General features: G+C 76.7%; 97 protein-coding genes and 1 riboswitch (1 of these 98 running past the window's edge). Of the genes, 47 read left to right on the top strand and 50 right to left on the bottom strand.

The features are described from left to right. Positions 1–775, bottom strand: the 5' portion of a protein-coding gene (locus ACGF15_RS08165; RefSeq protein WP_392797250.1) for a DUF6777 domain-containing protein. 452 nt of this gene lie to the left of the window's left edge; 775 of the gene's 1,227 nt are visible here — the first part of the coding sequence; the start codon lies at positions 773–775; its stop codon lies beyond the left edge, outside the window. Between the two features lie 156 nt (positions 776–931). Between ACGF15_RS08165 and ACGF15_RS08160 the strand changes: the two genes are divergently transcribed. Further along, positions 932–2,212, top strand: a complete 1,281-nt coding sequence (locus tag ACGF15_RS08160; protein WP_376428577.1) for a streptophobe family protein — start codon at positions 932–934, stop codon at positions 2,210–2,212. A 104-nt stretch (positions 2,213–2,316) separates the two neighbouring features. On the opposite strand, the gene ACGF15_RS08155 is transcribed toward ACGF15_RS08160, so the two are convergent. Genes ACGF15_RS08155 through ACGF15_RS08145 form a run of 3 tightly spaced genes read right to left on the bottom strand, consistent with a single transcriptional unit; the run spans position 2,317 to position 6,701 of the window. Continuing rightward, the gene (locus ACGF15_RS08155) at positions 2,317–3,297 is read right to left on the bottom strand and encodes a serine/threonine-protein kinase (protein ID WP_392797248.1); all 981 of its coding nucleotides are present in this window, start codon (positions 3,295–3,297) and stop codon (positions 2,317–2,319) included. Continuing rightward, the gene (locus tag ACGF15_RS08150) at positions 3,297–4,340 is read right to left on the bottom strand and encodes a hypothetical protein (protein ID WP_392797246.1); all 1,044 of its coding nucleotides are present in this window, start codon (positions 4,338–4,340) and stop codon (positions 3,297–3,299) included. Before ACGF15_RS08150 ends, ACGF15_RS08155 begins: the two co-directional genes overlap by 1 nt. 6 nt (positions 4,341–4,346) lie before the next feature. Beyond that, complete coding sequence (locus ACGF15_RS08145) at positions 4,347–6,701, bottom strand: FHA domain-containing protein (protein ID WP_362611270.1); 2,355 nt, start codon at positions 6,699–6,701, stop codon at positions 4,347–4,349. A gap of 226 nt (positions 6,702–6,927) precedes the next feature. Here ACGF15_RS08145 and ACGF15_RS08140 point away from each other — a divergent pair, with 226 nt between their 5' ends. Beyond that, complete coding sequence (locus ACGF15_RS08140) at positions 6,928–7,434, top strand: ATP-binding protein (RefSeq protein WP_345615633.1); 507 nt, start codon at positions 6,928–6,930, stop codon at positions 7,432–7,434. A gap of 62 nt (positions 7,435–7,496) precedes the next feature. Here ACGF15_RS08140 and ACGF15_RS08135 read toward each other — a convergent pair whose 3' ends face one another. Together ACGF15_RS08135 and ACGF15_RS08130 are read right to left on the bottom strand one after the other, a co-directional pair. Further along, on the bottom strand, positions 7,497–7,733 hold the full coding sequence (locus ACGF15_RS08135) for a hypothetical protein (protein ID WP_392797244.1): 237 nt from the start codon (positions 7,731–7,733) through the stop codon (positions 7,497–7,499). Positions 7,734–7,881: 148 nt separating this feature from the next. Continuing rightward, the gene (locus tag ACGF15_RS08130) at positions 7,882–8,796 is read right to left on the bottom strand and encodes a S1 family peptidase (protein WP_345615629.1); all 915 of its coding nucleotides are present in this window, start codon (positions 8,794–8,796) and stop codon (positions 7,882–7,884) included. A 572-nt stretch (positions 8,797–9,368) separates the two neighbouring features. On the opposite strand from ACGF15_RS08130, the gene ACGF15_RS08125 reads away from it, so the two are divergent. The 3 genes from ACGF15_RS08125 (at position 9,369) to ACGF15_RS08115 (ending at position 12,017) form a co-directional block, all read left to right on the top strand. Next, positions 9,369–10,037 carry a DUF6629 family protein gene (locus ACGF15_RS08125; protein WP_345615628.1) on the top strand — a complete coding sequence of 223 codons (669 nt, stop codon included), beginning with the start codon at positions 9,369–9,371 and terminating at the stop codon, positions 10,035–10,037. A 76-nt stretch (positions 10,038–10,113) separates the two neighbouring features. Continuing rightward, on the top strand, positions 10,114–10,491 hold the full coding sequence (locus tag ACGF15_RS08120; protein ID WP_362611275.1) for a hypothetical protein: 378 nt from the start codon (positions 10,114–10,116) through the stop codon (positions 10,489–10,491). A 131-nt stretch (positions 10,492–10,622) separates the two neighbouring features. Beyond that, positions 10,623–12,017 carry an NADP-dependent succinic semialdehyde dehydrogenase gene (locus ACGF15_RS08115; protein WP_392797241.1) on the top strand — a complete coding sequence of 465 codons (1,395 nt, stop codon included), beginning with the start codon at positions 10,623–10,625 and terminating at the stop codon, positions 12,015–12,017. A 168-nt stretch (positions 12,018–12,185) separates the two neighbouring features. On the opposite strand, the gene ACGF15_RS08110 is transcribed toward ACGF15_RS08115, so the two are convergent. Together ACGF15_RS08110 and nagB are read right to left on the bottom strand one after the other, a co-directional pair. Continuing rightward, positions 12,186–13,052 carry a peptidoglycan-binding protein gene (locus ACGF15_RS08110; protein ID WP_345615625.1) on the bottom strand — a complete coding sequence of 289 codons (867 nt, stop codon included), beginning with the start codon at positions 13,050–13,052 and terminating at the stop codon, positions 12,186–12,188. Between the two features lie 499 nt (positions 13,053–13,551). Continuing rightward, the gene (gene nagB, locus ACGF15_RS08105; protein ID WP_392797239.1) at positions 13,552–14,337 is read right to left on the bottom strand and encodes a glucosamine-6-phosphate deaminase; all 786 of its coding nucleotides are present in this window, start codon (positions 14,335–14,337) and stop codon (positions 13,552–13,554) included. A 294-nt stretch (positions 14,338–14,631) separates the two neighbouring features. Between nagB and ACGF15_RS08100 the strand changes: the two genes are divergently transcribed. Continuing rightward, on the top strand, positions 14,632–17,892 hold the full coding sequence (locus ACGF15_RS08100; RefSeq protein WP_392797237.1) for an ATP-binding protein: 3,261 nt from the start codon (positions 14,632–14,634) through the stop codon (positions 17,890–17,892). 108 nt (positions 17,893–18,000) lie between these two features. Here ACGF15_RS08100 and ACGF15_RS08095 read toward each other — a convergent pair whose 3' ends face one another. From ACGF15_RS08095 to ACGF15_RS08050, 10 genes are all read right to left on the bottom strand, one after another. Further along, positions 18,001–18,861, bottom strand: coding sequence for a siderophore-interacting protein (locus ACGF15_RS08095; protein ID WP_392797235.1), 861 nt, complete (start codon positions 18,859–18,861; stop codon positions 18,001–18,003). A gap of 142 nt (positions 18,862–19,003) precedes the next feature. Further along, positions 19,004–19,831, bottom strand: coding sequence for an ATP-binding cassette domain-containing protein (locus tag ACGF15_RS08090; protein WP_362613535.1), 828 nt, complete (start codon positions 19,829–19,831; stop codon positions 19,004–19,006). After that, the gene (gene cbiQ / locus ACGF15_RS08085; protein ID WP_392797233.1) at positions 19,828–20,577 is read right to left on the bottom strand and encodes a cobalt ECF transporter T component CbiQ; all 750 of its coding nucleotides are present in this window, start codon (positions 20,575–20,577) and stop codon (positions 19,828–19,830) included. The genes ACGF15_RS08090 and cbiQ overlap by 4 nt, the downstream gene beginning before the upstream one ends. 3 nt (positions 20,578–20,580) lie before the next feature. Beyond that, the gene (locus tag ACGF15_RS08080) at positions 20,581–20,934 is read right to left on the bottom strand and encodes an energy-coupling factor ABC transporter substrate-binding protein (RefSeq protein WP_392797231.1); all 354 of its coding nucleotides are present in this window, start codon (positions 20,932–20,934) and stop codon (positions 20,581–20,583) included. After that, positions 20,931–21,629, bottom strand: a complete 699-nt coding sequence (locus ACGF15_RS08075) for an energy-coupling factor ABC transporter permease (RefSeq protein WP_345615618.1) — start codon at positions 21,627–21,629, stop codon at positions 20,931–20,933. The genes ACGF15_RS08080 and ACGF15_RS08075 overlap by 4 nt, the downstream gene beginning before the upstream one ends. Before the next feature lie 28 nt (positions 21,630–21,657). Continuing rightward, positions 21,658–21,880, bottom strand: a riboswitch (cobalamin riboswitch). Between the two features lie 70 nt (positions 21,881–21,950). Then, positions 21,951–22,385: a PTS fructose transporter subunit IIA gene (locus ACGF15_RS08070; RefSeq protein WP_362613544.1), complete on the bottom strand. Its 435-nt coding sequence runs from the start codon at positions 22,383–22,385 to the stop codon at positions 21,951–21,953. Then, complete coding sequence (dhaL, locus tag ACGF15_RS08065; RefSeq protein WP_362613547.1) at positions 22,382–23,026, bottom strand: dihydroxyacetone kinase subunit DhaL; 645 nt, start codon at positions 23,024–23,026, stop codon at positions 22,382–22,384. Before dhaL ends, ACGF15_RS08070 begins: the two co-directional genes overlap by 4 nt. 67 nt (positions 23,027–23,093) lie before the next feature. Continuing rightward, positions 23,094–24,086, bottom strand: coding sequence for a dihydroxyacetone kinase subunit DhaK (dhaK, locus tag ACGF15_RS08060; RefSeq protein ID WP_362613550.1), 993 nt, complete (start codon positions 24,084–24,086; stop codon positions 23,094–23,096). Between the two features lie 243 nt (positions 24,087–24,329). Beyond that, entirely contained in the window at positions 24,330–24,890 is a 561-nt protein-coding gene (locus ACGF15_RS08055; protein ID WP_362613553.1) for an ion channel, read from the bottom strand. Next, positions 24,887–26,341, bottom strand: coding sequence for a chloride channel protein (locus ACGF15_RS08050; RefSeq protein WP_362613556.1), 1,455 nt, complete (start codon positions 26,339–26,341; stop codon positions 24,887–24,889). Before ACGF15_RS08050 ends, ACGF15_RS08055 begins: the two co-directional genes overlap by 4 nt. 217 nt (positions 26,342–26,558) lie before the next feature. On the opposite strand from ACGF15_RS08050, the gene ACGF15_RS08045 reads away from it, so the two are divergent. Together ACGF15_RS08045 and ACGF15_RS08040 are read left to right on the top strand one after the other, a co-directional pair. Then, positions 26,559–27,002, top strand: coding sequence for a hypothetical protein (locus ACGF15_RS08045; protein ID WP_345615612.1), 444 nt, complete (start codon positions 26,559–26,561; stop codon positions 27,000–27,002). Positions 27,003–27,293: 291 nt separating this feature from the next. Next, on the top strand, positions 27,294–29,312 hold the full coding sequence (locus ACGF15_RS08040) for a SpoIIE family protein phosphatase (protein WP_392797358.1): 2,019 nt from the start codon (positions 27,294–27,296) through the stop codon (positions 29,310–29,312). A gap of 122 nt (positions 29,313–29,434) precedes the next feature. Here ACGF15_RS08040 and ACGF15_RS08035 read toward each other — a convergent pair whose 3' ends face one another. Next, positions 29,435–30,802, bottom strand: coding sequence for an alpha-lytic protease prodomain-containing protein (locus tag ACGF15_RS08035; RefSeq protein WP_392797227.1), 1,368 nt, complete (start codon positions 30,800–30,802; stop codon positions 29,435–29,437). 70 nt (positions 30,803–30,872) lie between these two features. Next, positions 30,873–31,988: a LysR family transcriptional regulator gene (locus ACGF15_RS08030; RefSeq protein ID WP_362615464.1), complete on the bottom strand. Its 1,116-nt coding sequence runs from the start codon at positions 31,986–31,988 to the stop codon at positions 30,873–30,875. 242 nt (positions 31,989–32,230) lie between these two features. Between ACGF15_RS08030 and ACGF15_RS08025 the strand changes: the two genes are divergently transcribed. Next, a complete protein-coding gene (locus ACGF15_RS08025; protein ID WP_392797225.1) occupies positions 32,231–32,701 on the top strand; it encodes a cation:proton antiporter regulatory subunit in 471 nt (156 codons plus the stop codon). A 3-nt stretch (positions 32,702–32,704) separates the two neighbouring features. Further along, entirely contained in the window at positions 32,705–33,943 is a 1,239-nt protein-coding gene (locus ACGF15_RS08020) for a cation:proton antiporter (RefSeq protein ID WP_362615462.1), read from the top strand. Between the two features lie 54 nt (positions 33,944–33,997). Here ACGF15_RS08020 and ACGF15_RS08015 read toward each other — a convergent pair whose 3' ends face one another. Further along, complete coding sequence (locus ACGF15_RS08015; protein WP_362615461.1) at positions 33,998–34,900, bottom strand: LysR family transcriptional regulator; 903 nt, start codon at positions 34,898–34,900, stop codon at positions 33,998–34,000. 272 nt (positions 34,901–35,172) lie between these two features. Between ACGF15_RS08015 and ACGF15_RS08010 the strand changes: the two genes are divergently transcribed. The 3 genes from ACGF15_RS08010 (at position 35,173) to ACGF15_RS08000 (ending at position 37,787) form a co-directional block, all read left to right on the top strand. Next, a complete protein-coding gene (locus ACGF15_RS08010; protein WP_345615606.1) occupies positions 35,173–36,009 on the top strand; it encodes a VOC family protein in 837 nt (278 codons plus the stop codon). Between the two features lie 170 nt (positions 36,010–36,179). Continuing rightward, complete coding sequence (locus tag ACGF15_RS08005) at positions 36,180–36,425, top strand: DUF5133 domain-containing protein (protein ID WP_345615605.1); 246 nt, start codon at positions 36,180–36,182, stop codon at positions 36,423–36,425. 84 nt (positions 36,426–36,509) lie between these two features. After that, complete coding sequence (locus tag ACGF15_RS08000; protein WP_345615604.1) at positions 36,510–37,787, top strand: aromatic acid exporter family protein; 1,278 nt, start codon at positions 36,510–36,512, stop codon at positions 37,785–37,787. Positions 37,788–37,817: 30 nt separating this feature from the next. On the opposite strand, the gene ACGF15_RS07995 is transcribed toward ACGF15_RS08000, so the two are convergent. After that, entirely contained in the window at positions 37,818–38,618 is an 801-nt protein-coding gene (locus ACGF15_RS07995; protein ID WP_345615603.1) for a SigB/SigF/SigG family RNA polymerase sigma factor, read from the bottom strand. Positions 38,619–38,971: 353 nt separating this feature from the next. Between ACGF15_RS07995 and ACGF15_RS07990 the strand changes: the two genes are divergently transcribed. Next, entirely contained in the window at positions 38,972–39,349 is a 378-nt protein-coding gene (locus ACGF15_RS07990; protein WP_256523659.1) for an STAS domain-containing protein, read from the top strand. Positions 39,350–39,383: 34 nt separating this feature from the next. Next, positions 39,384–39,836, top strand: coding sequence for an ATP-binding protein (locus tag ACGF15_RS07985; RefSeq protein ID WP_392797221.1), 453 nt, complete (start codon positions 39,384–39,386; stop codon positions 39,834–39,836). 27 nt (positions 39,837–39,863) lie between these two features. Here the strand turns inward: ACGF15_RS07985 and ACGF15_RS07980 are convergent, their stop codons facing one another. Further along, the gene (locus ACGF15_RS07980) at positions 39,864–40,766 is read right to left on the bottom strand and encodes a SigB/SigF/SigG family RNA polymerase sigma factor (RefSeq protein ID WP_345615601.1); all 903 of its coding nucleotides are present in this window, start codon (positions 40,764–40,766) and stop codon (positions 39,864–39,866) included. Between the two features lie 126 nt (positions 40,767–40,892). On the opposite strand from ACGF15_RS07980, the gene ACGF15_RS07975 reads away from it, so the two are divergent. The 3 genes from ACGF15_RS07975 (at position 40,893) to ACGF15_RS07965 (ending at position 42,358) form a co-directional block, all read left to right on the top strand. Then, positions 40,893–41,339: an ATP-binding protein gene (locus tag ACGF15_RS07975; protein WP_392797219.1), complete on the top strand. Its 447-nt coding sequence runs from the start codon at positions 40,893–40,895 to the stop codon at positions 41,337–41,339. A gap of 92 nt (positions 41,340–41,431) precedes the next feature. Continuing rightward, positions 41,432–41,668 carry a hypothetical protein gene (locus ACGF15_RS07970; protein ID WP_345615599.1) on the top strand — a complete coding sequence of 79 codons (237 nt, stop codon included), beginning with the start codon at positions 41,432–41,434 and terminating at the stop codon, positions 41,666–41,668. A gap of 423 nt (positions 41,669–42,091) precedes the next feature. Then, a complete protein-coding gene (locus tag ACGF15_RS07965; protein WP_360649416.1) occupies positions 42,092–42,358 on the top strand; it encodes a DUF6158 family protein in 267 nt (88 codons plus the stop codon). 131 nt (positions 42,359–42,489) lie between these two features. Here ACGF15_RS07965 and ACGF15_RS07960 read toward each other — a convergent pair whose 3' ends face one another. From ACGF15_RS07960 to ACGF15_RS07945, 4 genes are all read right to left on the bottom strand, one after another. Beyond that, positions 42,490–43,029 (bottom strand): type 1 glutamine amidotransferase domain-containing protein, encoded by a 540-nt coding sequence (locus tag ACGF15_RS07960; RefSeq protein WP_392797216.1) that lies wholly within the window; start codon positions 43,027–43,029, stop codon positions 42,490–42,492. Positions 43,030–43,214: 185 nt separating this feature from the next. Next, positions 43,215–44,246, bottom strand: coding sequence for a methylmalonyl Co-A mutase-associated GTPase MeaB (meaB, locus tag ACGF15_RS07955; RefSeq protein ID WP_345615596.1), 1,032 nt, complete (start codon positions 44,244–44,246; stop codon positions 43,215–43,217). A gap of 6 nt (positions 44,247–44,252) precedes the next feature. After that, a complete protein-coding gene (gene scpA / locus ACGF15_RS07950) occupies positions 44,253–46,460 on the bottom strand; it encodes a methylmalonyl-CoA mutase (protein ID WP_345615595.1) in 2,208 nt (735 codons plus the stop codon). Further along, entirely contained in the window at positions 46,460–48,349 is a 1,890-nt protein-coding gene (locus ACGF15_RS07945; RefSeq protein ID WP_392797214.1) for a methylmalonyl-CoA mutase family protein, read from the bottom strand. The genes scpA and ACGF15_RS07945 overlap by 1 nt, the downstream gene beginning before the upstream one ends. A gap of 272 nt (positions 48,350–48,621) precedes the next feature. On the opposite strand from ACGF15_RS07945, the gene ACGF15_RS07940 reads away from it, so the two are divergent. From ACGF15_RS07940 to ACGF15_RS07910, 7 genes are all read left to right on the top strand, one after another. Then, positions 48,622–48,846, top strand: coding sequence for a DUF6458 family protein (locus tag ACGF15_RS07940; RefSeq protein ID WP_256523717.1), 225 nt, complete (start codon positions 48,622–48,624; stop codon positions 48,844–48,846). Between the two features lie 199 nt (positions 48,847–49,045). After that, positions 49,046–50,908 (top strand): transketolase, encoded by a 1,863-nt coding sequence (locus ACGF15_RS07935; RefSeq protein ID WP_392797212.1) that lies wholly within the window; start codon positions 49,046–49,048, stop codon positions 50,906–50,908. 226 nt (positions 50,909–51,134) lie between these two features. Next, on the top strand, positions 51,135–51,626 hold the full coding sequence (locus ACGF15_RS07930; protein WP_345615647.1) for a DUF6328 family protein: 492 nt from the start codon (positions 51,135–51,137) through the stop codon (positions 51,624–51,626). Between the two features lie 230 nt (positions 51,627–51,856). Continuing rightward, positions 51,857–52,483 carry an LAETG motif-containing sortase-dependent surface protein gene (locus ACGF15_RS07925; protein WP_392797210.1) on the top strand — a complete coding sequence of 209 codons (627 nt, stop codon included), beginning with the start codon at positions 51,857–51,859 and terminating at the stop codon, positions 52,481–52,483. Between the two features lie 472 nt (positions 52,484–52,955). Continuing rightward, a complete protein-coding gene (locus ACGF15_RS07920; RefSeq protein WP_392797208.1) occupies positions 52,956–56,408 on the top strand; it encodes a phosphodiester glycosidase family protein in 3,453 nt (1,150 codons plus the stop codon). Positions 56,409–56,882: 474 nt separating this feature from the next. Then, on the top strand, positions 56,883–59,174 hold the full coding sequence (locus tag ACGF15_RS07915) for a tetratricopeptide repeat protein (RefSeq protein WP_392797206.1): 2,292 nt from the start codon (positions 56,883–56,885) through the stop codon (positions 59,172–59,174). A gap of 160 nt (positions 59,175–59,334) precedes the next feature. Then, a complete protein-coding gene (locus ACGF15_RS07910; RefSeq protein ID WP_392797204.1) occupies positions 59,335–60,882 on the top strand; it encodes a phytoene desaturase family protein in 1,548 nt (515 codons plus the stop codon). A gap of 115 nt (positions 60,883–60,997) precedes the next feature. On the opposite strand, the gene ACGF15_RS07905 is transcribed toward ACGF15_RS07910, so the two are convergent. Then, on the bottom strand, positions 60,998–62,836 hold the full coding sequence (locus ACGF15_RS07905; RefSeq protein ID WP_392797202.1) for a serine hydrolase: 1,839 nt from the start codon (positions 62,834–62,836) through the stop codon (positions 60,998–61,000). Between the two features lie 231 nt (positions 62,837–63,067). Here ACGF15_RS07905 and ACGF15_RS07900 point away from each other — a divergent pair, with 231 nt between their 5' ends. Beyond that, complete coding sequence (locus ACGF15_RS07900; protein ID WP_345615587.1) at positions 63,068–64,189, top strand: ionic transporter y4hA; 1,122 nt, start codon at positions 63,068–63,070, stop codon at positions 64,187–64,189. A gap of 60 nt (positions 64,190–64,249) precedes the next feature. Here the strand turns inward: ACGF15_RS07900 and ACGF15_RS07895 are convergent, their stop codons facing one another. Both ACGF15_RS07895 and paaK read right to left on the bottom strand, forming a co-directional pair. After that, on the bottom strand, positions 64,250–64,564 hold the full coding sequence (locus ACGF15_RS07895) for a nuclear transport factor 2 family protein (RefSeq protein ID WP_345615586.1): 315 nt from the start codon (positions 64,562–64,564) through the stop codon (positions 64,250–64,252). Positions 64,565–64,723: 159 nt separating this feature from the next. After that, positions 64,724–66,019: a phenylacetate--CoA ligase PaaK gene (gene paaK, locus ACGF15_RS07890; protein WP_362613032.1), complete on the bottom strand. Its 1,296-nt coding sequence runs from the start codon at positions 66,017–66,019 to the stop codon at positions 64,724–64,726. 260 nt (positions 66,020–66,279) lie between these two features. Between paaK and ACGF15_RS07885 the strand changes: the two genes are divergently transcribed. Continuing rightward, positions 66,280–66,813, top strand: coding sequence for a VOC family protein (locus ACGF15_RS07885; RefSeq protein ID WP_345615584.1), 534 nt, complete (start codon positions 66,280–66,282; stop codon positions 66,811–66,813). A 160-nt stretch (positions 66,814–66,973) separates the two neighbouring features. Here the strand turns inward: ACGF15_RS07885 and ACGF15_RS07880 are convergent, their stop codons facing one another. Next, a complete protein-coding gene (locus ACGF15_RS07880; RefSeq protein WP_345615583.1) occupies positions 66,974–67,357 on the bottom strand; it encodes a hypothetical protein in 384 nt (127 codons plus the stop codon). A gap of 234 nt (positions 67,358–67,591) precedes the next feature. Between ACGF15_RS07880 and ACGF15_RS07875 the strand changes: the two genes are divergently transcribed. After that, positions 67,592–68,092, top strand: a complete 501-nt coding sequence (locus ACGF15_RS07875; protein ID WP_345615582.1) for a hypothetical protein — start codon at positions 67,592–67,594, stop codon at positions 68,090–68,092. 71 nt (positions 68,093–68,163) lie between these two features. On the opposite strand, the gene ACGF15_RS07870 is transcribed toward ACGF15_RS07875, so the two are convergent. Then, positions 68,164–70,362, bottom strand: coding sequence for a germacradienol/geosmin synthase (locus ACGF15_RS07870; protein ID WP_392797198.1), 2,199 nt, complete (start codon positions 70,360–70,362; stop codon positions 68,164–68,166). 329 nt (positions 70,363–70,691) lie between these two features. Further along, a complete protein-coding gene (locus tag ACGF15_RS07865; protein WP_345615580.1) occupies positions 70,692–71,819 on the bottom strand; it encodes an aminoglycoside phosphotransferase family protein in 1,128 nt (375 codons plus the stop codon). A 235-nt stretch (positions 71,820–72,054) separates the two neighbouring features. Here ACGF15_RS07865 and ACGF15_RS07860 point away from each other — a divergent pair, with 235 nt between their 5' ends. Then, the gene (locus ACGF15_RS07860; protein ID WP_362612044.1) at positions 72,055–73,545 is read left to right on the top strand and encodes a hypothetical protein; all 1,491 of its coding nucleotides are present in this window, start codon (positions 72,055–72,057) and stop codon (positions 73,543–73,545) included. 153 nt (positions 73,546–73,698) lie between these two features. On the opposite strand, the gene ACGF15_RS07855 is transcribed toward ACGF15_RS07860, so the two are convergent. From ACGF15_RS07855 to ACGF15_RS07845, 3 genes are all read right to left on the bottom strand, one after another. Next, on the bottom strand, positions 73,699–75,144 hold the full coding sequence (locus ACGF15_RS07855) for a SpoIIE family protein phosphatase (RefSeq protein ID WP_345615646.1): 1,446 nt from the start codon (positions 75,142–75,144) through the stop codon (positions 73,699–73,701). A gap of 238 nt (positions 75,145–75,382) precedes the next feature. Further along, positions 75,383–75,979 (bottom strand): GNAT family N-acetyltransferase, encoded by a 597-nt coding sequence (locus ACGF15_RS07850; RefSeq protein ID WP_392797196.1) that lies wholly within the window; start codon positions 75,977–75,979, stop codon positions 75,383–75,385. Further along, positions 75,972–78,071 (bottom strand): penicillin acylase family protein, encoded by a 2,100-nt coding sequence (locus ACGF15_RS07845; protein ID WP_392797194.1) that lies wholly within the window; start codon positions 78,069–78,071, stop codon positions 75,972–75,974. Before ACGF15_RS07845 ends, ACGF15_RS07850 begins: the two co-directional genes overlap by 8 nt. Positions 78,072–78,175: 104 nt before the next feature. Between ACGF15_RS07845 and ACGF15_RS07840 the strand changes: the two genes are divergently transcribed. The 3 genes from ACGF15_RS07840 (at position 78,176) to ACGF15_RS07830 (ending at position 80,676) form a co-directional block, all read left to right on the top strand. Further along, on the top strand, positions 78,176–78,901 hold the full coding sequence (locus ACGF15_RS07840) for a siderophore-interacting protein (protein ID WP_345615576.1): 726 nt from the start codon (positions 78,176–78,178) through the stop codon (positions 78,899–78,901). Between the two features lie 56 nt (positions 78,902–78,957). After that, complete coding sequence (locus tag ACGF15_RS07835; RefSeq protein WP_392797192.1) at positions 78,958–79,491, top strand: GNAT family N-acetyltransferase; 534 nt, start codon at positions 78,958–78,960, stop codon at positions 79,489–79,491. A gap of 93 nt (positions 79,492–79,584) precedes the next feature. After that, complete coding sequence (locus ACGF15_RS07830; protein WP_345615574.1) at positions 79,585–80,676, top strand: methyltransferase domain-containing protein; 1,092 nt, start codon at positions 79,585–79,587, stop codon at positions 80,674–80,676. A 106-nt stretch (positions 80,677–80,782) separates the two neighbouring features. Here ACGF15_RS07830 and ACGF15_RS07825 read toward each other — a convergent pair whose 3' ends face one another. From ACGF15_RS07825 to ACGF15_RS07800, 6 genes are all read right to left on the bottom strand, one after another. Then, positions 80,783–81,433: a hypothetical protein gene (locus ACGF15_RS07825; RefSeq protein WP_345615573.1), complete on the bottom strand. Its 651-nt coding sequence runs from the start codon at positions 81,431–81,433 to the stop codon at positions 80,783–80,785. 365 nt (positions 81,434–81,798) lie between these two features. Further along, positions 81,799–84,516, bottom strand: a complete 2,718-nt coding sequence (locus ACGF15_RS07820) for a SpoIIE family protein phosphatase (protein WP_392797190.1) — start codon at positions 84,514–84,516, stop codon at positions 81,799–81,801. A gap of 181 nt (positions 84,517–84,697) precedes the next feature. Next, positions 84,698–85,243: a DUF5709 domain-containing protein gene (locus tag ACGF15_RS07815; protein WP_345615571.1), complete on the bottom strand. Its 546-nt coding sequence runs from the start codon at positions 85,241–85,243 to the stop codon at positions 84,698–84,700. 235 nt (positions 85,244–85,478) lie between these two features. Continuing rightward, positions 85,479–86,129 (bottom strand): class I SAM-dependent methyltransferase, encoded by a 651-nt coding sequence (locus ACGF15_RS07810; RefSeq protein WP_392797188.1) that lies wholly within the window; start codon positions 86,127–86,129, stop codon positions 85,479–85,481. A 126-nt stretch (positions 86,130–86,255) separates the two neighbouring features. Continuing rightward, complete coding sequence (locus ACGF15_RS07805) at positions 86,256–87,317, bottom strand: NAD(P)/FAD-dependent oxidoreductase (protein ID WP_345615569.1); 1,062 nt, start codon at positions 87,315–87,317, stop codon at positions 86,256–86,258. 116 nt (positions 87,318–87,433) lie between these two features. After that, complete coding sequence (locus tag ACGF15_RS07800; protein ID WP_392797186.1) at positions 87,434–88,822, bottom strand: helix-turn-helix domain-containing protein; 1,389 nt, start codon at positions 88,820–88,822, stop codon at positions 87,434–87,436. A gap of 196 nt (positions 88,823–89,018) precedes the next feature. Here ACGF15_RS07800 and ACGF15_RS07795 point away from each other — a divergent pair, with 196 nt between their 5' ends. Continuing rightward, on the top strand, positions 89,019–89,678 hold the full coding sequence (locus ACGF15_RS07795; protein WP_392797184.1) for a hypothetical protein: 660 nt from the start codon (positions 89,019–89,021) through the stop codon (positions 89,676–89,678). Between the two features lie 101 nt (positions 89,679–89,779). Here ACGF15_RS07795 and ACGF15_RS07790 read toward each other — a convergent pair whose 3' ends face one another. Genes ACGF15_RS07790 through ACGF15_RS07780 form a run of 3 tightly spaced genes read right to left on the bottom strand, consistent with a single transcriptional unit; the run spans position 89,780 to position 92,643 of the window. Then, the gene (locus ACGF15_RS07790; protein ID WP_345615566.1) at positions 89,780–90,088 is read right to left on the bottom strand and encodes a hypothetical protein; all 309 of its coding nucleotides are present in this window, start codon (positions 90,086–90,088) and stop codon (positions 89,780–89,782) included. Between the two features lie 53 nt (positions 90,089–90,141). Beyond that, on the bottom strand, positions 90,142–91,023 hold the full coding sequence (locus ACGF15_RS07785) for a YegS/Rv2252/BmrU family lipid kinase (RefSeq protein WP_345615565.1): 882 nt from the start codon (positions 91,021–91,023) through the stop codon (positions 90,142–90,144). A gap of 27 nt (positions 91,024–91,050) precedes the next feature. Next, a complete protein-coding gene (locus tag ACGF15_RS07780) occupies positions 91,051–92,643 on the bottom strand; it encodes an FAD-binding oxidoreductase (RefSeq protein WP_392797182.1) in 1,593 nt (530 codons plus the stop codon). A gap of 133 nt (positions 92,644–92,776) precedes the next feature. On the opposite strand from ACGF15_RS07780, the gene ACGF15_RS07775 reads away from it, so the two are divergent. After that, the gene (locus ACGF15_RS07775; protein WP_345615563.1) at positions 92,777–93,376 is read left to right on the top strand and encodes a TetR/AcrR family transcriptional regulator; all 600 of its coding nucleotides are present in this window, start codon (positions 92,777–92,779) and stop codon (positions 93,374–93,376) included. Then, entirely contained in the window at positions 93,373–94,932 is a 1,560-nt protein-coding gene (locus ACGF15_RS07770; RefSeq protein WP_392797180.1) for a glycerol-3-phosphate dehydrogenase/oxidase, read from the top strand. The genes ACGF15_RS07775 and ACGF15_RS07770 overlap by 4 nt, the downstream gene beginning before the upstream one ends. Positions 94,933–94,984: 52 nt before the next feature. Here the strand turns inward: ACGF15_RS07770 and ACGF15_RS07765 are convergent, their stop codons facing one another. The 3 genes from ACGF15_RS07765 to ACGF15_RS07755 all read right to left on the bottom strand — a co-directional run bounded on the left by ACGF15_RS07765 (position 94,985) and on the right by ACGF15_RS07755 (position 98,447). Continuing rightward, the gene (locus ACGF15_RS07765; RefSeq protein WP_392797178.1) at positions 94,985–96,703 is read right to left on the bottom strand and encodes an acyl-CoA dehydrogenase family protein; all 1,719 of its coding nucleotides are present in this window, start codon (positions 96,701–96,703) and stop codon (positions 94,985–94,987) included. 71 nt (positions 96,704–96,774) lie between these two features. Continuing rightward, a complete protein-coding gene (locus ACGF15_RS07760) occupies positions 96,775–97,338 on the bottom strand; it encodes a PadR family transcriptional regulator (protein WP_345615560.1) in 564 nt (187 codons plus the stop codon). A gap of 128 nt (positions 97,339–97,466) precedes the next feature. Beyond that, a complete protein-coding gene (locus ACGF15_RS07755; protein ID WP_345615645.1) occupies positions 97,467–98,447 on the bottom strand; it encodes a hydroxyacid dehydrogenase in 981 nt (326 codons plus the stop codon). A gap of 291 nt (positions 98,448–98,738) precedes the next feature. On the opposite strand from ACGF15_RS07755, the gene ACGF15_RS07750 reads away from it, so the two are divergent. Both ACGF15_RS07750 and ACGF15_RS07745 read left to right on the top strand, forming a co-directional pair. Next, complete coding sequence (locus ACGF15_RS07750; protein ID WP_345615559.1) at positions 98,739–98,930, top strand: DUF6381 family protein; 192 nt, start codon at positions 98,739–98,741, stop codon at positions 98,928–98,930. A 241-nt stretch (positions 98,931–99,171) separates the two neighbouring features. Then, positions 99,172–99,354 (top strand): hypothetical protein, encoded by a 183-nt coding sequence (locus tag ACGF15_RS07745; protein ID WP_256523606.1) that lies wholly within the window; start codon positions 99,172–99,174, stop codon positions 99,352–99,354. Between the two features lie 396 nt (positions 99,355–99,750). Here the strand turns inward: ACGF15_RS07745 and ACGF15_RS07740 are convergent, their stop codons facing one another. Next, positions 99,751–100,611 (bottom strand): hypothetical protein, encoded by an 861-nt coding sequence (locus tag ACGF15_RS07740; protein ID WP_362615671.1) that lies wholly within the window; start codon positions 100,609–100,611, stop codon positions 99,751–99,753. 273 nt (positions 100,612–100,884) lie between these two features. Between ACGF15_RS07740 and ACGF15_RS07735 the strand changes: the two genes are divergently transcribed. The 9 genes from ACGF15_RS07735 to ACGF15_RS07695 all read left to right on the top strand — a co-directional run bounded on the left by ACGF15_RS07735 (position 100,885) and on the right by ACGF15_RS07695 (position 110,174). Further along, the gene (locus ACGF15_RS07735; protein WP_392797176.1) at positions 100,885–101,730 is read left to right on the top strand and encodes an MHYT domain-containing protein; all 846 of its coding nucleotides are present in this window, start codon (positions 100,885–100,887) and stop codon (positions 101,728–101,730) included. Between the two features lie 65 nt (positions 101,731–101,795). Then, on the top strand, positions 101,796–104,657 hold the full coding sequence (locus ACGF15_RS07730; RefSeq protein ID WP_392797174.1) for a nitrate- and nitrite sensing domain-containing protein: 2,862 nt from the start codon (positions 101,796–101,798) through the stop codon (positions 104,655–104,657). Beyond that, the gene (locus tag ACGF15_RS07725) at positions 104,654–105,076 is read left to right on the top strand and encodes a roadblock/LC7 domain-containing protein (protein WP_362615565.1); all 423 of its coding nucleotides are present in this window, start codon (positions 104,654–104,656) and stop codon (positions 105,074–105,076) included. Before ACGF15_RS07730 ends, ACGF15_RS07725 begins: the two co-directional genes overlap by 4 nt. Then, a complete protein-coding gene (locus tag ACGF15_RS07720; protein WP_392797172.1) occupies positions 105,073–105,468 on the top strand; it encodes a DUF742 domain-containing protein in 396 nt (131 codons plus the stop codon). The genes ACGF15_RS07725 and ACGF15_RS07720 overlap by 4 nt, the downstream gene beginning before the upstream one ends. Positions 105,469–105,587: 119 nt before the next feature. Then, the gene (locus tag ACGF15_RS07715) at positions 105,588–106,190 is read left to right on the top strand and encodes an ATP/GTP-binding protein (RefSeq protein WP_345616523.1); all 603 of its coding nucleotides are present in this window, start codon (positions 105,588–105,590) and stop codon (positions 106,188–106,190) included. 156 nt (positions 106,191–106,346) lie between these two features. Then, positions 106,347–106,760 (top strand): roadblock/LC7 domain-containing protein, encoded by a 414-nt coding sequence (locus ACGF15_RS07710; protein WP_345616522.1) that lies wholly within the window; start codon positions 106,347–106,349, stop codon positions 106,758–106,760. Between the two features lie 203 nt (positions 106,761–106,963). Then, on the top strand, positions 106,964–107,992 hold the full coding sequence (tdh, locus tag ACGF15_RS07705; protein ID WP_392797169.1) for an L-threonine 3-dehydrogenase: 1,029 nt from the start codon (positions 106,964–106,966) through the stop codon (positions 107,990–107,992). Between the two features lie 55 nt (positions 107,993–108,047). Continuing rightward, positions 108,048–109,247 (top strand): glycine C-acetyltransferase, encoded by a 1,200-nt coding sequence (locus ACGF15_RS07700; RefSeq protein WP_345616520.1) that lies wholly within the window; start codon positions 108,048–108,050, stop codon positions 109,245–109,247. A gap of 12 nt (positions 109,248–109,259) precedes the next feature. Further along, positions 109,260–110,174, top strand: coding sequence for a LysR family transcriptional regulator (locus ACGF15_RS07695; RefSeq protein ID WP_345616519.1), 915 nt, complete (start codon positions 109,260–109,262; stop codon positions 110,172–110,174). Positions 110,175–110,469: 295 nt separating this feature from the next. On the opposite strand, the gene ACGF15_RS07690 is transcribed toward ACGF15_RS07695, so the two are convergent. After that, on the bottom strand, positions 110,470–111,015 hold the full coding sequence (locus tag ACGF15_RS07690; RefSeq protein WP_392797167.1) for an SRPBCC family protein: 546 nt from the start codon (positions 111,013–111,015) through the stop codon (positions 110,470–110,472). Positions 111,016–111,256: 241 nt separating this feature from the next. Between ACGF15_RS07690 and ACGF15_RS07685 the strand changes: the two genes are divergently transcribed. Next, positions 111,257–112,441 (top strand): low temperature requirement protein A, encoded by a 1,185-nt coding sequence (locus tag ACGF15_RS07685; RefSeq protein WP_392797165.1) that lies wholly within the window; start codon positions 111,257–111,259, stop codon positions 112,439–112,441. The last annotated feature ends 204 nt before the right edge of the window (positions 112,442–112,645 follow it).

Genomic DNA, 112,645 nt, shown 5'->3' with positions numbered 1-112,645 from the left:
AGGCGCAGCGCACCCGCGGTACGCCCCGGTCGTCCACCAGCACCGCGGTGCCCGACTGGAGCACGGCCTGGTAGGGGGTGGCCGCGCCGTCCCGGTAGCCGTGGTTGGTGACCCGGGTGTCCATCCGCAGCTGCACGGGGGTCAGCGAGCGCAGGTACTGCGGCACCGTGTCCGGTGCGATGTCCTGGGCGTCGGCGAACGCCCGGTTCTTGGCCGCGTCCCCGGTCAGCGCGGTGATCTGCCGTTCCACGTCGCAGCTGGCGACGTCCCGGGTGCCGCCGTACAGCCCCGGCGCCGAACCGCGCACCGCGCGCGTCCCGCCCGAGGCCGAGGGGTCCGCCCCACCGGGGGAGGCCGCCGGCTCGGGGGAGGCGTCCTCGGCGGTCGACTCGGTGAAGGGGTCCGGGCCGCTGGTGGAAGCGGCCTGGAGGAAGACCTCGCTCTCGCCGTCGCCTCCGCCGCCGGGCCGGGTCAGCACGACCGCCAGCACCACGGCGGCCACCACCACGCACGCCAGCACGGCGATCCGCGGAGCCGAACGCCACCACGGCCGCCCCGGCCCCGGTCCGCCCGTGCCGCCACCGGCCCCGCCGGACGGGCCACCGGCCCCGCCGGCGGACCCGGCCCCGGCCCCGGACCCGGCCCCGGCCCCGGACCCGGCCCCGGACCCGCCGGACGGCGGGCCCGGCGGCGGTGCGCCGGGCTGGGAGGGCCCGGAGAGCGGACCCGAGGGCGGCCCCGTGGGACGGCCGGACGACGGAGTTTCGGAACTCATGGGCACTTCTTCCCAGAGCGGCGGGGCGGACGCGGTGCACCGTCCACCGGACTCCCCCCACTGGCCATTGTGTGCCCCGGGTCCCAGGGCCCCGCAAGCCGACGCGGTCGCCACGCTCGGGGCGCGCGCCGTGCCGAGCCTGGCTAGCGTGGCCGTGTGAGCCCGCACTCCCCGACGCCCCCCGCAGCGGGGGCGCCCCGCGCCCACGGCTGGCCCCAGGCACTGCTCACCGTCCTCGCCGGCTTCCTCGCCATGGGCGCGACCGCAGCCCTCGGCCTGTGGGCCGCCGGGGCGGGGGACCTCCCCGAGGGGGCGTTCCCGAAGGTGCTCGCGGCCGTGGTGGTCCTCGCCGTCGGCGGCTCCGTGGAGATCACCGGGGACGCCGGGGCCCTCGCCGAGTCGGACGCCGCGCTGACCGCGCTGCCCCTGTCGGTCACCGTGGTCGGAGCCCTGGTCGTGGGGGCGGCCTTCCTCCGGCCGCTGCGCCACCGCGCCGTGGCCGGCGCCCCCGAGCTGGCCGGCTGGGCCCTTCGGATCGCCGTGCTCTGGCTGCTGGGGCTGGCCGGCCTCGGGGCGCTGGCGCGGCACACCTTCTCCTTCGCCTTCGAGGACCCCACGGGCGGCCTGATCGGCGACCTCTTCGGGGTGGAGCCCCGGGTGGGCTTCGCCACCGAGGTGCCCCAGACCCTGGTCATCGGCCTGCTGTGGCTCGCGGGGGTGGCCGTCCTCGCGCTGATGGTCTCCCGCGGGGCCCCGCTCCCCGCGCGGCTGCTGCGCTACCAGGAGGCCGTGCGCCCCACGGCCTACGCCATGGTCGCGCTGCTGCTGGCCGCCGTCGCCGTCGGCGTGGTCATCGGACTGGTCGTCGCGGCCACCCGCGGCCATCCGGCCGAGACCTTCGCCGTGCTCCTGCTGGGCCTGCCGAACCTGATGTGGCTGGCGCTGACGATCGGCCTCGGCGGGTCCTGGGAAGGCACGGTGGAGGGCCCGTTCGGACTGCCGATGCCGCAGCTGCTGGACGAGGTGCTGCGCACGGGCGACCTCGCCACCCTGGACCTGGGGACGCTGACCGAGCGCGACGGCCGGGCGTGGTGGCTGCTGGTGGGCGCCGCCGTCCTGGTGCTCGCGGCCGGCTTCCTGGCCGCGGTCCGCTCACCCGCCCGCGTCCGCCCCTGGCAGCACGCCCTGCACCTGGCCGTCGCCCTCGCGGTCACGGTCCTGTGCGTCTCGCTGCTCGCCCGCGTCTCCGCCCACTACGGTCTGTCGCTCCTCGGCATCGGCGATCTCGGGGGCGATCTCGGGGGCGAGGTGTCCCTGCAGCCCCGGCTGTGGCCGGGGGTGGCGCTCGGTGCGGGGTGGGGGCTCGTCGCGGGCTTCGCCGGCGGTCTGCTCGCCACCCGGTTCCGCCACCACGGCGAGGTCCCTCCGCCGCCCTGAACGGGCCCCGTGTGTGCGGGTCCCGGCGGCGTGCGCCGCGGTCGGCCCCCGGACGGCGCTGCCGCCCGGGGCCGCGGCCCGGCTCGTCCGGCGCGACGCCGGGCTCATTCGGCGCGGCGGAACACCGGCCGGGCCCACCCGGGCGGCTCGGGCGGACCGGGCGGGGCCTGGGGGCCGGCCCCCGCCACCTGCGTCGGGGTCCGGCGGGCGGGGGCGGCCGCCGTGCGCAGGGCCGCCACGAACTGGGCGCAGCTGGCGAAGCGGTCCTCCGGCGTCTTGGCCAGCGCCGTGCGGAACACCTCGTCCACGGCCTCCGGCAGGTCGGGCCGCTGCTCCGTCAGCGGAGGGGCGGGATCGTACTGGTGCGCCCAGAGCAGCGCCATGTCGTCCTCGCGGCGGAACGGCGGAGCGCCCGTCAGGGTCTCGAAGACCACGCAGCCGAGACTGTAGACGTCGCAGCGCCCGTCGACCGGGCGGCCCGAGATCTGCTCGGGCGCCACGTAGTCCAGGGTCCCCACGAACTGGCCCGCGGTGGTGAAGCCGGTCAGCGACAGCGACTTCTTCGTCAGGCCGAAGTCCGTCAGGTACACGTGCTCGGGGTGGTCGCTGTCGGTGCCCTCGGCCACCAGCACGTTGCCCGGCTTCACATCGCGGTGCACCAGTTCGTGGGCGTGGGCGGCGTCCAGCGCCGAGGCGATCTGGGCGGCGATCCGGCCCGCGGCGGGGAACGGCAGCGGCCCCTGCCGGTCCAGCAGCACCCGGAGGTCCTGCCCGGGCACATAGCGCATCGCGATGTAGAGCAGGCCCTCCGTCTCGCCCGCCTCGAAGACCGGAACGATGTTGGGGTGGTCGATGGCCGCGGCCACCCTCGACTCGTGGCTGAAGCGCTGCCGGAAGAGGTCGTTGCGGGCGAGTTCGGGGGCGAGCAGCTTCAGCGCGACCGTGCGGTCCAGCCGCAGGTCGCGGGCACGGTAGACGACGGCCATGCCGCCGCGGCCGATCTCCCGCTCGACGCGGTAGCCGGCGATCCGGCGGCCCACCAGCTCCGAGGGCCGTCCCTGCGGAAGCTCCCGGTCGGCGGGCATCAGCCCTCACCGCCCGTCCGCGGGGAGGCGGCCCGCTCCGGGACCACCCGGGTCGCCTCGGCCTCTCCGCGCTCCCGAGAGGCCTCGGCCTCCCCGGCCTCCGGGCCGGTGCCGGTGCCGGTGCCGGTGTCGGGGCCCGGGGGCGGGGAGTCCGCGGGGCGGCCGGGCTCCGCGGGGGCCCCGGCGAGGCGGGTGGGGGGCGGCGCCGCGGGGGAGTCCTCGGCCGTGCCGTCCGCCGGGGCGGACGCCTCGGCGGCCCGGGGAGCCTCCCGCGGCTCTCCCCCGGAGCCGGCCGGGGGCCCCTGCCCGACCGGGGCCACCAGCCGTGTGGGCTCCGGTGCGGCGGGAGGCTCCCCGGGCCCCGCGGCCAGCGGTTCCGCCCCGTCCGCGGCCCCGGCCCGGTCCGCGGCCTCCTCCTCGGCGTGCGGCGGCTCGGCGTAGGGCGGCAGGGAGTCGGGGTCGACCAGGCGCGTTCCGCCGGGCCCCTCGGGCGGAGCGCCGCCCTGGGGGACGGGCCCGGGCGCGTCCGGGGCTCCCGCCTCGGCGACCCCTCCGAGGGACGGCGGGGACGAGGCCGCCAGGGTCGTCAGCCCGGCCCCGTCGCAGTGCACCCAGCGCTCGTGCTCGGCGTCGTACAGCCAGACCGACTCGCCGTCGACCACCATGCCCACCCGCAGCCCCCGGGTGCGGCGGCGGAAGCCCTCCCCGTCGGTGCGGCCGCCCGCCAAGTCCTCGGCCGCCCGCCGGTAGCGCCCGAGCGAGTCCTCGACCCGGGCCAGCAGGGGCCGGGGGTCGCCGGTCGCGCCCATGGGCCGCTCGGCCGCCGGCGGCTCCGCCGGCACCGTGACGAGCAGCCTGCCGTCCACCCAGGCCGACCAGCCGTTGGCGCACAGGACCCGCGACCAGTCGCCGCGCCGCTCCAGCAACTGCACCGGGAGCAGCGGGTCGAGCGGGACGGTGGGCCGCGACACGTCCGGGCTCTCCCAGGCCGGAAGGCCGGACCCGGGGACCACATGGGTGGGGGCGAAGTCCCAGCTCGTCACAGGCGCCTACTTCCGCATGATCGCGGGCTCGTGGCGCCGCAGCAGCCGTGCGACGGCGAATCCGAACAGCACGGAGAGCACCACCAGCATGCCCATGTCCAGCAGCCACACCCCGGCCGAGTGGGCGAACAGCGGGTCCTGGGTGAGCTCTCCGGGCACGATCTCCCCGAGGTCGATCGTCCCGGCCATGGCGGCCAGGGCCCACCGCGAGGGGACGAGCCAGGAGAGCTGCTCCACCACCGGCACACCGTCCAGTTGCAGCAGCGCACCGCAGAAGACGACCTGGACGATCGCGAGGAGGACCAGCAGCGGCATGGTGACCTCCTCCTTGCTCACCAGAGCCGAGACCAGCAGGCCCAGCATCATGGCCGTGAACGCCAGCAGCGCCACCGCCAGCGTGATCTCCACCAGCGGCACCGTGAGCACGCCCTCGCCGCCGGGCGCACCCAGGTCGACACCGGCCAGGGCGACCAGGGTGAGCACCACCGCCTGCACGACGGTCACCGTCCCGAGGACCACGATCTTCGACATCAGATAGGCGGATCTGGACAGGCCGACCGCGCGTTCGCGCCGGTAGATGGTGCGCTCCTTGACCAGCTCCCGCACCGCGTTGGCGGCACCGGTGAGCACGCCGCCGACGCACAGGATGAGCAGGGCGTTCATGGCGGTCTCGCCGGTGAGGGCGCTGCCCGCCAGGGCCCGGGCCATGGCGCCCATCACGAACGGCAGCGCGATCATGATGACCAGGAAGGTCCGGTCGGCGCCCAGTGCCGCCGCGTAGCGGCGCACGAGGGTGCGCAGCTGGGCGCCCCAGCTCTGGGCCTTCGGGGGCGGGGCGACCGGCCTGGCCGGCGACGGCGGGGCGAGCGGCTGCCGGGTGGCGCCCTCGATGTAGCGCTCGCTGAAGGGCGAACCCCGGTACGTCCCCGCCCAGTCGCGGTCCCGCTGGTTCTCGAATGCCTCGAAGGCCTCGGGCCACTCCTCGAAGCCGAAGAAGGCCAGGGCGTCGTCGGGCGGCCCGTAGTAGGCGATCCGGCCGCCCGGCGCCAGCACCAGCAGCCGGTCGCACACATCGAGGCTGAGCACGCTGTGGGTGACCACGACGACGGTCCGCCCGTCGTCGGCGAGCCCGCGCAGCATGTGCATCACCGAGCGGTCCATGCCCGGGTCGAGGCCGGAGGTCGGCTCGTCGAGGAAGAGCAGGGACGGCTTGGTCAGCAGCTCCAGCGCCACGCTGACCCGTTTGCGCTGCCCGCCGGAGAGGCTGTGGATCGGCTGGTCCGCCCGCTGCTCCAGCCCGAGTTCGCGGATCACCTCGGCGACCCGCGCGCGGCGCTCGGCGCGGTCGGTGTCCTGGGGGAAGCGCAGCTCCGCCGCGTACCCGAGCGCCCTGCGCACGGTCAGCTGGGTGTGCAGGATGTCGTCCTGGGGGACGAGGCCGATGCGGCTGCGCAGTTCGGCGTAGTCGCGGTAGAGGTCGCGGCCGTCGTAGAGCACGGTGCCGTGGTCCGCGGGGCGCAGGCCCGTGAGGGCGTTCAGCAGCGTGGACTTGCCCGCGCCGCTCGGCCCCACCACCGCGAGCAGGCACTTCTCCCCGACGGGGAAGGACACGTGGTCCAGCAGCGTGCGGCGCCCGCCGTCGACGGCCACGGCGACGCCCTGTACGTCCAGGGACACCTCGCCGGTGTCCACGAACTCCTGGAGCTGGTCTCCGACCAGGCAGAACGAGGAGTGGCCGATGCCCACCACGTCACCCGGCCCGACGGGTGCCCGGCCGACCGGCCGGCCGTTGAGGAAGGTGCCGTTGTGGCTGCCGAGGTCGACGATCTCGTGCCCGCCGTCCGGCAGGATCCGCAGTTCGGCGTGGCGCCGCGAGACGATCAGGTCGTCCACGACCAGCTCGTTGTCCGGGGAGCGGCCGATCCTCAGCGTGCGCTCGGGGATCCGGCGGATGCTGGTGGGCTGCCGGAAGGTGCCGGTCGCCGACGGCAGGGAGACGGAGGAGGGGCGGGCGGGTGCGCCCCGGGCGGGGCGCACCGGCGCCCGGCCGACGAGGGTGGCGGCGGGCCCGTCCGCGGCGCTGCCGAAGCGGATCACGCTGCCGGCGCCCACGGTCTGGTCGTGGACCCGGTGCCCCTCCGCGTAGGTGCCGTTGGTGCTGTCCTCGTCGTGGACGCTCCAGCGGCCGTCCTCGGCGTGGAGGACCGCGTGGTGCCAGGAGACCCGGTCGTCGTCGATGACGATGTCGCTCAGGGGGTCGCGGCCGACGTGGTAGTCCCGGCTCGGACTCAGCAGCGTGGAGCCCGCATCGGTCTCCACGAGGAGTTCGGGCGCCGCCGGTGAGACGGAACGCTCTGCCATGTCCGAATTCTAACGATCGGGGGAGGCCCTCGCCCGACGGCCCACGGGCCGGCGGGGCGTCCCGCGCCGCGGGCCGGTTGCGCCGACCGGGCGCGGACCGTGCGGGTTGCGCGCCGCCCCGCCCCGGTCCATCCTCGTGGTGACCCAGAAGCGACACGGTCTCACTCTTCGTACTCGGGGTTCCGTCCAGCGAATGATCGGGCCGTCGCGGTGAGGAGCCACGGTCATGAACGCCCCCGTTGCCGCATGCCACTACATCGTCGAGGTGCCCGCCTCCCCGGAGCGCATCCCGCAGGTCCGGCGGATCGTCGCCGCGCACCTGCGGTACTGGGGCCTCGCGCCCCACGTCCTGCCGGTCTGCCGCGCTGTCGAGGAACTCGTCGACAACGTCGTACGCCATGTCGACGGCGACAAGACCTGCGTCGTCGAGCTGCGGTCGACGGGCTGCAGGCTCGTCGTCGCGGTGTCCGACCGCGACCGGCGGCTGCCCCCGGTGCGCAGTTCCTCCCCCGTGCGCGGGGGCCTCGCCAGGGTCGCCCGCCTGAGCGACAGCTGGGGAACCTGCGCGACCGAGGAGGGCAAGGTCGTCTGGTTCAGCAGGAGGGTGAGGGAGGCGGAGCGGGTGCTGCGCGGCCCGGGCCGGCCCCGGGTGCCCGCCGTCGAGTTCCGCCCGCTGCCCGGCGCGGCGGGGGAGGCCGGCGCCGTGCTGCCGGACCTCGCCCCGGCCGGCTGAGGCCGCCCCGGCCGGGCCGGGGCTCCGCCGGGTGCGCGTGCCGGGCGGTCCTCGCCCCCCGTTCAGGCGGCGCCGCGGTCGGCGGGGGAGCGGGCCGGGCGGAGGGCGGCCACCAGGCGGAAGAACTCCGCCTCGTTGCCGGCCATTCCGAGGGCGGCCAGGGCCGCGTCCGTCTCGGCCATCGGTGCGGTCAGCAGCGGCAGCGCTGCCGGCTCCCGCTGCGGGTCGGCCAGCGCGGCCCTGGCGGTCTTCAGCAGCCGCAGGTACGCCCGGGCGGCGGCGAGTTCGGGTTCGGTCATCGCGGTCGTCCCCTCCTTCGGGTGTCGGACCGTCAAGCATCGCGCCCCCCACTGACACTGGCGCCGCGGCCCGCGCGCGCGGCGGGGCCGGTGCACCGCCACGGGGGCGGTGCACCGGCCTGTGTGCGGCCCTGCCGGGCCGGTGCCGCTAGAAGACGCTGACGCCGTAGGCGCTCAGGGCCTCGGTCACCGGCTGGAAGAAGGTCGTGCCGCCCGAGGAGCAGTTGCCGCTGCCGCCCGAGGTGAGGCCGAGGGCGGTGGAGCCGGCGAAGAGCGGGCCGCCGCTGTCGCCGGGCTCGGCGCAGACGTTGGTCTGGATGAGCCCGTAGACGATGTCGCCGCCGCCGTAGTTGACGGTCGCGTTCAGGCCGGTCACCGTGCCGCTGTGCAGGCCCGTGGTGGAGCCGCTGCGCTGGACGCGCTGGCCGACGGCGGCGTTGCCCGCCGAGGTGATGTCGCGGTAGCCGCCGTTGTAGAGGTAGACGCGGCCGTCCGCGGCGGAGGCGTTGGCGTGCCGGATCAGACCGTAGTCGTTGACCGGGAAGCTGGAGGCGACCCGGCTGCCGAGCAGGTTGGTGTTGGACGAGTTGGTGTACCAGGTGCTCGCGAAGTCGGTGCAGTGCCCGGCGGTCAGGGCGTAGTAGGTGCTGCCGCTGCGGACGTTGAACCCGAGCGAGCAGCGCCCGCCGCCCGCGTAGATGGCCTGGCCGCCGGCGATCAGCTTGCTGAAGGTGCCGTCGGTGCGGTTGATCCGCAGGTCGCCGGCCCGGTCGCCGGCCGTCTTCCTGATGGTGGCGATCTCTGCGGGGGTGACGGTGGAGTCCACCGTCACGACGACCTTCCCGGTGGCCTCGTCGGTGTACCAGGCCGTGCCGGGGACGTCCGCGTCGAGCACGGCGGCCCCGGCCCGGGCGAGCTGGGCGGGGGTCGCCTCGGCCGGGGGCGTGCCCGCGGCGGCCGAGGGGGCCGCGAGCGCGGTGGCGGCCGCGAGGGCGGAGGCGACGGCGATCAGCCGTGCTCCCTTCGCGGCGCCGCCGAGGAGGGACAGGCGCTTGATGTTCACGTGATCCTCCGGTGGGGGGAACCGGGCCCGCTGGGTGGGCGGGCCCGTGGAAGCGCGCTCGTCCTGCGCACGGCTCTGCTCATCGCCATGTGCCTGACAATCGCGGTGGGGGAATCCTGTGCGCCCGCGGGGGGCGGCCACAAGATCCCCTTTCGGCCGGTTCGGGGACGCGCGCGCGGCCCCCCGCCCGGGGCCCCCTCCCGGCGCGCGCCGGCGGCGCCGCCCGGGCCGGGGGTGTCCCGCGGCTGCTCGCCCGCCCCCGCGCGGCAAGGGCGGGGACGGGGGCGGAGGGTGCGGCCCGCACCGGAACGGAAGGTGCCGTCCCGGCAGTTCGGCGGTGGACGCCGCCCCCACCGGGGGCGCCCCGGCGCCGTCGTGCCCGCTGCGGCACCCGCCGGTCGCGCCCGCCGCGGCCCGCCCGCGTCCGTCGTCCGGGCCCGGCTGCCGCGGTCCCGGGGGCCGTCCCCCGGGCCCCGCCGTTCCACGGCGCAGCGGCGCCCGAATGCCGGGATCGGGCCGCTTCGGCCCGCTTTCCTTCTGTGTCCGGATCCCGCCCGTCGTACCGTGAGCCCATGTGCTGGAGCGCCACGGCCGACCTCGCGGCCGGAACGGTGATCTGCGCCGCCGGAGCCGCCGCGTGCGCCGTGACGCTCCACCGGCGGCGGCCGCGCGAACTGCCGCTCGCCGCACTCCCCCTGCTCCTCGGCGCCCACCAGATCACCGAGGCCGCGGTCTGGCGCGCGGGCGGCGGCACGGGCCCCGCGACCACCGCGTGGGCGGTCGTCGCCCTCCCGGTCCTCGCGGTGTGGGTCCCGCTCGCCGTCCTCCTCGCCGCGCCCCGCACCGCCCGCACCCGGCTCCTCGCCCCGGCGGTCCTGGGCGCGGCCACGGCCGCGGGCCTCGCGGCCGTCCTCGCCACCCGCCCCGTGAGCGCCGAGATCCGGGACCACACGGTCGGCTACGCCGTCGGGCTGCCCGGTGCGGGCTGGTTCCTGGCCGGCTACCTGGCCGCGACCGTCGGCTCGCTGCTGCTCTCCCCGGACCGGGCGCTGCGCCTCCTCGGCCTCCTGACCGGGGCCGCCGCGGCCCTGAGCGCCGTGCTGTGGCGGACGGCCTTCGTCTCCACCTGGTGCGCCGCCGCCGCGGTGTGCAGCCTCCTGCTCCTGCTGCGGGCACTGCGCGGTGCACCGCCCGCCGGAGCGGGTGACCGGCCGGGTCGCCCGAGTGCGCCCGCCGGGTGAGGCTGGAAGCGGAGGCGGTACCCGACCGGCCACCCGACGGAAGGCGGATCACGGTGAACACGGAAGGCGGATCACGGTGAACACTGCACAGGAGCGCGAGGAGCCGGTCGTGGTGACGCTCACCGGCTGCTCCAGCGAGGACGCGGACGCCGTCTTCCGCGCCCTCGGCCGCTCGTACAGCTCCGACCGGGCGGCGCACGAGACCCCCCGGTACGTCTCCGAGGGCCACGCCACGGTGTGGACCACGACCTTCGACGTGGCCCACCCCCGCGGCACCCCGGAGCCGGTGCGCCTCGCCGCGCCCGTCACGGCGGAGCTCCAGGGCGGCTACTGGGCCGTCGACCGGATGGCCGCGGCCCTGGCCACCAGCTTCGACGTCCGCCAGGAGGGCATGGACGCGGGCGACCAGGAGAAGGACGTCCAACTGCACCTGGAGAGCGGCGTACGCCCCTGAAGGCGGCGGACCGGCCCGGCGGCCCCGGCACCCGCGGCGCCGCTCCCGGGCCGCCGGGGGACCGCACACGGCGGGGCGCCGGGCGCCCCGTGCCGCAGCCGCGGCGCCCCCACCCGGACCGAGGAGGAACCATGCCCATCGCCACCGTCAACCCCGCCACCGGAGCGACACTGGAGACCTTCGAGGCGTACGGCGGCGAGGAGGTCGAGCGCAGGATCGCCGCCGCCGCGGCCGCCTTCGACCACCACCGCACCACCACCTTCGCGGAGCGCGCGGCCCTGCTGCACCGCGCCGCCGACCTGCTGGACGCCGACCGGCAGGAGATCGCGCGCACCATGACCACCGAGATGGGCAAGCCCGTGGCCGCCGCGCGGGCCGAGGCCGCCAAGTGCGCCAGGACCATGCGCTGGTACGCGGACCGCGCGGCCGGGCTCCTCGCCGACGAGCATCCCGCCGGGAGCGACGTGGCGGACTCGGGCGCCGTCCGCGCCGTCGTCCGCTACCGTCCCCTCGGCGTCGTCCTCGCCGTGATGCCCTGGAACTTCCCGCTCTGGCAGGTGGTGCGCTTCGCCGCTCCCGCACTGATGGCCGGCAACACCGGGCTGCTCAAGCACGCCTCGAACGTGCCCCGCACCGCGCTCTACCTGGAGGACCTGTTCCGCCGCGCCGGCTACCCCGAGGGCTGCTTCCAGACCCTGCTCATCGGCTCCGCGGCGGTGGAGGGGGTGCTGCGCGATCCGCGGGTCGCCGCCGCCACGCTCACCGGCAGCGAGGGCGCCGGACGGGCGGTCGCCTCCGTGGCCGGCGACGAGGTCAAGAAGACGGTGCTGGAACTCGGCGGCAGCGACCCCTACCTGGTGATGCCCTCCGCGGACCTCGACGCGGCCGTCGCGACCGCGGTCCCCGCGCGCGTCCAGAACAACGGGCAGTCCTGCATCGCCGCCAAGCGCTTCATCGTCCACTCCGAGGTCCACGACGCCTTCCGCGACCGCTTCACCGCGGCCATGGCGGCGCTCGCCGTCGGCGACCCGATGGACGAGGCCGTGGACGTCGGTCCGCTCGCCACCGAGCAGGGGCGCGCGGACCTGGAGGAACTCGTCGACGACGCCCTCGCGCAGGGTGCCGCCGCCACCTGCGGCGGCCGCCGCCCCCCGGGCCTCGCCGCCGGCTGGTACTACGAGCCCACCGTGCTGACCGGGATCGAGGAGGGGATGCGCGTCCACCGCGAGGAGGTGTTCGGACCGGTGGCCACCCTCTACCGCGCCGGGGACCTGGACGAGGCGATCGCCCTCGCCAACGGCACCTCCTTCGGGCTGGGTTCGAACGCCTGGACCCGGGACCCGGCCGAGGTCGAGCGCCTGTCCCGGGACCTCCAGGCGGGCGGCGTGTTCTTCAACGGCATGACCGTCTCCCACCCCGCCCTGCCGTTCGGCGGGGTCAAGCGCTCGGGCTACGGCCGGGAGCTGTCCGGGCACGGCATCCGGGAGTTCTGCAACATCACCACCCTGTGGCACGGGCCCGGCTGAGCGGCCCCCCCCGCGGCCCCCCGCGGGCCGCCGTCCGTCCGGCCGCCGGGAGCGTCCCGAGGGCGCACCCGCTCCCGCCCCCGGGAGCGTCCCGAGGGCGCACCCGCTGGCTCACCGCCCGGCGCGCCCGTGCCGTGCGGGGGCCGGCCGGGCGGCACCGGCGGCCCCTCAGACGTTGGGCACCCGCAGGGCGTCCCAGCTGGAGCGGCCCGGGATGCCGTCCGCGTCGCCGCCCGAGTAGCCGAGCTTGCGCTGCCAGGCGGCGTAGGAGGCCCGGTCGGCGTCCGACCACACCGGGCCGGGACCGATCCGGTACCGGCTGCACCCCTCGGCGACCAGGCGCCTGCCCATCGCCGTGATGACGGCGCTGCGCCTCCCGGTGGTGAAGAACGCGGCGCCCGGGTAGGGCTCGTACCGCGGGCCGGCCGGGCCCTCGGGGGCGCGGGCGAGCCGCCGCTCGATCCGTGAGCGCATCGAGGCCATGGTGAAGCCGCGGGGATCCGGCTTGCCCGGCTGCCATTCCAGGTGCCCGATGACCGAGCGGTGCGTCCAGCCGTGGGCGCGGCAGACGGCGGCGGCCGCCTTCTCGATCGCGTCCAGCTGGGCCGCGGGCCACGGGTCCTGGCCGTCGCCCAGGTTGATCGCCTCGAAGCCGTAGAAGCGGGCGTTGCCGTCGGTGTTGGCCTCGTTGTCCGGCGGAAGCGTGGGGGCTTCCGCTATCACGGCGCGCAGCACGTCGTCGTCGCCCAGCCCCGCGTGGTTGGCGCGGCCGTTGCCGACGAGGTGCACCGTGCCGTCCTTGGCGATCACGCCGTGGCACAGCGGCCCGGGGAGGGCGGCGTACCCGTCGTAGCAGAGCGCCACGGAGCCCTCGGTGCCCGAGGTGACGGTGTGGTGGACCATCACGCCGTGCACCGGCCCCCAGGGGCCCTTGTGGTTGCGGTTGTGGGTCCGCCAGCTCCGGTACTCGACGACGCGCAGACCTTCGTCGCGGAGGGCGCTGAGTAATCTGTCGGCGGAAAGCGGAGTTGCCATGGAGGTGCTCCTTCCACGGGCGCCCGACGGCTCTCGGGCCGCCCTCCCGGTCGTCTTGCCCGTTGTGCGGCGTGGTCGAACCGGGTGAAGCCGTCTCAAGTCCGCCGCCCGCACGGGCCCTTCCGCCGACGTCGCCGGAGCAGAAGCGGAATCCGGCCAAGACCCGTTGGGGCGACTGTGTCCCCTGTGCCGCGAACGGTCCCCGGAACACACCCGGGAGCACGGGAGGTGAGGGAGCGTCAGGTGGTGCGGCGCGGGCGCGTGTGCGGGTTCCGGGCGCCCTCGGAGCGCCCCGGTGGGGGCCGGGGCGTCTGCCGGGCGCCTGGTGCGCCCGGCGTCGCGCCGCGGTGCCGGGCGGCGCGGCACGCCCTCCCGCGCACGAGGCGGTCGCGCCCCCGGGGCGCGCGCTTCCCGGGGTGCGCCGCAGGGGCGCCGCGCCTCCGGAACGCGGCGGGCGGCGGACCCGCCGGTCCGCCGCCCGCCCGGTGCTCCGGTGCGCTCAGAGTCCCTGCCACTGCGGCTTCGCCGCGTAGGTGGCCCGGAAGTAGTCGCCCAGCTTCAGGCGGGACGCGGCCGCCTCGTCGGCGACCACGGTCGCGTGCGGGTGGAGCTGGAGCGCCGAGGCGGGCACCAGCGCCGAGAGCGGCCCCTCGACGGCGAGGGCCACCGCGTCGGCCTTCGCCTCGCCCGTGGCGAGCAGCACCAGGTGGCGGGCCTCCAGGATGGTGCCGATGCCCTGGGTGATGACGTGGTGGGGCACCTGCTCGATGTCGCCGTCGAAGAAGCGCGCGTTGTCCACCCGGGTCTGCTCGGTGAGCGTCTTGATGCGCGTGCGCGAGGCCAGCGAGGAGCAGGGCTCGTTGAAGCCGATGTGCCCGTCGGTGCCGATGCCCAGGAGCTGGAGGTCGACGCCGCCCGCCTCGGCGAGTGCCCGGTCGTACGTGCGGCAGGCGGCCGGCACGTCCTCGGCGGTGCCGTCCGGGCCCATGAAGGCCTCCCGGTCCAGCCCGAGCGGCTCCACCACCTCGCGCAGGACGACGGAGCGGTACGACTCGGGGTGCCCGGCGGGCAGGCCGACGTACTCGTCGAGCTGGCAGACGCGGGCGCCGGAGGCGTTCACCTGCCCGGCCCGGACCTTGGCCGCGAGGGCCTGGTAGACCGGGAGGGGAGTCGAGCCCGTGGCGACGCCGAGCAGGGCGTCGGGCTTGCGTCGTAGCAGGTCGGCCATGGCTTCGGCGATGAGTTCGCCGCCCGCGGCGGAGTCCGGGACGATGACAACTTCCACGAGGATCCCTGTCTCTGGAAAGCGCAGCAGTGGTTTAGACCAATCTACCTGCTGGGGCGGCCTCCTGTCTCGCCCGGTCCACCTGGCGGGCACCCGGGGCCGCGTGCCGCCCCGACCCGGCCCGCCCGGGGGCGGACGGCAGCCGCCCGGAGCGGTGCGAGGGGCCGGCCGGGCCTCCCGGACCGCCGCCCCGGCGGCGCACCCGCCGGGGCACCGCCGGAGGAGCGCCGCCGCAGGACGGTCGCCGTCCGCACCGTGCTCCCGGCAGGCCGCCCGGGACGGGACAATGGACCGGTGACCCTCCGCTACCTCGTGCTCGGCCCGGCCCGGGCCCGGCGCGCGGACGGCGGCCCCGCCCCCCTCAGCGGTGCCCGCCTGCGCGCCCTGCTCACCGCCCTCGCCGCCGCCGGGGGACGGCCCGTCGCCGCCGCGGACCTCGCCGGCGACGTCTGGCCCCCCGACGTCCCCCACCCGACGGACGCCCCCGCCGCCCTCCAGGCACTGGTCGGGCGGTTGCGCCGGGCGCTCGGCCCGGGGGCCGTCGCCACCGCGCCGGGCGGCTACCGGCTCACCGCGGACCCGGACGAGATCGACCTCTTCCGCTTCGAGCGCCTCGCCGCCGAGGGCCGGACGGCCCTCGACACCGGAGCCCCCCGGCGCGCGGCCGAACTGCTCGGCAGGGCCCTCGCCCTGTGGCGGGGGCCCGCCCTCGCCGACCTCCCCGCCCGGGAGGCCGACCCGATCGCGGCCCGGGCCGAACGGCGCCGGGCCGCGGCCCACCGCGACCGCCTCGCGGCCGAGGTGGCCCTCGGCCGGGCCGAGGGCGCCCTGCCCGACCTGGCAGACCTCGCCTCCGCCGCACCGCTGGACGAGCCGCTGCACGCCCTCCTGCTGCGCGCACTGCGCTCGGCCGGGCACCCCGCCCGGGCCCTCCAGGAGTACGAGGACCTCCGCACGCGGCTGGCCGAGCGCCTCGGCACCGACCCCGGCCCCGAACTGCGGCGGCTCCACGCCGAGCTGCTGGCCGGGGACCACCGCCCCGTGCCCGCCCCGCTGCCCCGGCCGCTCACCCGCTTCATCGGCCGCGAGCGGGAACTGGCCGCCCTCGCCGCGGCCTTGGAGGGCCACCGGCTCGTCACCCTGACCGGCCCGGGCGGCGCGGGGAAGACCCGCCTCGCCCTGGAGGCCGCCCGGGCCGCCGCCCGCGCCGCCCACCTGGTCGAGCTCGGGGCCGTGCACGAGGGGCACGACGTCCCCGGGGCCGTGCTCGCCGCGATCGGTGCCCGCCCCCTCGGCCCCTCCGCGGGCCCCTCCGCGGGCGGCGCCCCCCGCGACCCGCTGACCGTGCTCGTCGAGGAGTGCGCCCACCGCGACGCCCTGCTGGTCCTCGACAACTGCGAGCACGTGCTGGACGCGGCGGCCCGGCTCGCGGAGACCCTGCTCACCGCCTGCCCCCGCCTCACGATCCTCGCCACCGGCCGGGAACCGCTCGGCGTGACCGGCGAACGCGTCCACGCCGTGGGCCCGCTGACCCGGCCGGAGGCACTGCGCCTGCTGGAGGACCGGGGCGCCGCGGTGCGCGCCGGGTTCTCGGCCGCCCAGGACCCGCACGCCTGCGCCGAGATCTGCCGCCGCCTCGACGGACTGCCGCTGGCCGTGGAACTGGCGGCCGCCCGGCTGACCGCCCTCACACCCCGCCAGATCGCCGACCGGCTGGACGACCGCTTCCGGCTGCTGACCGGCGGAGACCGTACCGCACCACCCCGCCGCCGGACCCTGCGCGCCGTCGTCGACTGGTCCTGGGACCCGCTCACCCCGGACGAGCGCCGGGTGCTGAGGCGGGCGTCCGTGTTCACCGGAGGCTTCGGCCTCGCCGCCGCGGAGGACGTCTGCGGGCCCGGCACCCTCGACCTCCTCGCCTCCCTGGTCGCCAAGTCCCTCGTGACGGCCACCCCCGCCGGAGCGGACGGCATGCGCTACGGGCTGCTGGAGACCATCGCCGAGTACGCCGCGGAGCAGCTCGAAGCGGCCGGTGACGGCGCCGACGCGCGCCGCCGCCACCTGCGCTCCTACCGCGAGCTCGCCCGCGCGGGCGACGCCGGGCTCCGCGGACCCCGGCGCGCCGACTGGCTGCGGCGCCTGGAGACGGAGCACGGCAACCTCGGGACGGCGCTGCGCACGGCCGTCCGGGAGGAGGACGAGCAGGAGGCCCTCTGCCTGGTGCTCGCGCTCAGCTGGTTCTGGCAGCAGTCCGGACACCAGGGCGACGCCCGCACCTGGGCGCCCGCGGCCGCCGCACTCGGTCCCGACCCCTTCGCCCCGGCACCCCCGCCCGAGGGGGCACCGGGCGCGGCCGGGCCCCGGGTGCGCCCGGCGGGTCCGGTGCCCCGCCCCGCACCGGCCACCGCCCCGCCGTGGCGCGGGGAAGTGCTCCGGGAGGCCCGCAGGGGCGTCCACCTGATCGCCCTCGCGGCCGGTGGGGCGGAGGGCGGCGGCCCGGAACGGCTGCGCGCGATCGCCGCGGCCTACCGGCCCGGGCTGCCCCAACTGCGCTCCCAGCCCGCCTCGATGTGGTTCTTCGTGCGCCTGATGACCGGCGGCACCGGCTCGCTCGCCGAGGCCGCGGACGCGGTCGTCGCCGCCTTCGACGGCGAGGAGGGCGGCTGGGACCTGGCCCTCGCCCTCCTCGTCCGCGCCCGGCTCACCTCCGGCTCCGGCGCCCCCGACCGCGCCGTCCGGGACGGCGAGCGCGCCCTGCTGCTGTTCGAGGCCGCGGGCGACCCCTGGGGCGTCGCCGAGTGCCACGCGGCCCGCGGCGCCGCCCACGAGGCGGCCGGACGCCACGTCCGGGCCGCTTCGGACTTCGGGCGCGCCGCCGATGCCGCCGCCCGCTCCGGGGCCGGCTCCCCCGTGCCGCTGTTCCGGGCGCGGAGGGCCGCCGCCCTGCTGCGGGCCGGCCCCGCGGGCCCGGCGGCCGAGGCCGCCGAGGAGGAGCTGGCCGGCGCCGCCGCGGAGGCCGACCGGTGCACCCCCGAGGCGGCGTTCACCGCACGGATGCTGCTGGCCCTGCACTACGGGGCGACCGGGAGGGGAGCGGCGGCGCGCGGGGAACTGGACCGGGCCGGGGAACTGCTCGCCTTCGCCGGACCCGCACCCTTCCTCGGCGCGGTCGCCGGCACCCGGGCCTGGCTCGACTGCCAGGACGGCGAGTTCACCCGCGCACTGGCCCACCTCGCCGACGCCGTCCGGCGGCTGCGTCCGCTGGCCGACCGGATCGCCCCCGGTCTGACGGCCGGCCAGCTGCCCTGTGCGGCATGGGCGCTGGCCCGGACCGGCCGGGCCGCCGACGGCGCCCGGCTGCTCGGCGCCTACGACGCCCACCCCGCCCCCCGGGCCGCCACCGGGTTCTGCCCCCTGCCCGACGGGCAGGCGGTGCGCCGCACGGCCGAGCGGGAGCTGCGCCGGGAACTGGGGGAGCGCTATTCCGCGCTCCACGCCCGGGGGCGCGCCCTGTCCGTCGCCGCGGCCGCGGACCTGCTGGACGGCGCGGACTGAGGTCCCCGGGCCGGTCCCGCTGCTGCGCCGTCGACGGAACCGGGCCCGCGGTCCCGGGGCCGCGCGCCGAGGGCCCGGGCCCTGCGGCCCCCGAGCGCCCGGGCCCGGTCAGCCCTCGCCCCGCTCCGCCAGCCTCTCCCGCGCCTCCGCGAGGTCCGCCTCGGTCGGTGCGTCGTCCTGGCTGAGCGCCGCCCGCCAGTAGCCCGCGAACTCCACCGCGGAGCGGGCCATGCCCCGGTCCCGGAGCAGGTGCCGCCGGAGCGCCCGGACCGTGGACGCCTCGCCCGCCAGCCACGCCCGCTCCGGCGGCCCGTCCGGGAGGCGGGCGGCCCGCACCGCCCGCAGGAGTTCGGCGCCGTGCGCGGCGCCGGTGGGGGAGCGGGGCAGCCAGTGGATGCGCACCGCCGCCGCCGTGGCGATCTCCCGGGCGTCCTCGATCTCGGTGTAGACCACCGCCTGCGCCGTGGGCGGCAGGGCTTCCAGCAGGGTGCCGAGCGCCGGGAGCCCCGACTCGTCGCAGGCGAACAGCAGCCGCCGGGCCTCCCCGGCCGGACGGGGCACGGCGAAGAGCTCCGAGGGGCCGACCATCCCGAGGGTGTCCCCGGCGCCCGCTGCCGCCGCCCAGCGTGTCGCGGGTCCGGCGTCCCGGTGCAGCACGAAGTCGACGTCGATCTCCCGCGCCCCCGGCCGGTGGGCGCGCAGGGTGTAGCTGCGCATCCAGGGGCGCTCCTCCTCGGGCAGGGCCGTGTACGCCGCGTACCAGCGCATCACGTCGCCGTCCGCGGGGGCCTCGGGCAGGACGGGCGTTCCGCGCCCCGCGCGCGGGAAGAACAGCTTCACCTGCCGGTCGGGGCCGGGGGCCGGCAGCTCGCCGAGCGACGGGGCGTGGAAGGTGACGCGCCGCATGTGCGGGGTGAGCCGCCGGGCGGCGGCGACACGGATGTACCTGACGGGCGTCGACGGGGACACGGGCCCTCCTCGGGCGTCCTGCGCGGCGGCCGGTCCGCCGCGGAAGGCCCCACCGTCGCACCCGCCTCCTGCGCGCCGCCGACACGCCGCCGACACCGTGCCGCCGTGCGCCGACACCGTGCCGCCGTGCGGCGGCACGGCCTCAGGTCGCGGCCGGAAGCCAGCGCGCCAGGTCCTCGGCGGTCCGCGGACCGGGGTCGCCCTCCGCCAGGAGGCCGTGGGCCCGCAGCACCGCGCTCACCGCCGCGCCCCACGGCCGCCGCAGCCGTGCCGCGTCCAGCAGGCCCTGGTCGGTCAGCAGCCGGGCCGCGGGACCGGTGTGCAGCCCGTCCGGGGCGAGGACGGCCGCGTCGTCGGCCCAGCGCAGCGCCAGGTCGACGTCGTGGGTGGCCATCACCACCGTCGTCCCGCCGTCCCGGAGGCGGCCGAGGAGGTCCAGCAGCCGTTCCTGCCCGTGCGGGTCGAGCCCGGCCGTCGGCTCGTCGAGCACCAGCACGCTCGGGCGCATCGCGACCGCGCCCGCGATCGCGGCCCGCTTGCGCTGCCCGTACGAGAGCAGATGGGTCGGCCGGTCGCGCAGGCCCGTGATGTCCAGGGCCTGAAGCGCCTCGTCCACCCGGGCGCGGACGGCGTCCTCGGGAAGCCCGAGGTTCATCGGCCCGAAGGAGACGTCCTGCTCGACCGAGGCGGCGAACAGCTGGTCGTCCGGGTCCTGCACGACCAGTTGCACCGTGGTGCGCAGCCGCGTCAGCCCCGCCCGGTCGTAGGCGACCGGCTCGCCGCGGAGCAGCAGCCGGCCGGCCGTCGGCCGCAGTCCGCCGCTCAGCAGCCGCAGCAGGGTGGTCTTGCCGCCTCCGTTGCGCCCGAGCAGGGCCGTGGCCCTGCCCTCGGGCAGCGCGAGCGACACGCCGTCGAGGACCGGGGGCCCGTCCTGGTAGGCGAAGCGGGCGTCATGGAGCCGGACGATCACAGGGCGTACCTTTCGAGCAGGAGGGTCGCGAGCACGATGCCCGCGAGCAGCGCGGCCACCCCGCAGAGGAAGGGCCGGGAGGGAGCGGCGCCCGGCACCAGCACCCGCAGTGTGCCGTCGTAGCCGCGGCCGGCGAGCCCGTTCTGGAGCCGCTCGGCGCGGTCGAAGGCCCGGACGAACGCGGTCGCGCCCAGTCCGGCGAGCGACCGCCACACGGCGGCGCGGCTGGTGTGCCCCAGCCGCGCCGCCTGGGCCTGCCTCACCTGGTGCACCGCGTCCAGCAGCAGGAAGCTGATCCGGTACATCACCAGGGCCACGTCCACGACGGGCGCCGGGACGCCCGCCCGCACCAGCCGGGGCAGGACGTCCGACAGCGGGGTGGTGAACGCGAACAGCAGCACCCCGAGGGAGGCCGCCGAGGTCCGCAGCAGCAGCCTGCCCGCGTCGGCGGGTCCCTCCGGCGCCAGGGACACCAGCCCGGCCGGCCCGCCCACGGCGAACAGCAGCGGGACCGCCCCGGTGACGCAGAAGCCCAGCGGGATGCGGAACGCCCGCCACAGCTGACGCGGGGGCACGCCCGCGGGTCCGAGGAGCACGGCGAGCGTGGCACCCGCCACCAGCACGGCGCCGGGCCAGGGCGGCAGGCACACCGCCGAGACGGTCAACCCCAGGCCGAGCAGGGCCTTCTCGGCCGGATGGCGGCGGCGCCAGCGGCTGCTGTGCGCCGCAGCGTCGATCGGCAGCACGTCTCAGCCGCTCTCTGCGGTCCCGGCGGCGTCGTCGGAGGGCTGCGCCGCCCGTGCCCTGGCCTCGCCCTGGCGGCGGCCGCGGTGGACGCCGAAGTAGTAGGCGAGGACACCGGCGCCGAGGGCGGCCTGGAGCGAGAAGAGCCCCGACTCGATCTCCCCGGAGGGCGGCTCGTACAGCGGGGAGAACCAGGGTTCGTAGTCCGGCTCCAGCTCGGTGATGGCGGCCTCGGCCTGGCCGTCCGCACCGGCGAACGGCTCCTCCTTGTGGTCCCCGAGGCCCAGGGCGAGGGGGAGCACCGCGAGCGCCAGCACGGCGAGGACGAGCAGCGCGTTGATCTTCGTGTTCCGGTTCATCGGGCCGCGGCCTCCTTGTGTGCTGCACGGCCGCCGGACACCAGCACGCCGAGCCGGGTCAGATCGCCCTTGCTGGACTTCACGAGCAGCCGCATCACCAGCACCGTGAGCAGGCCCTCGCTGACCGCCAGCGGGAGCTGCGTGACGGCGAAGATGCCCGCGAACTTGGCCAGCGAGCCGGCGACTCCGGTGCCCGGGTCCGGGAAGGCCAGCGCCAGCTGCACGGAGGTGACGCAGTACGTGGACAGGTCGGCGACGAAGGCGGCGAAGAACACGCTCACCATCAGCGGCACGTCCCAGCGCCGCAGCAGCCGGAACACCGCGTACCCGGCCCAGGGCCCGACCACCGCCATGGAGAAGACGTTGGCGCCGAGCGTGGTGAGCCCGCCGTGCGCCAGCAGCAGCGCCTGGAACAGCAGGGTGATCGTTCCGAGGACCGCCATCACCGGTGGTCTGAACAGGATCGCGCCCAGGCCCGTTCCGGTGGGATGGGAGCAACTGCCCGTCACGGAAGGGATCTTCAGCGCGGACAGGACGAAGGTGAACGCACCGGACGCCCCGAGCAGCAGGGTCGACTCGGGGTGGGCCCTGACCTCGCGGGACAGTGCGCGGACGCCGTGGACGACGAAGGGCGCGGACGCCGCGCCCCAGGCGACGGCGTGCAGCGGGGGGAGATACCCCTCGGCTATATGCATGGTTGGGAGACCCTCTCCAGCACCTCGTGGATGGACAACGCGCCCTGGCCGGTCTCCTGGCTGACGGGAAGGTGCCCGGAAGGACTCTTCCGGGCACGGCGAACCGCCCGGCTCCGCCTTCCCAGGCACCGCGGTCTCCCGCGGCGCCCAGTGGCTCCCCGAAGGGGGTGGAGCCGGACTCCCGATCACAGTGGCGAGGGCCGCACCGGTACCGCACCGGTTTCCCGTACACCAAGGCCCCGTGACACTAGTCCCCCGGCCGCCGCCACCACAAGGCACGCACCGGTGCACCCACCGGCGCGCGGACCCCCGCCCGCGCCCTCACTCCTTGCGGTAGCCGTACGCCTCCCCGGCCGCCGCCGCCACCGCGTCCAGGTCGCCTCCGGCCGAGGCGGTGACCACGGCCGCCACCGCGCCCTCCACGAACGGCGCGTCCACCAGGCGGGTGCCGGGGGGCAGTTCGCCGCCCTCGGCGAGCAGGGCCTTGACCGTGAGCACGGCACTGCCCAGGTCGGCCAGGACCGCCACGCCCGCCCCCGCGTCGACCGAGCGGGCCGCGGCGGCGATCAGCTCGGCGCTGGTGCCGGTGCCGCCGTCGGGCCCGCCGCCCGCCGCGGCGACGGGAGCGCCCTGCGCCCCGCCGCCCGCCAGCTCCGAGGCCAGTTCCGCCACCGACTCCGCGACCCGGGCGCTGTGCGAGACGAGCACGACGCCCACCCGCGCGGTGCCGCCGCCCGCGGCCGTCCCGCCGTTCACGACGCCCCCCGGGCGGCGGTCTCGGCCAGCGCCGCGACCAGCAGCGCCGACGATGTCGCCCCGGGGTCCTGGTGGCCGATGCTCCGCTCGCCCAGATAGCTCGCCCGCCCCTTGCGGGCCCTCAGCGGCACCGTCGCCAGGGCGCCGCCGGCCGCCGCGGAACCCGCCGAGGCGAACCCCTCGGGGTCCTCGGCCAGCGCCTGCGCGGCGGGCTCCAGCGCGTCGATCATCGTCTTGTCCCCGGGCACCGCGCCCCCCAGGCGGGACACGGCCGCGACCCCCTCCTGCAGCGCCTTCGCGAACTGCTCGGGGGAGACCTCGCCCGCCGGGCCCAGCGACTTGCCCGCGCTGCGCAGCAGCGTCCCGTACAGCGGGCCCGAGGCCCCGCCGACGGAGGAGATCAGCCGGCCTCCCGCCAGTACCAGCACCGCGCCCGGGGTCGCGGGTGCCGCCTCCTGAAGGGCCGCGGTCACCGCGGCGAAGCCGCGTCTGAGGTTGGTGCCGTGGTCCGCGTCCCCGATCGCCGCGTCCAGCTCGGTCAGCCGGTCGGCCTCGCGGTCCACGGCCGCGGCGGCTGCCGACAGCCAGCGGCGGAAGAACTCGGTGTCGAGCACGGGCGCTCCCTCGGGGTTCGGGCTCATGGGTGTCCGGGTGGTCGGTCCGCTGTGTGCGGGGCGGTTCCAGGTGCCGGGCGGGCCCGGCGGGGCGTCAGCGGCCCCAGCGCAGGGCCGGGGTGGCCACCGGGGCGTCCCACAGGCGCAGCAGCTCCTCGTCCGCCTGGCAGAGCGTCACCGAGCAGCCCGCCATGTCCAGCGAGGTCACATAGCTGCCGACGAGGGTGCGGACGGCGGGCACCCCGCGGCTGCCCAGCACCCGCTGCACCTCCGCGTTGAAGCCGTACAGCTCCAGCAGGGGGGTGGCGCCCATGCCGTTGACCAGCGCCAGCACCGGACCGGTGGGCTGCAGGTCGTCCAGGACGGCCTCCACCGCGAAGTCCGCGATCTCCCCGGAGGTCATCATCGGCCGCCGCTCGCGGCCCGGTTCGCCGTGGATGCCGACGCCCAGCTCCAGCTCGCCCGCCGGGAGGTCGAAGGTGGGGCCGCCCTTGGCGGGCGTGCTGCAGGCGCTGAGCGCCACCCCGAAGCTGCGGGACGAGGAGTTGACCTTCCGGGCCACCGCCTCCACCCGCTCCAGCGGGGCGCCCTCCTCGGCCAGCGCCCCGGCGATCTTCTCCACCAGCAGCGTGGCGCCGGTGCCCCGGCGCCCGGCGGTGTAGAGGCTGTCGGTCACGGCCACGTCGTCGTCGACGAGGACCGTCGCCAGCCGCACCCCCTCGTCCTCGGCCAGTTCGGCGGCCATCGCGAAGTTCAGCACGTCGCCCGTGTAGTTCTTGACGACGAACAGCACGCCCTCGCCGCTGTCGACCGCGGCGGCGGCCCGCACCATCTGGTCCGGAACGGGGCTGGTGAAGACCTCGCCGGGGCAGGCGGCGTCGAGCATCCCCGGCCCCACGAAGCCCCCGTGCAGCGGCTCGTGGCCCGAGCCCCCGCCGGAGACCAGGGCGACCTTCCCCGCCACCGGGGCGTCGCCGCGCACGATCACCCGGTTGTCCACGTCGACGGCGAGCTCGGGGTGGGCGGCGGCCATCCCCCTGAGGGCGTCCGGGACCACCGTCTCCGGCACATTGATGAGCATCCTCAACGCATTCCTCCTGGCGGCCTCGCCGATGTGCTCCCCGCCGGGGCGGTGCCCCGTGCGGGGAGGCGGAACGAACTCCGGCGCCCTGCGCGCCGGCGGGTGCCGCGGGCGCTCGCGCCGCGGTGCGGACGCCGGCCCGGCGGGGCACCGCCGACGGGTGCCAGGATCCCCGGGACGGGCCGCGGCCGCAACGGCGGCACCCGGCGCGACCGCGGCCCGAAGGTCCCGGCACCGAGGTCGGGGGCCTCACCCCTCCTCCTCCGCCGGTCCGGCCTGGCGGCCGAGCTTGCGGCTGACCTGGCTGCGCACCCGGCGGGAGACGGTGGTCGTCGCGGCGGTCAGGAAGACCACGTTGTAGAGGATCTGCACCACGGCCACCACCCGGGCGGTCTGCCCGGTGGGCACGATGTCGCCGTACCCCACCGTCGCCAGGGTCACCACCGTGAAGTAGAGCGCGTCCACCCGCGTGCTCAGTCCCTCGAACTCGCCCGGCTTCTGGGCCAGTGCCTGGTAGGCGCCCGCGAAGACCACCACCGACATGCTGACGAGCAGCATGATCGCGAGCGCGGGGCGGGCGTGGGGCCGGTCCAGGATGACGTTGCGGATCTGGTGCAGCAGCAGCAGGGCGATCGACACCAGCGCCACGCAGAACACCACCCAGCTGAGCGTCGGCCGCTCCGGCCCCAGGTGGTTGATGGGCAGCAGGAAGTAGGCCACCGCCATCAGCGCGACGGCCGCCGTCGCCGCCGACCACCGCACCGCGGGATCCGCGTCGCGCAGGCGGCGCAGGGGGCGCGGGCGCCTCACGGCCTGCCGCCCTCGGCCCGGGGGTCCCCCTTCGGGGCCCCTCCGCCGCCCGCACCGGGCCCTCGCCCGGCGCCCCCGGCGCCGTCCGCGCCCTGCGCGGCGACGCCGGTCGGCCCCGCCCCGGGGACGCCCGGCGCGCCGTCCCCGGCACCGTCCCCGGCGGCGGGCTCGCCCGGCGGGCGCTCCAGCAGCTCGGCGGTCACGAAGCCGACCACCGCGCACACCGTGATCAGCGGCATCTGCTGCTGGGCGTCCGGGCCCAGCAGCAGCATCGCCAGCACCGCGCTGGTCACCGGCAGCCGGGTGATCGCGGCGGCCGCCGTGACCAGGCCCACGGCCAGCGCCGGCGTGGTGCCCAGCCCCGGCAGCCCGGACACCGCGACGCCGCCCGCCGCCCCGATCAGCACCGCCGGGAAGATCGGCCCCCCACGCAGGCTGCCCAGGCACACGCCCCAGGCCAGGCCCTTGCACAGCATCAGCACCAGCAGGGCCCCGACCGACCAGGAGTGGGGGTGGGCCGCCAGCTCGGCGAGCCCCGCCTGCCCGGACAGCGCCGCCTCCGTGGGACTGCGGCCCGTCAGCAGCGCGTACGCGGCCAGCAGCACCCCGACGGCGGCGGCGCACAGCACGGTGCGCAGGGCCGTGCGGCGGCCGGTCCAGGCGGCGGTCACCCGTCCGACGCGGTGCATCGAGGTGACGACGAAGGCCAGGACCACCGCCAGCGGCACGCCCCACAGGAAGTCCCCCGCGTCGGGCGAGGCGGGCGGCGGGACCTCGGGAAGCGACAGTGCGCCGATGGACAGCCCCGTCCAGTTGCCGAAGCCGGTGAAGACCAGCGCCCCGACCCCGCTGGCCAGCAGGCACGGCAGCAGGAGGATCACCATCCGGGGGGCCGCGAGCCCCGCGGCCTCCAGCATCAGCACGGCGGCGACCACCGGGCCGCCCAGGATGGTGGAGATGGCGGCCGTGGACCCGGCCGTGCCCAGCACCATCGCCGCCTGCGGCTCGGCCTCCCGCTGGGCGGGCCGCAGCACCAGCAGCGCCAGCCCGCTGCCGACGGCCATCAGCGGGGCCTCGGGGCCGAGCACCACGCCCAGCGGCAGGGTCGCCACGGCCGCCAGCACCACGCCGGGCAGGGCCCGGGGGCCCAGCACAGGTCCGCCCAGTCCGTGCACCGGCACATGCCCCCCGCGGCCGGGCATCCGGGTGACGATCGGCGCCAGGATCAGTCCGGCCAGCAGCAGCGCGGGCAGCGGCCACCACCAGGGCGCCTGGTCGTACCCGGCCTTCCTGGGAAGGGTCTCCCACACCCAGTGCTGGAGCTGGTGCTGGGCACTGACGAAGAAGAAGCAGGCCAGCGCGATCGGGACGCCGATGACCGCGGACGCCACCAGCAGCCGCGCGTAGCCCCGGTTGTGGAGCATCTCGCGCAGACCGGTCGCTTCGGCCATCGGCCCTCCCGCAGTCGCCGTCCGCCCCAGTCAACGCCGGAGCGCGGGCACCGCGCCCGGCGGACTGACCGGTCCGGGTGACGCACCGCACCGCCGCGCGTCCCGCGAAGGGGGGCGCGACCACCCGTTCGGCCCCCGCCGGCGGGTGGGATCCCCGCCCGCCCGGGACGCTCGAAGCCCCGCGCGACACGGCACGGGCCGCAGAAGGAGCATGTCCATGAGCCAGCAGACACCGCCGGCGGGAGCACGGCCGCCGGTCCCCGATCCCCGGAGCGGCTGGGTCACCGGCGGAGTGGTCTTCGCCGGGATCCTGATGATCTGCGGCGGCGTCCTCGCCGCACTGCAGGGGATCGCCGCGATCGCCGAGGACGACTGGTACGGCCGCGTCGGCGACTACGTGTACCGCATCAACCTCACCGGATGGGGCTGGATCCACCTGATCATGGGCCTCCTGGTGGTCCTCGTCGGCGCCTGGGTCCTCAAGGGAGCGCCGTGGGCCCGCTACACCGCCATCGTGCTCGCCTCGCTCTCCCTCATCGCCCAGTTCCTCTTCCTGCCGTACGCGCCGATCTGGTCGGTGATCATGATCGCCATCGACGTCTTCGTCATCTGGGCGCTTGCCGCCTACCAGTCCCACGACAGTCCCCTGAGCGCCCCCTGAGCGCCGGCCCCGCCGCCCCCGTGCGGGGCGGCGGCGGCGCCGGGCGGGCGCCCTCCGCCCGGACCCGGGTGCCTGGGCGGGAACCCGTCCGGCCCCGGGGGCTGCGGCACCGGCCGCGGCGGAGGGAGTATGGGGGTACCCGTCATCCCGGTGCGGGGAGCTGCGAGCCGTCGCAGGCCCCCGCGCACCGCGACAGGGGAAGGAGCGACGGTGGGCAGCGCCGACCTGTTCCGTGCCGGTCTCGCCGACGACGGCACCACGGATGCCGCGCTGTCGCCGCCCGGAGGGCTGATGGACGTGCTCGGCGTCGCCGCCGTCGTCCTCGACGCCCAGGGCCGGGTCGTGCTGTGGAGCCCGCAGGCGGAGCAGCTGCTCGGCTACTCCGCCCAGGAGGCCCTCGGCCAGTACGCGGCCCGGCTGCTGGTCGCCGAGGAGCACCTGGACCTCGTGCTCAACCTGTTCCGCGAGGTCATGGAGAGCGGGGAGGGCTGGGAGGGGGTCTTCCGGGTCCGCCGCAAGGACGGCACGACACTGCCGCTGGAGTGGCGCAACATGCGCCTCCAGGACGACCTCGGGGGGTACTACGCCCTCGGCCTCGCCACCGACCAGGCGACCCTGCGCCGGGTGGAGAGGGACCTGGCGCTCTCCGTCCGCCTCGTCGACCAGTCCCCGATCGGTGTGCTGGTCCTCGGCACCGACCTGCGCTGCGTGGCCGTCAACCCCGCCCTGGAGCGCATCGGCGGCCGGCCCGCGGGCGAACTCGTGGGGCACCCGATCCGCGAGACGCTCCCCTTCGGCGACGCCGACAGGCTGGAGGCCGCCATGCGCGGGGTGCTGGCCAGCGGCCGGCCACTGGTCGACCGCCATGTGCTCGGCCGCCCGCCGGGGGCCGAGGACGGGGAGCACGCCTGGTCGGTGTCCCTGCACCGCCTGGACGACCCCGGGGGCAGGGTCCTCGGGCTGGCCGTGTCCGTCATCGACGTCACCGACCGGCACCGGGCGGCGACCGAGGCCGAACGGGCCCGCCGCCGGCTGACGCTCGTCGCCGACGCCTCCGTGCGCATCGGCACCACCCTGGACCTGGAGCAGACGGCCCGGGAGCTCGCCGAGGTCGCCGTGCCCGCGCTGGCGGACGTGGCGGCCGTCGACGTCCTCGACCGCATCCTCACCGACCCCGGTGCCCGTCCCACCCCGGAGGGGGACGACGGCCCCGCCCTGATCAGGGCCCTCGCCGTGGCCGCCGCCTACCCGACCGTCGCCGTCCGGGCGGCCGACCCGCCGGGCGAGATCGCCCGCTACGTCGCGGGCCGGCTCGTCACCCGGTGCGTGCGGACCGGCCGCCCGGTGCTGGTCCCGCGGGTCGAGGAGGGCCACCTGCGGGACATCGCCCGCGACGAGCACGCCGCGGGCCTGCTCGCCCGCGCCGGAGTCCACTCCTACCTGGCGGTCCCGCTCACCGCCCGCGGCCAGGTGCTCGGCGCGCTGGACCTCAAGCGGGCCCGCAACGAGGAGCCGTTCACCGAGGACGACGTGCTGCTCGCCACCGAGCTGGCCTCCCGCGCCGCGGTCTGCATCGACAACGCCCGCTGGTACCGGCAGCAGCGCGAGACCGCACTCACCCTGCAGCGGAGCATGCTCCCGGAGATGCCGCAGCGCCTGGTGGGCCTGGAGGCCGCCTCCCGCTACCAGCCCGCCCGGGCCGGCAGCGAGATCGGCGGCGACTGGTTCGACGTCGTCCCCATGGACCGCGAGCGCACCGCGCTGGTCGTCGGCGACGTGATGGGCAGCGGCATCAACGCCGCCACCGCCATGGGGCGGCTGCGCACCGCGACGCAGACCCTCTCCCGGCTCGCGCTCGACCCGGCCGTGGTGCTGCGGCACCTGGACGAGATCACCGCGGGCCTCGACCCGTACATCGCGACCTGCATCTACGCCGTCTACGACCCGCACCGCGCCCAGGTCTGCCTCGCCAACGCCGGGCACCTTCCCCCCGTCCTGGTGCGCCGCGGCTGCGCCCCGCGCCTGCTCGACCTGCCCACCGGCACACCGCTCGGCGTCGGCGGCGTCGGCGGGGTCGCCCTGCGCAGCATCACGGTGGGCCTCGACCCCGGCGACGTCCTCGTCCTGTACACGGACGGGCTCGTCGAGACCCGGGACCAGGACATCGACATCCGCCTGCGCTCGCTGACCGCGCTGCTGCAGACCGCCGACGACTCGCTCGCCGACACCTGCGACCGGCTGCTGCGGTCGCTGCGCCGCCCCGACACCCCCGACGACGTCGCCCTGCTCATCGCCCGCGCCACGGGCTGACCGGCCGGGCGGCCCCCGCCGCCCGGCCGGACGCATGCCCTCCCGGGTCCACGACCCCGGCCGGGCACCGCCGGGTGCGCCGCGGCCCCTCAGCCCGCGGCGCACCCGGGTCGGTCACCCCGTCACAGGCGCTGCCACAGCGCGGGGACGTTCGGGGGCTCCCAGCCGCTCTGGGCCTGGTGGCCCTGGATGCAGCGGTAGGTCGCGCCACCGTAGGTGACCTGGGCACCCGCCGCGTAGACCGTCCCTGCGGCCCAGGTCCCGCCGGGCTCGTCCGGCGGATCGCCGGGTCCCGGGTCGGTCGTGGTCCTCAGGGTCAGCCCGTACCCCTGGAGCAGCGGGTTGATCGGCTGGTGGTACGTGGTGCCGCCGGTGCGGCAGTCGCCCGAGCCGCCGGAGGTGACCCCCTGCGCCTGGCTGCCCGAGATGTAGGAGCCACCCGAGTCGCCCGGCTCGGCGCAGACGGAGGTCCGGGTCACACCGGTGATGGTGCCCTCGGGGTAGGTGACGCTGGTGTTGTGCTGCTGGATCGTGCCGCAGTGCCAGCCGGTGGTGGAGCCGGAGCGGCACACCGAGGCGCCGACCGGCTGCTGCACGGACCCGGTCACCTGCACGTTCGCCCCGCCCGCGCCCTTGACGTACGGGGTCGCCGTCCACTGGCTGTTCGTCAGCACCCAGGCGGTGTCCCGGCCGGGGAAGGTGGACGCCTGGAAGGAGCCCTGGGAGACCCGGTTGTAGCCGCTCGTCGAGGTGCCCGCACGGCCGCAGTGCCCGGCGGTGGCGAAGCCCTGCTGGGTGCCGCGGGTGACCGCGAAGCCGACCGAGCAGCGGCCGCCGCTGCCCATGTAGTAGGCGTCGCCGCCGCGGATGTCGTACAGCGGGCGCGGCTGCTCGGCGGTGGCCTCGACGCGTATCCGGTCGCGGTCGGCCCCGCTGGCGGTGATCAGGGCCTCGGCCGCGGCGGTGTCGGCGGCCCGCACCACGACGGTGTTCGCCCGCACGTCCACGTACCAGACGGGGACGGCGGTGGAGCCGTGCCGCCCGGCGGCCCGGTCCAGGGCGCCCTTGGCGCGGTCGAGTTCGCCGAGGGTGTGGGGCACGACCTCCGCCTCGGCCCCCGCGGCGCGGATCGCCGCGCGGTCCGAGCTCCGCGAGGTGGCCACCGTCAGCGTGCCCGACTCGGCGCCGGACACCCAGGCACCCGCGAAGGAGCCGCCCAGCTTCTGGCGGAGCACGGCGGCGGCGGCGCCGGCCTCCGCCTCGTTGACCAGCCGGCGTTCGGCCTGCGTCCGGGTCAGGCCCAGGTCGCGCTCCATGGCGCGCAGCAGCTCCGGCTGGGCGGCGTCCACGGCGAGCGTGGCCGCGGCGGTGTCCACCGCCGGGTCCGCGGCGGTCGGGTGGGCCGCCGCGGTGCCCTGGAGCGAGGCCAGCACCAGCGCGCCGACGGCGACCGCGCCGGCACACGCCGCTCTGGCTTGTCTGTGGAACATGGGGAGTCCCCTCGGTCTCGGTTGAGGTGTGCCGAAACCGTAGGGAGCGGCCCTGGCGGTGCGTCAGCTGTCAACCGGCCCCCTGCACGGCGTTATGGCGTGCCCCGCCCCCGTGCGGCCGACCGCTCCCGCGGGGCGGACCCCCCGCGCGCGGCTCCCCGCTCCTCCCGCGGGGCTCCCGGCCCGGCGGGGCCGGGGCCCGCGCGGAGTCCTGCCCCGCGACGGGCAGGCGCAGCGCCGCGCGGCCGCCCGCGTCCAGCCAGCGGGCGTAGCTGGGGCTGCGCCGTGCCGCCTCGGTGTGGGCCCGCCGCACATGGGTGATCACCGCGGGCGCGTCCGCCGCGGCCGGGGACGCGGGGTGCCACCCCAGCAGGTGGCGCCAGACCAGGGGCGTGCCCGCGAGAGCGCGGGTGACGAGCCCCGGTGTCGCGGGGAACGTGGCACGGCACAGCCCCACCGCCCGCCCCACCTGCACCAGATGGACACAGGAGGCGGTGTCGGTCTCGTACACCCGCGCCGGGGTGAAGCCCGCCCGTACGCAGGCGGCCGCGAAGCAGTCGCCGAAGCAGCCGTCGCCGGGGACGTCCGCCCAGGCCTCGCCCGCCAGCTCCTCCAGCGCCACCTCCTCCCGGCCGGCGAGCGGGTGCCCCGTCGGGAGCATCGCGAACACCGGGTCGCGGGCCACCTCCGTCCACGCCAGCCGGCCGGCCTCGGGCGGGGCGCTCTCCCCGCAGGTGCCGATCAGGGCGTAGTCCAGCCTGCCGTCCACGGCCTGCGCGGCGATCTCCCGCTCGGACCAGGAGGTGTGCGTGGCCACGTTCGCCTCCGGCTGCGCCGCCGCGAGCCGGTCGACCAGCCCGCCGAGCAGCGGGCCGTGCGTCCCGCCCAGCCGGAAGCCCTGCCGGCCGCCCTCCCGGGAGCGGGCGAACCGCACCGCCTCCTCCTGCAGTTCGTGCACCGCGGGCAGGACCACCCGGGCGCGGTCGAGTACCAGCTCACCCAGTGCCGTGGCCCGCACACCGCTGCGGCCGCGCTCGAACAGCGCGCCCCCGAGCGACCGCTCGATCCTGCGCAGCTGCGCGCTGAGCGCCGGCTGGGCCAGCCCCAGAGCCGTCGCCGCCTTGGTCAGGCTGCCGGCCTCCGCGATGGCCCGGATCGTCTTCAGATGCCGCAACTCCAGTTCCATGGACGCAGCTTGGCGTCGCGGGACCGCCCCGGCAAGGAGTTGGTCCATACCAGTGACCGGGAGCGGCGGCGGGCCCGCCCGAGCCGGTGCGCCCGCACCCGCTACCGGCCGGGGCGACCGGGATGAAACGATGGCGCGGATCCACCGGCCGACCGGCCCGTGACCTCCGCCGGGCGGCCCAGCCGGGCGGGCGGACACGCCGAACGCACACACAAGGAGGACGGGCCGTGCCCGCTCCACGGATGAGCACGACACCGCTGCCCGGCATCGGTGTCCAGTACGACCTCACCACGCGCGAGCACCGGCACCTGTCGGTGGTCGCCCACCGGGACGGGACCCGGTCGGTCAACGTCTACCGGTCCGACGACCCCGACGCCTGCGCCCAGTCGCTGCACCTGACCGGCGCCGAGACGGCCTCGCTGATCGACGCCCTGATGCCCGACCACCACAACCCCAACGTCCTGCACACCACCGACCTCGGGCTGGTCGCGGAGCGCGTCGAGCTGTCCGCCCACTCGGTGTGGAACGGCAGGGTGATGGGGGACATGCGGCTGCGCACGGAGACGGGGGTGTCGGTGGTCGCGGTGCTGCGCCGGGCCGAGGCCGTCCCCTCGCCGGGGCCGGACTACCGCCTCGCCGGAGGGGACACGCTGATCGTCGTCGGCACGCGCGAGGGCGTCGACGCCGCCGCCGGGATCCTCGGAAGGGAGTGATCGGTGCACTCCGCTGTCTTCCTGATCGAGTTCGGCGCGATCATCCTCGGCCTCGGCCTGCTCGGGCGCCTCGCGGGGCGGTTCCGCTTCTCGCCCATCCCGCTGTACCTGCTGGCCGGCCTGGCCTTCGGCGAGGGCGGCCTGCTGCCGCTCGGCGCGAGCGAGGAGTTCGTCGCCATCGGCGCCGAGATCGGCGTGATCCTCCTGCTGCTGATGCTCGGCCTGGAGTACACCGCCAGCGATCTGGTCTCGAACCTGAAGTCCCAGTACCCGGCGGGCCTGGTCGACTTCACCCTCAACGCCCTGCCCGGCGCGGCCGTGGCACTCCTCATGGGCTGGGGCCCGGTGGCCGCGGTCGTCCTCGCGGGCGTGACCTGGATCTCCTCCTCCGGCGTCATCGCCAAGGTCCTCGGCGACCTCGGCCGGGTCGGCAACCGGGAGACCCCGGTGATCCTCAGCATCCTGGTCCTGGAGGACCTGGCCATGGCCGTCTACCTGCCGATCATCACCGCGCTGCTCGCCGGCGTGGGCCTGGCCGCGGGCAGCGTCACCCTCGCCATCGCCCTGGGCGTCGCCGGGCTGGTCCTCTTCGCCGCCCTGCGCTACGGGCGCGTCATCTCCCGCTTCGTCAGCAGCGACGACCCCGAGAAGCTGCTGCTCGTCGTCCTCGGCCTGACCCTGCTGGTCGCAGGGATCGCCCAGCAGCTCCAGGTGTCCGCCGCGGTGGGCGCCTTCCTCGTCGGCATCGCGCTGTCCGGCGAGGTGGCCGAGGGCGCCCACACCCTGCTGAGCCCCCTGCGGGACCTGTTCGCCGCGGTCTTCTTCGTCTTCTTCGGCCTGCACACCGACCCGGCGGAGATCCCCCCGGTGCTGCTGCCCGCCCTGGCGCTGGCGGCCGTCACCGCGCTCACCAAGGTCGCCACGGGCTACTGGGCGGCCAGGCGCGCCGGTATCGGGCCGAGGGGCCGCTGGCGGGCCGGCGGCACCCTCGTCGCGCGCGGCGAGTTCTCCATCGTGATCGCGGGCCTGGCGGTCTCCGCGGGCATCCAGCCCGCCCTCGGGCCCCTGGCCACGGCCTATGTGTTCATCCTGGTGGTCCTCGGGCCGCTGACCGCGCGGTTCACCGAGCCGATCGGCACGCGGCTGACCGCCCGGCTGGCAGCCCGGCGCACCCCCCCGCCCCCGCCGCCCGTCGCCCCGGAGCCGGACGCCCTCGGGGAGAGGGTCGAGGCGCGCGACTGACGGCGCTCCCGTCCCGGCTCCCGCCGGAGCCGGGACGGGCGGCCGTTCCCCGCGTCACCCGCCGCCCCCTCGGGGCAGGCGGGTGCGCAGCCGCTCGTGGACCCACGCGAGCGGCGGATACACCAGCGCTCCGCCGCGTACGGCGAGGAACAGCGTCTCCGGGTGCGCCGCGGCGGGCGTGTGCAACCGCTCCACCAGGCCCGCCGACAGCGCCGGCCCCGCCACGTAGCCGGGCAGGACGCTCACCCCCGCGCCCGCCACCACCGCGGCCAGCACCGCCCTCAGGTCGGGCACCGTCACGGCCACCGGATTCGCCGGGCGGGCGCCGAACTCGCGCAGCCAGTACTCCCGGACGCCCGGCAGACCGGCCGCGTACCCCACCAGGGGAAGATGGGCCAGGGCGGCGGCCGGGTCCTCGGCCAGCCATCCGGGCTCGACGGTCGCCGCCAGCGACGGCGGCCCCACCAGGACCGGCCCCTCCCGGGCCACCGGTGTCGCAGCGAGCTCCCGCCCGGCCGGGCGCACCTCGGACACCACCAGGTCCACCTCCCCGGCGGCCAGCAGCTCCAGCAGCCCGGCGCCCGGCGCCGCGGACACCCGCAGCCGCAGGCCGCGCGCGGCGGCGGGCGCCAGCAGGGGCAGCACCCGGAGGGCCACCAGCTCCGCCGGGCCGCCGATCCGGACCGTCCCCGCGGGCGGGCCGCCGGCCGCCGCCGGGTCCAGGGCCGCCCGCAGCTCGTCCAGGGGGGCGCCCACCCGCGCCGCGAGGCGCGCCGCCGGAGCCGTGGGCGCCGTGCCCGCCGCACCGCGCAGGAACAGCCGCTGCCCCAGCTCCTCCTCCAGGCGGTCGAGCCGCTCGCCCACCTCCTGCCGGGACAGCCCGAGGCGCCCGGCCGCCGCAGCAACGCCGCGCCGGTACACCTCCAGGAAGGTCCACAGCAGGTCGAGGCCCGTCATTCCCGGCCCCCTCCTCCGCAGGAAGGCTGACGTCCTCCATGATGCCCCGCAGCCGCGTCCCGGCGCGGCGGCGCCGAGCGGCCGGGCCCGCCGGGACGCCCCGACCCGCCGCGACGACACAGGCGAGCCGTCCCGTCACCGGGGGTGACGACCGGCTAGCCTGTTCGCGGCGCACGGAGGAACATGGGTTCCGCAGACGCGGCGCCTCGCACACGGCGAGCGGCGCTGCAGCGCGCAGCGGCTCACCGGAGCCCCGACAGCCGGACGTGGTGATGAACGACAAGACGACCCGGTCCGTGACCGCCCCGACCAGCGAATCCGCCTACGGCGCCCCCTGCTGGGTCAGCCTGATGGCCCGCGACCTCGGGGCCGCCCAGGACTTCTACGGCACCGTCCTCGGCTGGGAGTTCCGCAAGGGCAGACTCGGGGACGACTTCACCATCGCCCTCGCCGACGGTGTCCCCGTCGCCGGGATCGGGGCGCTCGCACCGAGGCTGACCGTCGCCGTGGCCTGGACGCCCTACTTCGCCGTCGAGGACGCGGACGTCGCCGGGGCACGGATCCGCGAGCGCAGCGGCACCGTGGCCGTGGGGCCGATCTCCCTGTCGACCGGGCGCGGGCTGCTGGCCGCCGACCGGGACGGGGCCGTGTTCGGCGTGTGGGAGGGCGAACTGGTCCACGACTGGCCCGCCTGGCGCGACCACGCCCCCGCCTGGATCCGGCTGCTGTCCCGCGACGCCTTCGACTCGGCCATCTTCTACGGCGAGGTCTTCGACTGGGCCGGCGGCCGCGCGGGCTGCTGCGAGGTGACCTACGCCGAGGGCGCGGTGCTGCTCCACCGCGACGGGCGCGTCCTCGCCCGCCTCACCTCCGGCGCCGACCCCACCTCGGGCAACCCCCTGCTGCATCCGCGCTGGCACGTCCACTTCGCGGTGAAGGACGTCGAGGAGACCGCGAGCGCCGCCCGCCGGTGCGGCGCGACGCTGCTCGGCGAGCGCTCCACGTCGACCGGGGCGGAGGTGAGCCTGCGCGATCCCGACGGCGCCATCTTCACCGTCTCCTCCTACGACGGCATGGTGCCCGCCCTGCCCCACCCGCTGGTCCACTGACCGCGCCGCCCGGCGGGGCGCCCACCGGACCCGCCCCCGGGCGGCGGCGGTGACGGACGGTGACGCTCCGTCTGGCGGACGGGGTCGCACCGGACCACAATGAGGCTCCGGACGGACGTCGTTCCGCCGTGTGCCGGGGGTTCGCAGAAACCGGGAGACACACGATGCTGATGCCCGACACGAGCGTCGTCAGCAGGCTCGTCGCACGCTACCGGGCCCAGGAGCACCGGCTCCTCCACGCCCCGCACGACGAGCAGGCCCGCCGGACGTTCGAGGACACCGCCTACACGCTGTGCGTGCTGATGTGCGAGCGCACGGCCCGGGAGGCGGTCCTCGCCGCGGAGCGGTACGTGCGCCTGCAGATGGCGTCCGGCCCGCAGAACCTGACCGGGCGGACGGCCGCCGAGGGCTGCTGACGCCCCCCGCCCGTGCCCGGCGCGCCCCGTGCGCGCCGGGCACGGGCGCGGACGCAGGGCCCCGCCCGGGGGCCGGGAAGGAGCATGGTGCCCGACGCACGCCCACGGCGGTCGGGGGCCGTCGCCGGCCTCCTGCGGCGGCGCAGGGACCCCGTCGTCGCCCAGACCCTGCGCTCCAGCGCGGCGGCCACCCTCTCCTATGTCGTCGCCCTGCAGCTGAGCAGCGAGCCGGTGCCGCTGACCGCCCCCCTGACGGCGCTGCTGGTCGTCCAGGTCACGCTCTACTCCACGCTCACCACCGGTATCCGCCGGGTGAACGCCGTCGTGGTCGGGGTGCTCATCGCCATCGGCTTCAGCGTCCTCGTGGGCCTGAGCTGGTGGAGCCTCGGCCTCGTCATCATCGCCGCCCTGGTCGTCGGGCGGCTGGCGCGGGTCGAGGAGTTCGTGCCCGAGGTGGCCATCAGCGCGATGCTGGTCCTCGGCGTCACACAGGTCGCCGACACGGCATGGGACCGGGTGCTGGAGACGCTCATCGGCGCCGTCGTCGGGCTGCTCTTCAACACGGTGCTCGTGCCGCCGGTCTGGGTGGCGTCCGCGGGCGACTCCATCGAGGACCTCGCCCGCCGGATGCGCCGGCTGCTCCTGGGGATCGGGGACGAGCTCACCCGCACCACGCCCGTCGAGCGGGCCGCCGAGAAGCTCCACGAGGCCCGCCGCCTGGACAACGACGTGGCCGAGGTCGACGCGGCACTGCGCCAGGCGGAGGACAGCCTGCGGCTCAACCCGCGGGTCAAGGAGGGCCTGCTCAACCGGATCGTGCTGCGCACGGGCCTGGACACCCTGGAGATCTGCGCCGTGGTCCTGCGGGTCATCGCCCGCACGGTCACGGACCTGGCCAAGCACCGCCGGGACGAGGACCTCTTCCCCCGCCGGGTGGGTTCGGCGCTCCAGGACGTCCTCGGGCACGTCGCGGACGCCATGGTCAGCTTCGCGGTGCTGGTCACCTCCGGCGACAGCGGGAACGCCGACGCAGCCGAGGCCCGGCTGGCCGGCGACCTGTCCGCGGCGCGCGCCAGCCGGGACACCGCGGCCGACCTCCTGCTCGAAGGCGTCCAGAGGTCCCCGCGGCAGTGGCAGCTGCACGGGGCGCTGCTGACGGAGATCGACCGCATCCTCGACGAGATGGACCTCGACCACCGCTCCCGCCGCCTGATGGAGGAGCTGGACCGCCACACCCGGGAGCAGCGGGCCCGGCGCCCCCGGCTGTCCGCGCTGCGCGACCGCGCGACCGGGCGGAGGCCGGGGGGCGGCGACGGCGCCCGCCGCCCCGCGGCCTCCGGCAGCGGCGGCGGGCGCCGCTGACGGCGCGGTGCCCTGCCGCGAGGGGCCGGGTCAGGCGGCGTCCTGCGTCGCCTCGGTGCGCAGGCGGTCGCAGGAGCGGCTGATCAGCCGGGAGACGTGCATCTGGGAGATGCCCATGGTCCGGGCGATGGAACTCTGCGTCATGTCGCGGAAGAACCTCAGGTAGAGGATGCGCTGCTCGCGCTCGGGCAGGCGCCGCAGCCCGGGCTTGACGGCCTCCCGGTCCACCAGGACGTCGAGGGCCGGATCGCTCGCGCCGAGCGTGTCGCCCAGCGCGTGGCCGTCGTCCGCGCCCGGCGCCTCGGCCTCCAGCGACAGGGCGCTGAAGCTGTCGAGGGCGGCCAGGCCCACCAGGGTGTCCTCCTCGCTGAGCCCGGCGCGCTCGGCGGTCTCGGCGACCGTGGGGGACCGGCCCGAGGCGGACTGGGCCAGCTCGCCGCGGGCCGTGCGCACCCGGTTGCGCAGGTCCTGGACCCGGCGCGGGACGTGCAGGGCCCACAGGTGGTCCCGGAAGTGGCGCTTGACCTCGCCGACGATGGTGGGCACCGCGTAGCTCTCGAAGGCGCCACGCTCCGGGTCGTAGCGGTCCACGGCCTTCACCAGCCCGAGGGCGGCGACCTGCCGGAGGTCGTCCAGCGACTCGCCCCGGTCGCGGTACCGCCCGGCGATGCGCTCGGCCATGGGCAGCCAGGCCGCCACGATCTCCTCCCGCAGCTCCCGCCGCGCGGGTCCCTCGGCGAGGCCGGCCAGCTCCCGGAAGGCGGCCGAGGTGTCCGGGGCGTCGGGGTGGCGGCGCCGCCGGGCGGCGGGTCGCGAAGAGCGGTGGTCCATGGCGCACCTCGAACGAGCAGGTCGGGGCGGCGGCCGTCCGCGGCGGCGGTCCGGGTGTGCGTGCCCCGGCACGGGCCCGGACCCCGCGGCGGTGTGCTCCGGGGCACACGACGCGCCTGCCCGGACCGCGGCTCCCGGAAACACCCGCTTTCGCCCTGTTTCCCCCGGGCGTCGGGGAGGGGAGGCCCGCAGTCCGCATCCGGACCGCGTAGCGGCGGCGTGTGCGGGTACCCGCCAGACGGGCCGCTCCGCGGCACCCGGTGGCCGGGTCCGGCGCGCCGGGCAATAGTCGAGGAGTCGCCGCCTGCGGCAGGCGCCGCAGGCGGACCCCACGGCCAGAGAGGCGGGACCCGATGGACTCGGCAGGAGCGGGGGCATCCGACGGGCGGTTCTCCGTCACCGGCGAGTGGCGCGGCGAGGTGGCCGTCCTCGCCCTCTCCGGGGAACTCGACCACGACACCGCCGAGCCCCTGCGGGAGGCACTCGCGGAGGCGGTGGCCCAGCGCCCCGCCCGGATCGTCGTCGACTGCGGGGAACTCGGATTCTGCGACTCCACCGGGCTGAACGTCCTGCTCCACGCACGGCTGGAGGCCCAGGAGGCGGGGTGCACCGTCGAGGTCGCGGCGCTGCGCCAGCCGGTGGCCCGCATGTTCGAGATCACGGGGGCGCACGGCGTCTTCCGTGTCCACGCCGACCTCGACGCGGCACTGGCGGGAGGCCACCCCGCCTGAGAAGACGCACCCCTCCGTCCACGGGAGCCGACCGATGAGCAGCGGCCTTCGCCCCGACCCGAGCGTCCAGCGGCGCCGCCTCGCCCTGTTCGGCACCCGGGGGGTCGTGGGCCGGTGCCGCGACTTCACCCACGAGGCCCTCGACGACTGGGGCTGGCCGCGGCCCGCCGGGCCGGGCGCCGACCGGGGGGACGGTGCGGGGGAGTGCTCCGAGGACGTGCTGCTCCTCGTCTCCGAGATCGTCACCAACGCCTGCCTGCACGCCGGGGGCCCGAGCGAGCTGTCGCTGGAGCAGCGCGGGCTGCGCCTGCGGATCGAGGTCGCCGACGGCAGCCCGGAACTCCCGCGCCGCCGGCCCACCGCGGGCCCGGCCCAGCCGGGCGGCCACGGTCTGATGGTCCTGGAGCGGCTGGCCGGGCGCTGGGGGGCCGAGCGCCGCGGGACGGGCAAGGTCGTCTGGGCGGAGGTCCTGCGGCCCGGGCCCTGACCCCGGCGCGGCACCCCGCCGGCGACGTCAGCGGCCGTCCGACATCCCGGCCCGCAGCCGCGCCAGGATCCCCGAGAGCAGCCGCGAGACGTGCATCTGGGACAGCCCCAGCCGCTCGCCGATCTCCGCCTGGGTGAGTTCGTCGCGGAACCGCAGGGTCAGGATCGCCCGGTCGCGCTCGTCGAGCGCGGCGATCAGCGGACGCAGCGACTGGAGCTCCTCCACCAGGGCGAAGGCGGGGTCCTCGGTGCCCAGGCGCCGCGCGACCGGGCCCTCCCCCTCGTCCTCGCCCACCGCGGCGTCGAGCGACTGCGCCGCGTAGCCGTTCGCCGCCAGCTCGCCCTCGACCACCTCGGCCTCGCTGACGTGCAGCCGGTCGGCGAGCTCGGCGGTCGTCGGCCGGTGGCCCAGCTCCTGCTCCAGGCCGTCCATCGCCCTGGCCAGGCCGATGCGCAGCTCCTGGAGGCGCCGGGGCACCCGCACGGACCAGCTCGAATCCCGGAAGTAGCGCTTGATCTCGCCGGTGATCGTGGGCAGCGCGAAGGAGGTGAACCCCGCCCCGTGCGACGGGTCGAAGCGGTTGATCGCCTTGATCAGGCCGACGGTCCCGACCTGGACCACGTCCTCCATCGGCTCGGAGCGGTGGGCGAAGCGCGCGGCGGCGTAGCGCACCAGGCTCAGGTTCAGCTCCACCAGCGTGTTGCGGACGTAGGCGTACTCGGCGGTGCCCTCCTCCAGCGCGGCCAGCCGGGTGAGGAGCACCGCGGAGAGGGGCCGCGCGTCCGCCGGGCCGACGGACGAGGGGACGGGCGGCAGCGCCGCGAGGGTGGTGCCGGGGCCGACGCCGTTCCCGGCGGCGCCCCGCGGGGGAAGCCCGCCGCCGGACGCTGCCGCCCGGCCGGCGGGGGGTGCGGGGAGGGAGCTGGACATCGGATTCCTTCGACGGAGCGGGGGCCGGCGCTGTCGGATGCAGCGGGACCGTCGGTTTCATCCCTATTCTCGCAACTTTTCCGGTTCAGATGCGTTGAAGCGCCGGTCCGGGGAAACCGCAGGGCCATGGGACACGCACCGGGAAGGACACGGAGGACGGGGTATCCGCCCGGCTCCGCGGAGAGCAGGCGCTTCCTGCTGGAGCAGGGCCAGGGTGCCGTGGGGCACTGCCGCGACCTCACCCGCCGGGCACTGCGCGACTGGTACGCGCTCCAGGGCCCCGAGGGCGCCCTGGCGGCCGGGGACGTGCTGCTCCTCGTCTCCGAGGTCGTGACCAACGCCTACCGCCACGGCGGCGGGCCCCGGGAGCTGGAGCTGGTCCGCGGCCCCGGCCGCCTGTGGGTCCGGGTCGGCGACGCGAGCACCGCCCGCCCGCGCCCGCCCGCCCGGCACCGTGCCGACCGGACCTCGGGACACGGCCTGTACCTGCTCCAGCGGCTCGCCGCAGAGTGGGGCTGGACCCGCCGCGGCGACGGCAAGGCGGTGTGGTTCGCCGTCGACCTCCCCGGCTGAGCCCCTGCCGGGAAGCCCGCCCGGCCGGGCGGCTCCGGCTCCGGATGGCGGGCGCAGGGGTGCGTGCCACAGTGGAGAGCGGAAGGCGCCCCGTGGGCAGCACCCGCGACCGGGCGGTCGGCGACCGCGGAGAGGACCGCACGATGTTCGGAAGGTTCAAGGCCAAGGCCAAGGAGCTCAGGGGCCGGATGGAGGAGTCCGACGGCATCGTGCTGGAGGACGAGCGCAGGAAGCGGGAGGGGCGGCGCATGGCCGAGCAGGGCCGGGCCGAGGCCGAGGCCGCGCGCGCCAGGTCCGCCCGCCGCCACCACGGCCGGCACGCGAAGTAGGCTCCGGCGCTCCCGAGGGCCGGGCGCCCCGATGGCGCGGGTCCCCGGGCGCCGTTCCCGCCGCGTGGGCGCAGGCCGCGAAGGAGCGGGCCCGTTCGGGCGAGTCGCGGACCGTGGGCAGGCCGTCCCACCGAGGATGTCTCCTGCGCGCGCCGCGGGGGCAGGCGCTCCCGTACCGGAGCCGAGGGCCCCACGTACGACCAGCTCCACCAGGAGGCCGGGAAGCGGGGCGTCAAGGGCCGGTCGGGCATGGACAGGCGGCAGCTCAGGCGCTCCCCCGGCGACCGGGCCCGGCTCCCGCCCGGCGCAGGCCGGGACCGCGCCGCCCGCGGTCCCGGCCTGCGCCGGGGGCCGCGGGCGGCGATCCTCGAAGTGGGGACGGCCCGCGGAGGCCGGAGCCGCACTCAGGGAAGGACGGGACCCATGACCGACAACGGGCAGGAGCAGCCGGGCACCGGCGGCGGACCCCGGGGGGTGGACCCCGCGACGCTGAGCGAGCCGGACCTGCTGCGGGAGCTGGAGGCCATCCACCGCAGCCGCCACGACACCCTGCTGCACGGTTCGGCCGCCGCGCTGGCGGCCCATGACACGCGGATGGGCGACCTGGAGGCCGAGTACCTCAGGCGCCACCGCGACCGGGCGCCCGCCGCGGGCCGCACCCGGGAAGGCGCCCGCGCCCGGGGGGCCTGAGCGCCCCGGTCCTCGGCATCGCCCCGGTCCCGGCACCGCCCGCCCGGCCGCCCCGGCCGGGCGGGCGCGGACGCGCCCCGGCTCCCCGGCGGCCCCGGCCCTCGCGCGGGCCGCGCCGCCGGGGGACGCCGTCACCGGCCGGAATCGAGGACCCCGGTGAGGGCCCCGAGGAAGGCGTCCAGGTCTCCCGGCCGCCGGCTGGTCACCAGCGGCCCGGCGCCCGCGCTGCAGACCCGCACCGGTTCGTCCAGCCAGATGCCGCCCGCGTTGGTGATGTCCGTGCGCAGACTCGGCCACGAGGTGAGCGTGCGGCCCCGGACCACGTCGGCCTCCACCAGGAGCCACGGGGCGTGGCAGATGGCCGCCACGGGCCTGCCGTCCTCCATGAAGGCCCGGGCGAAGGCCACCGCCCGCACGTCCGTGCGCAGGGCGTCGGGGTTGGCGACGCCTCCGGGCAGTACGAGGGCGCCGTAGTCCGCGGGGGACGCCTCCGCGACGACCTCGTCGACCGGGAAGGCGTCCGCCGCCTCCAGCCGACGGAAGGCCCGCACCGTGCCCGGGCGGGTGGCGAGGAGCCGGGTCTCGTGCCCGGCGCCCCGCAGGGCCTGCCAGGGCACGGTGAGTTCGATCTGCTCCACGCCCTCGTGGGCGGTGAGAAACGCGATCCGCATGGCCGGCTCCCTTCCGCGGGGGGCTTCCCGCTCCGGGCGGGCGCTCCCGCCCGCGGTGACCCCGGGTACCCGCGGCGGGCGGAGTGACACGTGGCAGCGGGGGAGCGGCCGGAGGCGGCCGGGAGCCCGCCCGGCGGGCCCGAGCCGCCCCGTGCGTGCCCGCCCCCTCCGGTCCACCGGGCCCCTCAGTCGGCCGGGCGGGCGAACGCCTCCAGGATCCGCTCCGCCGCCAGCGTGGCCGTGAGCCTGCCCGCGCGCACCTCGGTCTCCACCCGGGCGGCGACCTCCCGCACCTCCGGGTGCCGCCGGAGGCGGTCCATCAGCGTGTCGCGGACCATCGACCAGGTCCAGCCGATCTGCTGCTCCCGCCGCTTCGCGGCGAGCCGCCCGGTCGACTGCAGCAGGCTCCGGTGCTGCTCCAGCCGCTCCCACACGGTGTCGAGTCCGGTGCCCTCCCGGGCGCTGCAGGACAGCACGGGCGGGGTCCAGGCGGCCTCGGCCGCACCGCCTTCCCCGGGCCCCGCCGAGGCGTGCCCGTGGGGGTGCATCAGGCGCAGGGCGCCCGCCAGCTCCCGTGCGGCGGTGCGGGCCTCGCGTTCGTGGGGACCGTCGGCCTTGTTGACGGCGATCACGTCGGCCAGTTCCAGCACGCCCTTCTTGATGCCCTGGAGCTGGTCGCCGGTCCGGGCGAGGCTGAGCAGCAGGAAGGAGTCCACCATGTCGGCGACCGCGGTCTCCGACTGGCCGACGCCGACCGTCTCCACCAGCACCACGTCGTAGCCCGCGGCCTCCATCACGATCATCGTCTCGCGGGTCGCCTTGGCCACCCCGCCGAGGGTGCCCGCGCTCGGGGAGGGGCGCACGAAGGCCGCCGGGTCCACCGACAGGCGCTCCATCCGGGTCTTGTCGCCCAGGATCGAGCCGCCGGTCCGGGTGGACGACGGGTCCACCGCCAGCACCGCCACCCGGTGCCCGCGGCCGGTGAGCATCGTGCCCAGCGCGTCGATGAAGGTCGACTTGCCCACGCCGGGGACACCGCTGACACCCACCCGGGCGGCGTCGCCGCTGTAGGGCAGCAGCTCCGTCAGCAGCCGCTGCGCGAGCGGCCGGTGGTCGGGCCGGGTGGACTCCACCAGGGTGACGGCCCGGGCGGTGTACGCCCGGGAGCCCTCCCGCACGCCCTTCACATACGCATCGAGGTCGATCGTCGGCGGCATGGGTTCCTAGAGGTCGTGGCCGAGCGAGCGGGCGAGGGTGTGCACCAGGTCCCGCGCGGCGTCCGGGATCACCGTGCCCGGCGGGAAGACGGCCGCGGCGCCCGCGTCGTGCAGCGCCTGGACGTCCTGCGGGGGGATCACACCGCCGACGACGATCATGATGTCCTCGCGGCCCTCCGCCGCCAGTTCCTCGCGCAGCGCCGGCACCAGCGTCAGGTGCCCGGCGGCGAGCGAGGAGACGCCCACGATGTGCACGTCCGCCTCGACCGCCTGCCGCGCCACCTCGGCGGGCGTCTGGAACAGCGGGCCGACGTCCACGTCGAAGCCCAGGTCGGCGAAGGCGGTCGCGATCACCTTCTGGCCCCGGTCGTGCCCGTCCTGGCCCATCTTGGCGACCAGGATGCGCGGGCGGCGCCCCTCGGCCTCCTCGAAGGCGTCCACCAGGGCGCGGGTGCGGTCCACGGACGGCGACTCCCCTGCCTCGTTGCGGTACACACCGGAGATCGTACGGATCTGGCCGGCGTGCCGGCCGTACACCTGCTCCAGGGCGTCGGAGATCTCGCCCACGGTCGCCTTGGCGCGGGCCGCGTCCACGGCGAGCGCCAGCAGGTTCCCCTCCAGGGAGTCGCCCCGCGACGGCCCGTCCTGCGCGGCCCGCGTCAGCGCCGCCAGTGCCGCCCGGCAGGCCGCCTCGTCGCGCTCCGCCCGCAGCCGCCGCAGCTTCTCCACCTGCTGGGCGCGCACCTGCGAGTTCTCGACCTTGAGCACCTCGATCTGCTCGTCGGAGGCCACCCGGTACTTGTTGACGCCGATCACGGGCTGCCGGCCGGAGTCGATCCGCGCCTGGGTCCGTGCCGCCGCCTCCTCCACGCGCAGCTTCGGGATGCCCGCGTCGATCGCCGCGGCCATGCCGCCCGCCGCCTCGACCTCCTCGATGTGCTGCCAGGCCCGGTGGGCGAGGTCGCGGGTGAGCCGCTCCACGTAGGCGCTGCCGCCCCAGGGGTCGATCACCCGGCCGGTCCCCGACTCCTGCTGCAGCAGGAGCTGCGTGTTGCGGGCGATGCGCGCCGAGAAGTCGGTCGGCAGCGCCAGCGCCTCGTCCAGGGCGTTGGTGTGCAGGGACTGGGTGTGGCCCTGGGTGGCCGCCATCGCCTCGACGCAGGTGCGGGTGACGTTGTTGAAGACGTCCTGCGCGGTCAGCGACCAGCCCGAGGTCTGCGAGTGGGTGCGCAGCGAGAGCGACTTGGGGTTCTTCGGGTCGAAGCCCTTCACCAGCTTCGCCCACAGCAGCCGGGCGGCGCGCAGCTTGGCGACCTCCATGAAGAAGTTCATCCCGATCGCCCAGAAGAACGACAGCCGCGGGGCGAACGCGTCCACGTCCAGCCCGGCCCCGATGCCCGCGCGCAGGTACTCCAGGCCGTCGGCGAGGGTGTAGGCGAGCTCCAGGTCGGCCGTGGCCCCGGCCTCCTGGATGTGGTAGCCGGAGATGGAGATCGAGTTGTAGCGCGGCATCCGCTGCGAGGTGTACGCGAAGATGTCGGAGATGATCCGCATCGAGGGGCCGGGCGGGTAGATGTAGGTGTTGCGGACCATGAACTCCTTGAGGATGTCGTTCTGGATGGTCCCGGCCAGCTTCTCGGGCGGTACGCCCTGCTCCTCGGCGGCCACGATGTACAGCGCCAGCACGGGCAGCACCGCGCCGTTCATCGTCATCGACACGCTCATGCGGTCCAGCGGGATGCCGTCGAACAGCTGGCGCATGTCGTAGATCGAGTCGATCGCCACGCCCGCCATGCCGACGTCGCCGGTCACCCGGGGGTGGTCGCTGTCGTACCCCCGGTGGGTGGGCAGGTCGAAGGCGACCGACAGGCCCTTCTGCCCGGCCGCGAGGTTGCGCCGGTAGAAGGCGTTGGACTCCTCGGCGGTGGAGAACCCGGCGTACTGCCGGATGGTCCAGGGCTGGTTGACGTACATCGTCGGGTACGGCCCGCGCAGGAAGGGGGCGACGCCCGGATAGGTCGCCAGGAAGTCGACGCCCTCCAGGTCCCGGTCGGTGTACAGCGGCTTGACCGGGATGCCCTCGGGCGTCTCCCACACCAGCTCGCCCGCGTCCTTGCCGGTGGACGCCTCCACGGCGGCCCGCCAGTCCTGCTCGGTCGCCCGGCCCGCCTCGGCGGGGCCCAGCTCGATCCCCGTGAAGTCAGGGATGCCCATCACGCCACTCCGATCCGGTCGAGGACGGAGCCCAGGACGGCGACCGCGTCACCGCCCGCGACGACGAACTCGTCGACCCCGGCCTTCTCGTACGTCTCCCGCAGCCCGCCGGGCCGCCCGGCGAGGAACACCCGCACCGCGCCGGCCGCCTTCAGCGCCTCGGCCACCCCGGCCGCGCCCTCCTCGTAGAGGGCGTCGCTGGAGCAGATGCAGGCGACCGCGGCGCCGCTGGCGGCGAACGCCCGCCCGGCCGCGGCCGCGGCCGCTTCCATGGGCATCGGCCCGTGGACCGGCTCGATGCCCCCCGCCTGGAACAGGTTGGCCGCGAAGGTCGCCCGGGCGGTGTGCGCGGCCGCCGGGCCCAGTGCCGCGAGGAAGACCTTCGGGCGGGCACCGGTCGCCGCCAGATGGGCGTCGGACCGGGCGCGCAGCTCCTCGAACCGCTCGTCCCGGCGGACCACGGGCAGCCCCCCGGCGGGCCGCCCGGGCGCCGGGTCGCGCTCCACCGCCGCCTCGGACAGCAGCGGGAACTCGCTCACGCCCGTCACCGGCTCCCGGCGGGTCGCCAGCCGCCGTGAGCGGGCCTCCCAGGTCGCGGCGATCCGCTCGCCGACCAGCCCGCCGCGGAGCGCGGCCGCCTGCCCGCCCGCACGCTCGATCTCCTGGAACCACGCCCAGCCGGCCCGGGCGACCTCCTCCGTCAGCCGCTCCACGTACCAGGAGCCTCCCGCCGGGTCCACGACCCGGCCCAGGTGGGACTCCTCCAGCAGGATCGTCGAGGTGTTGCGCGCGATCCGGCGGGCGAAGGCGTCCGGCAGCCCGAGCGCGTGGTCGAAGGGGAGCACGGTGACCGCGTCCGCCCCGCCCACCCCGGCGGCCAGCGAGGCGACCGTCGTGCGCAGCATGTTCACCCACGGGTCGCGGCGGGACATCATCACCGGCGAGGTGACGGCGTGCTGCCGCTGCGCGGCCCCGCCGCCCGCCACGCCGGAGACCTCCGCGACCCGGGACCACAGCCGCCGCGCCGCGCGCAGCTTGGCGATGGTGAGGAACTGGTCGGCGGTCGCCGCGTAGCGGAACTCCAGCTGGCCCGCCGCGGCCGACGGCTCCAGCCCGGCCGCGGTCAGCTCACGCAGCCAGGCGACGCCCGTGGCCAGGGCGCAGCCGAGCTCCTGGGCCGTGCTCGCGCCCGCCTCGTGGTACGGCAGCGCGTCCACGGTGACCGCCCGCAGCTGCGGGTGGCGGGCGGCGCAGCGCGCGGCCAGCCCGGCCGCGGCGGCGACGCCCTCGGCCAGCGCCCCGTGGTCCCCGGTGCGGGCCGCGAGGCCGTAGGGGTCGGCGCCCAGGTTCCCGAGCGCCGCCTCCGGGGCGATCCCCCGCTCCCCGTACAGCGCCAGCAGCGCCTGTGCCGCCGCCTCGAACCCGGGCCCCGCGTCCAGGACGACCGGTGCGAGGTCCAGCAGGACGCCGTCCAGCGCCGTGCCGAGCGCCTCGACCGGCACGCCCGCCGGGCCGACCGTGAGCCAGAGCGAGGTCACGCCGCTCTCCAGGTCGGCGAGGACCGCCTCGTTGGTGCGTGCCGCGTCGGGGCGGTCGTGCCGCTGGCGCACGTCCCAGCCGGAGAGCACGCCGCCCTCGGCCCGCCCGCCGCGCACGTAGGGGGCGAAGCCGGGCAGCCCGGGCGTCGCGGCGCCGCTGCCGGCGGTGTAGAGGGGACGGGTGGTGATCCCGTCCTCGAGTGCCGTGGACAGGGCGTCCTCGGCGGCCGAACCCTGTGCGTCCTTGCCGGACTTGCGGAGGACGCCTTCCACGAGGCGCTGCCACTGCTCGTGCGTCGCATCCGGGAACTCGGCGGCCAGAGAGAACCCGTCATCGGGGAGGACCGTCATGCTCAGATGCTAGGCCAGCGCCACGAAGGAGCGGAGAGGACAGGGCTGTGACCTTGCCCTCTTCGGTCCGCACTTGATCCACCGCGCTGCGTGCACTATCCGGAAGTCCGTGGACATGACAGCGAGCCGGGGACATGCGGAGGCCCTCGCCGGGTAGCCGGGGGGGCACGGCGCGCCGGGAACGACGGCGCTCCGGGAGGGACCGGGTGCCGCTTGCGGGCAGGGCCCGCCGGGCGGCACGACGCATGCGGAGAAGGAAGCAGGTGGACCAGATGGGGATCGGCGGATGCATCATCCTGATCGCCGCGGGAGCCATACTCACGTTCGGCACGGACTGGCAGGTCGACGGGGTCAACCTCGACGTCGTCGGGATCATCCTGATGGCCGTGGGCCTGATCGGCGTGGCGACCTTCACCAGCATCGCCAAGCGGCGGCGGGTGCTGATGCCGCAGCAGGGCGCCGTGGTCGAGGAGCACCCCGACCGGCACCCCCGCTGACGCCGGGCCCCGTCCCCGGGCCCGGCGGCCCGGGGACGGGGACGGGGCCGGACGACACGAAGGGGGCCGGGGCGTTTGAGGCCCCGGCCCACGGGCACCCGGACACCGCCCCGGGGCCCGCGCCCCCCGCCCGCGCTGCGACCGGCGCGGCCGTCCCCGGCGCCCGCCCGCCGCGCGACAGGAACCGAGGAGCGCAGACATGCGAGCAGCAGCGCCCGACGACGCACACCTGGCCCGGCTCGGACAGCAGCTGCGGGTCGACGCGGTACGCGCCGCGGACGCCGCCGGCTCCGGGCACCCCACCTCGGCCATGTCCGCCGCCGACATCGCCGCGGTGCTCCTCGCCCGCCACCTGCGGTACGACTTCGACCGGCCGGACCACCCCGGCAACGACCGGCTGATCCTCTCCAAGGGGCACGCCTCCCCGCTGCTCTACGCCATGTACAAGGCCGCGGGCGCCGTCGACGACGCCGAACTGCTCACCTTCCGCACCCGCGACAGCAGACTGGAGGGCCACCCCACGCCCCGCCTGCCGTGGGTGGACGTGGCCACCGGGTCCCTGGGCCAGGGCCTGCCCATCGGCGTCGGCATGGCCCTGGCGGGCAAGGCGCTGGACCAGATCCCCTACCGGGTCTGGGTCCTCTCCGGCGACGGGGAGATGGCCGAAGGCTCGGTCTGGGAGGCGGTGGAGCACGCGGGGCAGGAGCGGCTGGACAACCTCGTCCTGCTGATCGACGTCAACCGCCTCGGCCAGCGCGGACCCACCCGCCTCGGCAGGGACCTGGGTGCCTACGCCCGCCGCCTGGAGGCCTTCGGCTGGCACACCCTGCGCGTCGACGGCCACGACACCGCCGCCGTGGACGCCGCACTCGCCGCCGCCGACGCCACCGCCGGACGCCCCACGGCCGTCATCGCCGGGACCGACAAGGGACACGGCGTGGCGGAGGTCCAGGACCGGGAGGGCCGGCACGGCAGGCCCCTGCCCGACGCGGAGGCGGCGGTGGCCGAACTCGGCGGACGCAGCGAGCTGCGCGTCGACGTCGCACCCCCGCCCGAGGTGCGGATCCGCCGCCGCCCGCCCGCGCAAGGGCACCGGCCCCCCGTCTTCGACCGGGGCGGACAGACGGCCACCCGCGATGCCTACGGCCGGGCCCTGGCCGCGCTCGGAACCGTACGCGGCGACGTCGTCGCCCTCGACGCCGACGTCGGCGACTCCACCCGCACCGAGTTCTTCGGCAGGGAGCACCCCGGGCGCGCCTTCCAGTTCCACATCGCCGAGCAGCAGCTCGTCGCCGCCGCCGTCGGCATGGCCTCCCGCGGCTGGAACCCCTTCGCCGCCACCTTCGCCGCCTTCCTCACCCGCGCCCACGACGTCATCCGGATGGCCGCCGTCAGCCATGCGCCGATCCGGTTGGTCGGATCGCACGCGGGCGTCTCCATCGGCGAGGACGGCCCCTCCCAGATGGGCCTGGAGGACCTGGCCATGATGCGGGCCGTCCCCGGCAGCACCGTCCTCTACCCCTGCGACGCGCCCCAGACCGCACGGCTGGTCGCCGCCATGGCCGACGCACCGGGCGTCGCCTACCTGCGCACCACCCGCTCGGCCACCCCCGTCCTCTACGGACCCGAGGACGCGTTCCCGATCGGCGGATCCCGCGTGCTGCGCTCCTCCGATCGCGACCGCGCCTGCATCGTGGCCGCCGGCGTGACCGTCCACGAGGCGCTCGGAGCCGCGCGCCTGCTGGACCGCGAGGGCATCGCCGTGCGCGTCGTCGACGCCTACTCGGTGAAACCCGTCGACGCCCGCACCCTCCAGCAGGCGGCCGACGACACCGGCTGCCTGCTCACCGCCGAGGACCACCGGCCGCAGGGCGGCCTCGGCGACGCCGTGGCCGAGGCCTTCTCCGACGGCAGGCCCGCCCCCCGGCTGGTGCGCCTCGGGGTGCGCGGCGTCCCGGCCTCGGCGACCGGGGCCGAGCAGCTGCACGCCGTGGGGATCGACGCCGAGTCGATCGCCGCCGCCGTGCGGCTGCTCGTCGCGGAGGCGATGGTGAGTCCATGACCGGCGCCGCGACCGCGGCCCGGGCGGCACCATCGCCCGGGCCCGGCGCCGCCCCGCGGGACGGCCCGCCGGGGGACCAGGCGCGGGAGGTGGCGCGGTGACACAGGACGGCGGCTCCCCGGAGGGCGCCCGCCCGGAGCGGCCCGGACGGGGCGGCGACCCGGCCCGCACGGGCCCCGCGCACGAGGGCGCCTGGCCCGGCCGGGAGGCCGAAGCGGAGCGCGGTCTGCACCCGGTCGGACCGCGCGGCCGCCACGAGACCGAGGAGGAGCGGGCGGACCGCCGCTGGATCGACCTCCTGCAGGAGCTGCGCGTCGCCCAGACGGGCGTGCAGATCCTCTTCGGCTTCCTGCTCACCGTGGCCTTTCAGCCACGCTTCTCCGAACTCTCCGGTACGGACCGGGCCATCTACACCGTCACCGTGCTGCTCGGAGCGGCCACCACGGGCGCCCTGGTCGCCCCCGTCGCCCTCCACCGCACGGTGACGGGCCGCCGTCTGAAGCCGCAGACGGTGGACTGGGCCTCCCGGCTGACCGTCGTCGCGCTCCTGCTGCTGCTGTGCACCATGGCGTGCGCACTGCTGCTGATCCTGCGCGTCGCCGTGGCCGACGCCGATGCGATGTGGCTGGTCGGGGCCATGGTCGCCTGGTTCGTCCTGTGCTGGTTCGTGCTGCCGCTGTGGCTGCGGGCACGGGAGCGCGGCGACCGGGACGGCTGAGCCCCGGAACGGCGACCGGGCGGCCGAGGAGCCGGACCGCCCCGCCCGGGGCCGCCCGCCGGGAGGCGCAGCGGGGGTGCGGGGCGCCCCCGCGCGGGCCCTTTCGCGCATGACGTGAAATCAGCCGTCGTCCCCCCGGGAATGTTTGGGGCCGATGCTTCATCTCACCCGTACGGCGGTAGGGTGCGCGGACCGCCAGCAGTGGTGGCGTGTCTTCGTGGAGGAACCAAGTGAGAGAGAAGAACAGGGCGTTGCGGCGCTCGGCGGCCCTCGTCGCCGCGGCCGCGGCCGGGGCCCTCGGCGTCGGCCTGACGGCCGTGCCCGCCGCGGCCCACACCCCGACGTGGTCGGTCACCTGCGAGCAGGTGGACATCAAGCTGACCAACTACGGCAACCACACCGAGAACACGGTGACGGTCACGGTGGACGGCAAGGACCTGCTGCCGACCGAGACCTTCGCCAACGACTTCGAGCGCGTGCTCGAACTGCCCGAGCACGACAAGGAGGTGGCGGTCCGCCTCGTCGTCGTGGCCCAGGACGGCGAGCAGTTCTCGCGCGACGAGACCAAGACCGCACCGGTCTGCGAGGAGCCCACCCCCAGCCCGAGCGAGCCCACGCCGACTCCGAGCGAGAGCTCCCCGACGCCGACGCCGACGCCGAGCGAGTCCAGCCCGGCGCCCAGCGCGACGCCGGGCACCGAGGCCCCCACCCCGGCGCCGAGCCCCTCGGAGCCCGGCCTGGCCGAGACCGGCTCCTCCGGCTCCACCCCGCTGATCGCGGGCGCCGCCGCCGTGGTCGTCGCCGCCGGTGCCGGCATCATGTGGGCCTCCCGCAGGCGCCGCAGCACCCAGAGCTGACCACAGCACCTCCCCGCCCCCTCCCGCCGCGGCGGAGAGGCGAGCGGGACGAGCGGCCGGGCCGTCACGGCCCGGCCGCTTCCCTCTGCCGCGGACACGGCCCGCCGGCTCCCCTCCGCCAGGGGCACGGCCCGGCCGCGGCCCGGTGCCACCGCGCGCCCCGCTCCCGCCGCCCCGCGTCCCGCACCTGCCCCGCGCCCCGCACCCGCGTCCCGGGCGCCCGGACCCCGCCGCTGCGTCGTCGGGCGGAACCGCCGCCCGTGCCCGGCGTGGGGCCCCGCTCCCGGCGCCCGGGCCCGCCAGGATGCCAGAGCGCCGGCACGCCGACGGCGGCGACCGCCCCCACCGGCGCCGCCCGCCCCTGGCGCGCCCGCCGCCGTGCCGGGATGCTGTCCCGACAGCGCTATCCACGTCCTCAACCGGCCTATCCACGGGAGACGTTGTGGGCTCTGGCAGAGCGAGGCGCAGCCTCGTGCCGCTCGTGGTCCTGTCCGCCCTGGCCTCGGGGGCCGCCACCCCCGCCTCGGCCCTCACCCCCCACCCGCCCCAGCCCCCGCCCGCCGCCGCCCGCCCCCTCGCCCCGCCCCCCGCCCCGGGCGGCGGCGTCCCGGAAGCGGTCGCGGAACCCGGCGGGGTGCAGACCGCGCGCACGGTCCGCCCCGTCGCCCCCGGGATCCGCCTCACCTCCTACGACCGCTACGAGGCCACCGCCTGGCTGCGGGTCGACGAACTCACCGTCGACCTCGGCGCGGGCACCGTGCGGGCCGACTACCTCTCCTCCGGCCTGGTCGCCGACCGCGGCACCCTCGGCGAACTCGCCGCCCGCCACGACCCCGGCCCCGGGCGGCGCACCGTGGCCGCGCTCAACGGGGACTTCTTCGACATCACGGGGACGGGCGCGCCGCTCGGACCGGGCATCCGCGACGGCCGGGCCACGCACTCACCGGCCGCCGGCGCACACCGCGCGGTCGGCTTCGGGCCCGGCGGCGCCGGAAGGGTCCTGGAGCTGTACTTCGAGGGCACACTGACCCTGCCCGACGGATCCACCCACCCCCTGGGCGCCTACAACGCGGCCGACGTGCCCCCCGGAGGAATCGGCGCCTACACCCCGGCCTGGGGCACCGCGGACCGGGCACTCACCGTCGACGGCGCCCCGGCCCGCGAGGCCGTCGTCCGCGGCGGCAGGGTCGTCTCCGTCCACGAGGGCACGGGCAGCGGCCCGGTCCCCGCCGGGACCACCGTCCTGACCGGGCGCGAGGCCGGCGCCGCCGTCCTCGGGGCACTGCGCCCCGGCGACCCGGTCGCGGTGGCCTTCCGGCCGCGCACCGGCAAGGGGCCGCTGCCCCGCACCGCCGTCGGCGGACGGGAACTGCTGGTCGTCGACGGCGTCGCGCAGAACCACGACGGCGCGGGCAACAACACCCCCGCGCCGCGCACCGCCGTCGGCTTCTCCGCGGACGGCCGCCGGATGCACGTCCTCACCGTCGACGGCAGACAGGCCGACAGCGGCGGCGTCACCCTCACCGGACTCGGCCGGATGATGCGCGCGGCGGGCGCCCGCAACGCGCTCAACCTCGACGGCGGCGGCTCCTCCACGCTCCTGGCACGGCTGCCCGGCAGCGACGCGCTGCACGTCGAGAACAGCCCCTCCGACGGAGTCGAGCGGCCCGTCCCCAACGGCCTGGCCCTCACCGCCCCTGACGGCAGCGGCCGCCTGCACGGCTTCCGGGTGGCCACCGCGACCCCCGCGGACACCGCCCCGGCCTCCGGCCCGGTCCGCGGCGGCCACCCGGAGCGGGTGTTCCCCGGACTGACCCGTGCGCTCACCGCCGCCGGGTACGACGAGACCTACGGCCCCGCGGAGGGAACGCCGCGCTGGCGCACCGGCGACACCCGGATCGGACGCGTCGACGCGGACGGCGTCTTCCACGCCCTGCGCACCGGCGCCACCGAGGTCCGCGCCGAGCTGGGCCCCGCCCGGGGCAGCCTCCGCCTGGCCGTCCTCGGGCCGCTCGCCCGGATCACCCCCACCGTCCGGCGCCTCGGCCTCGCCGGCGCCTCCGCCTCGGGCGCCTTCGGCCTCGTCGGCCACGACGCCCAGGGCAGCAGCGCCCCCGTGGAACCGGCCGACGTCCACCTGGAATACGACCGGGCCCTGTTCGACGTGCGCCCCGACGGGCAGGGCTCGTTCACCGTCACCGCCCGCGCGGGCACCGGAACCTCCGGCACCGTCACCGCCCGCGCCGGCGGCCGCACCGCCGTCGTCGGCGTCACCGTCGGCCTCACCGAACGGCCGGTCAGCACCTTCGACGACGCCGCCGACTGGACGTTCAGCCAGGCGCGCGCCACCGGTTCGGTCACCGCCACGCCCCACGGGCACCAGGGCACCGGCCTGGAACTCGCCTACGACTTCACCCGGTCGACCGCCACCCGTGCCGCCTACGCCTCGCCCCCCTCCCCCCTGCCGCTGCCCGGACACCCCCGGTGGCTCGGCCTGTGGATCCGCGGCGACGGCCACGGCGCCTGGCCCACCCTCCACCTCAGGGACGCCACCGGAGCGGACCACCTGCTGCGCGGGCCGCACATCACCTGGAACGGCTGGCGGCGGGTGTCCTTCGACGTGCCCGCCGCGGCGGCCGCCCCGCTCACCGTCCACCGCTTCTACCTGGCCGAGACCTCCGCCGCCAGGCAGTACACCGGCAGCGTCGCCGTCGACGGCCTCGACGCCCTGGTGCCGCCGCCCGTCGAGCTGCCCGACCCGCCCCGTGTCACCGACCCGCTCGTCGCCGGGCCGGCGGCCACCGCCGCACGCGACTGGCGCTTCGCCGTGATGTCGGACGCCCAGTTCGTCGCCCGGGACCCCGACGGACCCCTGGTACGCCAGGCGCGGCGCACGCTGCGCGAGATCAGGGCCGCGGGCCCCGACCTCCTCCTCGTCGCCGGAGACCTCGTCGACGAGGGCGGCCCCGCGGACCTGGCCCTCGCCCGCCGGGTGCTCACCGAGGAACTCGGCGACGCCCTCCCCTGGACGTACGTCCCCGGCAACCACGAGGTCATGGGCGGCAGCATCGAGGCGTTCACCGCCGAGTTCGGCCCCGCGCACCGGGTGTTCGACCACCGGGGCACCCGCTTCATCACCCTGGACACCTCCTCCCTCACCCTGCGAGGGGGAGGACTGGAACAGGTCCGCAGCTTCCGCGACGGGCTCGACGCGGCCGCCGGGGACCCGGACGTCTCCTCCGTCGTCGTCGTCCAGCACGTCCCCCCGAGGGACCCCGCTCCCCAGCAGGCCAGCCGGCTGACCGACCGCAAGGAGGCCGCCATGGTCGAGGACTGGCTCTCCGCCTTCCGGCGCACCACCGGCAAGGGCGCCGCCCTGGTGGGCGCCCACGCCGGGGTCTTCCACGCCTCCCGTGTCGACGGGGTCCCCTACCTGGTGAACGGCAACTCCGCCAAGAGCCCGGCCGGCCCCGCGGGAGCGGGCGGGTTCACCGGCTGGTCGCTGGTGGGCGTCGACCGGGTCGACCGGGACGAGCAGGCCGCGGTGCGGCGCGCCCCGTGGGGCCCCGGGCCGGACTGGATCTCCGTGCAGACCCGCCCCCACACCGACGCCCTGGAACTGGCCGCCCCCGCCGTGCTGCGCCCGGGCGAGGCCGCACCGGTCCGCGCGGAGATCGTCCAGGCGGGCCGCAGGGTCCCGGTCGACTGGCCCGTCGGCGCCGACTGGACCGGATCGCCCCGCCTGCACATCGGGAGTCCCGAGGGCGCCCGGCCGCGCCACACGGCCGCCTACGACCCGGCCACCGGGCTGCTCACGGCCCTGCGCCCGGGCACCGTCCGCCTCGCCGTCACCGCGGGCGGCACCACCGCCGCCGCGGACGTCGCCGTGGAGCGCGCCGCCCCGGCCGCCCGGGACGCCGCATGACGGCCCCCGGCCCCCGGCCCCGCCCGGCTCCCGGTCCGGCCCGGCTCCCGGTCCGGCCCGGCTCCCGGTCCGGCCCGGCTCCCGGTCCGGCCCGGCTCCCGGTCCGGCCCGGCTCCCGGTCCGGCCCGGCGCGACGGGCCGCGTGCGGCCCCGGGGGCGCACGGCGCGTCCACGGCGGACGCCGCTCCCGTGCAGCGGGGCCGGGGCGAGCCGGTCCACCGTCAGGGCGCCCCGTGCGCAGGGAGCCCCGCGACCCCGCCGCGTCCCCGGGGCGGGGCACCGTGAGGACGCCGGGAGGCGGCGGCCCGGGCCGGGTCCCTCCCGTCCCGGCCGGCGCGCTGGACGTCACATTCCGAATGCGATGGCGCGCCACCCCTCCACCTGCGGCCCCGCCCCGTACAGACTGCGAGGACAGGCCGCCATACTGGACGGCCAGGGGAGGGCGAGCGACGACGACGGGGGCGACTTCACGAGATGGCGGAGACCAGGCTGATCCATGGCCGGTACCGGCTGCTCGAACGCATCGGGCGCGGCGGCATGGGCGAGGTGTGGCGTGCACAGGATGAGTCCCTGGGCCGTCGTGTCGCCGTCAAGTGCCTCAAGCCGCTGGGCACGCAGCCCGGCCGCCCCCTCGCCGACGCGCTCAAGGAGCGCTTCCGCCGGGAGGCCCGCGTCGCCGCCGCCCTCCAGCACCGCGGGGTCACCGTCGTCCACGACTTCGGGGACGACGACGGGGTGCTCTACCTCGTGATGGAGCTCCTCGACGGCCGCAACCTCAGCCAGCTGCTGGAGGCGGGCCGGCAGGCGCCGCTGCCCGTCACCGACGTCGTCGACATCGCCGACCAGGTCGCCGACGCCCTCGCCTACACCCACGACCAGGGCATCGTCCACCGGGACCTGAAGCCCGCCAACATCATGCGGCTCACCGGCGGCGCCGTGAAGATCTGCGACTTCGGCATCGCGCGCCTCGGTGCGGACATCGGCTTCAGCTCCCGTGTCACCGGTACCGGCATCGCCATGGGCACCCCCCACTACATGTCGCCGGAGCAGATCGGCGCCGGTGCCGTCGACCACCGCAGCGACCTGTACTCCCTCGGCTGCGTCCTGTACGAGCTGGCCACCGGGGCGCCCCCGTTCGACCACGACGACACCTGGGCCGTCCTCGTCGGCCACCGCGACACCGCTCCCGCCCCCCTGCGCGAGGTCCGGTCCGAGATCCCCGAGTTTCTGGAACGGGCCGTGCTGTCGCTGCTGGCCAAGGCCCCCGAGGACCGGCCCGCCGACGCGGGCGAACTGCTGCGCAGCCTGCGCCTCGCCGCAGGCGGGCCGGCGGCCCACCCGCACCCCCACCCGCTCGGCGGCACCACCGTGCTCCAGCGACCCCACCCCACCGGGGCCGCCACCGCGCCGTCGCGCCTCCAGGCCCCCGCCGCGCTCCCGGCGCTGCCGGTCTGGGCGCGCCGCATGCGCCCCGGGCCGAAGGCCGGACCCCGACCCGGCGCGACCGGGTCTGGGCGCACCTCGCCCCTCACCGCGGTCTGGACCCGCCCGCCCGCCCTCGGGCGCGTCCCCGACCAGCCGGGGCCCGCCACCCCCGACGGCCCGGCCCTCCCGGCCCCCGGGAGCCCGGCCGCCACGGCCGACCGCCACGCGGCCGCCCTGCGGCTCGGCCGCCAGGGGCGCTGGGAGGAGGCCGCACGGGCGCACCTCTCCGTGGCGGCCGAGCGCGCCGCCCTGCTGGGCGCCGGGCACCCCGACACCCTGGCCAGCCGCTTCGAGGCGGCCGTCGGCCTCGGCCGCAGCGGGCGCGCCGCCGAGGCGCTGGCCCTCCACACCGAGGTCGCCGCCGCGCGCGAGCGCAGGCTCGGTCCGGACCACCCCGACACCCTGGCCGCCCGGCAGGAGACCGCCTACGTCCTCGGCCAGCTGGGCCGCCACCCGGAGGCCCACCGGCTGTACGCCCGGGTGCTCGCGGCCCGGGAGCGGACGCTCGGCACCGAGCACCCCGACACCCTGCGCTGCCGCCACAACCTGGCCTTCAGCCTGGGCCGCCTGGGCCGTCTCGAGGAGTCCCACCTGGCCGCCGACGAGGTCGCCGCGGCCCGCACCCGCGTCCTGGGCGCGACACACCCCGACACCCTGGTCACCCGGTACGAGGTCGCCCACGCGCTCGGCCGCCTCGGCCGCTGGGACGAGGCGCTGGGCACCTACCGCGAGGTCGCCGCCGCCCGCGCCCGGGTGCTCGGCCCGGACCACCCCGACACCCTCGCCGCCCGCTACGAGGCCGGGATCAGCCTCGGGCGGCTCGGGCGCAGCGCCGAGGCGCTCGACGCCTACCGGGTCCTCGTCGCCGACCGCACCCGGGTCGACGGGGCGGCCCACCCCGAGACCCTGCGGGCCCGGCACACGCTCGGGGTGAACCTCGGCCGCCTCGCACGCTGGGAGGAGGCCCTGGCCGAGGCGCGCGAGGTGTGCGCGCTGCGCGAGCGGGTCCTGGGCCCCGACCACCCGGACACGCTGATCAGCCGCCGCGAGGTGGCCGTGGGCCTGGGCTGGCTGGGCCGCTGGCACGAGGCGCACGCCGTCTACCGGGAGGTGTCCGGTGACCGGGAGCGGGTCCTGGGCGCCGGGCACCCCGACACCCTCGCCAGCCGCAACGACGAGGCCCACTGCCTCGAACAGCTCGGACGGCACGCGGAGGCCGCCGAGGTCTACCGGACGGTGGCCGCCCTGCGCGGAGCGCCTTCCGGCCCCGCGGCCCGCTGACTCCGCCCGCCCCGCGCGCGGTGCGCTGACTCCGCCCCGGCGCCGTGCCCGGCTCGCGGTGCGCCCGGTGCGCCCGGTCCGTCCGGGGCCGCCGGATTCCGGACAGCGGCGCCGCCCGGCACCGTCGCCGGGCCCGCCGCGAGCCGCTAGGGTCCGGCCCATGCCCGCACTCGCCTCGTACGACGCCGTCATCGTCGGCGGCGGCCACAACGGCCTCGTCGCCGCCGCCTACCTCGCCCGCGCGGGACGCTCGGTCCTGCTGCTCGAACGACGCGGCACCACCGGCGGAGCCGCCGTCTCGACCCGCCCGTTCGCCGGGGTCGACGCCCGGCTCTCCCGCTACTCGTACCTGGTCTCCCTGCTGCCCGCCCACATCGTCCGCGACCTGGGGCTGTCCTTCGCCGTGCGCAAGCGGACCGTCTCCTCCTACACGCCCCACGGCGGCGGAGGCCTCCTGGTCGGCGGCCCCGGCACCGCGGACTCCTTCGCCCGCCTCACCGGCGGCGCACGCGAGTACACCGCCTGGCGCGACTTCCACGGCATGACCCGCAGGGTCGCCGAGGCCGTGTTCCCCACCCTCACCCGGCCGCTGCCGACCGCGAAGGCACTGCGCGCCCGCATCGGCGACGACGCCGCGTGGGCGGCCCTGTTCGAGAACCCGATCGGCGTGGAGATCGAGCGGCGCTTCCGCCACGACCTGGTGCGCGGGGTGGTCCTCACGGACGCCCTGATCGGCACCTTCGCCGACGCCCACGACCCCCTGCTGCGCCAGAACCGCTGCTTCCTCTACCACGTGATCGGCGGCGGAACCGGGGACTGGGACGTTCCCGTGGGCGGGATGGGCGCCCTGACCGACGCCCTGGCCCGGGCCGCCCGGGCGGCCGGTGCGGAGCTCGCCACCGGGCACGAGGCCACGGGCATCGCCACGGACGGCACCCGGGCCGAGGTCGCCTTCCGCACCGGGCAGGCCGAGGGCCGCGTCGGGGCCCGGCACGTCCTGGTGGGCGCCTCCCCCCAGGAACTGGCCGGACTGCTGGGCGAGGAGCCGCTTCCGCCCGGGCAGCGGCCCGAGGGGGCCCAGCTGAAGGTCAACATGCTGCTCAGGCGCCTGCCCCGGCTGCGCGACACCGCCGTGGCGAGCACGGACGCCTTCGCCGGCACCTTCCATGTCTCCGAGGGGTACGGGCAACTGGCCACCGCCTACCGCGAGGCGGCCTCGGGGACGCCGCCCACCGCGCCCCCGTCGGAGATCTACTGCCACTCCCTGACCGATCCGACCATCCTGGGGCCCCGGCTCGCCGCCGAGGGCCACCACACCCTGACCCTGTTCGGACTGCACACCCCGGCCCGGCTCTTCGCCGAGGACCACGACACCGTACGGGACCGCCTGCTGGCCGCCACGCTCGCCGAACTCGACGGCCACCTCGCCGAACCGCTCGCCGACTGCCTGGCCCGCGACGCCGACGGCGCGCCGTGCATCGAGGTCCGCACCCCCCAGGAACTCGAACGCGAACTGCGGCTGCCGGGCGGCCACATCTTCCACCGGGACCTGTCCTGGCCGTACGCGGCCGACGAGGCGGACGCCGGCCGGTGGGGCGTGGAGACGGCGCACCCCAACATCCTGCTGTGCGGGGCGGGCGCGGTCCGGGGCGGCGGGGTCAGCGGCGTCCCGGGGCACAACGCGGCGATGGCGGTCCTCGGCCGCTGACCCGCCCCCGCGGACCGGCGCCGAGGGGAGGTCGGGCGGGCCGGTGAGGGGGGGGCGTCCCCCGCCGGCGGCCGCCGGACGGGAGCTGCGACCCGGCGGCGGATCCGAGGCGGCGTCAGTCCGGCGACGCCGTCCAGCCGTCCGCGGCGATCCTCGCCGCGTCCCGGGGGCGCGATGCGTCGAAGAGGCGCCGCCCCCGCTCGCCGTCCACCCGGATGCCGTCCACGTACACCCCCCGCCCCACGTACCGCCCGTCGGTGGTGCAGCGCCAGCGCAGCACCAGCGGTGCCCGGCCCCACCCGGACAGGTCCGCCGTCAGGCGGTGCCAGCGGCGGCCCGACCACCCGCCGACGGCGCCTCCGGGGTACGGGCGGCACTCCCCGTCCGGCGCCTCCGCGGTGAAGGGGACCGGGCCCCAGGTGCCCCCGCCGTCCGCGGAGGCCTCCAGGAAGCACTCGTCCGCGCCGGGTTCGGTGTCCCACCACAGCGCGCAGCGCAGGGTGCGCGCCCCCGGGCCGAGCGCGGGCAGGGTGAGGGTGGCCGTCGTGCCGCTCGCCATCCCCGCGAAGTACGCGGTGCGGCCCCGGGCGGGGCGTACCGGGACCGCCCGGGCCATGCCGTCCGCCGCCGCGACCCTCGGGGCGCTGCCCGAGCGCCAGCGGCGCACCGGGTGGACGGAGTTGCCGAGGAGGATCAGGAAGGAGTCGGTGCTCGCGTCGAGCACCATGCTCGTGCCGGTGAAGCCCGTGTGCCCCGCGGTCCGCGGGGTGGCCATCGCCCCCATGTACCAGTGCTGGTGGAGCTCGAAGCCCAGCCCGTGCCCGTCCCCGGGGAAGCCGGTGTTGAAGTCCGTGAACATCAGCTCTACCGAGGCGTCGGCGAGGATCCGGCTGCGGCCGTAGGCACCGCCGTTGAGCAGGGTGCGGGCCAGCACGGCGAGGTCCCAGGCGGTGGAGAAGACCCCCGCGTGGCCCGCCACCCCGCCGAAGGCGTAGGCGTTCTCGTCGTGCACCTCGCCCCACACCATGCCGCGCTCCAGACCGGACCAGGGCGGCCGGGCGTCCTCCGTCGCGGCGATCAGCGGCCGCCATGCGGCCGGCGGGTTGAACCGGGTGCGGTGCATCCCGAGCGGAGCGGTGATCTCGTCGTGGAGCAGTGCTTCGAGACCGCGGCCGGTGACCTCCTCCAGCAGCAGCTGGAGCGTGATGAGGTTCAGATCGGAGTAGAGGTAGCGGGACCCGGGCGCGCCGACCGGGACCTCCCGCCACAGCAGTTCGAGGCGGGCCTCCCGCGTCGGCTCCCGGTAGAAGGGGATCCAGGACCGCAGCCCCGAGGTGTGCGTGAGCAGCTGCCGCACCGTGACGGCCTCCTTGCCGGACCGCCCGAACTCCGGCAGCCGCCGCGCGACCCGCTCCTCCAGGCCCAGCGCACCCCTCTCGATCTGCTGCACGGCCAGGACCGAGGTGAACAGCTTGGTGAGCGAGGCCAGGTCGAAGACCGTGTCCTCGCGCATCGGGATCCGCTCCGCGGGCGGCAGCTCCACACCGGTGTCGGTCACCTCGTCGTAGGACGCGTAGCGCACCGCCGTGCCGAGGGCCCGGTGCAGGGCCACCGTCCCGCCGCGGCCCGCGAGCAGGACGGCCCCCGCGTACCAGGGATGGTCGGGGGAGGGGCCCAGGAACCGCTCGGCGTCCTCGGCCAACCGCGCGAGGTGCGGCGCGAGCAGTCCCGCCCGCCCGGGTGTCCCGTGGCGCAGGACCGGCCTGCGCGCGGCACCGGAGGCGGGCGGCGGGCCGGACGCACCGGAGGCGGAACCGCCCGCCGGGCCGCCTGCCGCCGTTCCCGCGAAGGGTGCGCAGGCGAGCGCCAGGGCGCCGCCCAGGGCGAGGGCCCCCCTCCCCACTCCTCGTCTGCCGATCGCGCTGCTCCCTGCGTCCGGTGTGCCGGCGGTCATACGGAATCCTTCCGGAAGGAGTCTCTCGGGGGGCCGCGACACGTGGCACTGTCCTTCCGGCGGGCGGGACTGTCAACCACCCGCCGGGAGCCGGGCGCCCTGTCGGGGACCGGAGCCCCGGCCCGGCACCCGGCCGCACGCCGCGCAGGCGGCGGCGCGGCACCGCGGCCGGACGGCCCGGCAGGAGGTCACGGCGCGCGCCGGAGGCCCTGCGCTGGCAGCCTGGCCTGCATGGGCGTGACGAAGATCAGGACGGTGGCGGTGCGCCGGTGGTCCGACTGGGTCCCGGTGCTCGCGGTGGTCGCCCTCGTGCTCAGCTGGGGCCGGACCCTGCCCGGTGCCGCCGTCGCGGTGGTCGCGGTGTTCCTCGCCGGGGCGGTGCTCGCGGCCGTGCACCACGCCGAGGTCGTCGCGCACCGCGTCGGCGAGCCGTTCGGCTCGCTGGTGCTCGCCGTCGCCGTCACCGTCATCGAGGTCGCGCTCATCGTCACCCTGATGGTCGACGGCGGCCCGAAGGGTGCCACGCTGGCCCGCGACACCGTCTTCGCGGCGGTCATGATCACCTGCAACGGGATCGTCGGCCTGTCCCTGCTCGCGGCCGCGCTGCGCAGGCGCCTCGCGGTGTTCAACGCGGAGGGCTCCGGCGCCGCGCTCGCCACGGTCGCCACCCTCGCCACCCTCAGCCTGGTGCTGCCGACCTTCACCACCAGCAGGCCGGGGCCCGAGTTCTCCACCGGGCAGCTCGCCTTCGCCGCGGTCTCCTCGCTGGCCCTCTACGCCCTCTTCGTCGCCATGCAGACCGTACGCCACCGCGAGCACTTCCTTCCGGTCGCCGGCGAGGGCCAGCAGGCCGCCGACCGCGCGGAGGCGGAGGAGGGCCACGCCGGCGTCCCCTCGCGCTCGGCGGCCGCCGCCAGCCTGGCCCTGCTGGTGGTGTCGCTGGTGGCCGTCGTCGGCGACGCCAAGGCCGTGTCGCCGACGATCGAGTCCGCCGTGGCCTCCGCCGGCCTGCCCCAGGCCGTGGTCGGCATCGTGATCGCGCTGCTGGTGCTGCTCCCGGAGGCGCTGGCCGCCGTCCGCGCCGCCCGGCGGGGACGGGTCCAGCAGAGCCTCAACCTGGCGCTCGGGTCCGCCATGGCCAGTATCGGCCTGACGATCCCCGTCATCGCCGTCGCGACCGTCTGGCTGGACGGCCCCCTCGTGCTCGGCCTGACGGCCACCCATATGGTCCTGCTGGCGCTGACGGTGGTCACCGGCGCCCTGACGGTCGTCCCCGGCCGGGCCACCCTGCTCCAGGGGGGCGTCCATCTCTCGATCCTGGCGGCCTTCGTCTTCCTGGCCATCAGCCCCTGAGCCCGCCCGGCGGGGTGGCCGCCGGGCGGGGTGCCCGCCGGACGTGCCGGGCCGGGCGCGTCAGGCCTGGCCGGTCTCGAAGCGGCTGATCCTCCCCTCGGACACGGCGAACCGCCACGAGGTGCGCATGCTGCCCCAGGTGGAGTTGGTGTACCGCGCCGTGAGCGACAGCCCGTCGGGGGAGACGCTCTCCACGTCCAGACGGCCGTCGGAGGAGAACACCTCCTTCTCCGTCCAGGCCTCCAGATCGCGCTCGGTCCCGTCGTCCGCCATCGTGGCGTCGTCCGTCAGGGCGGCGCGGAACGCGGTGCGGTCACCGGCGTTGAGCGCGTCGACGAACGCGGCCACCGCGGGGTGGGTCGGCTGCTCGGGCACGTGGTCCTCCTTCGGCGGGGCCGGGCGGACGCGCCCGGCCGGCTGCGGGCCGCGCACGGCGCCGCCCGCCCGCCTGCGGCGCGGACCGGCCCCGCCGACGCAGCGCGCGCCGCGGCCACCTGCCCCCAGTATCGGCAGGCCGCCGCCGCCTCCTTGTGTTCAGGACCCCGGCGCGTCGCGCAGATCCACGATGCGCCGGATCTTGCCGGCCGAGCGTTCGAGGGTGTGGGGGGCGGCGACCTCCACCGCGACCGTGAGCCCGATCCCGTCCTTGACCGCGTCCGCCAGCACGCGGCCGGCCTCCTGGCGCTGGTCGGCCGTGGTCCCGGCCCGCGCCTCGGTCCGCACCGTCAGCGCGTCCATCCGGCCCTCGCGGGTGAGCCGCAGCTCGAAGTGCGGTGCCACGTACGGCGTGCGCAGGACCAGCTCCTCGATCTGCGTGGGGAACAGGTTCACCCCGCGCAGGATCACCATGTCGTCGCTGCGCCCGGTCACCTTCTCCATCCGCCGGAAGGCCCGCGCGGTGCCCGGGAGCAGCCGGGAGAGGTCGCGGGTGCGGTAGCGCACCACGGGCATCGCCTCCTTGGTGAGCGAGGTGAAGACCAGCTCGCCCCGCTCGCCGTCGGGCAGCACGGCACCGGTGACCGGGTCCACGATCTCGGGCAGGAAATGGTCTTCGAACACGTGGAGACCGTCCTTGGTCTCCACGCACTCCTGGGCCACGCCCGGGCCCATGACCTCCGACAGCCCGTAGATGTCCACCGCGTCCAGCGCGAAGCGGTCCTCGATCTCCCGCCGCATGGCCTCCGTCCAGGGCTCGGCGCCGAAGACGCCCACCTTCAGGGAGGTGCTGCGCGGGTCCACCCCCTGCCGTTCGAACTCGTCCAGCAGGGTCAGCATGTAGGAGGGGGTGACCATGATGGCCTCGGGGCGGAAGTCGAGGATCAGCCGGACCTGGCGCGCCGTCATGCCGCCCGAGGCGGGGACCACCGTGCAGCCGAGCCGCTCCGCTCCGTAGTGGGCGCCCAGCCCGCCGGTGAACAGCCCGTACCCGTAGGCCACATGGACGGTGTGCCCGGGCCGGACGCCCGCCGCGCGCAGGGCGCGGGCCACCACGTCGGCCCAGGTGTCCAGGTCGCGCTCGGTGTAGCCGACCACGGTGGGGAGCCCCGTCGTCCCGCTGGAGGCGTGGATGCGCCGTACCTCCGAGCGGTCGACGGCGAACATCCCGAACGGGTAGTTGTCCCTGAGGTCGGCCTTCGTGGTGAACGGGAAGCGCGCGAGGTCCTCCAGTGTGCGGAGGTCCTCGGGGCGCACCCCCGCGTCGTCGAAGGACTTCCGGTAGAAGGCGACGTTCTCGTACGCATGGCGCAGGGTGGTCCGCAGCCGCTCTCTCTGGAGGGCGGCCAGTTCCTCGCGTCCGAGTCGCTCCCCCGCGTCCAGCAGGTCCGCCATCCGCCGGCTCCCGTCCCGAAACGGACGACCGATCATTCGGTCGTCCTCCCGGGCCAGTAACCCAGCCCGGCCGCGAGTCCGTCAAGGGGGCCGCCCGGCCCCGGCCCGCGGCGCGCGGGCCTCCCGGAAGTGCGGGCGCGGCGCTCCGGCCTGGGGAAGAATGCCCAGGAAAGTTGACGACTCAATCAGATGGCTGTGCGGGCCTCCCGAACGCCCGGCGGCCGACCGGGACCGCCCGCCGTACGCCGAAGGAGCCCGCCATGCCGCAGCCCCAGGGAGCCGCCCTCGATGCCGTCCGCGCCCGGCGCGAGGAGCTGAGGCGGCGCTACCTCCACGCGCCCGCCGAGCGTCCGGCCACGACCGCGCGCGGCATCCACCACGCCGCCTTCATCTGCCGCGACGTGGAGGAGACCATCCGCTTCTACCAGGAGTTCCTGGGCTTCCCCCTGGTCGAGATCGTGGAGAACCGCGACTACCGGGGCTCCACCCACTTCTTCTTCGACCTCGGGCACGGCAACCTGCTCGGCTTCTTCGACTTCCCCGGCCACGAGCACCCCGAGGCGCACGAGACGGTCGGAGGGGTGCAGCACCTGGCCCTCTCGGTGGACGCGCAGCACTTCGCCGCCGCCCGCGCGGCGCTCGACCGCGCCGGGGTCGACTACGCCGGTCCGGACCGGGGCGTGGAGGACAGCCTGTACCTCCGCGACCCCAACGGGGTTCCCCTGGAGCTGTACCGCGAGCGCCTCGGGATCTTCGACGGCGAGCAGATCCTCGGCGCCCTGGGCGAGGACTGAGCCGCCCCGGGGGCGGAGCGCGGGCGCCGTCGGGCCGCGCGGCCGCGGACCCGGCAGCGGAGGGCGGAGGGTCGCCCGCGCCCGCCCGAGAGGCGGTCGCGGGCGCGGGCCGAACGGCCGCACGGCGGGCGTCCGGCCCGCCCCGTCCACCGGCGGCCGGTCAGGCGGAGGTCGGGCGGGCGTCCTGGCCCGCGGACCCCGTGGTGCTGATCTTCTCGATGGCCTGGCGGGCGTGCTCCCCGGGCGAGCGCGCCGTGAGCGAGGACACCGGCGACGGGGCCTGGGGCAGCTGCTGGCCCCGCTCCGCGGTGACGGCCGGGGCGGACGCCGCGGCCCCGGCCGTCTTCGGCCCGGCCGCGGCCCGTCCCCGCAGCCGGTGCGCCACGGCCTCGTCCAGGGTCACCGGCCGCTGCATCCGGGCGGAGAGCCGCCCGGCCTCCTGTCCCAGGGCGGCCAGGTCCTCCCACCCCAGGCGGACCGTGAGGCGGAGCTCGGCCTCGCCGTCGGGAAGTGCCTGCAACGCGGGGATGGCGCTGTCGTCCATGGCTGTTCCTCACCTGTCGGTACGGCGTCCCGGCACGGCACGTCCCCGGCCGGCGGGTCCGGGGACACCTGTCCGTACACGGCACGGATGCGTCCAGGGATACGGCCGCCGGCCCGCCGGCGTTCATCTCCTCCCGCGGTGGCCCCGGGACCCCCGTCCCACGGGGGCGACGGAGCCCGCGGCGCGGGGCGCCCCGGCTCGGCCGGGCCGGTCCGTGCACGTACCATGGCGGTTATGTCGTTTCTCCGCCGCCGCAGCGCCGCCACACCCGCGGGCCCGGACTTCGATGTCCTGGCCATGGACCCGGGCGACTGGCCCGGCAACCTGGGCGCCGGTCTGCTCCCCGCCCCGGACGGCAGCTGCCAGGGCGTGTTCCTGCGCTACGACCTCTTCGGCGGCCGCGGCCCCGCGATGATCATCGGCAACCTTCCCGAGGGCTCGCCCGCGCGCGAGGTGGGGGAGGGCGAGGTCCCCTTCGAGGTCGCCCAGCTGATGATCGCCCTGGAGAACGACGAGCCCGTCCAGGTGACCGGTGTCGAGGACACGCCCGTGATGCAGGGCGACAACCTGCTCATCGTCCGGCGGATCAAGCTCTCCGAAAGCCGTATCTCCTGCGTGCAGTTCGACCGCAGCGACGGGGTGCTGGTCACCATCGCCAGCTGGGACCGGCCGATCACCGACGACCTCTACGCGCTGCTGAAGCCGCTGCCGGCCGAGCTGTTCCAGCAGGGCTGAGACCCCTTTCGGGTGACGGCGCCCGGGTTCGGGTGACGGCGCCCGGGGACGCCCGGGCGCCGTCCGCACGGCTACACCCGCGCCCCCGCGCCCCGCTCGGGCAGCAGGGCCCGGACCGCCGAGGTGCCCAGCCCCGTCGGCCCGCCCGGCCGCCAGGGGGCGGCTCCGACCCCGAGGTCCTCCTCGCGGTAGCGGCGCGCCCTGCGGTGCCAGTTCAGGATGCCCGCCAGCCAGTCCTCCAGCTCCCCCACATAGGCGCCGAGCGCCGCCCGGGCGTCACCGTCCAGGCCGAAGTCCTCGCACAGCACGGGCAGTTCGTGCTCCTTCACATGGAGGAACTCGCGCAGACGGGCGTCCATCAGATCCGCCGTCATCGCGGCGGCCGTCGGGTGGTCGCAGTCGAAGAAGGTCCCCACCACGAGGACCGCGTTGTGGATCTCGCCCTCGTACTCGATCTCCTTCCGGTAGGAGAACAGGTCGTTCAGCAGGCAGGCGTAGTCCATGGCCGCGTGTTCGAGGCTCTGCATCGGCCCGCTCGCGAACAGCCGCGCCGGAAGCTCCCCCTCGTGGCGCAGCCTCGCGAGGAACATCGTCAGCTCGGAGCCGAAGGTGCAGCGGCGCATCTCGATGTAGTCCACCGGGTCGGGGACGCGGTGGAGGGCCTGGTTGTGCAGCTCCCACAGCCAGCTGTCGAGCATCACCGCGACCGCACGGCGGAAGGCGGACCTGGCCGGGGGCGCCATCGGCCCGGCGGTCCGTGCCCACAGGTCCGCCAGGCTGCGCTCCATCGGCGACACGGCCAGCGCCGCGCCCGCCTCCGGGTCCTCCAGCGTCATGCACTGCTTCATCCGCTCGGTGGCGGCCTTGGCCCCCGGCAGGTCGCGGCTCCTGCCGTAGACGACCGGGTAGTAGTCGTCGCCGTAGGTGCCCCACGTCAGCCACTCGGCGCTCAGCTCCAGCTCCTCCGGCATCGCGTCCGGGTCGAGCCCGGCCGAGCACAGCGCGAAGTCGAAGCCCCTGAGCTTGTTCTCGTCCCAGATGTCCGCGAGCAGCCCCATGCGCCCGGCCCAGGCGACCGAGGCCGCCCGCGCCCGCTCCAGGTGCGGGCTGAGCGACAGCGGGAACGGCAGCCGGAACTCCGGCAGCGGCGAGGGGCCCACCGGCCGCGGGCGGTGGGTGTGGGAGCGCAGCCGCGCCGCGGCGGGCCGGCCGAGGAGGTTGCGGATGTCCAGGGCGGAGGTGCCGAGCACTCCGGGCAGCGGCGCCGGGCCGGTGTCGAGGCCCTCGTTCATATAGCGGCCGGAGCGCAGGTGCCACTCGTGGCCGCCGGACTGCCAGTCCTGGAGGCCCTTGGCGTAGGCCGCGACCGCCGCGCACTCGGCGGGGGACAGGCCCCGCTCCGCGCAGAGGGCGGGCACCTCCGTCAGCGCCGTGGTCTCGAACTGCTGCACACGCGAGGTCAGCAGGTCGTTCACGGCCTCGGCCGCCTCCTGCGTGGTGCAGCCCAGGAAGGTCTCCAGGACCAGGACGCCGTTGCTGTTCTCCCCCTCGTCCTCCACCTCCCGCTGGTAGGAGAACAGGTCGTTGCGCAGGTGCACCCCGTCGGAGAAGGTGTCGCGCAGGACCCGCAGCGGGCGCGAGGCGGCGACCGAGGCCGGGACCTCGGCCCGCGCCGCGTACTCCACCAGCCCCGCCGACCAGGGCGCGCCGCCGACCTTCCGCCGCATCTCCACGTACTCCACCGGATTGGCGATCCGGCCCTCGTTGATGTTGGACAGCTCCCACATCGACTCGTTGAGGAGGTGCTCCGTCGCCTCCGCGAACCGGGCTCGCCACGCGGCGGACATGCTCGGCACCGTCCGTGCCCAGAGGTCCTTCAGCCCCGCCTCCACCGGGTTCCGCGGCTCCGGCACACCGGCGCCGTCGTCCAGCGGCATGAAGGCCGGCAGCCGGTCCAGGTACGCCTTGCCGCCCGCCCGGTCCTGGCTGCGCTTGAACACCTCCAGGAAGTGGTCGTCGAAGAAGAAGACCCACACGTACCAGTCGGTGACGAGACTGAGGGCCTCCGCGTCGCAGTCCGGGTGGGTGTACGCGCACAGCAGCGCGTAGTCGTGCGCCTGGAGGTCGCTCTCCTCCCAGATGCCCGAGCCCTCCAGCATGCCCGTCCGCCGGGCCCAGCCGGTCGTGTGCCGCCGGGCCTCCTCGAGGTGCGGATTCAGGCGTGCCGGATGGGGGACGTAGAAGTCCGGCAGGACGAAGGGCTGTGCCATGGGAGTTGAGCGCCTTTCGACGACGGCCGCGCACGACGGCGCGGGCCCTGGTGGTCGGCCGAGCCCTACCCGTCCCCCTGACGGCGCACGCATCAGGACTCATAGTCATATGAACGGCGGTCCACGGGGCCGGGCAGGGGCCGTGCCCGGCCCCACGGAGCCGTCTGGCGTCACCCGGTGGGGGGAGGCGTCGAACCTTCCGGCCGGCGGCGGGACCCGGTCCGTCCGGGGGCGGGGGCCCGCCGCCGTCCGGCCCGGTCCGTCCGGGCACGGCGAAGCGCCGCGCCCCCGGTGTGCCGGCACCGGGAGCACGGCGCTTCGCCGGCGTGTCAGCGGGTGCCCACCGCCGCCCGCACGGCCTGGCGGGCCAGGGCGCAGTCGTCGTGCAGCCGGCGCAGCAGCAGCCGCTGCTCCTCGCCCGAGGTCGGCCCGGCCGCGGCCGGACGGCCCGTCGTCACCGGCGGGGCCTCGCGGATGGTCCGCTGCACGGCCGTCTCGTACGTCCGGATCTCCCGGGTGAGCACCAGCATCAGGTTCACCAGGAAGGCGTCCCGGGCGGCCGGGCCCTGACGGTGCGCCAGCTGGCTGATCGTGCGCCGTGCCATCGGCGCGTCGCCCAGGATCGCCCACAGCGTCGCCAGGTCGTAGCCGGGCAGGTACCAGCCGGCGTGCTCCCAGTCCACCAGCACCGGCCCGGTCGGGGCGAGCAGCATGTTGGAGAGCAGCGCGTCCCCGTGGCAGAACTGCCCCATGCCCTGGCGTCCTCCGGCCTGGGCCAGGCCGTGGAGGAGCTTCTGCAGGTCACCGAGGTCACGGTCGGTGAACAGACCGAGCTCGTGGTACCGCGCGATCCGCGAGCCGTAGTCGAGGGGCGCGTCGAACATCCCGGCGGGCGGCCGCCAGGAGTTGAGCCGGACGATCGCTCCCAGTGCGGCGCGCACGTCGGCGCGCGGCGGTGCCTCGACCGGGTGGCGGGTGAGCGCGGCGGGGCGCCCGGGCATCCGCTCCACGACGAGGGTGCAGTTCTCCGGGTCCGCGGCGATCAGACGCGGCGCCCGGACCGGAGGCCGGTGCCGCACGAACGCCCGGTATGACGCTATTTCGTGCCTCAGCCGCTCGGCCCAGGCCGGCGAGTCGTCCAGTAAGCACTTGGCGACCGCGGTCGTCCGCCCGGTCGTGCCCACGATCAGGACCGAGCGCCCGCTGCGGCGCAGGACCTGCACCGGCTGGAACTCCGGGCAGATGCGGTGGACGGAGGCGACGGCCTTGCGCAGCTGCGCCCCCTGCGGGCCGGAGAGGTCCAGCCGCCCGCTGAGGGACCGGCCCGCCGCCGCGGCCTCGGGCCTGCGCGGCCGTCCGGCCTGGGAGCGGTCGAGGAAGGGGGCGGAGCCGACCGGGGCGCCGGTGCGCTGACGGATCCGGGGCGGGGCGGTCACGGAGGACGATGCTGTGTACATGGGCGATACAGATCCCTTCGTGCGCCGGCAGGTAGCGTGCGCGCCCCGCCCCATATGCCAGAGACAGCACCCTGGGGAATGTGCCCCGGCGGACGGGGCGGGGTGGCGCATTCCTACCTGACACCCCGCCGCGGGTGGCACACCATCTGGCGCACCCTGGCGAACCCTGGCGAATAGTCGCGGGGCCCATGACTGGCCGTTACTGTCAACTCAGCCGAGAACCTGGGGGCTTGACGTGAGCAGGGAACCCAACACCCGCCTGAGCGACCTGTTCGGTCTGACCGGATGGTCCAAGGGCGAACTCGCGAGACTGGTGAACCGGCAGGCGGCGGCCATGGGCCACCCCCAGCTGGCCACCGACACCTCGCGGGTGCGGCGGTGGATCGACATGGGGGAGTCCCCCCGTGATCCCGTGCCGAAGGTGCTGGCCGCCCTGTTCACCGAGCGGCTCGGTCGTGTCGTGACCATCGAGGACCTCGGGTTCGCACGGAGCGGGCGAGCAGGCAGACGGCGGGAGTCGCCGGGGACGCAGAACCCCGACGGCCTGCCGTGGGCGCCCGACCGTACGGCGGCGGTCCTCACCGAATTCACGGGAATGGACCTCATGCTCAACCGACGCGGCCTGGTGGGAGCGGGCGCGGCACTCGCCGCGGGCTCCGTACTCAGCAGCGCCATGCACGACTGGCTCACCACCTCCCCCGCCCCCCAGGGCCCCGCCCGCCACCCCGATCCGCTCCACGCCGATCCCGTCGGCTACGACCGCTACGAGGCCGCGCCCATCGGCTCCCAGGAGATCGAGGCGCTGGAGCGCTCCGTGGAGGTGTTCCGCGCCTGGGACGCCGCCCGCGGCGGCGGCCTCCAGCGCAAGGCGGTGGTCGGCCAGCTGAACGAGGTCGGCGGCATGCTCGCCTACCGCCACCCCGACCACCTCCAGCGCCGGCTGTGGGGCGTCGCGGCGAACCTGGCCGTGCTCGCCGGGTGGATGTCGCACGACGTGGGCCTGGAGCCCACGGCGCAGAAGTACTTCGTGATCGCCGCCCATGCGGCGCGCGAGGGCGGGGACCGCCCCCGGGCCGGGGAGGCGCTCTCCCGTGCCGCCCGGCAGATGGTCCACCTCGGGCGGCCCGACGACGCCCTGGACCTGATGAAGCTCGCCAAGTCCGGTTCGGGGGAGGAGATCCTGCCCCGCACGCAGGCCATGCTGCACACCATCGAGGCGTGGGCCCAGGCGTCGATGGGCCAGGGCCAGGCCATGCGCCGCACCCTGGGCGAGGCGGAGGACCTGTTCGTCTCCGACCGGGGCGATGTGCCGCCCCCGAGCTGGATGCAGATGTTCGACGAGGCGGACATGCACGGCATGCAGGCCCTCGCCTACCGGACCCTCGCCGAGCACGACCCCTCGGTCGCGGGCATCGCCCAGAGCCACGCCAGGCAGGCGCTGCAGCTGCGGGAGGGCGGACGGCAGCGCTCCAAGATCTTCGACTACATCTCGCTCGCCTCTGCCTGCTTCATCGCGGACGACCCGGAGCAGGCCGACCGCTACGCCCGGCTGGCACTGGTGTCGATGGGGGAGACCTCCTCGCACCGCACCTGGGACCGGTTGCGCGAGATGTACCGGCTCACCGGCCAGTACGCGGGCTACGCGAAGATCGAGGACCTGAGGGAGGAGATCCAGTCCGCGCTGCCGGGCGTCCCCGCCCCGCGGACCGGGGCGGCGGAGGCATGAACCCGCCGGGGGCCCCTGGTGCCGAGGACTGCGCCCGTGCCCGCCGGGTGACCGGGGGAGGCGAGGCGTGCTCGGTCCCCCGAGCGCCGCGCCGTGCACGCGTGCGCCGGCGCACCCGTGCCGGGTCCGCCGGGGGCGGTCCGTGCGGTCGCGCTACGCCGTGACCCGGGCGACGAGGACACCGGCGTCGCCCTCGTGCTCCCCCCGCCCGGCCGTCTCCACCACGAGCCGGACGCACTCCTGCGCGTCGCGGGCCGCGGTGACGTCGGCCGCGGAGGCCGCGAGCCGCTGCACCCCTCCCCGGCCGCCCCCCGGCGCTTCGGGGAAGAGGCCCTCGGTGTGCAGGACCAGGACGTCGCCGGGCTCCAGCACGGTCCCGGCCTCCTGGTACGCCGCGCCGCCGGTGGCACCCAGCAGGACGCCGTCCGCGGCCGTGAGGGGACGGCACGCCCCGTCACGGAAGAGCAGGGGGGCGGGGTGGCCCGCCCGCGCCCAGGACAGCCGGCGGGGGCCGGGTTCGTAGCGGCAGCACAGGGCGCTGCCGAGGGCGGGCTGGGTGGCGGCGCCCAGGAGGGTGTCGAGGTGGCCCAGCAGCGGCCCGGGCCGGAGACCGGCGACGGCCATGCCCCGCAGCGCTCCCAGCAGCATCGCCATCGAGGAGGTCGCCGCGGCCCCGTGCCCGGTCAGGTCCCCGGTGCTCAGGAGTAAGGACCCGTCGGGGAGTTGGAGGGCGTCGTACCAGTCGCCGCCGATGAGGCCGCCGTCCGCGGCGGGCAGGTAGTGCGCCGCGACGTCCACGCGGGCGGGTCCCCCCTCGGGGAAGCGCCGGGGGCCCCGCCACGGCGGGAGCACGGCCTCCTGCATCTCGACCGCGAGGCGGCGCTCGGTGCGTTCGGCGTGCTGGCGGCGCCGCAGGGTGTCCCGGCTCTCGGCGACCGCCCGCTGGCTGCGCCGCAGTTCGCTGACGTCGCGCAGCACGGCCCACATGGCGGCGGTCGACCCGTCGGCGTCCAGGACCGGCTCGCCGGTCATGTGCAGGGTGCGCACCCGGCCGTCGGCCAGGAGCGCGCGGAACTCCCCGTCGATCGGGCGGCCGTCGACCAGGCAGTCCGTCACCATGGCGGTGAGCAGCGGCTGGTCCTCGTCGACGACCACGGAGGGGAGTTCGTCGAGGGACATCGGCCCGTCCGAGGGCGACCGGCCCAGGATGCCGAAGAGCTCCCCGGACCAGCTGACCTCGTCGGTGAGCAGGTTCCACTCGGCGCTGCCCACCCGGCTCAGCAGCGAGCCGGGGCGCGCCGCACGGTCCGCCGCGTGGGGCGCCAGGGGGTCCTCGGCCGGCTCCCGGGGGAGCGGGGCGTCGGCCGGGCGGTCCTCCCGCAGCTGGTCGAGATGGCTGCCGAGGTCGTCGAGGTGATGGACCGCCAGGTCGTACAGCGCCCGCCGCCAGCGGCCGCGGGCGTCGTCGTCCGCCGCCCCGGCGTCCCGCCGCACCGCTTCCACGTCCCCGCGCAGCCTGCGCGTGCTCGTGATCAGGGCGTCGACGCCGCCCGGCTCGGGCGGTGGGGCGGGACGGTCCGCGGACAGATGGGACGGCATCTCGTACTCCGATACAGGCGCGGCCACGGCCAGGACTGGAACAGGGACCGGCTACGACTGTCGCACAGGCGGCCAAGTGCCGTGGGCCGTTTGGCGACACTCGATCCGGTGGTGCTTGAGGCATATGCCAGAGGCTGGGCGTCGTCCCGTCCGCCCGTGCGGGCTCCTCCCTCCCCGGGCGAACCGGCTGCCGGGGAGGGAGGGGGGTGCTGTCCGGGGGGGCGTACCTGTTCGTCCGTCAGAACATCTGCTCGTACGCCGTGCGCGGCAGGAAGGCGAGCTGGGCCCGCTTCTCGGGCTTGTCGACCACCGGGCCGAGCAGGAAGCCGACCTGCTGCATCCGCTGCACGGCCTTGAGGTTGCGCGCGTCCGGCTCCACGACCAGGCGGCGGGTGCCCGGCTCGCGGAAGCAGAAGCCCAGCAGCGCGGACAGCAGGGCCGCGGTGAACCCCGCCTGGGGGCCCTCCTGCCCGGCGGGCCCCAGCAGGAGGTGGGCGCCGAAGTCGCCCGGCTCGACCTGGTAGCACTCGCCCACCGGGTCGGCCGCGGGGTCGTAGGTCTGGAACAGCGCGACGGGCACCGAGTCCCGGTGGACCAGGTAGGCGTGATGGGTGGTCAGGGAGTCGACGTAGGCGTAGATCTCCCGGACCTGCTCGACGGTGTGGCCGAGCATCCCCCAGAAGCGGGCGCGCTCCTCGCTCACCCACCGGTGCACCAGCTCCGCGTCGGCCGCCGGGTCCAGGGGCACGACACGGACGGTGCCGAAGCCCGGCACGCTGTGCTCGTGCACGGCCTCCCGGGTGCGGGGGGCGGCCTCGGCCACGGAATCAGACATCGTCGCTCTCCTTGACGTTCGCCGGCCGCGGAAGGCGGTCGGGCTCGGGGGTGTGGTCGCCGGCGGCATCGGAGCCGGGGTCGGCGGGGATCAGGCGGCCGCTCAGCCACAGGGGCAGCTGGTCGCGGCGGTGCGGGTCGCCGGGCACACCGGAGGCGCCGAGCGGCACCACCCACAGGCTGTCTTCGCGGTGGCCGAGGTCCCACACGTAGCGGGCGGCCGGGCCGCGGGCGCTGAGGTCCGTGATCCCGGGCAGGCTGGAGGTGGACAGCACGCAGTCGAAGTCGCCCGCCACGGAGGGCCAGCCCCCCTCGGGCTCCTCGGGCAGGGCCGCCCACGGGGCGAGCCGGTGGGTGTCCCCCCAGACCCCGTCGGCGCCTCCCCGGGCCGCCACCTCCTCCAGCGCCCCGCGTACCGCCGCGGGCCCGTCCAGCCCCGCCGGCGCCCCCGGGGCGAGCAGCCGCTCCAGCGCGAAGGCCACCCGGGGCAGCAGGGCCAGCCAGGGGTGGAACACCTCGGGCACCCCGTCGGTGGTCCCGAGGCCGTCGAGGACCGGAGCCGCCGCCAGCCGCCGCACCACGGCCGAGCGCACCGCCGCGTAGAGGGCGGCGTCCGCGCTGCCGGCGTCCATCCGCCGGTCCCAGGCGAGGAGCCGGTCGCGCAGGCCCTCGGCCGCCGGGCCGAGCCCCCCGAGCCCGGCGAGGACGTCCAGCAGGGCCGCGGCCGAGCCGACATGCGTGTCGGTGTGCACGGCCGCCATGTCCCCGGCGGTCCACGCGGACGAGGCGCCGAGCAGGGTGCGGATGCGCTCCGCCCGGTGGCGGGGGGCGAACTCGACGCCGAGCGGCCCCGCCAGGCCCCGCTCGTTGGCCATCACGGCCACCTCGCCGACCTCGGCCCGCGGCGTCGGCTCCCAGGTGCCGTCCCAGGAGTACCGCGGCTCCCACGCGGGGACGATGCGCAGCCGGTTGCGGGGGTCGCGGCGCGGGACGCGCCCCGCCACGCGGTGCAGCAGGCCGCCGGAGGTGTCCGCGGCGAGCAGCACGTTGACGGGCTCGACCCAGTGGTCGACCGCACGGTCGACGTCCTCGACGCTCCGCGCAGCGAGCAGCCGGGGCAGCGCCGCGAAACCGATGTCCGCCGCCACCCGGGCGGGGCACCGCAGGCTGACCCCCTCACCGGAGTCCACCCCGCCGGCCACCAGCGGCCCGCGGTCCGTCTCGACGACCTCGACCTCCACCGGCTCCCCGCCGGCGACCTCGACGGTCTCGGTGTGCACGGAGGCGGGGCGCCACCCCTCGGGGCCGAGGGCCTCGACCAGGCCGCCCCGGCGGCGCAGCCGCTCCCGGTACAGGTCCTGGTAGTCGGCCATCGCGTTGGTGATGGCCCAGGCCACCCGGCCGGTGTGGCCGAAGTGCGCGATCCCCGGGACTCCGGGCACCGCGAGGCCGATCACGTCGAACTCCGGGCAGCTGAGGCGGATCTGCTGGTACACCCCGGGGTCCTCGATGAAGCGGTGGGGGTCGCCCGCGATGAGGGGTGCCCCCGAGGCGGTGCGCTCACCCGCCACCAGCCAGCCGTTGCTGCCGGAGGTGCCGGGGCCCTCGGTGGCGAAGAGTTCCACGGCGTCCTCGCCCAGCCGCCGGGCCACCTCCTCGCGCCAGAACTTGGTGGGGAAGCCGGCGAAGAGGATGTGCGTGGACAGCCAGACGGCGATCGGGGTCCAGGGCTCCCAGCGCCCCGGGGTGAGGCCCGTCCGGGCGAAGGACCCGTCCCGCCGGGCGCCCTCGGCGAGGCCCTCGTTGACGCCGTCGGCATAGGCCCCCACCCACCGCGCGGTGGCGCCGTCCAGGGCGGCGTGGCAGCGCCGGGCGGTGTCCTCGATGCGGGCGGCCCGCGCGAAGCGGTCCCAGGCCACGGCCTCGGCTCCGAGGAAGGAGGCGGAGGACCCGCGCGCCCGGTGGCGCTCGACCTCCAGCTGCCACCCGCGGTCGACGGCGGCGTTGTGCCCCTGCGCGCGGGCCAGTTGCCGCGGATCCCCGGCCCGCAGGTGCGGAACGCCCCAGGAATCCCGGAAGATCGCTCTGTTCACTCTTCTCCCCGAAACTTTTAGGTTAGGCTGGCCTAACTTAATCCAGAGGGCTACGAGACACAATTCCGGCCAGGAGCGTTCCGGCCGGAGGGAGGGGAGCGGCAGTGGGTCACGGCTGGGAGGGCGTCGTCCTCAAACTGATGCGCGGCAAGGACTTCACGTTCACGGTCACCGGTGCCGAGGACGTCACCGACCACTTCCGGCGCGTCCACTTCACCGACGGCGGAATGCTGGCGCAGAGCGGGGTGCACCCCACGATGTGGGTGCGCGTCTGGTTCGACAACGCGGGCAGGCCGCACCAGCGCGCCTACACCCTGGTCGACCCCGATCCGCAGCAGGGCACCTTCAGCCTGGAGTTCGCGCTGCACGACGGATGCGCCAGCGACTGGGCGCGCAAGGCGGTCCCCGGCGACAGCGTCGAGGCGACCCTCCAGGGCACCGGCTTCGCCGCGCCCGACCCCGCGCCCTCGCACCTGTTCGTCGTCGGCGACCCGGCCTCCCTCCCCGCCGTCAACTCCCTGCTCGACGCGCATCCCGACACCCCGGCCACCGTGTGGTTCGAGACCGCCCACGACTCGGACGCCGACCTGCCGCTGCGCACCGACCCGCAGCGGCACGAGGTACGGCGCGTCCCGCGGCGGGAGGGAGGTGCCCACCTCGTCGAGCAGGTGCGCGCGGAGCTGCCCGAGCTGGCCGGGGCGGCCGCCCACTCCTATGTGTGGATCGCCTGCGACACCGCCACCACCCGCGCGCTGAACTCCTACGTCCGCAAGGAACTCGCCTTCCCCAAGGACCGGGTCAACGCCCTCGGCTACTGGCGGGCCGCCTGACCGGCGTGCGCGGGGGCGGCGGCGACGCACCCGCGCACCCCGGTCATACTCGTGCGATGAACGCCGTCCCGGTCCCCGTCGCCCCGCCCGCCCGACCCGAGCCGGGCGGCGCACCGGACCCCGCTGTCCGGCGGGCCACGGCCGCCGACACCCGGCGGCTCACCTCCCTCGTGCGGAACTCCCGCGCCTACCGGGGCCGCTACGCCGCCATGGTGTCCGGCTACACCGTGGGCCCGGGGTACGTCGAGACCCACGAGGTCTTCCTCGCGGAGGACGCGGCCGGCCGGGTGCTGGGCTTCTACGCCCTCGTCCTCTCCCCGCCGGAGCTCGACCTGATGTTCGTCTCGGACGCGGCCCAGGGCCTCGGCGTCGGCCGGCTGCTCGCCGGCCACATGGTCGAGCGCGCCCGCGCGGCGGGGCTGGACCACGTACGCGTGGTCTCCCACCCCCCGGCCGAGGGCTTTTACACCAGCGTCGGGGCCCGGCGGACCGGGACCGTGCGCGCCGTCCCGTCCTCGGTGCCCTGGGACCGCCCCGAACTGCGCTTCGACCTCTCCCCGGCGCCCGCCGGGAGCGGCGGGGCGCCCTGACGCGCCGGGCCCGGCGGCGCCCGCGGGCGTAGGGTGGCAGAGAGCGGGCCGGTCCCGCCGGCGCGCTGTCCCGCCCGGTGGAAGGGAGCGGCCATGACGCGTACCCGAGAGCAGCAGGCCCCCGTGGACCCGGCCCGGCAGGAGGAGTTCGCGGGCGAGGTGGTCGACGTGCTGAACAAGGGGGTGCTCGCCCTCCTGGTCAGCGTCGGCCACCAGACGCGCCTGTTCGACACCATGGCGGCGCTGCCGCCCGCCTCCAGCGAGGACATCGCCGAGGCCGCCGGACTCCACGAGCGCTATGTGCGCGAGTGGCTCGGCGGCATGGTGGTCGGCGGCTTCGTCGAGTACGACGCGGACAGCGGGCACTACACGCTGCCGCCCGAGCACGCGGCCTCGCTGGTGGAGGCGGCGGGCACCGACAACCTCGCCGCGCTGATGCCCTACATCGCCCTCCTCGGCGAGGTCGAGCAGGACGTGGTCCGCTGCTTCCGCGAGGGCGGGGGCGTCCCCTACTCCCGCTACCCGCGCTTCCAGGCGCTCCAGGCGGCGGAGACGGCACGCGTCTACGACGAGGCCCTGGTGGACACGATCGTCCCGCTGGTGCCGGGACTCACGGAGCGCCTGCGCGCCGGGGTCAGCGCGCTCGACGTCGGCACCGGACACGGCCGTGCCCCGCTGGTCCTGGCCGAGGCGTTCCCCGAGAGCACCTTCCACGGCATCGACCGGTCCGAGGAGGGCGTGGCGCGCGCACGCGCCGAGGCGGAGCGCCGCGGTGTGCGCAACGTCGGCTACACCGTGGCCGACTCCGCCGGGTTCACCGGGAGCTACGACCTGGTGACCGCCTTCGACGTGATCCACGACCTGGCCGAACCCGCCGGCACGCTGGCGCTGGTGGCCCGGTCGCTCCGCGAGGGCGGCACCTTCCTGATGGGCGACATGGACGCCTCCAGCAACCTGGAGGAGAACATCGGCCACCCCTTCGGCCCCGCGCTCTTCGGCTTCTCGGTGTTCTACTGCATGACCACCTCCCTGGGCACGGGAGGTGCGGGCCTGGGCACCGTGTGGGGCCGCCAGACGGCGCTGCGGATGCTCGACGAGGCGGGCTTCGGCCCGGTGGACATCCGCTCCGTCGAGGGCGACCCGCTCAACGTCTACTACGTCACCGGCCCGCGCGCGGCGGCGTAGCGCCGCCCGGGGCCCGCAGGGCCGCTCGCGACGGGCCCGGGAGCCGCCCCGCCCGGGGGCGCCCCGTCCGGTCCGCGTCCGCACGCCGTACGGGGCGCGGGCGCGCTCAGGAGGAGGACGGCGGGGCCGGCTGCCCCAGCGTCAGCCGCACGGTGTTGCCCCCGCCCGGGATCACCAGGTTGATCAGCGGGGTCGCCAGCAGGCAGTGCTCGAAGCGGGGGATCGTGTACTCGCCCGAGAGCACCCCGCCCCTGAGCGCGTTGAACCCCGGCTCGGAGGTCAGGGCCAGCTCCGCCGGGACCCGGGTGCGGCAGTTGCTCCCCACGGGGGTGGGGATGCCCGCCACCTTGAGGTCCTTCAGCCGCAGGGTCAGCAGGGTCCGCGTCCTGAGCTCCCCCGTCCGCAGGTCGATGGTGCCCGTGGTGGGCTCGGCCTCGACGAACTCCGTGGTCACACTCACCGGGACGATCCCGATCAGCTCGAACCGGCCCGGGGCGGGCGGCAGCCGGGTGTCCGCGGTCAGGGTGCCCGCCCTCAGGTCCGCCGTCACCTTCAGCACACCCGGGCCCAGGGCCAGTTCGGAGCCGGTGCCCGCCAGGGTGGTGGTGCCCGAGAGCGGGTAGTCCAGCCTGACGGGCACGGCGGCGGCCGGGCCGGTCCCGGCCGCGAACAGGCCGAGGCCGGCGGCGAGGGCGACGGCGGCGCGCAGTGCTCCGCGGCGCCTGCGGGCGGGCGGCGTGCTCGGGGAACGCTTCATCGTGGCTCCAGGTGGCGGGCGTGCGCGAGGACGCGCACGGGCGGCTGGTGGCGCGGTGCGGGGGAGCGGGTGCGGACGCGGCCCGGCGGGCCGGAGCGGGTCGGCCGCGCCCCGGCCGCGCGGGCCGGCCCCGCGGTCCCGGCGGCCGACACCGCCGGGGGCCGCAGGTCCGTGGGCCTGCGCGGCGACGATGACGTTACGGACGGGTAACCCTCTGGGCAAGGGCCGGTCCGGCGGATTCGGGCGCCCGGTGCGGCGGCCCGGCCTTCTTGTCGCTCACGCAGCAACCCGGCCGCGGTTCTTGTCCCCCGGTGAGCACGCAGCCCACCCCGCGCGGAGCCGTCCGCCGCCCGCCCGGGACCGGATCACAGCCCGTCCAGGTCGAGACCGAGGTCGATCTCGGGCTCCTCGCCGGAGCCGTACGGCAGCTCCGCCCAGATCACCTTGCCGCCCCCCGTGTACCGGGTGCCCCACCGCTCCGCGAACTGCGCCACCAGGAACAGCCCGCGCCCGCCCTCGTCGGTCCCGGCCGCCTGCCGCAGATGGGGGGAGGTGCTGCTGCGGTCGGTCACCTCGCAGATCAGCGAGCGGTCACGGATCAGGCGCACCCCGATCGGGCCCTCGCCGTAGCGGATCGCGTTGGTCACCAGCTCGCTCAGGATCAGCTCCGTGGAGAACACCAGCTCCCCCAGACCCCAGGCGACCAGCCGCTCGGTCACGGCGGCCCGGATCCCGCGCACGGCCGCCGGGTCCCGGGGCACGTCCCACCACGCCGTGCGGTCCGCGGCGAGGATCCGGGTCCGGCCGACGAGCAGCGCGACGTCGTCGCGGGGCCGCTGGGGGACCATCGCGCCCAGCACCTCCGCGCAGGTCTCCTCCGGCGTGCCGCCCGCGTACCGCTCCAGGGTGCGGCGCAGCAGCTCCAGCCCCTCGTCGATCTCCCGCTCGCGGTCCTCGACCAGTCCGTCGGTGTACAGCACCAGCCGGCTGCCCTCCTCCAGCTCCAGCTCCAGGGTCTCGAAGGGCATACCGCCGAGCCCGAGCGGCGGGCCGCCGGGCACGTCCGCGAACCGGGCGGTGCCGTCGGGCGCCACCACCGCGGGCTGGAGGTGCCCGGCGCGTGCGATGCTGCACCGCCCCGCGACCGGGTCGTAGATGGCGTAGACACAGGTGGCGCCCGTGACCCCCGCCTCGCCCGCCTCGCCGGCCTCGTCCTGGTCGATGCGGGCGACCAGCTCGTCGAGGTGCCACAGCAGCTCGTCCGGCGGCAGGTCGAGGCTGGAGAAGTTGTGCACCGCCGTCCGCAGCCGTCCCATGGTCGCCGCGGCGTGCAGCCCGTGCCCCACCACGTCCCCGACGACCAGCGCCACCCGGGCCCCCGGCAGCGGGATGATGTCGAACCAGTCGCCGCCCACCCCGCCGAGCCCGCCGAGCCCGGCCTGGGCGGGCCGGTAGCGGTAGGCGACGTCCACCCCGCTCTGCTCGGGCAGCACCCGGGGCAGCAGGCTCTGCTGGAGGGTCACCGCCATCGTGTGCTCCCGCGAGTAGCGGCGGGCGTTGTCCACGCTCACGGCCGCCCTCGCGACCAGCTCCTCCGCCAGCGACAGGTCCTCGGCCTCGAAGGGCTCGGCGGGGCCCGCCCGCCAGAACATCGCGACCCCGAGGACCACGCCGCGGGCCCGCAGCGGCACCGCGATCATCGAGTGCATTCCGGCCTCCACCAGCTGCCGGGCGCGGCCCTCGTCCTGGCGCTGCCAGCCGGAGAGGGAGGTCAGGTCCGCCTCCAGCACCGCCTCGCCCTGGGCGAGCCCGGCCCCCATCCGGGTCGTGGGGACGAACCGGATGGAGTGGCCCACCGGGTACAGCGCGGTCCCCTCGCCACCGCCGAAGGCCACCCGGCGCATGTCGACGTCCGCGCCCGTCGCGGTGGGCTCCTCGCCCCGCAGCACCGCCTCGACGAGGTCCACCGAGGCGTAGTCGGCCAGCCGGGAGGCGCCGAAGGCCGCCAGCTCCTCGCAGGTGCGCACCACGTCCAGGGTGGTGCCGATCTCGGTGCCCGCGTCGTAGAGCAGCGCCAGCCGCCCCCGGGCGGTGTCGGCCCGCCCGCTGAGGGCCCGCAGCTCGGTGGTGTCCCGCAGCGTGGCCACCGTGCCGGGCGGTCCGCCCGCCTGGTCGGTGGTGCGCTGGTTGACGGCGAGCAGCCGCCCGCCCACGGGCACCACCACGTCGCTGGCGTCCCGGCCCGAGGCCAGCAGCGCCGCCGTCCCGGGGCTCAGGCCGAGCTCGCGCACCGGACGCCCGTCCACGTCTCCGGGCAGGTCCAGCAGCCGGCGCGCCTCGTCGTTGGCGAGCAGGATCCTGCCGTCCCCGCCGACGATGAGCACCCCCTCGCGCACCGCGTGGAGCACCGCGTCGTGGTGCTCGTACATCCGGGTCATCTCCTCGGGACCCAGACCGTGCGTCTGGCGCCGCAGCCGGCGGGTGACCAGCGCCGTCCCGCCCGTGGCGAGCAGCAGCACGCCGCCCGCGACACCGAACAGCAGCGGGAACTGCTCCTCGGCGACCCCGCTGACCTTGTCCAGCGTCACGCCCGCCGACACCAGGGCGATGACCGAGCCGTCCGCACCGGGCACCGGCACCACGGCCTGGACCAGCGGGCCGATCGTGCCGGTGAGCTTCTCCGTGACCACCTCCCCGGCCAGCGCCGCGTCGAAGTCGCCGACGAACTTCCTGCCGATCCGGTCGGGGAGCGGGTGGGTGTAGCGCGTGCCGTCCGTGGCGAAGACGACGATGAAGTCCACGTCCGAGCGCTCCCGGGCGGCCTCCGCCTTCGGCTGGAGCACGGCCGTCGGATCGGGGCTGCGCAGCGCGGCCTCCATACCGGGGGAGTTGGCGAAGGTCTCGGCGACGGACACCGAGCGGTTCAGCGCCTCCCTCTCGCTGTCGGCCTGCGACTGCAGCACCAGGGCCGTGATGGCCGTGGCGACCAGCAGCACCACGATCGCCACCTGCAGGAGGAAGACCTGGCCGGCGACAGTTCGCATGCGCAGAACCGAGCGCGGGCGGCCGTAGCGTCCGGCCATAGGCTCTTTGTACACCTCCCGCACACGGTGGGCGAACGGCGCGGCCCCACCGGTCGGCGGGCCCGGGCACGCGGATCACCCAGCATGCCAAGGGCAGCCCGTGCGCACCGCCGATTCGTGCAACTCCCTCCCCCGGGGCCCCGGCGGCGGCGCGGAGAGCGTCCCGGGGCGGCCGGGGCCCTCAGACGCGGCCCGCCGCGCCCTCGGCGGCGGCCCGCGGCGCGCCCGCCGCCTCCGCCTCGGCCGGCGCCGGTTCGGTGTCGTCGACGACGTGCATGGCGGCCTCCTCGGCCGAGGCGGCGCCGCCGTCGATGCCGACGTCGCGGGCGACGGTGTCGTTGCGGCGGCGCGGTGCGATGTCGTCCACGGCGGTCAGCCGCCCCGCGCGGTCGCGACCGGAGTTGCCGTCCAGCAACTCCCCGTCCCCGTCCGCCAGGTCGCCGATCCCGTCGCCGTCCGGGGCCGCGGTGTCCGGCAGCTCCTGCGCCAGGCGCTGGTCGAGGGTCTCGCCCACGCGCAGCTCCGCACCGGTGGTCCCGTGGCGCCCCACCACGAGCGGGCGGTCGAGCGGGGAGTAGCCCTCCGCCATCATGTCGTCCAGGCTCCGCTCCCCGAGGACGTTCTCCAGGTCGAGGTCACCGCTCGGCCGGTTCTGCACATCGGAGTTCCCGGGCTGGTACACGTCGTCGCCCCGCCCCTGGTCGTCCCGTGCGGTCTCGTCGGCCATGGCCCTTGTCCTTCCCGCGATCGGATCGACCCGCCGCAGCGGACCCTCCCGCCGGGGAGCGGGCCCGGGCGGGTGCCGGGGAGCCGTCGGCACGCCCCGTACGATCCGCGTGCCCGGGGCACGGGGACGGTACGCGGTGCCACATGCTCATCATCGGTCGGGCGGCGGGCGAAGGCGACCGGACGGGACGCGCCCGCCCCCCTGCGCCCCGGGCGCAGGGGGAGCGGGGCGGGCGTCAGCCGGGCAGCCGGCGGACCCGCAGGATGTTGTCCCTGTGCAGCCCGGGCCGCCTCTCCCGGTCGGCCCGGGCGCGCTCGAACTCGGCCGCGCGCTCCACGGCCCAGCGGCCCGGTTCCAGCCGCAGCTGCTCCAGCACCTCCTCCGGGGTGGGGAAGGGCATCCCGTGGTGGTGGGCCTCCTCCCGGTCGCCGGGGTCCGCGTGCCCCACGACCAGGAGCACACCGCCCGGCGCGACGGCCGCGGCCGCCCGGCGCAGGACGGCGTCGCGCGGCAGCTCGGCCTGCGAGTGGAGGTAGTGCGCCGAGACCAGGTCCCACTCGCCGCCCGGGAAGGACACCGCGAGGTCGTGGCGCTGCCAGTCGACGCCCGTCCCGGCGCCCGCCTCACGGGCGTGCCGGGCCGCGCGCTCCAGGGCGACGCCGGAGACGTCCACGGCGGTGACCCGCCAGCCGCGGCGGGCGAGCCAGATCGCGTCCGCGCCCTCGCCGCACCCGATGTCCAGGGCGCGGCCGGGCGTCATGCCGGCCGCCTCCGTCACCAGGGCCGCGTTCGGCTCGCCGCTCCACCTCCGCTCGCTCTCGCGGTAGCGGCTGTCCCAGTGCTCCTCGGCACTCTCGTCGGGGGCGACGGTGTGGCCGTGCGTCATGGATCGTGCTCCTCGCCGGATTCGGTGCCGCCCGCGCCCGGGGAGGCCCGGGACGGCGTCGGGTGTGGTGGACCGGAGTGCGTGCCGGGCCCGGCACGCGGCGGGGCGCCGGTCCGCGCCCCGTGCTCACAGACCGTGGCGCCGCTCCCCGAGGACCGCCTCGCAGACGGCGCTCTCGGCCTCGGGGGAGAAGGGCGTGCGGCGGGCCGCCACGGCCCGCCGGGTGTCCTCGGCGACGAGGTCGGCGTTGACCGCCATGGCGGCCTTGGCGCCCGCCGCCGCCGCGGCGAGGACCTGCGCCGTCGGCTCGGCGGCGTTGCCGGCCACCCAGACGCCCGGTACGTCGGTGGCGCCGGAGGCGTCCGCGGCGATCCTGCTGCCGACGACATGGCCCTTCACCGCCAGGTCGGTGGCGCGCAGGCCCAGGCCGCTCAGGAAGCCCGTGCGCGCCGACATCCGGGGGCTCACCGCCAGGGCTCCGCAGGGGATCACCCGGCCGCTCGCCAGGCGCACGCCCGTCAGGCCGTCTCCCTCGGTCACCAGTCCGGTCACCGCGCCGTCCACGACGGTGACCGAGCGGGCGGCCAGCTGCTCGTACTCCTCCTCGCCCGGCTCGGGGCCCTCGTGCAGGAAGAGCGTCACCTCGGCGGACCACTGCCGCCACAGGAGCGCCTGCTGGACCGCGAGGGGGCCTCCGGACAGCACGCCGAGCCGCGCCCCGCGCACCTCCCAGCCGTGGCAGTAGGGGCAGTGGAGCACGTCGCGGCCCCAGCGCGCGGCGAGGCCGGGCACCGGGGGCAGTTCGTCGGTGAGGCCGGTCGCGACGAGCAGCCGCTCCGCCTCCACGGCGGTGCCGTCCGCCAGTGCGACGCGGAAGCCCCCGCCGGGCCGCCGCTCGGCGCCGAGCGCCTCCGCGGTGCGCAGCCGCACCCCGTATTCCGCCACCTCCGCCCGCGCCGCCGCCAGCAGCTCCCCGGGCGGGACGCCGTCGCGGGTGAGGAACCCCTGCACGTGCCCGGCCGGTGCGTTGCGGGGCTCCCCCGCGTCCACCACGAGCACCGACCGGCGGGCCCGTGCGAGGACCAGGGCCCCCGAGAGCCCCGCGGCCCCGCCGCCGACGACGAGCACCTCCACGCGCTCGACCGGCCCCGCGGCGGGGGTCCCGCCCGCTTCCGTCTGTGTGGTCATGTCCTGCCTCCGTCCGTTCACGGCGATCCTGCGGCCACCGGACGGACTCCGGCAAAGAAACTTGCCGCTTCCGCAAACTGCTCGCCGGCCGGCCCGGCCGGAGGGGGCGAGGGCCCTCAGGAATCCGAGGCCGGGGCGGGCCGCCAGGACCCGAGCGCGTAGTCGTACGCGTACGCGGCGCCCCCGGCGGGCGCGCTCGTACGGAAGGGCCGCCCGCCGTCGTCGATGCGCACCGAGCCGGAGCGGCCCCCGCTGCTCCAGCGCACCTCCAGGTACCAGTCGCAGTCACAGCCGACGCTACGCCCCTCGAAGAGCAGCGTCTCGGGCTCCGCCCGCGACACCGTGTAGGGCAGGTCCGCGGCGGGCAGCACGCTGCCGGAGTCGTTGCCGGGCAGCGGGCGGGCCAGCGGGCGGGGGCGGTCCAGGTCGACGTCGAACAGCCGGGGCGTGAGCGCCCCGCCGCAGCCGGAGCTCATGCGGTAGGCCCGCAGGCGCCGGGGCTCCCGCCGTTCGACGACACGCACCTGCACCGCCTGCAGCACCACCGTCGCCGGGCCCGTGCCCTGCACCGTGACGCCCACCCGGGTGCTGCCGCCGTCCACGGCGCCGAGCCTCTTGGCCCAGGCGCCCGCGTCCGCCTGCACGGGCGGCGGCGGCACCCCGTCCGGGGCGCGGTCGAGGAGGTAGGTGTGCCCGCAGCCCGACTCCCAGAGGTCGGCGTCGACGCTCCAGGCCAGGGGCGGCGGACCGGCGGAACCCGCCGGGTCCGCTCCGGCCCCCGCGGCGGCCCGGTCCGGGGCACCCGGCGCGGGGGCCCCGCCCGCAGACGGGCGCAGGCCGATCGCGAGGGCCAGCGCCGCGCCCACCGCGCAGGACAGCACCAGCAGGGCGGTCCGCAGGCGCGGGGCCTTCCGGCGCGGCCCCGTGCCGCCGGGCCCGCCCCGCCGCGGATGCCCGGCGGGGCCGCGGGCGCCGCCGGCGGGTGCGGCCGTCACCGGGCCGGTTCCCCCGGCCCCCTCCACCGGCTCCCGCACCGGCACCGGTTCCGCCGCCCCCGGGGCCTGCTGCCCGGAACGGCCCGGCGGCGGTGCCGAGTCGCTGCCGGGCGGCGGGCCGTCCGCCTGCACCCGCGCCTGCGCCTGCACCCGCGCCTGCTCGCGCGCCTGCGCCTGCGGTGGCGGCTGCGCGGGGGAGGCCCCGGTACCCGCCGCCGCGCCGCCGGACCGGCCCGCCGTCCGGCGGTCCGCGTCCGCGAGCACCCACAGCCGGTACAGCTCGGCCGCCTCCTCGCGCCCGCAGCCGCAGAGCCGGGCGATCCGCTCCACCGGGGCGAACTCCTGCGGGACCGTGCGGCCGGTGCAGTAGCGGTGCAGCGTCGCCGCCCCGATCCCCGCCCGCCGCGCCAGGGCCCCGTAACTGCGCCCCGACGCGGTGCGCAGCGCCTCCAGACGCACCGCCAGTTCCCGGGCGGCGGCCCCGGGGGTGTCCGTACCGCCGTCCGCCATGCGGGTCCTCCCTCTCGCTGCGTTCCGGGGCGCGTTCCACCCCTCTGGTGAAACCCCACGTCAGAGGGGGTGGAACGGTTCCATCGTGTCAGCTGCGGCCCCGTGCTTGCCGCCCGGCCCCCGCGATCGCCAGTGTGGTCGCCGTCCGGCAGCACCGGGCACACCGGATCCACCGCGACCCACGGGGAAGACAGCCATGAACCGTATCCGCACCACCACCCGCACCGCCCGCACGGCGGCCCTCGCCCTCGCCCTCGCCGGGGCGGCGGCAGCCGCCTCGCTCGTCCCGGCGGCGGCCTCCTCCGCGCCCGCCGCGGCCGCCGGCGCCGCCCGCCCGGCCCACGCCCCGGGCTTCCTGACGGCCGCTCATCTGCCGGCCGCCCACACGCCCTGGACGGCCGGCCCGGTCACCCGGGGCCTTCCGCCGGAGGGCTCGGCGTGCCTGGCGGACGCCGTTCCGGCGCGCGGCACCTCCCACCGCGACTTCCGCACCGAACTCGACACCGGGGCGCGGCAGACGACCACCGTCACCGCCGGTGAGGCCCAGGCCGTCCGGCTGGCCCGCACCCTGCGCCGTGCGGTCGCCACGTGCGTGGAGCGGACGAAGGCCGAGGACCCGGGCCTCGTGGGCGAGACGCGGTACCACGGCACCGTGGACGCCGAGGACGGCGCGCACGTCTACAGCATCGACACGGCCTACCCGCAGGACGGTGCCACCGACATCGCGCTCGTCTCGGTCGGCCGCGACGGCCGGACCGTGACGGTCGTGGAGTGGGGGCAGCTGGGCGATCTCGACGGGGCCCCGCTCGACGGCTTCCGCGCCACGACCAGGACGGCCCTGGAGCGCCTGCGCTGAGCCGCGGACCGGGCTCGACGGCCCGCCCGGCGGCCCCGCCGGGCAGGCCGGGGCGCCCGCCGCCCCTCAGGGGTGGCGGGCGCCCGTCTCCCGTGGGGGGATCAGGGGCGGTCGCCGGCCTCCGCGGAGGTCTGCGGCAGGGGAGGCACGGTCGCGGTGGTCGGTCCGCGCACCGCCGCCAGCACGGCGTCGTGCAGGTCCCGGCTCGCCTCCTCGGAGGGGCAGGGAGTGGGACTGCCCGCCACCGTGAACCAGTCCGCGGCGCCCGTGTACTGCACCGTGACGGACGCCTCGCCGTCGACCCAGGTGGTGTGCAGGGTGAGGTCGCCCGCCACGACGCCCGCCTCGTGGGTCAGGACGCCGCCGTGCCCGGAGTACACACCGGGGGTGGTCCAGGATGCCCAGCTCATGCCTCCAACGTCACACCGTTCCGGCTTGATCGCTACCGGCGGGGGCGAGTTCGTCAGCAGAGCACGTTCAGCGCTCCGGGCCGTACCCGCGCCGTGACGGGCAGTGCACCGTCGACCTCGCCGTCGGCCCCGTACGGCAGGGGGCGGTCGGCCTCGATGCGGACCTCCCTGCCGCGCAGCACCTCGACCTGCGGCCGGTGCAGGTGCGCCCCGGTCCGCAGCTCCTCCATGATCGTGAAGAACAGGCGCTTGGGGCCGTGGCGGATGACGACCACGTCCAGCAGCCCGTCGTCGACGCGGGCGCCGGGGGCCACGAGCCGACCGAAGCCGTAGTAGCCCGAGTTGGCGGCGACCACCGTGTAGCCGTGGTAGGCGTGCTCCGCGCCGTCGACCGTGATCCGGTACCCGGCCGGGCGCCATGCGGCGACCGCCCGCAGGCCGCCCGCGTAGTACGAGGCCGCGCCCCGCAGCAGGCGGGAGGTGTTGGCGTGCCGGTTGGCCACGGCGTCGACCCCCGCGTACACGCTGCCGAGGACCGCCGCCCCGCCGTGGGCCGCGGAGGACACCTCGATGGTGTCCACCGGCCTGGGCGCGCCGTGCAGCAGCACCTCGGCCAGCCCCGCGGCGTCGGTGGGCAGCCCCAGCGCCCGGGCGAAGTCGTTGCCGCGCCCCGCGGGGACCAGGCCGAAGCGCGCCGCCGTCCCGCTGAGCGCCCCGCCCACGCAGCCGGCCATGCCGTCCCCGCCGACGGCGAGGACCACCCGCCCCTGCGCCCCGGCCTCGCGGGCGAGTTCACGGGCGTGGTCCAGGCTGCGGCTGTAGCGGGTGTCGAGCTCCGCGCCCGCCTCCCGCAGCAGGCGGGCCAGCGGGAGCAGCGCCGCCGTTCCGCTGGAGCCCCCTGCGGCGGGGTTGACGACGGCGGTGAACTGTCGCATGGATGCGCCTCCGGGCGGCGGGAAGGGTCAGCGGACGGGGAGGAGGACTCCGGGGTTCAGCACCCCGGCCGGGTCGGTCTGGGACTTCACGGCCTGGAGCATGCGGATCCCCAGGGGCCCCACCTCCCGTGCGTACCAGTCGCGGTGGTCGGTGCCCACCCCGTGGTGGTGGCTGATGGTGCCGCCCGCGGCGAGGATCGCGTCGTTGGCCGCCCGCTTGGCGCGGTCCCAGTGGGCGACGGCGTCCTCGCCCTGGGCCGAGACGACCGTGAAGTAGAGCGAGGCGCCGTTCTCGTAGACGTGCGAGATGTGGCACATCACCAACGGCGGGGTGCCGGCCTCGGTGAGCGTCGCGGTGAGCGCTCCGCGCACGGCCGCGTACAGCCCGGGCAGGGCGGACCAGAAGGCCGCCGTCTCCAGGGTCTCGGCGAAGGCGCCCGCTTCCAGCAGGGCGTCGCGCAGGTAGGGGGCGTTGTAGCGCCCGTGGGCCCAGCGCTCGCCCGGCTCCGCGCCGAGCCACTCGCCGCCCGCCTCGCGCAGCACCGCCGCGGCCGCCTCCCGCCGCTCCTCGGTGTCCGCCTCGGTGCCCTCGTAGCCGGTGACGGCCAGGCAGCCGGCGGGCGGCTGGGCGCCGCCGCCGATCTCGTCGGGCTGCGCCAACCCGATGAAGGTCTCGGTCTCGTCGGAGAGCCGCAGGACGGTCGGCCGCGGACCGTCCTGGGCGAGGCGGCGCAGCGCCGCCGAGCCCGCCTCGAAGGAGGGGAAGCGCCAGCCCTCGTACACCCGGCGCTGCGGCAGGGGGCGGATCCGGACCGTGACCGAGGTGATCACCCCGAAGGCGCCCTCCGAGCCGAGCAGCAGCTGGCGCAGGTCGGGCCCCGCGGCCGAGCGCGGGGCGCGTCCGGTCTCCAGGGTGCCCTCGGGGGTGGCCGCGGTGAGCGCGAGGACCATCTCGTCGAAGCGCCCGTACCCGGACGAGGCCTGCCCGCTGGAGCGGGCCGCCGCGAAGCCGCCCACCGACGCCCACTCGAAGGACTGCGGGAAGTGGCCGAGGGTCCAGCCCCGCTCGTTCAGCAGGGCCTCGCACCGGGGGCCGCGCAGCCCGGGCTGGAGGGTCGCGGTGCGGGAGACCTCGTCCACGGCGACCAGCCGGTCGAGGCGGCGCAGGTCCAGGGCGACGAACGGGCGCCCGCCCCGGGGCGCCAGTCCGCCGACGACGGAGGTGCCGCCGCCGAACGGCACGGCGGCCAGGCCGTGCCCGGCGCAGGCGCGCAGGACGGCCACCACCTCCTCGTGGCCGCCCGGCAGCACGACCGCGGCGGGGATGTCGTCGACCTCGCCCGCCCGGATGCGCAGCAGGTCCGGGGTGGACTTGCCCCGGGTGTGGCGGATCCGGCTCTCCGCGTCGGTGCGCACGTGGACGGCGCCTCCCGCGGCCGCGGCGAGCGCCGCGAGGGGCGCTCCGTCCAGCGGGGACGGCGGGACCTCGACCCCGTCCAGGCCGGCGGGCCCGTCTCCGCGGGGCTCGACGCCGAGCAGATCGCGCAGCAGGCCGGTCACCGTGCCGGGCAGCGGGGCCGCCTTGGCCGGGTCGCCCCAGCCGCTCCACAACATGTCCACGTCGTCGTCCTGTTCCTCGCGTCGGTTCGGTGCGTCGGTGCGCCGCTCTGCGGGTGCGCCGACGGGCGGGGCCGCCGGGGCGCGGGGAGCGGTGCACTGCCGCCCGGGCCGCAGGGGCATTACACTGTGACAGATGACGCCCATTCGTCACAACCACTCGGACGCGGACACCGTGCTCGACGCCGCCCGCGACTGCGTGCTCGCCGTCGGCGTACGGCGCACGACCCTGACCGACGTCGCCCGCCGCGCCGGGGTGTCCCGGATGACGCTCTACCGCCGCTGGCCCGATGTGCGCACCCTCGTCGGGGACCTGATGACCCGCGAGTGGATCGGCGTCGCCGTCGGCGCCATGCCCGAGGCGTCCCCCGGCGTCCCGACCCGCGCCCGGATCGTCGACGGCCTGGTCGCCGGGGTCGCCGCCTTCCGCGCCCACCCGCTGTTCCACAAGATCCTCGACGTGGACCCCGAACTGCTGCTGCCCTACCTGCTCGACCGGCGCGGCGCCAGCCAGGAGGCCCTGCTCGGGCTGATCGCGGGCGGCCTCGCGGAGGGGCGGGCCGACGGCTCCGTACGCCCGGCCGACACGACCCTGCTGGCCCGCACCCTGCTGCTGGTCGTGCAGTCCTTCGCGATGTCCCTGCGCACCATGACCGACCCGGACGACCCGGCACTCGACGACACGGCCTTCCTCGACGAGCTCCGCACCCTTCTGGAGAGGACCCTCGCCCCATGACCACGCCCGCCACCACCTCGCCGCGGAACGCGGCCTCCTCCCTCAACGCCGCCCGCCGCACCCGCGACCTCGACGTCCTGGCGGACGGCACGGCGGTGGACGTCCTGGTCGTCGGACTGGGGGCCACCGGTGCCGGTGCGGCCCTGGACGCCGCCTCCCGGGGACTGACCGTCGCCGCCCTCGATGCCCACGACCTGGCCTTCGGCACCTCGCGCTGGAGCTCGAAGCTGATCCACGGCGGACTGCGCTACCTCGCCGGCGGCCAGGTCGACGTCGCCTACGAGTCCGCCGTCGAACGCGGCATCCTCATGGAGCGCACCGCCCCCCACCTGGTCCACGCACAGCCCTTCGTGCTGCCGCTGACCCCGCTGGTCACCCGCGGGCAGGCCGCGCTGGCCCGGGCCGGATTCCGGGCGGGCGACGCCCTGCGCGCCGCCGCCCGCACCGCGCGCGCCACCCTGCCCGCCCCCCGGGCGCTGTCCGCGGTGGAGACCCGCCACCTCGCCCCCGCCCTGCGCCCGGACGGGCTGCGCGGCGGGCTGCTGTCCTGGGACGGCCGACTGACCGACGACGCCCGCCTGGTCACCGCGGTCGCCCGTACCGCCGCCGCGCACGGGGCGCGGATCCTCACCCGCGCCCGGGTGCTCTCCCTCACCGGGGACGGAGCGCTGGTCCGCGACGAGGTGACCGGCGCCGAACTGCGCATCCGCGCCCGGACCGTGGTCAACGCCGCCGGCGTCTGGGCGGGCGGACTCGTGGACGACATCCGCCTGCGCCCCTCCCGCGGCACCCATCTGGTCCTGCGCGCCGAGGCCCTCGGCGACCTCGGCTGCGGCCTGCACATCCCCATCCCCGGCGAGACCAACCGCTTCGTGCTGGTCCTGCCCCAGGGCGACGGCCGGGTCTACGTCGGGCTCACCGACGAACCCGTCGACGGCGACGTCCCCGACGTGCCGGAGGTCCCGGAGACCGACATCGGCTTCCTGCTCGACGTGCTCGGCTCGGCGCTCGACGTCTCCCTCGGACGCGCCGACGTGGTCGGCGCCTTCGCCGGACTGCGCCCGCTGCTGGACACCGGCGGCGCGGACCGGACGGCCGACATCTCGCGCCGCCACGCGGTGGTCACCTCGCCCGGCGCCGTGGTCACCGTGGTGGGCGGCAAGCTCACCACCTACCGGCGCATGGCCCAGGACGCCGTGGACGCCGCGGTCGTGGCCGGTTCCCTCGCGGCGGGCCCCTGCCGCACCGCGGCGATCCCGCTGGTCGGCGCGGCCCCCCGGCAGCGGCTCGCCGCCCTCGGCCTCCCGCGCCGGCTGGTGGCGCGCTACGGCGCCGAGGCCGCCGCCGTCCACGCGCTGGGCGCCGCCGATCCCGCCCTGGCCGGGCCCGTGGTGCCCGGGCACCCCGTGACGGGTGCGGAGCTGCTGTGGGCGGTGCGCCACGAGGGGGCGCTCGACATCGGGGACGTCCTGGACCGGCGCACCCGTATCGGGCTGGTCGCCGGCGACCGCGACCGGGCGGAGGAGGCCGCCCGGCAGGCCCTGGCCGCCGTCTGAGCCCGCGGGGGTGCGCGGTTGCCCCGCGCACCCCCGCGGTCGGCCCGTGCCGCTACGGCGCCATCTCGTAGGCGCCCGCGAGCGCCTCGACCCGCTCCCAGACCCGAGCCGAGCGCTCCGCGTCGACCACCGGCCGCCGGACGGCCGACAGCGCCCAGCGCTGCTGCGCCCCGGTCGCCGAGTCCTTGCCGTGCAACTCGACCGCGTGCGCGGAGAAGTCGCGGACCAGCACACCGAACAGCTCGTCCAGCAGGTCCTCGTCCAGACCGGTCAGCCGGGCCTGCTCCAGGATCAGCTGGCCGTGGACGACCAGCGCGAACAACTGGCCCACGGCCAGCAGGAGGTCGAGGTCGCGGCTCTGCTCCTCGTCGGGGGCGCAGTCGGCCGCGAACGCGCACAGCGCGTCGGCCTGCTCCCGGAACCGGGCGACGTTCGGCACCTTCGCGTACGCGTCGAAGGCCGGGCGCCAGTCGTGGAAGCGCACCGAGCCGAGCCCCCGGGCCGGGCCCTGGCGGAAGAGGAACGCGTCGTCCGCGGCGTCCAGCCGGGTCGGCACGGGCGGGTAGTCCACCGGGTGGAGCAGGTGGTTGCGCATGAACTTGAGGATCAGCGCCAGGTTGACGTGCACCGTCCCCTCCAGCTTGGGCAGGCCCCGGATCTCCACGGCCGCCTCGGCGAAGTAGGTGTCCTTCTCGAAGCCCTTCGCCGCGATGACGTCCCACATCAGGTCGATGACCTTCTCGCCCTCGGTGGTCACCTTCATCTTCGTCATCGGGTTGAACAGCAGGTAGCGCCGGTCCTCGGGCCCCGCCGAGCGGAAGTAGTCCACGGCCCGGTCGCTGAACAGCTTCATGCCGACCAGCCGCACATAGGCGTCGGCCAGCTCCCGGCGCACATGCGGGAAGGCGGTGACCGGGCGGCCGTACAGGATCCGGTGGTGCGCGTGGGTGACCGCCTCGTACATCGCGTGCTCGCAGATCCCGACCGAGGCCGTGCACAGGTTGAACTTGCCGACGTTCACCGTGTTGAGGGCGGCGTCGAAGGCGGCGCGCCCGGTGTGCAGCACGTCCCCGGCCGCCACCGGGTAGGCGTCGAGTCGGAACTCGCTGACGTACTTGGACGAGTCGACGACGTTCTGCACCAGGTGGTAGGCGGGGTGGCGGCTGTCGGCGGCGAAGAAGACGTAGCCCTCGGGGCCCTCCACGTCCGTGCGGCGGCCGAAGACGGAGACGAGGCCCGCGGCGTTGCCGTTGCCGATGTAGTACTTGGCGCCGGTGGCCAGGAAGCCGCCCCGGCCGTCCGGCTCCAGCAGCATGTCCGTGGAGTAGATGTCGGCCCCGTGGGCCCGCTCGGACAGGCCGAAGGCGAACACCTCGCCCTGCGCCAGCAGCCCCGCGGCGCGCTCGCGGGCGTCCGCGTTGCCGCTCTGCCACACCGGTCCCAGTCCCAGGACGGTCACCTGCCAGGCGTACCAGTAGTCCAGGCCGTAGAACCCGAGGATCTCGTTGAGCGCGGCGATGCGCGCCGTGTCCCACCGGGCGCCCGGCGCGCCCCCGGCCGAGGCCGGGGTGAGGAAGGCGGCGAACAGCCCCTCCTCGGCCGTGAAGGAGAGGAAGTCCGACAGCCACTCCCGGCTGCGGTAGTCCTCGATCAGCCGGCGCTTGCCCCGGGCCTCGAACCAGTCGACCGTCGCCCGCAGCAGCCGCCGCGTCTCGGCGTCGAAGTGCCGGGGGTCGTAGGTGCGGGGGTTGAACAGCAGCGGGTCGGCCATGGCGGACCGCCTTCCGGGAGTCGGTGGTCGGAATCGGGTGTGCGGAGCGGACGCCGGGGTGCGCCGGGCGCTCAGGAGGGCGGGAGCCCCCCGGCCAGGCGGTGGAGGGTGGCGAGGACGTCGTCCAGCCAGTCGAGGGTCATCCGCTCGTAGGCGATGCCGCCGCGCAGGACGACGTGCTGGAGCTCCCTGCCCGGGTCGGGCGGCGGAGCGCCGGGCCCGGTGAAGTCCCGCTCCTGTCCCGCCAGGTAGTGCGCCAGCCTCTCGGCGTGCACCCGCCGGTGGCGCTCGACCTCGCCGGCCAGGGCGGCCGGCTCGTCGAAGGCCGCCCCGCGGATCTTCACGGCGAGTTCGTGCCGCAGGCTCTCGGGCTCGATGGGCTCGTGCAGCCAGCGGGAGAGGGCGGCGCGGCCGGGGGCCGCCACCGAGTACTCCCTCTTGTCCGGCCGGCCCTGCTGGGCGACCTCGCGGACGTCGAGCAGGCCCTCGGCCTCCATGCGGCGCAGCACGCGGTAGATCTGCTGGTGGGTGGCGGTCCAGAAGTAGCCGATGGACCGCTCGAAGCGGCGCGCCAGCTCGTAGCCGGACCCGGGCCGCTCCAGCAGGGACACGAGGATCGCGTGGTCGAGCGCGATGCGGCGATGGTGCTATGCAACTCGTTGCATAGGCAAGGGAGGGAACCCCGGGTGAGACGCGGCTCACCCGGCGTCACCCGTCCGCCGGAGCGCGGCGGTGCCCTGCCCGGGAGCGGCCGGGGAGCGGTTCAGGCCAGGAACGGCATCCGCTCCCGCAGCACCGGGTGGGCGAACCCGGCGCCCGAGGCCCAGCGGCCCGCCTCGGCGACCGCCTGCGCCGCCAGGCGCCGCCACTCGTTCCCCTGGGACCCGGCCACATGAGGAGTGATCAGTGCGCCCTCGCACGCCCACAGCGGATGCCCGGGAGGCAGCACATCGGGCTCGGTGACGTCCAGCACCGCCCGGATCCTGCCCTCGGACACCGCCCGCACGAGCGCCTCCTGGTCCACCACGGCCCCCCGCGCCGTGTTCACCAGCACCGCGTCGTGCCGCATCGCCTCCAGCAGCTCCCGGCTCACCAGCCCCCGGGTCGCCTCCAGCAGCGGTGTGTGGACGGTGACGGTGTCGCTGCGCTCGAACAGCTCGCGCAGCCCCACGGCCTCGGCTCCCAGCGCCGCGGCCTCGGCCGCCGAGACGAACGGGTCGTGCAGCAGCACCGCGAGGTCGTGCGGCCGCAGCAGTTCGGCGACCCGCCGCCCGGTCATCGAGGCGGACAGGATCCCCACCGTGCGGCGGTAGTTGCCGACGTGCCCCGGTGTGCGCAGCCAGTCCTCCCGGTCCGCCCCGGCGCGGTACTCCCGTGCCTGCTCCAGCACCCGCTTCCCGCTCAGCAGGATCATCGCCACCGTGTACTCGGCGACCGGCACGGCGTTGGCCGCGGCGGCCGAGGACACCTCGACGCCGCGCTCCCAGCACGCCTCGGTGATGTGGCCCCGCACCGATCCGGCCGTGTGCACCACGGCCCGCAGCGACGGGGCGCGGGCGAGCACCGCCTCGTCGAGCGGCGGGCACCCCCAGCCGGTGACCAGGAGTTCGGTGCCGGCGAGCACGGCGCGCGCCCGGTCGGTGGCCAGGTCGTCGAGAACCGGTGGCGGCGCGAGGTCGCAGACCTCCTCCAGGGCGGCGAGCTCCCGGCCGCCGAGCACGGCAGCGGCCGCGGCGGGGGCCATCGCGAGCGCCGCGCGGGGGCGCCTGGTCGTGGAGGGCACGGGTCTCCCAAGGGGGCGTCGAGGGGCGGACGGGTCCCGGGCCGGGTGGGCCGCGGCTGGGCGCCAGTGAAGCGCCCGGGCCGCCGCCCGGCAAGGACTACTCCCCGCCGGGCTGCCGTGCCGCTGCGGCGGCCCGGCCGGGCCCCCGCATCAGCGCACGGCAGAGGGGCCGACGGCGGCCCGGGATGCGCCCCCGGTGCGGGCCTGCTTCGCTGGTCGGTGGGGGCGACCCACCGCATCCGAGGAGTGATCATGAGCCAACCCGAGGAGTCCCGGGGCCGGGTGCGCCAGATGCGCGAGAAGGCCAGGGAACTCGACGAGGCCGCCGAGCGCAGCAGCGACCCGAAGGAGCGCCGGCGGCTCAAGGACAAGGCGCGCAGGCTCTCCGCCCAGTCGGACCAGGAGTCCGCGATGGCCGCCGGGGACATCTACCCCGACCGGTGATCCCCGGGCCCCGCGCCCGGGCTTCCCGCGGCCGGTCCGCCGCCGGCGCCGGGCCCGCCCGGGCCGGGCCGCGGACCGCCCGCCCGCGGTCGGTGTCCCCACCGGTCCCGCGACCCGCCACCGGGCCGCGGGCCCTCCCGCTGCGGGCCCCGCGCACCGCGTCCCGCGGTCGCGGGAACCGAACGACGGCCGGGGGCGTTCTTCCCACAGGAGCGGCCACCGCCGAGAAGGAGGCGACGAGATGTCGACACGCACCAAGGTCGTGATCGGGGGAGTGGCCGTGGGCCTGCTCCTGATGCCGCTGATCGGCTTCTGGCTCTCGCTGCTGGTCGTGGTGGGAGTCCCCGCGGTCGCCTACTTCATGCTCGACCCGAGCCAGCGCCGGAGGCTGCGGCGCGTGTCGCGCCGCGAGATCGGCCGCTGACGTGGTCCCCGGCCCGTGCGACGGGGCCGAGAGGGCGTCGCACGGGCCGGGGACCGGGGCAGGGGCACCGTTCACCGCGACGCGGCACCGGCGCCGCGTCGCGAGGAGTGCTGGCCCACCGGGGGCGGGCTGTGCGCTGCTGCCCTCGGGCTGCGGCGTCCGGCCGTCCGCGTGCGGAGCGCCAGGCCCCGTCCCCTTCCGGGAAGCCCGGCAGTCCCGGCACCGTCTCTCCCGGGAGCCGTCCGGCGGCAGCCCGTGGACCGGGGTGCCGCGCCGGATGCGGTGGAGCGCACGGCGGAGGGCCGCCTTCCCGCCGGGTGGATGCGGGCGGGGCGACGACGCGGTGAGGTGCCGCGGCTGCCGTCGCGCGCCCGCCGGGTACGCGCGGGACACGTGTCAGGAAGGGTGGAGCGCGATCTTCTCCAGCGTGTCCAGGAGCGAGACGAGCCGGTCGCTGCGCTCCACGGGGACGACCTCCAACGGCTCGTCGTCCAGCAGCACATAGGCGAGGTCGTCCGTCCGGGCCACCAGCGACCAGCCGGGCCCGTCCGCCCGGATGGTCCGCGCGCCGCCGGGTGCGAAGGCGGAGCGGACCCGGCCGGGCGGGGGCGGGTCCTCGCCGTAGGCGACGGCCTCCCGCAGAGCGCGCCGGACGCCCTCGGCCAGCCGCCCGTCGTCCTGCGGCCCGGCCTCCCCGGCGGCCTGCGGCGCACCGGCCGGTCCGGCCTCCCCGTCCCCGTCCCCGCCCGCTTCCCCGTCTCCGTCCGCGTCCTGGGCCGTGCGTTCGCGCCACTGCGCCCACTGCGAGGCCACCTCGTCCGCCCCCAGCCGGCGCTGTGCCGGGCCCCAGGCGGACGTGTCGGGAGGGGCCAGCGGGGGCCGGTCGCCCTCCTGCGGGACCGGGTCGTGGGGAGCGGGCACCCCGGGAGCCGCGACCGCGAGCTCCAGCGGCCAGCCGGGCAGGGCCGAGACCACCGAGCGCTCGTCGGGCGACAGGTCGTACTCCATGCCGCAGTCCCAGGAGGCGACGGCCACGGCCACGAGCGAGACGTCGTCCACCACGACCGTCCACCGCGCGCCGCTTCCGTCCTGCCCCATCACCAGCCCGTAGCCCTCGGCGTAGGGCTCCAGACCGAGGGCGGCGCACGCCTCGGGATAGTCGTCGCCGAGCACGCCCGGGAACTGCGCGGGTGTGAGCAGCACGGCGGTCAGCACATACAGCGCGTCGTCGTCCACGACCTCGTCCGCCACGGCCACCTCCCGGTCCGATCCGTCGTCGGCGCACCCTAACCACTGGGTAACCCGCACGTCGAGAGCTTCGGGCCCCGGCCCGCCCGGGGCGACACGGGGGCACCGGGCCGGGACCGCTGCCGGGCGCCGGCCCGGGACGCCGGATCCCCCCGTCGTGTGCGTTCTGCGCACCCGTTCGAACGTCACGCGGTCGCCCCGGGGCATCTGATTGTCATATTCCGTCAGTTTTCGAACTGCGCCCCCTCCACGAGCCCCCGTGCGCACTAGCGTCCCTGGGCCATGGGACATCTGGACCACGCCGCCTTCGGCGCGCTGACGCCCGCGCTCTCCTTCCTGGCGGCCGCCGTCGGCGGCGCCCTCGGGCTGCGCTGCACCGTCCGCGCCCTCGCCGCGACCGGCCGGGCCCGGCGCAACTGGCTGGCCACCGCCGCCTCCGCCCTGGCCACCGGCATCTGGACGATGCACTTCGTCGCCATGCTCGGCTTCGACGTCCAGGGCACGCGGATCCGCTACGACGTCCCGCTGACCCTGCTGAGCCTGCTGGTCGCCCTGCTCGTGGTCGGCGCCGGACTCTTCTGCGTCTGCCACGGCGGCGGCCGGACGGCTCCCCTGCTGGCCGGCGGCCTGGCCACCGGGCTGGGTGTCGCCGGGATGCACTACCTCGGCATGGCGGCCCTGCGCCTGCACGGCACCGTGCACTACGACCCGCTGCTCGTCGCGCTCTCGGTCTCGGTCGCCGTGGCCGCCGCCACCGCCGCGCTCTGGGCGGCCGTGCACATCAGCTCCCCGGCCGCGGTGGCCGGCGCCTCCCTGGTCATGGGCGCCGCGGTCAGCAGCATGCACTACACCGGCATGCTCGCCGTCAGCGTGGAGGTCGATCCCTCCACGGCCCCGCTCGGCGGCGCCTCCGCCCTGCAGTTCATCTTCCCGCTCGCCGTCGGGCTCGGCTCCTACCTCTTCGTCACCTGCGCCTTCGTCGCACTCTCACCCACCGCGGCGCAGCGGGCGGAACATGCGCCGCCCCCTCGGGGCACCGGCGAGCGCTCCGCCGTCCCCGCAGGCGGCGGCGGGGAGCCCGCGCCGCGCGCCCCCCGGGAGGCGGCCGGGAGACCCGGGCGCGGCTGACCCGCACCCGACCGGCCACGCCCGTCGAACCCCGACCCCGACCCCGCACCCGGAACGAGGAGGCCATGCCCACACCCCGCACCAGCCCGGGCGACGAGAGCGCCCGCCCGGGGCCCGGGCCCACCGCCCGGCGGCGGCGCGCCCACGCAGGCCCCCCGGCCGTGGAGCACACCGGGCACGCCGCCTCCTCCACCCCGCCGCGACCGGGCGCGGGGAGCGCCGCCGGGTCGTCCGCAGGACGCCGCCTCCTGCCCCGGGCCCGGAGCGTGCGCGCCAGGGTCGTCTGCCTGCTGATGGTGCCGGTCGTCGCCCTGCTCACCCTCTGGGGCCTGGCGACCGTGACCGCTGCCCAGGACCTCGCCCGGGCACGCCTGCTCCAGCGGCTCGACACCCGCGTCGCCCACCCCGCGGCCGCCGCCGTGACCGCTCTCCAGGCCGAACGGCACGCCGCACTGCGGCAGTCGGCCTCCCCCTCCGGGGACCGGGCCGCGGCCCTGCGCACGGCGGCGTCGCGCACCGACGCGGCCGTGGACCGCCTGGCCCCGCACGGCGGAGGCGCCCCCGACGGCCTGCCCCGGGAGGTCGGCGCCCGCCTCGCCGCCTTCGTCCGGGCCGCCGGGGAGCTCCCCGCCGTCCGCCGTGCCGCCGCCTCGGGCGACGCGGACCGGGAGGCCGCCTACCGCACCTACACCTCCGCGGTGGAATCCGCTCTCGCGGTCGGCGGCACGACCGCCTCCTTCCGGGCCGGCGCGGACGCCTCCCGGGCCCGGGCCCTCGCCGAGGTCGAGCGCTCCGCCGAGATGCTCGCCCGGGAGGACGCCCTGCTCTCCTCCGCCCGGCTCACCGGGGAACTGGGCGCCGCGCACCAGCGCCTGTTCACCGGTGCGGCGGCGGCCCGCACCGCCCTCGGCGAGGCGGCCTCCACCGGACTCGACGGCCCGGCCCGGCGGGAGTGGAGCGCGCTCGCCGCGCACCCCGCCTTCCGGGGCCTGCGCACGGCCGAGGAGCGGGTCTCCGCGGCCGCACCCGGCCGCAAGGCCGCGGCGGCCGTCTCCGCCGGCTCCTGGGCCCAGCTCCGCTCCGAGGTCGGCGACCGGCTGCGCGCCGTGCAGGACCGTGCGCGCGAGGGGGCCGCGGAGCGCGAGGACCCCTTCACCGCGGCCCTGACCGGCACCTCGGGCGCCGCCGTGGTCCTGGGCCTGGTCGCGGCCGGGGCCGCGCTCGCGGTGTCGGTGCGCATCGGCCGCGGCCTCGTGCTGGAACTCGCCCTGCTGCGCAACGGCGCCCTGGAGATCGCCCGGCGCAGGCTCCCCGAGGCGATGCGGCGCCTGCGGGCAGGGGACCCGGTCGACCTCCCGGACGAGGCCCCCGCGGGGCCGCCTGCCCCGGACGAGATCGCCGAGGTGGCCCAGGCCCTCACCACGGTCCACCGCGCCGCGCTGGAGGCCGCCGCCGAACGCGCCGAACTCGCGGGCGGCGTCTCCGGGGTCTTCGTCAACCTCGCACGGCGCAGCCAGGCACTGGTGCACCGCCAACTCGCCCTGCTCGACGGCATGGAGCGGCGCGCCGAGGACCCCGGCGAGCTGGAGGACCTGTTCCGGCTGGACCATCTGACCACCCGTATGCGACGGCACGCCGAGAGCCTGATCATCCTCTCCGGGGCGGCTCCCGGGCGGGCCTGGAGCCGTCCCGTCTCCCTCACCAGCGTGGTGCGCGCCGCGGTCGCGGAGATCGAGGACTACGCCCGGGTGGAGATCCGGGGGCTGACCGAGGCGTCGCTGCCCGGGGCGGCGGTCGCCGACACCACCCATCTGCTCGCCGAACTCGTCGAGAACGCCACCCAGTTCTCCCCTCCGCACACCAGGGTCCGGGTCAGCGGCGAGATCGTCGGCAACGGCTACGCCGTCGAGGTCGAGGACCGGGGCCTGGGCATGGGCCGCGAGGCCCTCGACGAGGCCAACCGCCGACTGGCCCGGCCCGAGGGGCTCGACCTCCTCGACAGCGACCGGCTGGGGCTCTTCGTGGTCGGCCGCCTGGCCGCACGGCACGGTGTCACCGTCCGCCTGGGCACCTCCCCCTACGGAGGCACCACCGCGGTGGTGCTGCTGCCGCACGCCCTGCTCCAGGACCCCGCGCCGCGGCCCTCCGGCCGCCCCGCGGAACCGCGCACCGGCGCACCGCGAGCGCAGCGCCCCCCGGCCGCCCCGGACCCCGAGGCCGCGGGCGCACCCCGGACGGGCCCCGCGGACCGTCCGGGCGCGCCCCGGGGGGCGTCGGCGAGCGGCGGGGCACCCGAACGGGCCGCCGAGGGGCCGGCGGACCCCGCGCACGCCCGTGCGACCGAACCCCGCGCGCCCGGCGTGCGCCCCGCGCCCACCGCGGTTCCGCGCCCCCCGTCCGCGGCCCGCGGCGCCGGGCATCCGGCCGGCGCCGACGCCGGGGAGCCCGCCCCGCCCGGTGTGCACGCCCTCCGCCCCCGCCCCGCCCCGCCGGGGGCGGCGGCGCCGCCGCGGCCCGCCCCGGCGAGCGCGGCCCCGCACCGCCCCGGCCCGCCGCGGCCCGCCCCGGAGGCGGACGGCGGCCTGCCGCGACGGATCCGGCAGGCACACCTGGCACCGCAGCTGCGCACCGCCCCGGCCGCCCCCGGCGCCCCGTCCGCGACCGCCCTGCGGACCCCGGAGGCCGCGCGCGAGCAGATGGCCGCCTACCGCGAGGGCTGGGCCCGCGGCGGCGGCGCCGCCCCTGGCCCGGTCGCCCCCGCCGCCCCGGCCCGCTCCGCACTCCCGGCGGACCCCCCGCGCCCCCGCCCGCCCGCGACCGCGCTCCCGCACCGGCGGCAGCACCCCCAGGGGGCCGGCGACGCCACCCCGCGCCCCCGCGACCCCGGCGGCGAAGCCGCACCAGGCAGCGAAGGAGACCGCTCATGACCCAGGCCCCGCAGGCCGCCGCCCGCCACCGCTTCGGCGACCTGGACTGGCTGCTGGACGACCTCGTCACCCGCGTGGGCGAGGTGCGTCACGCGGTCGTGCTGTCCGACGACGGTCTGCCGGTGGGCGCGTCCGAGGGGCTGGGCCGCGAGGACGCCGAGCACCTCGCCGCCGTCTCCTCCGGATTCCAGAGCCTGGCCAAGGGCACCGGCCGGCACTTCCACACCGGGCAGGTGCGCCAGACCATGGTCGAGATGGACGACGGCTTCCTGTTCGTCGCCGCCGCGGGCGAGGGCTCCTGCCTCGCCCTGCTCACCACCGTCGGCGCGGACATCGGCCTGATCGCCTACGAGATGGCCCGGCTCGTCAACCGCGTGGGGGAGCACCTGGGGGCCCCGGCCCGGGTGAACACCCCGTGAGCGCACCCCGCGAGCGCGCCGCCGCCCGCTGGTACGACGCCGAGGCGGGCCCACTGGTGCGCCCCTATGCCATGACCGGCGGCCGCACCCGGCCCGGTGAGGTCGGCGTCCCCCTCGACCTGATCGCCCTGGTCGCCGCGGTGGGCACCGGCCCCGGCGAGGACTCCCTGCTCGGCCCCGAGCACCGCGCGCTGCTGTCCCTGTGCGCCGCGGGCGTGCAGTCCGTCGCCGAACTCGCGGCGGACGCCGACCTGCCCGTCGGCGTCGTACGCGTCCTCGTCGGCGACCTGCTGCAGGCGGGCCGTGTACAGGTCAGCCGGCCGGTGCCCCCGGCACGACTCCCGGACGAGAGGATCCTGCGTGAGGTCATCGACGGCCTGCGCGCCCTGTGAGGCGGCCGCTCCCCGCGGCAGCCCCGCCTTCCCCGGCGCCCTCCCCGGCCCGGCCCGGAGCGCGCCCTTCCCCCCGCACCACCCCCCTTGCGTCCCCGTACCCCTGGAAGAGGCGAGCCATGGCCATCGACGGCACACCGCGCACCGACCCCGACAGCGCACTCGCGCTGAAGATCCTCGTCGCCGGGGGGTTCGGCGCAGGCAAGACCACGCTCGTCGGCGCGGTGAGCGAGATCCGGCCCCTGCGCACCGAGGAGCAGCTGACCGAGGCCGGTGCCGGCATCGACGACACCGGAGGCGTCTCCCGCAAGACGACCACGACCGTGGCCATGGACTTCGGCCGCATCACCATCCGCTCCGGGCTCTCGCTGTACCTCTTCGGAACGCCCGGCCAGGACCGCTTCTGGTTCCTGTGGGACGAACTCGCGCACGGGGCGCTCGGCGCCGTCGTCCTCGCCGACACCCGGCGGCTCGCGGACTGCTTCGCGGCCGTCGACTACTTCGAGCACCGGCGCATCCCCTTCGTCGTCGCCGTCAACTGCTTCCCCGGGGCCCGCTCCTTCGGGGCGCACGAGGTCTCCCGCGCCCTCGACCTCGAACGCGGGACGCCCGTCGTCCTGTGCGACGCGCGCGACCGCGACTCGGGCAAGGAGGTCCTGGTCCGGCTCGTGGAGTACGCGGGCCGGATGCACGCCGCGCGGATGCTGGACTCCGTCGGATGACCGGCGCCGGACGCGGCGCCCGGCCGATCATGGCCGGGCCCGGCCGCGGCCCGGCCACCGGACCTTGCCCCCGGGCGCCGCGTGCGAAAGGCTGGCCGGCGGACGCGGGGCCACGGGGAACGGGCCACGGGGAACGGACCAGGGGGAGGGACGGCGATGGCGTCGGACAGGGGAAAGGGACTCGACTGGCTGCTGGACGACCTCACGCAGCGGGTCGACCACATCAGCCACGCGCTCGTGCTCTCCAGCGACGGCCTGGTCACGGGCGCGAGCACCGGGCTGCCGCGCGAGGACGCCGAGCACCTGGCGGCCGTCTCCTCCGGACTGCACTCGCTCGCCCGCGGCTCGGGCCGCCACTTCCGCGCGGGGCGCCCGCGCCAGACCATGGTCGAGTTCGACGAGGCGATGCTCTTCGTCACGGCCGCCGGTGAGGGCAGCTGCCTGTGCGTCCTGAGCAGCGCCGAGGCCGACGTCGGCCAGATCGCCTACGAGATGACGCTGATGGTCAACCGGGTCGGCGAGCACCTGGGCGTGGCGGCGCGCCAGTCCGCGCCCGGCACCGAGGACTGAGCCCGCGTCCGGGTCCCGGCCGGACCGCCCCCGCGGGAGGCGGGCCCGCCTCCCCGGCCGGGACGTGAAGTCGATCTACGGGGGCGCTTAAGAAAACCTCGATGGACGCGACGCTCCGGGCTGGGCAGATTGGAGCCCGTCCACTGACCGGAGCCGTATTTTCGGATACCGGTCAGTCCCCTCGCACGCCTGGAGCCGCAGCCATGAAGGCACTCGTCAAGCAGCACGCCGAACCCGGGCTGTGGCTCATGGACGTGCCGGAGCCCGAGACCGGCCCCGGCGACGTGCTGATCAGGGTGCTGCGCACCGGCATCTGCGGCACCGACCTCCACATCCGCTCCTGGGACGGCTGGGCCCGCCAGGCCGTCGACACCCCCCGGGTCCTCGGCCACGAGTTCGTCGGCGAGGTGGCCGGCGTCGGCGCGGACGTCGACGGCATCGCGGTCGGCGACATCGTCAGCGGCGAGGGCCACCTGGTGTGCGGCAGGTGCCGCAACTGCCTGGCCGGCCGCCGCCACCTGTGCCGCAGGACCGTCGGCCTCGGAGTCGGCCGCGACGGCGCCTTCGCCGAGTACGTCGCCCTCCCCGCCTCCAACGTCTGGGTGCACCGCACCGAGGTCCCCCTCGACGTCGCCGCGATCTTCGACCCCTTCGGCAACGCGGTGCACACCGCCCTGTCCTTCCCGCTCGTCGGGGAGGACGTCCTGATCACCGGCGCCGGCCCCATCGGCATCATGGCCGCGGCCGTCGCCCGGCACGCCGGCGCGCGCAACGTCGTGATCACGGACGTCAGCGAGCCCCGCCTGGCGCTGGCCCGCAAGGTCGGGGCCACCCTGGCCGTGAACGTCGCCGAGTCCGACATCGCCGAGGCCCAGCGTCGGCTCGGGCTGAAGGAGGGCTTCGACATCGGCCTGGAGATGTCCGGCCGCCCCGAGGCGGTCCGCGACATGGTCGACAACATGACGCACGGCGGCCGGATCGCCATGCTCGGCCTGCCCGCCGAGGAGTTCGCCGTCGACTGGTCGAAGATCGTCACCTCGATGATCACCATCAAGGGCATCTACGGCCGCGAGATGTTCGAGACCTGGTACGCCATGACGGTGCTCCTGGAGGGCGGCCTCGACCTCGCCCCGGTGATCACGGGCAGCTACTCCCACCGCGACTTCGACGCCGCCTTCGACGAGGCCGCCGACGCCCGCAGCGGGAAGATCATCCTGGACTGGACCGCCTGAGCCCGGCCGGCACCGCCCCGCTCTCCCCCCGAGAAACCGCCTCTAGGAGAACCTCATGTACGCGTCCGTCCGCGACGACCTCCGCGCCACCCTCGACGAGATCCGCGACGCCGGGCTCTACAAGCCGGAGCGTGTCATCGGCACCCCGCAGAGCGCCTCGGTCGGGGTGACCGAGGGCGGTGCCCCCGGCGACGTCCTCAACTTCTGCGCCAACAACTACCTCGGTCTGGCCGACCACCCCGCGGTGGTCGCGGCCGCCAGGGACGCCCTCGACCGCTGGGGCTACGGCATGGCCTCGGTCCGCTTCATCTGCGGCACCCAGGAGATCCACAAGGAGCTGGAGCAGCGGCTGTCCGCGTTCCTGGGGCAGGAGGACACGATCCTGTACTCCTCCTGCTTCGACGCCAACGGCGGCGTGTTCGAGACCCTGCTCGGTCCCGAGGACGCCGTGATCTCCGACGCCCTCAACCACGCCTCCATCATCGACGGCATCCGGCTGTCCAAGGCCCGCCGCCACCGCTACGCCAACCGCGACATGGCCGACCTGGAGCAGCAGCTGAAGGACTCCGTCGCCGGCGGCTCCCGCCGCCGCCTGATCGTCACCGACGGCGTGTTCTCCATGGACGGCTACGTCGCGCCCCTGCGCGAGATCTGCGACCTCGCCGACCGCTACGACGCCATGGTGATGGTCGACGACTCCCATGCGGTGGGCTTCGTCGGCCCCGGCGGGCGGGGCACCCCCGAGCTGCACGGTGTGACGGACCGCGTCGACATCGTCACCGGCACCCTCGGCAAGGCGCTCGGCGGCGCCTCCGGCGGCTATGTCGCCGCCCGGGCGGAGATCGTCGAGCTGCTGCGCCAGCGGTCCCGCCCCTACCTGTTCTCCAACTCCCTCGCCCCGGTCATCGCCGCGGCCTCCCTGACCGTGCTCGACCTCCTGGAGTCCGCCGGGGACCTGCGCGGGAGGCTGGCCGCCAACACCGCGCTGTTCCGCTCCCGGATGACCGAGGAGGGCTTCGAGCTGCTGCCCGGCGACCACCCGATCGCCCCGGTCATGATCGGCGACGCGGCGAAGGCGGGCCGGATGGCCGAACTCCTGCTGGAGCGCGGCGTGTACGTGATCGGCTTCTCCTACCCGGTGGTGCCGATGGGGCAGGCCCGCATCCGTGTGCAGCTGTCCGCCGCGCACTCCACCGGGGACGTGGAGCGGGCGGTGGCCGCGTTCGCCGACGCCCGGGCGGCACTGGAGGGCTGACACAATGGCCGGGTGATCGACCCCCGCCGGCTGCGCATCCTGCGGGCCGTGGCGGACCACCGGACGGTGACCGCCGCGGCCGCAGCGCTGTACCTGACCCCCTCGGCCGTCTCCCAGCAGCTCAACGCACTGGAACAGGAGACCGGTCACACCCTGCTGATCCGCAGCGGCAAGGGGGTGGTGCCGACCGCCGCCGGGGAGATCCTGCTGGCCCACGCCCACGCCGTGCTCGCCCAGCTGGAACGGGCCGAGGCCGATCTGGCCGCGTACGCCCAGGGCAGCGAGGGGACCGTCACCGTGGCCGCCTTCGCCACCGGCATCACCGAGGTGGTGGCCCCGGCCGCCGCCGCACTGGCCCGGGGCAGGCCCGGCCTCGCCCTGCGCGTGAGGGACGCGGAGGGCGACGAGAGCCTCCCGCTCGTGCTGGACGGCGAGGCGGACATCGCGGTCGCGGTCGAGTACCGGGGCGCGCCCGGGGCCGACGATCCCCGCCTGGCCCGGGTGCCGCTGTACGCGGAGACCTTCGACGCGGTCCTGCCCGCCGGCCACCCGCTCGCCGAGGGCCCGCAGGTGGCCCTCGCGGCCTTCGCCGACACCGACTGGATCGGCCCCTACCCCGGGAACCCCTGCCACGACATGGTGCTGCTCGCCTGCGAGCTGGCCGGCTTCCAGCCCCGGCTGGTGCACCTCTCGGACGACTTCCGTGCGGTGGTGGCGCTCGCCGGGGCGGGCGCGGGGGTCGCCCTCGTCCCGCGCTCCGCACTGCGGGGCATGGACCTGCGGGACACGGTGGTCAGGCCGGTCTCGGGACCGGCGGCGACCCGGCGGGTGTTCGCCGCGGCCCGCCGGGGCGCCGAGGAGCACCCGCTGATCCGGCCCGTGCTGGACGCCCTCGCCGGGGCGGCCGGGGGGCTGTCCACCGCCTGACCCGGGCCGTGTGCCCGCAGTGCCCGCCGCCCCGGCCCGCGCACGCCGCCCCGGCCCGCGCACGCCGCCCCGGGCCGGGCAGGAGGACGCCCGGTGCGGGGACGGCCCTGCGCCGCGCGGTCGCCCGCACCCGGCGCCGCCCGCCCCGCCCTCCGGGCGGACGGCGCGCGCCGCTGCGGGCACGTCCCGTGCGGCCGGGCGGTCCCGGCGTTCGCGCGGCACCGGCCGGGCCCGGCCGGATCCCGCGCCGTGCGGCGGGCAGGCGGCCCGGCGCGCGCGGCGCTCCGGGCGGCGGTCAGGGCCGCCCGGCTCCGGGGCCGCCCGGCGCGCCGGGCGCCGCGTCCGGCGCCTCCAGCGCGTGCTTGAGGTTGTCGAGCGTGATGCGGATGTTGCGGCGCTGGAACTCGGCGAAGGTCCGTCCCCGGGTGACCGCCCTGTCGAAGGCCAGGGCCAGCGCGTCGGGCCAGGCCCGCCGGTCGTCCCTCCAGGTCTCCGTCACACGGGTCCCGCCGCCGTCCACCGGCTCGAAGCGGTACTCCCAGGTCGCGATACGGCCCGGCAGCCGCGGCCGCCTCGCCCCGATGGCGTGCACCCGGAAGGCGAACCGCCGGCCGGGGTCCGCGGCCGTCACCGTGCACCGGGTGGTCCAGGACAGGGGGCCGCGCCGGTTCCGGCCCTCGAAGACGGTGCCGACCGCCACCGGCCCGGCGCCGCGCAGCACGGCACCCCGGTTCTCGGGGCTCCAGCGCCCCATCAGCGTCGGGTCGCTGACCTGGGCGTAGACCACGGCCGGAGGGGCGTCGACCACGACGCTGTCCGAGACGCTGAGGATCCGGGGCATGGGCGGGCTCCGATCGTCGGGGAGGGCCGACGCTACCCGCCCGGCGGCGGGACCGGTCACCCCGGGGTACCCGCCGGTAGCCAGGCGCGGCCCGCCCGGCGCGGCCCGCCCGGCGCGGCCCGCCCCCGGGCGCGCCGCGCCCCGGCGTCGCCCCGCCGTCGGACCACCCCGGGGCGACCGGGCGGTGCGGGCGGCGGCATGGTGTGATGCGGTCAGTGGCGTCGACCCGAGGGGCTGCCCGATGAGCACACCCGGACCGCCGGCCGCCGGGGCACCCGCCGCGGGCCCCGCGCCCGCGGCGCGGCACGCCGGCTGGATCGAGCTCTTCTTCGACCTGGTGTTCGTGGCCTTCGTCGCCCAGCTCGCGCACGGTCTGCACGGCGACCCCGGCGCCCGGGACTTCGCCGTCCTCCTCGCCCTGTACTTCCCGGCCTGGTGGATGTGGGCGAACATCACCGTCGCCGCCAACCTCTTCGCCGACGACGGCCCGCGCAGGCGCCTCGCGATGCTGTTCGCGATGCTCTTCCTCGCGGCCATGGCGGCGGCCGTACCGGAGGCCGACGGCGACCGCGGCGCGGCCTACGCGCTGGGCTACGCGGGAACCCGGCTGGTGCTCCTCGCCCTGTGGTGGCCCGCGACCCGTGCCACGGAGCGCCGCCCGGTCCCGCGCCGGCGGCCCCTCGCCTACTGCCTGGGGTTCGCCGTGCTGTGGACCGCCTCCGCCGCGGCCCCGGCGTCCTGGCGCCTCGCCGTCTGGGCGGTGCTGGTGGCCGCGGAGATGGCGCTGCTGCTCAGCTCCCGCGGCGCGGGGATCCCCAGGCCGGTGCACACGGGGCACCTCGTGGAGCGGGTCGGCCTCTTCGTGATCATCGTCCTGGGGGAGTCCGTCCTGTCCGTGGTCACGGCCACCGACGCGACATGGACCGCCGAGGCCGGTGCGGTGGCCGTGCTCGGCTTCGTCCTGCTGGCGGCCCTGTGGTGGTCGTACTTCGACTTCGCCACCACCGCCGCCGAACTGGTCATCGGCCGCTCGCGGATGCGCGACGCCTATGTGCTCGCCCGCGACGTCGCCGGCTTCCTGCACTACTTCGTCACCTTCGGGATCATCGCCCTCGCCGCGGGGCTCGGCACCGCTGTCGAGGACGCCGGCCACGAGCACCTGCCCCAGGGCGCCCTGTGGGCCCTGGGCGGCGGGCTCGCGCTCTACCACGCCGCGCACGCGGCCATCGCCCTGCGCTTCGGCCGGCCACCGCACCGGATCGCGGTCTGGGCCGTGCCCGGGATCGGCGTCCCCCTGCTGATCGCCCTGGCGGGCCGCGCCCTGGCTCCCTGGCTGGTGGTCCTGCTGCTGGCGGCGGAGGCCGTCGGCCACCTGGTGTACGCGGAGCGGCGCGCCCGGAGCGGGTGGGCGGCCTCCCTGCGCTGAGGGCCCGGCCGCTCCTCCCCGGTGGCACGGCGGTCCGGCGCGCGGCGCCGCAGGCGCCTGCGCCGACGGCCCCGGACCGTACGGGGTGAGGACGGACGGCCCGGCGACGCGGCGGGGCGGGGCGTCCGCCGCCGTGCACCCCGCCCGGCGTGGCGGACCCAACAGGCCGGCCGGGGCCGGGCCGGCCGGAACCCCCAGCCGGGG

The organism is Streptomyces sp. NPDC048001 (assembly GCF_043203115.1).
GTDB classification, from domain to species: Bacteria; Actinomycetota; Actinomycetes; order Streptomycetales; family Streptomycetaceae; genus Streptomyces; species Streptomyces sanyensis.
The sequence above is the reverse complement of the archived record's forward strand: the minus strand, read 5'-3'. Positions and strand labels throughout refer to the sequence as shown.

Excerpts from the sequence above, each read along its gene's own strand:
- ACGF15_RS07865 (WP_345615580.1), bottom strand. The coding sequence starts at position 71,819 with ATGTACACAGCATCGTCCTCCGTGACCGCCCCGCCCCGGATCCGTCAG.
- ACGF15_RS08080 (WP_392797231.1), bottom strand. The coding sequence starts at position 20,934 with ATGAACCGGAACACGAAGATCAACGCGCTGCTCGTCCTCGCCGTGCTG.
- ACGF15_RS07700 (WP_345616520.1), top strand. The coding sequence starts at position 108,048 with ATGTACGCGTCCGTCCGCGACGACCTCCGCGCCACCCTCGACGAGATC.
- ACGF15_RS07960 (WP_392797216.1), bottom strand. The coding sequence starts at position 43,029 with ATGCGGATCGCGTTTCTCACCGCCCACGAGGGCGTGGAGCAGATCGAA.
- ACGF15_RS07770 (WP_392797180.1), top strand. The coding sequence starts at position 93,373 with ATGACCACGCCCGCCACCACCTCGCCGCGGAACGCGGCCTCCTCCCTC.
- ACGF15_RS07735 (WP_392797176.1), top strand. The coding sequence starts at position 100,885 with ATGGGACATCTGGACCACGCCGCCTTCGGCGCGCTGACGCCCGCGCTC.
- ACGF15_RS07775 (WP_345615563.1), top strand. The coding sequence starts at position 92,777 with ATGACGCCCATTCGTCACAACCACTCGGACGCGGACACCGTGCTCGAC.
- ACGF15_RS07990 (WP_256523659.1), top strand. The coding sequence starts at position 38,972 with ATGGACTCGGCAGGAGCGGGGGCATCCGACGGGCGGTTCTCCGTCACC.
- ACGF15_RS08140 (WP_345615633.1), top strand. The coding sequence starts at position 6,928 with ATGAACGCCCCCGTTGCCGCATGCCACTACATCGTCGAGGTGCCCGCC.
- ACGF15_RS07765 (WP_392797178.1), bottom strand. The coding sequence starts at position 96,703 with ATGGCCGACCCGCTGCTGTTCAACCCCCGCACCTACGACCCCCGGCAC.
- ACGF15_RS07715 (WP_345616523.1), top strand. The coding sequence starts at position 105,588 with ATGGCCATCGACGGCACACCGCGCACCGACCCCGACAGCGCACTCGCG.
- ACGF15_RS07725 (WP_362615565.1), top strand. The coding sequence starts at position 104,654 with ATGACCCAGGCCCCGCAGGCCGCCGCCCGCCACCGCTTCGGCGACCTG.
- ACGF15_RS07815 (WP_345615571.1), bottom strand. The coding sequence starts at position 85,243 with ATGGCCGACGAGACCGCACGGGACGACCAGGGGCGGGGCGACGACGTG.
- ACGF15_RS07800 (WP_392797186.1), bottom strand. The coding sequence starts at position 88,822 with ATGGCGGACGGCGGTACGGACACCCCCGGGGCCGCCGCCCGGGAACTG.
- ACGF15_RS07940 (WP_256523717.1), top strand. The coding sequence starts at position 48,622 with ATGGGGATCGGCGGATGCATCATCCTGATCGCCGCGGGAGCCATACTC.
- ACGF15_RS07980 (WP_345615601.1), bottom strand. The coding sequence starts at position 40,766 with ATGTCCAGCTCCCTCCCCGCACCCCCCGCCGGCCGGGCGGCAGCGTCC.
- ACGF15_RS08010 (WP_345615606.1), top strand. The coding sequence starts at position 35,173 with ATGAACGACAAGACGACCCGGTCCGTGACCGCCCCGACCAGCGAATCC.
- ACGF15_RS07905 (WP_392797202.1), bottom strand. The coding sequence starts at position 62,836 with ATGACCGCCGGCACACCGGACGCAGGGAGCAGCGCGATCGGCAGACGA.
- ACGF15_RS08075 (WP_345615618.1), bottom strand. The coding sequence starts at position 21,629 with ATGCATATAGCCGAGGGGTATCTCCCCCCGCTGCACGCCGTCGCCTGG.
- ACGF15_RS07820 (WP_392797190.1), bottom strand. The coding sequence starts at position 84,516 with ATGGCCGGACGCTACGGCCGCCCGCGCTCGGTTCTGCGCATGCGAACT.
- ACGF15_RS07995 (WP_345615603.1), bottom strand. The coding sequence starts at position 38,618 with ATGGACCACCGCTCTTCGCGACCCGCCGCCCGGCGGCGCCGCCACCCC.
- ACGF15_RS08025 (WP_392797225.1), top strand. The coding sequence starts at position 32,231 with ATGAGCACGACACCGCTGCCCGGCATCGGTGTCCAGTACGACCTCACC.
- ACGF15_RS07935 (WP_392797212.1), top strand. The coding sequence starts at position 49,046 with ATGCGAGCAGCAGCGCCCGACGACGCACACCTGGCCCGGCTCGGACAG.
- ACGF15_RS07805 (WP_345615569.1), bottom strand. The coding sequence starts at position 87,317 with ATGACCACACAGACGGAAGCGGGCGGGACCCCCGCCGCGGGGCCGGTC.
- ACGF15_RS07965 (WP_360649416.1), top strand. The coding sequence starts at position 42,092 with ATGACCGACAACGGGCAGGAGCAGCCGGGCACCGGCGGCGGACCCCGG.
- meaB (WP_345615596.1), bottom strand. The coding sequence starts at position 44,246 with ATGCCGCCGACGATCGACCTCGATGCGTATGTGAAGGGCGTGCGGGAG.
- ACGF15_RS07710 (WP_345616522.1), top strand. The coding sequence starts at position 106,347 with ATGGCGTCGGACAGGGGAAAGGGACTCGACTGGCTGCTGGACGACCTC.
- ACGF15_RS07830 (WP_345615574.1), top strand. The coding sequence starts at position 79,585 with ATGACGCGTACCCGAGAGCAGCAGGCCCCCGTGGACCCGGCCCGGCAG.
- scpA (WP_345615595.1), bottom strand. The coding sequence starts at position 46,460 with ATGGGCATCCCTGACTTCACGGGGATCGAGCTGGGCCCCGCCGAGGCG.
- ACGF15_RS08155 (WP_392797248.1), bottom strand. The coding sequence starts at position 3,297 with ATGCCCGCCGACCGGGAGCTTCCGCAGGGACGGCCCTCGGAGCTGGTG.
- ACGF15_RS07870 (WP_392797198.1), bottom strand. The coding sequence starts at position 70,362 with ATGGCACAGCCCTTCGTCCTGCCGGACTTCTACGTCCCCCATCCGGCA.
- ACGF15_RS07945 (WP_392797214.1), bottom strand. The coding sequence starts at position 48,349 with ATGACGGTCCTCCCCGATGACGGGTTCTCTCTGGCCGCCGAGTTCCCG.
- ACGF15_RS07750 (WP_345615559.1), top strand. The coding sequence starts at position 98,739 with ATGAGCCAACCCGAGGAGTCCCGGGGCCGGGTGCGCCAGATGCGCGAG.
- ACGF15_RS07730 (WP_392797174.1), top strand. The coding sequence starts at position 101,796 with ATGCCCACACCCCGCACCAGCCCGGGCGACGAGAGCGCCCGCCCGGGG.
- ACGF15_RS07790 (WP_345615566.1), bottom strand. The coding sequence starts at position 90,088 with ATGAGCTGGGCATCCTGGACCACCCCCGGTGTGTACTCCGGGCACGGC.
- ACGF15_RS07755 (WP_345615645.1), bottom strand. The coding sequence starts at position 98,447 with ATGGCCCCCGCCGCGGCCGCTGCCGTGCTCGGCGGCCGGGAGCTCGCC.
- ACGF15_RS07690 (WP_392797167.1), bottom strand. The coding sequence starts at position 111,015 with ATGCCCCGGATCCTCAGCGTCTCGGACAGCGTCGTGGTCGACGCCCCT.
- ACGF15_RS07685 (WP_392797165.1), top strand. The coding sequence starts at position 111,257 with ATGAGCACACCCGGACCGCCGGCCGCCGGGGCACCCGCCGCGGGCCCC.
- ACGF15_RS07900 (WP_345615587.1), top strand. The coding sequence starts at position 63,068 with ATGGGCGTGACGAAGATCAGGACGGTGGCGGTGCGCCGGTGGTCCGAC.
- ACGF15_RS08125 (WP_345615628.1), top strand. The coding sequence starts at position 9,369 with ATGTGCTGGAGCGCCACGGCCGACCTCGCGGCCGGAACGGTGATCTGC.
- ACGF15_RS07785 (WP_345615565.1), bottom strand. The coding sequence starts at position 91,023 with ATGCGACAGTTCACCGCCGTCGTCAACCCCGCCGCAGGGGGCTCCAGC.
- ACGF15_RS08015 (WP_362615461.1), bottom strand. The coding sequence starts at position 34,900 with ATGACGGGCCTCGACCTGCTGTGGACCTTCCTGGAGGTGTACCGGCGC.
- dhaL (WP_362613547.1), bottom strand. The coding sequence starts at position 23,026 with ATGAGCCCGAACCCCGAGGGAGCGCCCGTGCTCGACACCGAGTTCTTC.
- ACGF15_RS08145 (WP_362611270.1), bottom strand. The coding sequence starts at position 6,701 with ATGGCAGAGCGTTCCGTCTCACCGGCGGCGCCCGAACTCCTCGTGGAG.
- ACGF15_RS07985 (WP_392797221.1), top strand. The coding sequence starts at position 39,384 with ATGAGCAGCGGCCTTCGCCCCGACCCGAGCGTCCAGCGGCGCCGCCTC.
- paaK (WP_362613032.1), bottom strand. The coding sequence starts at position 66,019 with ATGGCGGACCTGCTGGACGCGGGGGAGCGACTCGGACGCGAGGAACTG.
- ACGF15_RS07835 (WP_392797192.1), top strand. The coding sequence starts at position 78,958 with ATGAACGCCGTCCCGGTCCCCGTCGCCCCGCCCGCCCGACCCGAGCCG.
- ACGF15_RS07885 (WP_345615584.1), top strand. The coding sequence starts at position 66,280 with ATGCCGCAGCCCCAGGGAGCCGCCCTCGATGCCGTCCGCGCCCGGCGC.
- ACGF15_RS07910 (WP_392797204.1), top strand. The coding sequence starts at position 59,335 with ATGCCCGCACTCGCCTCGTACGACGCCGTCATCGTCGGCGGCGGCCAC.
- ACGF15_RS08040 (WP_392797358.1), top strand. The coding sequence starts at position 27,294 with ATGGACGTGCTCGGCGTCGCCGCCGTCGTCCTCGACGCCCAGGGCCGG.
- ACGF15_RS08045 (WP_345615612.1), top strand. The coding sequence starts at position 26,559 with ATGAGCCAGCAGACACCGCCGGCGGGAGCACGGCCGCCGGTCCCCGAT.
- ACGF15_RS08005 (WP_345615605.1), top strand. The coding sequence starts at position 36,180 with ATGCCCGACACGAGCGTCGTCAGCAGGCTCGTCGCACGCTACCGGGCC.
- ACGF15_RS08110 (WP_345615625.1), bottom strand. The coding sequence starts at position 13,052 with ATGGCAACTCCGCTTTCCGCCGACAGATTACTCAGCGCCCTCCGCGAC.
- ACGF15_RS07850 (WP_392797196.1), bottom strand. The coding sequence starts at position 75,979 with ATGTCTGATTCCGTGGCCGAGGCCGCCCCCCGCACCCGGGAGGCCGTG.
- ACGF15_RS08135 (WP_392797244.1), bottom strand. The coding sequence starts at position 7,733 with ATGACCGAACCCGAACTCGCCGCCGCCCGGGCGTACCTGCGGCTGCTG.
- ACGF15_RS07875 (WP_345615582.1), top strand. The coding sequence starts at position 67,592 with ATGTCGTTTCTCCGCCGCCGCAGCGCCGCCACACCCGCGGGCCCGGAC.
- ACGF15_RS08000 (WP_345615604.1), top strand. The coding sequence starts at position 36,510 with ATGGTGCCCGACGCACGCCCACGGCGGTCGGGGGCCGTCGCCGGCCTC.
- ACGF15_RS07825 (WP_345615573.1), bottom strand. The coding sequence starts at position 81,433 with ATGAAGCGTTCCCCGAGCACGCCGCCCGCCCGCAGGCGCCGCGGAGCA.
- ACGF15_RS08050 (WP_362613556.1), bottom strand. The coding sequence starts at position 26,341 with ATGGCCGAAGCGACCGGTCTGCGCGAGATGCTCCACAACCGGGGCTAC.
- ACGF15_RS08035 (WP_392797227.1), bottom strand. The coding sequence starts at position 30,802 with ATGTTCCACAGACAAGCCAGAGCGGCGTGTGCCGGCGCGGTCGCCGTC.
- ACGF15_RS07745 (WP_256523606.1), top strand. The coding sequence starts at position 99,172 with ATGTCGACACGCACCAAGGTCGTGATCGGGGGAGTGGCCGTGGGCCTG.
- ACGF15_RS07975 (WP_392797219.1), top strand. The coding sequence starts at position 40,893 with ATGGGACACGCACCGGGAAGGACACGGAGGACGGGGTATCCGCCCGGC.
- ACGF15_RS07795 (WP_392797184.1), top strand. The coding sequence starts at position 89,019 with ATGAACCGTATCCGCACCACCACCCGCACCGCCCGCACGGCGGCCCTC.
- tdh (WP_392797169.1), top strand. The coding sequence starts at position 106,964 with ATGAAGGCACTCGTCAAGCAGCACGCCGAACCCGGGCTGTGGCTCATG.
- ACGF15_RS07855 (WP_345615646.1), bottom strand. The coding sequence starts at position 75,144 with ATGCCGTCCCATCTGTCCGCGGACCGTCCCGCCCCACCGCCCGAGCCG.
- ACGF15_RS08115 (WP_392797241.1), top strand. The coding sequence starts at position 10,623 with ATGCCCATCGCCACCGTCAACCCCGCCACCGGAGCGACACTGGAGACC.
- ACGF15_RS08030 (WP_362615464.1), bottom strand. The coding sequence starts at position 31,988 with ATGGAACTGGAGTTGCGGCATCTGAAGACGATCCGGGCCATCGCGGAG.
- ACGF15_RS07880 (WP_345615583.1), bottom strand. The coding sequence starts at position 67,357 with ATGGACGACAGCGCCATCCCCGCGTTGCAGGCACTTCCCGACGGCGAG.
- ACGF15_RS07915 (WP_392797206.1), top strand. The coding sequence starts at position 56,883 with ATGGCGGAGACCAGGCTGATCCATGGCCGGTACCGGCTGCTCGAACGC.
- ACGF15_RS07810 (WP_392797188.1), bottom strand. The coding sequence starts at position 86,129 with ATGACGCACGGCCACACCGTCGCCCCCGACGAGAGTGCCGAGGAGCAC.